We start from the raw sequence: 111,418 nt of genomic DNA, 5'->3' as shown, positions 1-111,418 counted from the left end.
CGCTGTGGGCGCGCTGTGAGAGGTCGACCACATCGGGGATGCGGCGCAGGTCGTCGTTCATCAGCACCACATCGGCCGTTTCCATGGCCATGTCGGTGGCGTGCATGCCGCCCATGGCAAAGCCGATATCGGCCTGGGCCAGAGCCGGTGCGTCGTTGATGCCGTCGCCGGTCATGGCCGTGGGGCCTATGCTGCGCTGCAACTCGCTCAGGGTTTTGAGTTTGTCTTCGGGCAGCATATTGCCGCGTGCATCGTCAATGCCTGCTTCTGCCGCGACGGTGCGCACGGTGGCGCTGTTGTCGCCACTCAACACAATGGGTTTGACGCCCAGCGCCTGCAACTGCGCCACGGCTTCTTTGGCCTGCGGGCGCAGCGGGTCGGCCACGGCAAACAGGGCTTGCACGCCTTGGCTATTGGCCAGCAGGGTGACGGTGCGGCCTTGCTGCTCGTGCCGCATCAGCGCGGCCTTGAGTGCGGCGCTGTCCCAGCCTTGCTCGGCGGCCCAGCGCAGATTGGCCAGCGTCCACAGCTCGCCATTGACCTGCGCCTGCACGCCGCGCCCGGGCAGGGCTTGAAGCTGCTGAGCCTCGGCAACGCGGCTGCTCACCTGGGTTTGCAGGCCTTGGGCAATCGCGCGAGATACCGGGTGGTCGGAACGCGAGGCCAGCGCATAGGCGTGCTCTGCCATGGCTTCGCTGGCGGAGCCATTCCAGTTTTGCCAGTCCACTAATTTTGGCGAGCCTGTGGTCAGCGTGCCGGTTTTATCGAGGGCAATGGCTTTGAGCTTGCGGGCCGATTCCAGCGCGCTGCCGCCCTTAATCAAGATGCCGCGTTTTGCAGCAGCGGTGAGCGCGCTGACTACGGTGATGGGCGTGGAAAGCACCAGTGCGCAAGGGCAGGCAATGACCAGCAGGGCCAGCGCCTGATACGCGGCCTGATGCCAGGCCCAGCCCAGCAGCCAGGGGGCGAGCACGCCCAGCGCAATGGCAAGCACCAGCACGATGGGGGTGTAAACCTCGGCAAAGCGATCCACAAAGCGCTGAGTGGGTGCCTTTGAGGACTGTGCCTGCTCCACGGCATGAACGATGCGGGCAATCAGGCTGTCGTTGGCAGGAGCGGTCACGCGCAGGTGCAGCTCGCCATCTTGATTAATGGAGCCCGCATACAGCTCATCGCCTGGACCTTTGTGCGCCAGAGCGCTCTCGCCGGTAATGGGGGCTTGATTGACCGAGCTTTCGCCTTCGGTCACCAGACCATCAAGGGGCACGCGTGCACCGGGCGTCACGCGCAATACCGCGCCCAGCGGCACATCCTTGGCGGCCATGCGTTGGGTACTGCCGTCGGGCTGCAGCACATCGGCGGTCTCGGGCGCCAGCTGCAGCAGGCTGCGGATGGCCAAGCGTGCCTTGTCCATGGCCTGATCTTCGATGCGCTCGGCGGCGGCGTACAGCGCCATGACCATGGCGGCCTCAGGCCACTGGCCGATGATGAAGGCACCGGTCACAGCCACGGCCATCAGCGCATGAATGCCGAGCTTGAAGCGAAACAAATCCTTGATGCCGGCTTTGTAGACACCCAGACCCGAGAGACCAATACCGATCACGGCCAGTGCCATGCCCAGGTATTGCAGGGTGGCATTGGCGTCGCCAAACCAGTGACAGGCCTCTGCCGCCAGTGCCGCCACCAGTGCGGCGTAGATGCGGGGCCAGCCGGGCAGTACGCCATGGTCATGCCCGTGGTCGTTGCCGTCGTTTTCATCATGCGCGTGCCCATGGCTTTTGACAGGCTCGCTGATGGAAAACGGTGCACAACAGCTGGTGCCGCAGGCTGATCCTGCGGTTGCTGCTATGGGTTTTGAGGTGGCAGGGACTGGCTCATGACTGTGGTCATGGTCGTGCCCTGCATGGGCGTGGGTGGACAGGCTTTCTGGCTTCATGGCAGTATTGAAAACAATAAAGTCACTTTAAGGTCAAGCATGTCCCTCAATTCTTCGGATATTCCGCGCTGGCGCATTGGTGAAGCAGCTAAGCGCTCGGGCATTGCGGCGGCCAATATCCGCTATTACGAGAAGGAGCAGCTGCTGTCGCCCGGCGTTCGCGAGGACAACCAGTACCGCCTCTACACCGATGGTGATGTGCACCGCCTGCGCTTTATCCGCCTGTGCCGGGCCATGGATATGTCGCTGGACGAAGTGCGCACCCTGCTGGCGCTGGACGGTGCGCGCAAGGATGATTGCGTGGCCGCCAATAAAACCCTGGATGCCCATCTGGGTCATGTGCGCGAGCGACTGGCCGAGCTGCAGGCGCTGGAGCACGAGCTGATGCAGCTGCGCAGCCAGTGCGATGGCTCGGACAGCTTTTGCCACATCATTGAAGCCCTGCACGCTCAGGCAGATGAGCCGCTACCCGTTAATCTGCAAAGCGGCGGCGCAGCAAAGCGCCATGTCTGACAACTATACGCAGTGCGGCATGGGGCTGCAGCCGGATGCGGGCGCTATCATTCCTGCATGAGCTGGAGCGAAACCACCATCAAGTTGCCGGGGCGCATTGTGGCCGCGCTGGGCGCGCAGGCCCTGGCGTGGTGGCGCAGCATTTATCTGACAGCGGTACTGCTGGTCTTGATTCTGTCGCCCTCCAGCTACCGCAAGCGCGGGCGGGCCATGCTGGCCCAGCAGATGTATGCGCAGACCGCCCCCGTGCTGATGGGCTTTACCGCATTGGCCGCCTTGTTGTGTGCGGTGATTGCGCGCATCGTCATCGTTACCGCGCAAAGCTATGGCCTGTCGCGCTATGCGCAGGCTCTGGTGGTGCGCGTGATGGTGATTGAGCTGATTCCGCTGACGGCGGCGCTTTTTGTGGCCATGCGCTGCACAATTCCTGCCGGAGTGCAGGTGGTACAGATGCGCACACAAGGGGTGCTGAGCCAGTGGAAGGCGCAGGGCATCGACCCCATACGCGCGGCGCTTGTGCCGCGTGCGGCGGCGGGCGTGTTTGCGGCGATTACGCTGGCAGCGCTCAGCTGCATCGTGGCGCTGGTCACCGTTTATCTGAGCGTGTACGGCTTCAGCATGGCCGGGTTTGGTGCCTACACCCGTATTTTTGGGCAGATTTTCACGCCATCGTTGACGCTGGTGTTTGCGCTCAAGACCTGGTTTTTCAGTCTCACAGTGGCGGTCATGCCACTGGCCTCTGCTATGTACACGCCGATTGCACGGCACCGGCAGGGCGGGGCGGAACTGGGCGGTTTTGCGCGCATGTTTGCCGTATTGCTCCTGATCGAGATCGTCTCGCTCATGGGCAACTACTACTAAGAAGGATGGAGCAATGAGCGAAACCCGGATGGCCGAGGAGCAGCTGATTGATGAAGAGCTGCTCAGCCTTAAACCCGTGGCGAATCTGCGCGCCAAGGCTGCAGCATTGCTGGTGCTGACCCTGTTGCTGATCTTGAGCGCAGCAGGCTATTTGCTGTATGCGCGCGGCGTGTTTGAGACTACGCAGCGGCTGGTGCTGACGGCGGATGATTCCGAGGGCGTGGTCGTGGGCATGGACATGACGTTCTCAGGCTTCCCCATTGGCCGCGTCAACAAGATTGAGCTGGCGGAAGATGGCTCGGTGCGCATTCTGGTTGATGTGCCCGAGAAAGACGCGCACTGGTTGCGTCAGTCCAGTGTGTTCACGTTGGTTAAAGGCATTGTGGGTGGCACCACCATCAAGGCCTATAGCGGCATGCTCAGCGATGCACCGCTGCCACCGGATTCCGTTCGCCCCGTGCTCAGCGGCGATGCCACGGCTGAGCTGCCGCAAATCATCAACTCCGCCAAGGAAGTGCTGGCCAATGTAGCGTCGCTGACGGCGACGGATTCAGCCTTGGGCGGCTCGCTGGCCGAAGTGCGCAAGCTGGCCGAGCGTATGCAGGGCCAGGGCGGAGTTCTGGGTGCCGTGCTGGGCAGCGATGAGGAAGCCAAAAAAGTCACTCAGCTGCTGGAGCGTGCCAGCTCCGTGCTGGGCCGCATGGATCGCATGGTCGCCCGTGCCGATAGCCAGGTTTTTGATGCCAATGGCGTCATGCCCCAAGTGCGCGCCACGGTGGAGCAGCTCAATGGCCTGCTGGCCGATACACGCAAAAGCATGGGTAAGGTAGATGCGGTTCTGGCCGATATGCAGGTCGTGGGCAGCAATGCCCGCGAGGCATCAACGGATCTGGGTGCATTGCGTGCCGAGGTGGAAAGCAATCTGATCCGGCTGGAGTCTGTGCTCAACGATTTGCAGCGCAAATGGCCGTTTGCCCACAAACCGGAGTTGAAGCTGCCATGAAGCCTGATTTCAAGTCAAAATGGCCTCTAAGCCAATACACCAAAGCGTTAGCCGCTATATCCGTGATAGCGTTAGCGGCCTGCAGCAGCCAGCCACCCGCGCCGGACTGGGCTTTGGCTGCTGAAAGCGCGACGCAAAAAGCCACGGCTGCCTATTTACAGGGACAGCAGCGCATAGAAGCCCTGCAATGGCAAAAAGCCCGTGATTCGGTGGCCAGTACGGGGCAGCCAGCTCTGGCTGCCAAAGTGGAATTAATGCGCTGCGCGGCGCAGGTGGCAAGCTTGGAGTGGGATGACTGCCCGGCCTATGAAGCTCTGGCGCAGGATGCTGCTCAAGAAGATCAGGCCTATGCACGCTATTTGCAGGGCAGGGCTCAACCTGCCGACATAGAACTATTGCCCGAAGCACAGCGCGCCGTGGCGCGGCAGTTAGGCAGTGCTGGAGATGCTGCGCCGGTCGAGATCAAGGACCCGCTGTCCAGTTTGGTTGCGGCAGGCGTGCAACTGCGCAGTGGCAGGGCATCGCCAGCATTGCTGCAGCAGGCCGTGGATACGGCATCGGCACAGGGCTGGCGGCGGCCATTGATGGCCTGGCTGCTGCTGCAGCTCAAGTCCGAGCAGCAGGCGGGGAACAGCGAAAAGGCTGCGCAGTTGGAGCGCCGCCTGAAGTTGCTGCAAGCGCCGGCGCTCAAATAGCGCGGTCATCAGGTTCAGGCATGAAAAAAGCGAGGCAGGAGCCTCGCTTTTTGCTGAGTGACAAGCCGCAAGGCCTGTCTGCCTCAAATGCTTAGAAGCGGTGACGGATACCAGCCATCACGCTGGTGCCGGACTTGGAATCAGCGAACTTGATGCGGTCATACATCACAGCGCCGTACACGTCGGTGCGCTTGGACAGGAAGTGGTCGTAGGCCACGGTGTAGGTGGTACGGGTGGCATCAACATTGCCCAGCTCGGACTTGGTGTGTGCACCAGCGGCCTTGATGGTGCCGGCTGCGCTCACAGGCACATCCAGACCCAGCGAGTAAGTCTTGTTCTTGCGATCTTCGGTAGCCGCAAAGGTGTCCTTGCCCTTGGATTGACCGTAAGTACCGTACAGCTTCACGACCTTGAAGTCGTAAGTGCCGCCGACCATCCAGTCCGTCTTGGTGGGACGCACATCCAGCACCACAGGGTTGTTGATTTGCGAGCGCTCATAGAAAGCGACCAGGCTCAGAGGACCCGCGCCGTACAGGACGTTCAGGCCCACGTTCTTCTTGCTCTTATCGCCTTGCGCAGTTTGCTCGCCAAACTGATAGTGCACATTGGCCTTCAGACCGCCGAAGCTGGGTGTCGAGTAGATGATCTGGTTGCTCCAGCCGGTGTCGGCAGGAGAAGTCAGGTTGTTCTTGCCCCAGGCACCGGTGCCCACGTTGGCATGCAGAACCAGCGGCGAAATCGTGAAGGAGTCGCCAAAGGGGTTGGTCAGGATGGTGGGCAGGAAGTTGGGGGCCTTGTCACGGCCCAGACCCACGCGACCAAAGCTGCCGCTCAGGCCCACGTTGGCGTCGCGGGCGAAGAAGGGGTCACCGTTGAAGCGGCCGGGTGTGCCGGTATCGCCACGAAAGAACGCGGTGAGGTTGAAGTCTGCCTTCAGGCCGCTGCCCAGGTCTTCCGTGCCTTTCAGGCCCCACCAGGAGGTAGTCATACCGCCCGAGCCCACTTGGCCGCTGCGCTCGCCACCGGGTGCCTTCATGGAGCCGGCGTACATATCCACCAGGCCGGTCAGTTGCACATTGCTCTGAGCATAAGCAGCACCGGAGCAGGCCAGGGCAGCTGCCAGGGCGATGAAAGTATTCTTCATGTGTGTTCTCTCGAGTTGGTTATTAGGTTTACGTTTTGAAATATAGCGGCGGTTTGTATACAGCCAACGCTACGAATTCATGGAAGCCGATGAAATCATCTTTTCAAAGGCGCAGCAGTGGTTTTTTCACGTCATTTACACAGGGGAATCACGGATGTGCACAAGCTTGGTGCGCAGAATTTGTGAACTGGAGGCAGTCAGCACAAATGTGCTGTTGAGAGTGGGTGCTTGCGGGGTGGGGTGAGGGGAATAACAGTCATTCCAGGCCTGCGGTTCTGCCTCGTGGCCTGCAGAGACTCCCCTTGATGAATGCCTGTGCTCCGGCGTACTAATGCGTGAGCATTGGCAGTTCACATTGGTTTTTATCCCAGAGGTTTGCCTGTCGAGGCGTATAGCGACATGTAGAAGCAGATGCAGGCAGCGCAGAAAGCTTTTTTGGAAGCCTTTTGGCACTTTTTTGAAAAAAGTGAGTGTTTTTCCCGGGGAGGCTATTTTTCCTCCCTATAATTCGCAGCAACAACACGGAATGTAGCGCAGCCTGGTAGCGCACTTGCATGGGGTGCAAGGGGTCGCGAGTTCGAATCCCGCCATTCCGACCAAATTAGATAAGGGTTCCTAACTATTAAGTTAGGAACCCTTTTTCTATTGTTGAGTTTTATTGGCTGTTTGCCGGAGCAATTCCTTGGAGTTCTGGCGGAGTCAAAAAACCTGCTGCAGCCTCCATGCCGTGATGCTCAATATAGATAGAGTTTTTACGTTCAGCGTTTTGCTGCTCCCCAAAACGTTACCAGCGCCAGCAGCATGCTGGTGAACAGGACTGTGCAAAAAGACAAGTAGGAGGTCAGCGGTAGTGCTGAGGCGATTCCAATGGAGATCGCGGCACATCCCATTTGCAGAAAGCCCAGCAATGCAGAAGCGGCGCCAGCACTCTGTCCAAAAGGCTGCAAGGTCAAGGCAGTTCCCAAAGGGTTGATCAGGCCCATTCCAACTAAGAACACCGTCAACGCAGCCGAAAAATAGTACGCCTGTTCCGGGACGGCTAACAAGGCAGTACCGCCGGTAAAGGCAATGGCAATGCCTGCACGGGCAGCACGCAGTGCGCCAAAGCGATGCGCAAGCCGTGGTGCGAGCAGGCCCGCGCCGAAAACGACAAACACAGTGGATGCGAATAGCAGTGCGAGTTCAAAAGGCGAAAAACCAAACCCCTCCATCAAGATGGCCGGCGCCATTGCAAAGAATAGATACAGCGAGCCTATGACCAGGCTGACAGACATCGCTGGTGCAATGAACCTGCGGTCAGTCAAAAGTTCTTTATAGGTCGCGATTACGGCGCTGAGTGCCAAAGGGCGGCGTAAGTCGGAGCGATGGGTTTCACCAAGCCGCGATAAATAGTGGACCCCCAGCAAGATGGCGAGCAGCCCGACAACGCCAAAGGTCGCGCGCCAGCCCAGGAAACTGTTTAAGGCACCGCCCAGCAACGGAGAAAAACCGGGTGCAGCTGCCATGGCGACCATAACGAGCGAAAGCACACGTGCGAGTGACTCGCCCTCAAACAAGTCACGAGCAATGGCGCGAGACAGTACGGATGTAGCGCACACGCCAAGCGCTTGAACAACACGGCCTGTGATGAGCTGAGGAAGGCTTGAGGCCAAGGCACATACTGCGCTACCGACCACAAACATGAGCAGGCCGGACACCACCAAGGGTCTGCGTCCGAAGCGATCCGACAACGGGCCCACAAAGAGCTGGCCGAGGGCAAAAGCCACAAAGAAAGTGCTCAGCGTAGCACTGAGGTCCTTGACGGATGTCCCAAGCTCGGCGCCGATGGAAGGGAAAGCGGGCAGGATGATGTTGGTGGCCAACGAGCCTAGCGCCGCCAGTCCGGCGAGCATCAGCAGCAATTCACCTGATAAAGATTTTGCGGATTCAGTCGGCTTTTGCATCGTCACCCTCTTTGTCGCCGCCAAGGCACTTAATGCAGGAGTCGAGTAACTCATGCAGCGCCGCCACACGTTCCGTCCCCAACTGTTCGTTCAAAGCAAGCTGTGCGGTCTTCCATGCCCGTTGTGCTTGTGCCTGCTTGGATGCACCTGTTTCTGTTGCGATGACTAAACGACTGCGTGCGTCTGCGCCAGCGCCAATGGTCAGAAAGCCCATCGCTGCCAGCGGCTGAAGGTTGCGCGTCAGTGTGGAGGCGTCCATTTGCATGCGCTTGGCTAGATCCACCGGACGCAATGGCCCTAGCTTGACGACGTGGGAGAGCAGGGAGTATTGCGTGATCTTCAAGCCAACTTCCGCGAAGAAGTGGTCATAGTGCCGAGTCACGATACGGCTGAGCTGGCGCAACTTCAGGTTGGTGCAACCCTGGGGCTTGATGCTGTTCTTCATTTGATATATTGTAATTACAACTGTTGTAATTGCAAGTTTATAAAGTGAAGGAGTCTGTAATGACGGTGGATCAAGTTATCGATAGATGGCGCGCAGATGAAGCTATGGTGCGTGCTCGTCTAGGTGCGGTGGACACGGAGTCCCATCTGGATATCGCCAATCGGACTGGCATGGAAGTATTTGAGGCCATCTTTGCAGGTGAACTTCCTCCCGCCCCGATCGGCGAAACGCTCGACTTTGTTCCTATTCACATGGCTCCTGGGGAGGCTGTATTTCAGGGAAGCCCAAAGCGTCGTCACTACAACCCGCTTGGCACCGTGCATGGAGGCTGGTTTGCGACTTTGCTTGACTCTGCAGTGGGTTGTGCGATTCACACGACCTTGCCTGCAGGCAAAGCCTTCACCACCTTGGAGCTAAAAGTGAACATGGTGCGTGCGTTAAATGACGGCGTGCCGTTGGTGCGCGCGGAGGGGAAAATTATTCATGCTGGTCGGCAAGTAGCGACTGCGGAGGGGCGCATCGTTGGACCAGATGGAAAGCTTTATGCCCACGCTACCACGACCTGCCTGATCTTCGATCAGCGCATTGGCAAGTAAGCATCAGGGCTGGTATCAGCCACGAGACGAATGGCTGCTAGGCGCCGCCAAGAAGCGTGAGTTCGGCTTCCAGACCGAAGGAGCGTAAGCGTTGTAAAGCAGAAGTTGATGGCGGAAGTCAAAGCTGAGAGCCACCTTTGAGGGCTGCAAATACCAATACCGAACATTTAGCGGCTTGGACTGACTCCTATGCTCAAAAACAGGCAGGGGGTGCCCGCCTGGGAGTCGTCCAAGCGTCACTCATCAGTTGCTCGCAATAGGTCGCGATGTGATGCGGCAATCACTGCTCAGAGGTTCAATCATTTCAAGCAGCCTCTTGTAGCCTGTACGTTGAATTCGCCATTGCCCAGCGACCTTGATATAGCAGTCCTCGTATAGAGCACTGCCGGTCAGAATAGTCTGTTCGTCGAGGTTGATGAACAAGTCATTCAGGTACCAGATTCCAGTGGCGGAATCGCCTTCTACGTTGATCTCAGGTGTGTGCCCGTTATGCATGCCAAAGCGTCTATGAGTGAACGCATTGCGGTAGAAGTCCATGGCTTCGTTGATGCCATTGATTTCGTACTGGTAAGTCGGGCTGTCGAAGCGAATATGCACATCCTTGCTCAGAACTGTGTGCAGGAGTTCCAGCTGGCAGGTGTCAATGCCTCGAAAGTAACGTGCCTTGAGTTGTTTAATCTCTTCGATGTCAAAAAGAGTTTGCATGTTTTTCTCCGCTAAGACTTAGTTAGGCAGGTAGTGACCGCCGCTGACATCAAGCTGGGCACCAGTCACGACACGCGCATAGTCGCTGGCCAAATACAGTGCTGCAGATGCGCAATCAGCATCGTCGGGAATCTCGTTGCGCAATGGAATCTGTTTGGCGATGACATCCACAAGTGACTCGATGGGGACGCTCTGACGCTTGGCTTCTGCCTGGAAGTAGCCTTTGACAGGAGCACCCCACATCCAGCCGTTGTAGGTGCTGTTGACGCGAATGCCGAATGGGCCCAGGTCCTCGGCCAGATATTGAACAGCGGTCTTGAGCGCACCCTTGGAGACGGCATAACCCGCCTCCAGCTGGTTGGGACGGCGAGTCGCCATGGTGTTGATCATCACGATGCTGCCGTCTTTTTGTTTCTTCATCTGCGGAACAACCGCTTGTGTCATGTTCATGGAGCCGTAGAGGTTGACCTCCATGACTTTGCGCCAATCATCCATGGATGAATTGCTGGAAGAGCCCCAGGTTCCGTGTGCATAGGCTGAGTTGATCAAGGCGTCGATACGGCCAAACTTCTCAATCGTTAGCTCGGCCAGTTTCTTGCACTGCTCGGGTTTCGAGATGTCGGTGGCGACCTTGAGAATTTCGCATTGATGTCCGGCGGCGCGGATTGCTGCCTCCGTGTCGTCCAGCATGGATTGAGTTCGCGCCGCCAGCACCACGGCCTTGGCTTCATATTCCGCGGCACGCAAGGCCAGCTTGATACCCATTCCGGGCCCAATGCCAGAGATGATGATGACTTTGTCCTTCAAAAGCATATATGTCTCCTTAAGATTTTTGTGTTTCTGGATCGCTGGGCTCAAGCGTGCATCGCGGCACGCGCGGCCTGCAGTGCTTCGGCACGTTTTTTGAGATCGCGGGCAACCTGGTCAAAGGCTTTTTTTACCCAGGCACCGTGCTCGGCCATGATGGTGTCGGCGTTGATGCCGAGAAATTGGTCCGTGGTGAAGTAGGTACAGCGATGGGCATCAAGGGCCTCCACGTACTGATCACGGCGTGCTGCATCTTTGTTTTCCGGCACGGGGCGCTGTTCCCAGGACAGCAGCAACTCTGGCTCGCAGGCCACCAGATATTCGTTGACGGGCCAGGTCTCCCCTGTGTCGGGGTGACGAGTCAACATTTCAACCAGGTCGTTGATTTGCATGCCGCAGCGTGCACTGAAGCAGAAGCTGTTCCAGTGTTTGTAGTTGTCCAGATCTGTCAGAACCTCCCAGACCAGACTGGCCGGCGCATTGATTTCCACCGTGATGGAGGTGACGAGATTGGCTGATTTGGTCATTGGCACTTTCCTTTCTGAATCAGTTGATGGGCTTGGAGGTGATCTGCAACTGTTCGCTCAAGGGTTGAATGGTTTCCAGCAAGGTCTTGTAGCCCGTCTGGGCAATCCACCAGCGACCATCCCGCTTGATATAGCGGTCCTCATAGATGGCACCGCCATGCATATGGGTCTTTTCTTCGAGGTTGATAAAGACGTAGTTCAGATACCAGAGGCCCGTGGCTTCGTGGCCACTGACCTCGATTTCCGGTGTATGGCCGTTGTGCATGGCCAAACGGGTTTTGGTGAAAGAGGTTTTGTAGAAGTCCAGCGCCTTGTCCAGACCTTCCAGATGAAACTCATAGGCAGGGCTTTTGAAGGCCAACTTGATGTCCGGGGTCAGTATTGACTTCAAGGTTTCGATGTCGCAGGTATCGATGGAGCGGAAGTAACGCGCTTTCAGTTGTTTGATGAGTTCTATGGCTTCGAGGTCTAGCATGGGTCTGTCTGTCTCCTGTTGTTGTTGGTCGGGCTTCAAGCGCTGACTTGGTAGAAGCTGGTGAGAATGCAGTCCAGGCTGCCAAAGTCCATGAATCGGCACACGGACTCGGATGTGGCCTGCTCGCGTTCATGGAGAAGCTCTGAATTCCCCTGGGTGCCGTAGAAGCCATCAGGATTGCCAACGGCCGCGTCTGGGTAGTGCTCTTCGACAATGGCATCAATCTCCGGGGCGCCCGATGTCAGTGCCTTGATGACGGTGTTCTGCCGGCAGTCAAAAATCGATTGAAGGATGTAGGCATTGAATCCGTGTTCACGCCAGTAGCTGCTCCACTGTTCGCGCTGCAGTCGAGGAGGGCACTTGAACAGGGCCACCTGGCACATGCCGGGTGCACGCTCGCCGATACGATTTTTGATACCCAGCTGTGCTTTGCGCGCTCTGCGCTTTTCCGTGCGGGGCATGCTTTCTTTGACTTGGTAGGCGTGCAGCCGAGCCACATGCTTTTGCAGCAATTCGATTACAAGGCCAACCCTGCTAGTACCTTCAAGCCTGATGCTGAGCATCCCGTCCGGTGGCTGGGAACTGGCCGTCATCCGCTGCAGGGATGCTTTTTCCACGTCCTGGTCGACGACCATCACGCGTATTTCCCGGGCTCCAAGGGCTTCCAGCATGTCTTGAAGTCTGATCAGGGCATCCCGCCAGTGCTCTGCGGACTGCCGCTCGGGGCGCCACAGACTGAACATGATTTTTTCCATGATTCAGTCTTCTCGCTTAGTGCGCAGTTTGCAGGTGACGGGCACGGTACTGTGCGTAGTCGGTCTGCAACTGTTGCTCGCTCAGCCCGAAGGTCTCCAGACTGTAGTCATGGCCTGCGCGCTTTTCACGGCCATTGCTGGACAGCCATTGCTGAGCGTCGGTGCGAGCCTTTTCGGTGAATGGCAACCCTGCAAACTGATACACCGCCTCCAGCACTGCCATGGGATTTTCCACAGTATCGGAGAAGTGAATGTCCAGAAAGCGGGCCGTATCCTGCTGATCGCGAACTTGCATGGTGTGATGAATACCGCGAGCCATGCGGGTGTTCCACTGGCGACCCGTCGAGAGCGGGTCTGGTGTGTCGCTGTAGATTTGCCACAGTGTGTGGGCCATGCTGGCCATGGATGGAATGGTCTGCGCTGGCTCACGGTGGGTCAAAATGACCTGTGCCTTGGGAAACACCGAAAGCAATATCTCAAGGGTGTGCAAATGCTGGGGAGCCTTAAGCAGCCAGCGCTGCCCCTGTGGCTCGCCACGCTGGCTTTTTTGCCACTGCAGGAACTGAAGCATCTTCTTGAGCTGCTTATAGACAGGTCGTTGATCCTGTTGGTCCAGCCAGGCGGTGTAGCTGGGGACATCGGCATAAGCGTCCATGGCGCAGAGAAAGGAATGCTCCATGAGCATGAATTCCTCGTCGCACAGTGTGGCGTTCATTGGGTGGATAGACAGAATCTGCGGGATGGCTTCAATGGTCTGCGCCACTTCGGCTTTGGCCAACTCGATGCGAGTTGCGGCATCTTGCGGGCCTTCCCCCACGAGTGGTGCGGGGTAGCGGGTTTCCCACCAGGCTGCGGAATAAAAGCGTGGGTCCACCGCCAGCGTGCGTTGCAGCATGGTGGTGCCCGTACGTGGCAGGCCAACGATAACCAAGGGGTCGTCAATTTCAATTTGGTCAATTTCTGGGAAGCGCTTGAAATAGTCTTCCATGATCAGACGGTTGACGAGCTGGCCCACCAGGCGCTCGCGCATCATGACAAGGCCGGCAGATGAGAGCTTGGCTTGCGTGTTCAGCGACTGGGTTAGCACTGCCAGTGCCTGGCGGTAGTTGTCATCGCCGAAATCGGTCAAGCCGGGGGTTCGGCCACATGCTGCCTGCAGCAGCTCTTCGACCTGAAGCGTTTGGGGCGTTTGGAGTGGGGTGTGGACGTTCATACAGTCTCCGCCAGTTGGTCCATGGAAACGACTTGTGTGGTGGGGTGGCATTGCTCCTTGGCCCCTACCCAGCGCAGGCACATGGTCCCTTCCCGAACGCCTGCGGTCTGCAGCCAGTTGGCAAGGCCGGGGTTTCGCTCGCTCAGTACCAGAGTCACGCCGCCCTTGTCGTCGTACTGGGCCTGGTGTTTGTTGATGCAGATCTGGTGATGGCGGTAGTCCAGAGACTCCAGCCAGTAGTTGTTGATCTGCAGATTCCAGAATGAGCACTCGGGGACTTTGTCCACATGAATCACCAGCGCCTGGTCTTCATCAAGCTTCCAGTGAGAGTGGTAGTAGAAGATGTTGGGGTCTCCTCCCACTGACTGACAGTAAGCCTGGTCGGCTGGTGGCAGCTGATTGCTATGAGGAAGATAGCTTTGAGCCCAGTCTGCAAAAAGCGCAGCGGTGTTTTCGACAAAGGAGGAGGCGCGCTGCAAGGACTGCGCAAAAACCAGTGGATCCAGTGGGCCGGGCTTGTCTTGCGTTCCGATTCGCTCAATGGAAAGCTTGGCGGGAACTTCACTTTTGCGGTCCATGAAGGTCTGGCGCACCAGAATGGAAACGGAGTTGTTTTCCATCGGGAGCCAGTTACCGGGCTGAGGTTCGCGGCTGATGATGATCTCGAAATTACCGTCCTTGTCAGTCATCAATTGGGTCGCATCGAGGAAGCCGGTCACGATCATGCGGCCGTCGGTTTCGTAGCCCCCTTTTTGCGTGCAAAAGCTCAGGTATGAAACACTGCCCCGATTGCCATGAATGCGGTACTCCATGGCACCGTTCAGGCGAGAGTATTCGTAGATGTTGTCGGGGTTGTCTGCGCCAATCTTGGCGGTTTCATGCGATGTCTTGAAAAAGCTGGGAAACGCCGGGTCGGCAAACTCCACATGCATTTCCAGCGCGATGCGCAGCAGCCGGGTCAGGTACCGGTAGCCTTCAGCGCGCGTGGCAGGGTCTGCAGGGGTTTCCGGGCGAAGAATCTGCTGACCACAGCGCTTGAGGTGGTCGCAAAACTCTGACCAGGTTTCACCCGTGAGAAGTTTTTCATTGATGGTTTGCTTGTCCATGATCTGAATCTCTTTAAAGGCAGCGCAATGCCCGGTGCTTGCGGACCTGCATTGCGCTGCCAGGGGAAAGAAGAAAGAAGGGTTTGCTAAAGCCGCAATTCAGGTGCAGAGCTGTTTCAGCTGTCTGCAGTGATGATTTCGCGCGCCACCAATTCAGCGATGATCCTGTCCACGGCTTGCTGCGCTGTTAGCGCTGTCGTGGAAATATGGATGTCCGGGTTTTCCGGAACTTCAAAGGGCGAGTCGATGCCTGTGAAGTTTTTCAGTTCCCCCCGGCGCACCTTTTTGTAGAGCCCCTTGGGGTCACGTTCTTCGGCGACAGACAGAGGTGTATCAATGAACACTTCCAGAAATTCGCCATCGCTTACCAGCTTGCGGGCCATTTCGCGCTCAGCCTGGAAGGGGGAGATGAATGCCGTGATGGCAATCAGTCCTGCGTCCACAAACAGCTTGCCCACCTCGGCCACGCGGCGAATGTTCTCAACCCGGTCTGCATCGGTAAAGCCAAGGTCTCGGTTCAGTCCGTGGCGCACGTTGTCTCCATCAAGGAGATAGGTGTGTCTGCCGCGGGCGTGCAGCTGCATTTCGAGCAGGTTGGCAATCGTCGACTTTCCTGCACCTGACAAGCCCGTGAACCAGAGAAGGGCAGGCTTTTGCTGCAAACGCTCGGCGCGGTCTTTTTGATTCACGTTCACATGCTGCATGTGAATGTTCTGAGAGCGACGCAGCGAAAAATCAATCAGGCCAGCGCCTACCGTGGCATTGCTCAGTCGGTCAATCAGAATGAAGCTGCCGGTCTCGCGGTTGTCCTTATAGGCATCAAAAGCGATAGGCTGGCTGCTGGAGAGATTGCAGACGCCGATTTCATTGAGAGCCAGCTCCTTGGCGGCCAGCTGCTCCAAAGTGTTGACGTTGATCTTGTATTTGGGCGCAGCGAAGGTGACGGGAATGGTCTTGCCGCCCATCTTCAGCAGATAAGGGCGTCCACCCAGCATGGGTTGCTCATGCATCCAGATCAGCGTGACCTGGAACTGATCTGCCACATCCGAAGGTGCATCGGCAACAGCAATCACATCACCACGGCTGCAATCGACTTCGTCGGCCAATGTCAACGTGATGGATTGCCCGGCAACTGCTTGCTGAAGATCGCCATCCTGCGTGACTATGCGTGCGACCTTGGTGACACGGCCACTGGGCAGAATGCGAACCGAATCACCGGGGCTGATCTGACCGCTGGCAATGCAGCCCGCGAAACCGCGAAAATCCAGATTAGGGCGGTTGACCCATTGAACAGGCATGCGAAATGGCAGTTTTTGCTGACGTGCTTCGTCAATTTCCACCGTTTCAAGGTAGCCCATTAGCGTGGTGCCGTGGTACCAGGGCATGTGTTCGCTTTGTTCGGTGATGTTTTCGCCGCGCAAGGCCGACATGGGGATGGCCGTGATGTCTTCCAGATTGATCTTCTTGGCGAACTCGCGGTAATCGGCCACGATGTCGTCGAAGACTTTTTCGGAATAGCCCATCAGGTCCATCTTGTTGACGGCCAGCACAATTTTCCGGATACCGATCAGTGAAGCCAGATAGCTGTGGCGTCTGGACTGTGTCAGCACGCCTCGACGAGCGTCGATCATCACAACCGCCACATCAGCAGTCGATGCGCCGGTGACCATGTTGCGAGTGTATTGCTCGTGGCCCGGAGTGTCTGCCACGATGAACTTGCGCTGATCGGTAGAGAAGAAGCGGTAGGCCACATCAATGGTGATGCCTTGCTCGCGCTCTGCGGCCAGACCATCTACCAGCAGCGCGAAATCCAAATCGCCACCCTGCGTGCCGACTTTCTTGGAGTCCGCGACCAGTGCTTCCATCTGATCTTCGAAGAGCATCTTGGACTCATATAGCAAGCGCCCGATGAGGGTGCTCTTGCCGTCATCTACGCTGCCGCAGGTGATGAAGCGCAGCAGGCTTTTTTGCTCATGTGCCTTCAGGTATTTTTCGATATCTTCAGAGATAAGTGCAGATACATGTGACATCAGAAATACCCCTCTTGCTTCTTCTTTTCCATAGATGCGGCCGAGTCGTGGTCGATCATCCGGCCCTGTCGCTCCGAAGTACGGGTCAGCAGCATTTCTTGAATGATCTTTGGCAAGCTATTGGCGTCGGACTCGACGGCCCCCGTCAGTGGGTAGCAACCCAGAGTGCGAAAGCGCACATTGCGCATCATGGGAACTTCACCGCTCTTGAGCGGCATGCGCTCGTCATCGACCATTAGCAGTGTCCCGTCACGCTCTACGACAGGACGTGGTGCCGAGAGGTACAAGGGAACAATTGGGATGTTTTCCAGATAGATGTATTGCCAGATATCCAGCTCGGTCCAGTTGGATAGCGGAAACACGCGAATCGATTCCCCCTTGTTCTTGCGTGTGTTGTAGAGGTGCCAGAGCTCGGGACGTTGATTCTTTGGATCCCAGCGATGCTGGTCAGAGCGGAAAGAGAAGATACGTTCCTTCGCCCGTGACTTTTCTTCATCGCGGCGCGCGCCGCCAAATGCGGCATCAAAGCCGTATTTGTCCAGCGCCTGCTTCAGACCTTCGGTCTTCATCACATCGGTGTGAATCTGCGAGCCATGCTTGAACGGGCTGATACCCATCTCAAGGCCTTCGGGGTTGATGTGTACCAGCAGATCCATTCCCAGCTTCGCGGCCATCTGATCGCGAAAGCGATACATCTCCTGGAATTTCCAGGTCGTATCTACATGCAGCAAAGGAAACGGAGGCTTGGCGGGGTAAAACGCCTTCATTGCCAGGTGCAGCATGACTGCACTGTCTTTGCCGATGGAATAAAGCATGACGGGGTTTTCAGCCTCAGCAACAACCTCGCGCATGGCCTGAATACTTTCGGATTCCAGCCTTTGCAAATGAGTCAGCACCACAGATTTCTCCTTGGTTTTTTGTTTTGGATGCTGCCAACTGTAGGAGTCCGTTAAAGAAAATTTTTGCGCGAATTGATGTTTTAGAAGTTGCTGCGTCATGCTCGCCATAGGGTCGAGATTTGGTGGTTCTGGGGTTTTTACGGGGGTATTTTTCGGTGTCTGCGATGTGTCTTGCGCAGCCTTCAAAACGCTGCTGGCCAATTCACTCGACTGCCTGAGCATCTCTGTGGCGGCTGGCAGATGAAACAGGCGCAGTCGGTCGTTGCTGTCGCTGGCAAGCGATGAAAAGGTGGCGGCGCGCTGCCACTGCATGGCAGGAAGCAAGGCAAAAATCTTGCCCTCGCTGGAGCGCCTCAAGCGATCAAAAAAATCTTCCAGATGTGCGGCGCACAAGCTGCCCTCATAAGGTTGCCAATACACCTTGCCGCGGTTGTTGACGGCACGCAGGATGCCGTGCCTGAGGCGTCCGGGGCAGTTGTTATGGGCTCCAAAATCGTCGATCCAGACAATGCTGGCACTCTCTTTTCTGGCTTGCTCGCAGATGTCCAGATAAGTGCTGGCGTACCAGCGCTGCACATTGCTGGATGCCTGCTTCATGCGCTTGACGGGGCGTTCGGCATTGAGATTCCAGCGCTGCAGATATTGGGCGTTGGTGCGCTCGGGCAACTCAAGCTGCTGGCGCTGAAGGATCAGCTGTTGCATGGCTTCCAGCTGCCACAGCAGAAAAGGCAGGCCATGCTCGGCGGGCTGGGTGCTGACCAGCTGGACATAGATGTCTTGCTCCTGGATGGCCGACAAGGTGCGGCCTTCTCCTGGTTTACGACCACGCTCGCGCACCAGGACAGCGTTCCATCCTCCTTTCTGCCAGGCTTTATGGGCGGCAATGATGGTTGGGGTTGACAGGCCTGTCGCCATGCCGACTTCTTTGAGTGTTTTCCCTTCAAGCCTCAAGTTCACGGCCTGAATTCGCAGTGGATTGATTTCCTGAACACTGAGTTTCTTACCAACAGCCATGCGCATTCCTGTTAAACATTCACTCGCTTATTTGCGAAGATCCGAATGCATTTACTGTCGGCCTGTCCTCAGATTGGCGCATAGGCCAAACGGACCACATGAATAACAACACAGGAGATTTTTGTGAACCAGACGCAAGACGCACTGCTTGAAGATGTTATGGCTATCACCCGCGAAGCGGGTGCTTTAATCATGGGGATCTACCGCAGCGACTTTGAGGTGCGCGGCAAGCAAGATGCTTCGCCCGTGACTGAAGCCGACGAAAAGGCAGAGCACCTGATTCTTGAGCGTCTGGGTGCCTTGCCGTCGCAGTTTCCTGTCGTTTCTGAAGAAGCGGCTGCCGCAGGCTATGTGCCTGAGATGGGGCAATGCTTCTGGCTGGTTGATCCTCTTGATGGCACCAAGGAATTCATCAATCGCAATGGCGAGTTCACCGTCAATATCGCGCTGATCGAAAATGGAATCCCTGTGCTGGGCGTCGTTTTCGCACCAGCGCTGGATCGCATGTACGCGGGTGCCATAGGACTTGGTGCATGGCTGGAGGTGCAGGGGAAGCGCCAAGCCATTGGATGCAGAAGCATTCCAGAGGATGGCCTTGATGTGGTGGCCAGTCGTTCGCACGGCGATGCTGATGCGCTGGATCAGTTTCTCAATGGACGTTTGGTGCGGTCGCGCAAAAGTGCAGGCTCATCGCTCAAGATTTGTCTGGTTGCCGAAGGCGAAGCGGACCTCTATCCCCGCTTGGGGCGCACCATGGAGTGGGATATCGCTGCAGGCCATGCGGTGCTGGCTGCTGCAGGGGGGCAGATTCATACACTTAATGGAGATGTTCTGAGCTATGGCAAGCGAGATTTGAGCAACCCTCACTTCTATGCCTGCTCTGCAGATTACCGCTGATTTCAAGCTATCACACCGCAACTCCCACCTCCCTGAATGCCCTAGATACGGGCATTCATCCCTTCCTTTTCTGTTTGACGATTGATGAACGTTGCCGCGACGCTAATTCGAGTCTGCCTGCTTTGCGGGCTGCTGATGAGTGGCGCCTGTGCGGACAAAGCAGCGTCTCGCCAGCCCGTAAAAATCGTTGTTGGCTTCGAAGCCGGTGGTGCGATGGATACCTTGGCACGCGCGTTTGCCATCCGTCTCTCAGCGCGATTGCAGCGTCCTGTCTATGTGGAAAACAGGGTGGGCGCAGGTGGAACCATTGCTGCGAACTATGTTGTGCAATCAAGGCCTGATGGAAATACGCTGCTCTTGGCGTCACCTGCCGAAATTTTCATCAATCCACTTCACACCAGAAGACAGGAGTCGGGCGAAGTCGCTGACATGGTGCCAGTCGCCAAAGTCTCCTCCGCTCCTATTGTTCTCGTCACACGGGGCGACTCCGCAATACAGCAGCTGGGTGATATCGCAGCGGCAGCCCAAAAGAATGCCCATGCCCTGAGCTTCGCATCCTCAGGTGTTGGCAGCTTGCAGCATTTGGTGGGCGAGAGCTTGGGCAAAGCCCTGGGGGTGGAGCTATTACACGTTCCATACGGGGGAGCAGCCTCTGCAACTGCAAGCCTGATGAGCAATCAAGTGGACTTGCTTTTTGCGGGGCTTGCTCCCATCGCCCCGCATCTCCAAAGCCAAAAGATGCACGCATTGGGTATCGCATCAGCTCACAGGTCGAAACGCTTACCCGATGTGCCTACGTTTCAAGAGCAGGGGCTTCAAGGCGTCAGCTTTGAATACTGGCAGGGAATCTTTCTTCCCAAAGGGGCATCATCCGAACTGGCTGTATTTCTATCCGACGAGATCAACGAGGTGATCAAAGACTCGGGCTTTGTGGCGCAATTAGAAAATCTAGGTTTTGAGGTCGCATACAAAGACTACAACCAATTCAAGCCATTTTTGCGGGCAGAAGATCAGAGCTATCAAAGCTTCTTTAGGAAAAACGGTTTTTTATATTGACTTCGTTAAATCGTCCCGGAAGAAGTGGCTCCGTTTTTTGAACAATGGGTTTTGCGTGATGGACTTCCACATCAGGCACACAATTAAGCATCGCCTGATGAGGCGTACTTTTCAGCATTGCTGCATTGCAAAAATGCAGGCGGCATGAACTGGCGATCTCGCTTAGCAACTGGGTTGAGTTGAGCAAAGGACCGGGATCACCTCTCTGGCATTGGCTGTGATCAATTCATGCTCAATATCAACAGACCTTAGCCCTGCTCGGTATTTTGTCGTTTGAATCTCGCTTGCAATTCATGACGAAGAACCTTGCCACTGGCATTTCTGGGTAATTGCTCCATAAAAATGAAGCTCTGAGGAATTTTGTATGCCGCTAGCTTTTGAGCCAGATAAGCCATGAGCAACTGGTCGGTGATGGTGACCTTGCTACGAGGCACCACTGCCAGGACGAGCTTTTCGCCTAGTCTTTCATCCGGTACGCTGAATGCGGCTGCATCTTCAACATCGGTAAGTTCAGCCAGAGCGGATTCAACTTCAGAGCAAGAAATGTTCTCGCCTCCAGAAATCACGATGTTCTTCTTGCGGTCCACCACATGCAAGTAACCACGTTCGTCGAGGCGTCCTATATCACCGCTCTTCAACCAACCATCCTGAAGCATCTCCGAGGTTGCCTGAGTCTGACCACAGTATTCTTTCATCAGCATTGCGCCAGAGATCAGAATCTCTCCTTCCTGATTTGGCGCGACTTGCTCGCCTCGTTCATCCACAATCTTGATATCTACGGAAGGCAGCACCTGTCCCGCTGCAGTAAGGCGACTGGCGAGCTCTTCGCCTCCAATGGCGCAGATTGTTCCGCCACATTCCGTCATTCCGTAGCCGATACCAAGCACCGCATCCGGAAATGCACTGGCGATCTCCTTCAATAGGCTGGGCGCAAAAACCTGACCTCCGGCACCAATCGACAAGAGAGATTGAAGCCTGCGACCACCACGCTCCGCGCGCAGTAAGTCCCAGTACATCGCCGGAGCTCCAGCGAAAGCAGATACCTGTTCCTGCTCAATCAGCTCCAAGGCTTTTTTTGCGTCCCATTTGGAAAGCAAGACCACCTTTGCTCCACGCATCAGGCCCGACAGAAAGACAGCGTAGCAACCGCTCACATGAAATAGCGGAAAGGCTAGCAAGGACGCAGCCTGTTTATCAGCAGCATTGGCAAAAATATCTGCTCCACGTTTGGCAACGATATGCTCCGCTACCAAAGCGCCTGAAAGCTGAATGTGCATGAGCGCCGTCATTACGGCCCGCTGGTCAAACAATGCCGCTTTGGAAGGTCCGGTGGTCCCGGAAGTGAACATGATGAGTGCTTCATCCTCCGGGCGCATGGATACCGGCGCAAGAGTGGCTGATTCCCAGCCCTGAATTGCCTCAGAAAAAGGTATCCAACTGCCTTCCTGCAGAGCTGGCTTATCTCGAGCTTCACTCACCACAACCATGTGACGGCCACGGGCTGATTCTGAAAGTTGTTGTGCTCTTCGCTCGTCTGCCAAAATCATGGTGGTCTGAGTGTCCTCCAGCGCTTGTGCCAACTCAGGCTCAGAGCCCCGACTGTTGACCAGCACAGCGGTTGCCCCCATCGCTGTGATGGCGATGAACGAGACCAACCATTCTGGGCGGTTGCTCATGACAATTGCAATTCGCTGTCCTTGCAAAGGCTGTGCCCCACTCAGGCGTTTGAGAAATGCTCCCAGCGCGGCTGCCTTGCTAAAGACTTCGGCGTAGCTCATCTGCGCAGTCTCGCTCACGATCATGGTGCGCGGCCCGAACGGTACAGCCATGCGATAGATGTCAGCGAAGCTCTGTGGAGCATTGCAGAAAACACGACGTGAAAAACCCCGAATGCTCTGTGCCTGCATCTCAAACGGTGCACCGGGTGCAGTCAGCGTAGTCAATAGTGCGTTAGTGCTGTTGTGAATGGAAATATCTGCCATTGGAATCTCGCCTCTCGTGCTTTGAGTCAATGTGATTGCTGATTGCGGCACTGCATTCAAGGTGTGATGCCAGACACCAAGCGCGGCTCACAGACGCCGCTTTGACGGCCAGCGCTGAGCTTCAGGCCGCGCATTAACGCATTGCGCAAATCACGGGGATCAATGATGTCGTCATATACCATTCGGTCTGCAATCTGGTAGGAGCCACCGACTTGTTCGGCCTCGATCCTTGCGCGTGTTGCTTCGTCAAGCTTGGCTGAATCCGCGCCGCTGGCAACGGGAGACGATCCCAACGTCACGGCAGGAAATGCAAGGCTCAAGGTCTGTCCATCGAATGGATTCATTGCCATGATGGAGGAGCCAAAACCAAATGCCTTGCGCAAGGTGACATGCAGCTTGGGCACTTTCAGGCGGCGCTGCGCCACAAACATGCGGGCGGCATGGCGCAGAGCGCCAGACTGTTCGGCCCTTGTACCTCCCATCACGCCAGGGTTGTCGGCCAGAAAAATCACAGGCAAATGGAAAGCTCCAGCGACATCCATGAAGTGCGTGGCCTTGTCCGCACCATCCGCATCGATCGTTCCGGCCATCACACTGGGATCATTGGCGATGATGGCCACGCTATGCCCACCCAGACGCGCTAGCGCCACGACAACAGAGGCCCCAAATTTGGGCTGAATCTCCAGCAGGCTGTCTTCGTCCACCAACAGCTCAAGCACCTTGCGCATGCGATAAGGCCTGCGAGAGTTAGGGCTGATCAGATCAAGGATGGCGTCCAGGCTGCGTTCCTCGACATCACCATGTGTTTTTTTTGCAGGGCGCTCCCATGCGTTCAGGGGAAAGTAAGAGAGGTATTTCCGTGCCAAATCAATCGCGGCTTCGTCATCCACGCAAAGGTTGTGCGCCACTCCCGAAACCGCTACATGTACCTGCGGGCCGCCCAGCTGCTCCTTGGTGACGATCTCGCCTGTGGCTGCTTTGACCAGCGGAGGACCTGCCGCAAACATGGATGCAGCTTCTGTCATCACCACAAAATCTGACATGGGAGCTGTCAATGCGCCATGCCCCGCTGCTGCCCCCATCACCAGGCAGACAATCGGCACTTGACCAGATAAATCTGCCAATCCCTGAAGGTCGTTGGGACGCCTGCCAGCGTGGGTGTTGGTCAGTCGGTGTCCTGCACCTTCGAGCATGAAGATGAGTGGCACGCGCTCCTGCGCTGCCAATTGCGTCAGGCGATAGCGCTTGTCTGCAGCGCCGTCGCCAATCGATCCTCCCAGGACCGTGAAGTCTTCGGCAGCGCCCAGAGCAGGTCGGCCCTCAATTTCTCCAAATCCAGCCACCAGTGCATCGGCAGGTACAGGCGCATTTTCATCTGCTCCGACCCCGCCCACAAACGCACCCAGCTCCACGAAAGTTCCAGCATCGAAAAGCTGTGTCAACCTTTGCCGGGCGTCCTGTTTTCCGCTGTTGCGATGACGTTGCACCTTCTCGCTCCCACCCATGGCCTGCGCAGCTGTGCGACGTAGCTGAAGGGTTTGAAGGATGGCTGCCCACTCCTGATTTTCTGTACTCACTCGAATGTCTCCGTAGTTTTTTGGGCTGCGTTACGTGTCCCCATTGAGGATGAACGGTTCTTCGCAGGAAGTGTAGTCAATGACTACAATTGCTTTTTATACAATGAGCCAGATCGAGTCAAGATGGGTTTCAAGGAGATGGCATTGAATGTTTTGGAAGATGGCTCTGACACAGCGGCTACTAAAACCAAACCCCTTGGGAGCATTGAAGTGCGCGAGTCCATCTTGGATGCGGCAGTCAAGCTCATGGGCGAGCGAGGCACGACGGATGTCGCTCTGCGTGAAATTGCCCGAGAAGCCAATGTCAATCACGGCCTGGTTCACCGTCACTTCGGCACCCGCCACGATGTTCTGATTGCGGCACTGAAACGACATTCGGCAATCGGCGCTGATTTTTTGAAAGATGTCTCAGACATAGACACCGCCATCGACAAGCTCTGGACACATCCCAATATGGCCGAAAGCTCAAAGTTGATGGCCAGTGCTCTTCTCGGGGGAGTACCTGCCGAATCAATCGCAGAAGGTCATGCGCTACGCAGGCTAGAACAGTTGCTGACGAGCAGCGGCAATACCGCCGCCGGGACCAATACAACAGCCATCGCGGTCACGCTGTCTTGCCTCATCCTGGGCTGGGGGATATTCGGCAATTACCTGACTGCAGTTGCCAAAGATACGGAGACAGAACAATTGCGCTCCGATGTGCTGAGCATCCTGCAATCACTTGCACATTACAAACAAGACTCGTGAACTCGATTGCCTTCGTCAATCACCTAAGCTTGCAATCGGCTACCAAGTCGTTGATCTTGCGAAGCGCTGCAATTTCTACGCTTAGTCGACAAGTTCGCCGACAGGGGCAAGGTCACTTTTAGAGGTCGGCTTTGTATCGATTGCCATCCCTCAGGTTTCCAGAATGACTGTCTGTAAACGCCCATTGAGCAGTCGTTTCAATGCGTCAATTGCTCGATACTTCGAGCACCTTGGCTGGAAATATTTATTCCTTGACGGCCTACCCATAAGGCACAAACCCGCTCACGTTCTCGTTCACCCTCAGCGGCTTACCCACGAATGGGAAAGCCCGCTGCTGGCAGGCATTGCGCTCACAAACCTTACAGCCCATGCCTATGGGGGTTGCAGCATCGACATTGCGCAGGTCAAGCCCTCTGGAGTACACAAGCCGTGCGGCATGCTGCAAGTCGCAGCCAAGCCCAATGGAGAATGTCTTGCTCGGAGCGCCCCAGCCTGCGCCTGCATGGCTGATGGTTCGCGCAATCCACAGATACACGCGCCCATCGGGCATAGATGCAAGCTGCGGAACAATTTTTCCAGACTGAGTGAATGCCTCATACACCACCCACAATGGGCAAGTGCCACCCGTCTTGGAGAAGTGGAAATGCGTGGCCGATTGGCGCTTGCTGATGTTGCCGGCCCGGTCCACCCGAATAAAGAAAAATGGCACGCCTGGCGCATCTCCTCGCTGCAGGGTGGAGAGTCGGTGGCAGACAGTCTCAAACCCCACGCCAAAGTGCCTCGCCAGTAAATCGATGTCGTAATGCAAGCCCTCTGCAGCTTGCAAGAATTCCCCATAAGGCAGAACAAAAGCACCAGCCACGTAATTGGCCAAGCCTGTCCGTGTCAAGCGCCTTGTGGCGTCGTCCTGCCATGAGGTCGAATGCAGTGCCTCGTCTATCAAGGACTCAAACTCCAGCAGTGCCAGTTGCGTGGCAAGCTGAAATGCCTGCTGTGATGGGCTCAATCGAGGCGAGACATAAAGTGTGCGAGTGCTTCTATCAAAGCGGCGGTGACTATGATCCTGCCCCGTATCTGGAGTATTGGGAGCCCGAAATACCAAAACCTTGTGTTGCGCTTGCAAGCGATCTTGCAACCACTCTAGTATCCCGATGCCTTGCTCTCTGGCCTGCTTGGCCAGGATTTCTGCCGCTCGATCCAGCGCATCAAAGTAATTGCGATGGGCAAAAAAAAAATCGCGCACCGCTTCAAATGGCATCTGCCTGGGCGCTTCACCCCAAGCGGCACCAATTCCTTCAACGTCGGAGCGCCCGTCACCTAAACGTGCCGTTAGAGCCTCCAATCGCTCAGCATCGGCAAGATGCCGCTGATGCATCGCCAGCAATGTTTTGGCGAGTTGCGGCAATTTAGAAGCGACCTCACGCAACTCTGGTAGAGGCACAGCGCCGTCGGCTTGCGGCATCGTCGCTAAGGCATCGCGCAACTGGGCCAGCAAACGGGCTTCTTCCGCTTCGGAGAACTGCTGAATATCCACGCCCAGCACTTTGTGGATCTTGAGCAGCACAGGTACGGTGAGCGGCCGTTGATCTTGCTCGATCTGGTTCAGATAACTGGGCGAGATCTCCAGCGCCTGTGCCAGCGCAGCCTGTGTCATTCCGCGCTCGGCGCGCAAGCTGCGTAGGCGTACGCCCATGAAAGTTTTGGCCATTTCATCGCTCCTTGTTCTTGTCTTCAAAAATTCGCAAAATTTGCAAATATACGAATTTTTCTTTGCAATCATTCACCAATTCAGCTCTATCACTGAGTAATGCAAATGCGTAGATTGCGAAGTATTGCAGATAAAACTGCTTTCCCAATCACACCAAGGAGACCCGCATGAGCATCGTGGCCGAACCCAGCACCGCATCCATCCGCTTCAAGCCCAAGAAATCCGTCGCGCTGTCTGGCGTTACCGCAGGCAACACGGCGCTGTGCACCGTCGGCAAGACGGGCAACGACCTGCACTATCGCGGCTACGACATTCTGGACATTGCCGAGGTCTGCGAATTTGAAGAAATCGCCCACCTGCTGGTGCACGGAAAGCTACCCACGCGGGCCGAACTCAAAGCCTACAAGAGCAAGCTCAAAGCTTTGCGCGGCCTGCCAACCAGCGTGAAAGTGGCATTGGAGCAACTGCCAGCCGCCAGCCACCCCATGGATGTGATGCGCACTGGCGTATCGGCCTTGGGCTGCGCCTTGCCTGAAAAAGATGACCACAACTTGCCGGGAGCACGTGATATTGCTGATCGTCTGATGGCTTCGCTGGGCTCCATGCTGCTGTACTGGTACCACTTCAGCAATTCGGGCCGCCGTATTGAGGTGGAAACCGACGACGACTCCATTGGAGGCCACTTCCTGCACCTGCTTCATGGAACCAAGCCCTCGGATGGCTGGGTGCGCGCCATGCATACCTCGCTCAATCTGTATGCAGAGCATGAGTTCAATGCATCCACCTTTACCGCCCGTGTGGTAGCAGGGACGGGCAGCGATATGTACTCGGCCATCACCGGCGCGGTTGGTGCATTGCGTGGCCCAAAGCATGGCGGAGCCAACGAAGTGGCGTTTGAAATCCAGAAGCGCTATGACAACCCGAGCGAAGCCGAAGCGGATATTCGCCGCCGTGTGGATGCCAAGGAAGTCGTGATCGGCTTTGGTCACCCTGTCTATACCGTCAGTGATCCGCGTAACGTGGTGATCAAGGGCGTGGCCAAACAGCTTTCTGATGAAGCGGGCAGCACCAAGATGTACGACATCGCTGCACGCCTGGAGTCGGTGATGTGGGAAGTCAAGAATATGTTCCCCAACTTAGACTGGTTTAGCGCCGTGAGCTATCACATGATGGGCGTGCCCACCGCCATGTTCACACCGCTATTTGTGATTGCCCGCACCAGCGGCTGGGCGGCTCACATCATCGAGCAGCGCCAGGACAACAAGATCATCCGCCCCAGCGCCAACTACACCGGCCCGGATGATTTGAAGTTCGTTCCCATTGACGAGCGCCAGTAAGCCCTTGGCCCAAAAGCTATGACTGCCCAGCCCATGCAAGCCCAATCACTGTGCATCGCCATCGCTAGCAAACTGCGTGAACGCATTCTTAGCCACCAGATGCCGCCAGGCAGCGACATCAATGATGGAGTGCTGGCCCAGGAGTTTGGCGTCAGCCGTACACCTGTACGCGAGGCCATGAAACTGCTGTGTCACGAAGGACTGCTGACAGCGCAACCCAGGCGAGGCATGACCGTCACCCAGCTCTCTGCCGCGCAGGTTGCCGAGGCACGGCTGCTATGCCATCTGCTTGCTCAGCACTTGTCGCAATTAAAAGCCCAGCCGCTCCATCGCTGCACAGAGCTGACCGAGCGTTTGCATGCTGTGGCACAGGCAAGGTTGCATTTGGCGCTTGGACCTACAGCGCATACACCTGTGAGCTTTTCCGCCCCTCAAGCAGTGCACCAGCACACCGCTTTGGCGCTCTGAAACCCGAGACAGAACAGAACAATGAGCAAACCCCAACCTCATCATTACCGCAAGCCACTACCAGGCAGTCAACTGCATTACTTTGATGCGCAAGCCGCTGTAGAAGATATCTGCTCTGGTGCCTGGGCCACCTTGCCCTACACCAGCCGCGTGCATGCAGAAAACCTGGTACGCCGCTGCGATCCCGCCATCCTCAGCGAATGTCTGACGCAAATCATTGAACGCAAGCGCGAGCGCGACTTTCCGTGGTTCCCTGCGCGCGTGGTCTGCCATGACATTCTGGGCCAGACGGCTCTGGTCGATCTGGCTGGCTTGCGTGATGCGATTGCCGAGCAGGGCGGTGACCCAGCCGCCGTCAACCCTGTCGTGCCTGTGCAACTGATCGTGGATCACTCGCTTGCCGTTGAATGCGGTGGTTCAGACCCAGAGGCATTCGAGAAAAATCGCGCCATCGAAGATCGCCGCAATGAAGACCGCTTTCACTTCATCGACTGGTGCAAGCGCTCATTCAAGAATGTGGAAGTAATTCCACCGGGCAACGGAATCATGCATCAGATCAATCTTGAGCGCATGAGTCCTGTGATCCATGCTATCAATGGAGAAGCATATCCCGACACACTGGTAGGTACGGACAGCCATACGCCTCATGTCGATGCGCTGGGCGTGATCGCCGTGGGCGTGGGCGGGCTGGAGGCTGAAAACGTCATGCTTGGCCGGGCATCCTGGATGCGTCTGCCCGAGATCATTGGTGTGAAGCTCAGCGGAAGCCGCCAGAGCGGCATCACCGCGACCGATATCGTGTTGGCCCTGACACAGTTTCTGCGCCAGCAAAAAGTGGTGGGAGCCTATCTGGAGTTCTATGGAGAAGGTGCGCGCAGTCTGACCATTGGCGACCGGGCCACCATCTCCAATATGGTGCCTGAATATGGTGCCACCGCTGCCATGTTTGCCATCGACGAGCAGACCATTGACTACCTGCGCTTGACAGGGCGCGAGGCTGCCCAGGTGCAACTGGTGGAAACCTACGCCAAGCAAGCTGGCTTGTGGGCCGATTCGCTGGCGAATGCCGAATACGAGCGCATGCTGCAGTTCGATCTGTCCAGCGTGGTGCGCAACATGGCCGGACCGTCTAATCCTCATGCGCGTCTGGCCACCAGCGATCTGGCTGCCAAGGGTATTGCGGGCGAATGGACGGAGTCTGAGGGCCAGATGCCTGACGGTGCCGTCATCATTGCCGCCATCACCAGTTGCACCAACACCAGTAATCCGCGCAATGTGATTGCCGCTGGTTTGCTGGCCCGCAACGCGCGAAATCTGGGCCTCACGCGCAAGCCTTGGGTCAAGTCCTCTCTGGCTCCCGGCTCCAAAACCGTGCCGCTGTATCTGGCCCAAGCCGGGCTGCTGCATGACCTTGAAGCACTGGGCTTTGGCGTCGTCGCTTTCGCCTGCACCACCTGCAACGGCATGAGCGGCGCGCTTGATCCTGTAATCCAGCAAGAGATCATTGATCGCGACCTGTACACAACGGCAGTTCTCTCGGGCAATCGCAACTTTGACGGCCGCATCCATCCCTATGCCAAGCAAGCTTTCCTGGCATCGCCCCCATTGGTCGTGGCCTATGCGATTGCCGGCACGATTCGGTTTGACATTGAAAACGATGTGCTAGGTACTTTTCAGGGCCGGGAGATTCGGCTGCAGGACATCTGGCCCAGCGACGAAGAAATCGATGCCGTAGCAAAGGCCGCCGTCCAGCCAGAGCAGTTCCGCAAAGTCTACGAGCCCATGTTTGCCATACAGCTAGCCCATGACGAAAAGGTGGATGCGCTGTACAACTGGCGAGAGCAATCCACCTATATCCGCCGTCCGCCTTACTGGGAAGGTGCCCTGGCCAGAGAACGCACTTTGCGTGGCATGCGACCGCTGGCCATCCTGCCGGACAACATCACCACCGATCACCTCTCTCCCTCCAACGCCATCATGCTGGACAGCGCAGCCGGTGAATACCTGCACAAAATGGGTCTGCCTGAGGAGGACTTCAACTCCTACGCCACGCACCGGGGTGACCACCTGACGGCCCAGCGCGCAACCTTTGCCAACCCCAAGCTGTTCAATGAAATGGTGGTGGATGACAACGGCAAGGTTCGCCAAGGATCTCTGGCCCGCATCGAACCAGAAGGCAAGGTCATGCGGATGTGGGAAGCCATAGAGACTTATATGGATCGCAAGCAGCCGCTGATCATCATCGCGGGCGCCGACTACGGCCAAGGATCCAGCCGCGACTGGGCCGCCAAGGGCGTGCGCCTGGCTGGGGTGGAAGCGATTGTGGCCGAAGGCTTCGAACGCATTCATCGCACCAATCTGATCGGCATGGGCGTGCTGCCGCTGGAGTTTCTGTCCGGCACCACTCGCCACACGCTGGGCTTGGATGGCACTGAGACTTTTGATGTGATCGGCAAGCGCCAGCCCCGTGCTGAGCTGACGCTGCATATCTATCGCACCACAGGAGCCCGCACCGAGGTGGCTGTCATCTGCCGTTTGGACACCGCAGAGGAAGTCAGCATCTATGAAGCCGGCGGTGTGCTGCAGCGCTTTGCCCAGGACTTCCTGGCTGAAAACACTGAGAAAAAAGTGCTTGAGCCCCAGGTATGAAAAGCGCAGGCAGCTATCAAAATAATGCGAGCTGCCGCCTTTAGACATCCTGCATCTCATTCAGAAAGAAAAGACCAATGAGTGAAATCAAGCGGTTCGCTCCGCAAATCAAAATTCCCGCCACCTATCTGCGTGGCGGCACCAGCAAGGGCGTGTTCTTCAAGCTGCAGGACTTGCCCCTAGCGGCGCAGCAACCCGGCCCTGTGCGTGATGCTATTTTTTTGCGAGCCTTGGGCAGCCCCGACCCCTACGGCAAGCAAATCGACGGCATGGGCAATGCATCGTCCTCGACCAGCAAGGGCGTCATTCTTTCCAGAAGCAGCCATTCCAACCACGATGTGGACTACCTGTTTGGCCAAGTCGCCATCGACAAGGCTTTTGTGGACTGGAGCGGCAACTGCGGCAACCTGAGCGCCGCCGTCGGTCCCTGCGCCATTCACATGGGGCTGATCGATACCGCAAAGATCCCGCACAACGGCGTGGTCACCATCCGCATCTGGCAGGCCAATATCGGCAAGACCATCGTGGCACATGTGCCGATGATGGAAGGCCAAGTGCAGGAAACCGGTGACTTTGAACTCGATGGCGTGACTTTCCCGGCTGCCGAAGTGCCGCTGGAGTTTCTGGACCCCGCTGACGATGGAGAAGACGGAGGCGCAATGTTTCCCACCGGCAATCTGGTTGACAGGCTGGATGTCCCAGGCGTGGGTAGCTTTGCCGCCACCATGATCAATGCGGGCATTCCCACCATTTTCTTGAACGCCAACGAGATTGGCTACACAGGGTGCGAGCTGCAGGATGCGATCAACAACGACGTCGAGGCGCTCGCCAAGTTTGAGGCCATTCGCGCCCACGGTGCGCTGCGCATGGGCTTGATCAAGAAGCTGAGTGATGCCGCTACCCGCCAGCACACGCCCAAGATTGCCTTTGTGGCCCCAGCGCAAAGCTATACGGCATCCAGCGGCAAAGCCATTGATGCCAAAGATATTGATCTGGTCGTGCGGGCGCTGTCCATGGGCAAGCTGCACCACGCCATGATGGGGACAGCGGCAGTGGCCATCGGCACAGCGGCAGCCATTCCCGGCACGCTAGTCAATCTGGCTGCTGGCGGCGGTGAGCGCCAGGCCGTTCGCTTCGGTCACCCCAGCGGCACGCTAAGGGTGGGGGCCGAAGCCAAGCGCGTCGATGGTGAATGGCAAGTCACCAAGGCTTTGATGAGCCGTAGCGCCCGCATCCTGATGGAGGGCTGGATACGCGTACCCGGCGAAGTCCTCCACACCCAATAAGTATTCAAACAGGCTGCAGCGCTTGCAGCTATCAAAACAAGAGACAGATCATGAACCCCAAACAACAACTCAAAGCCTTGGCCGACGCCCGCCGTGGCGTGCTCGTTCCCGGTGCCTTCAACGCCATGTCTGCCAAAGTGATTGAAGACCTGGGCTTTGAAGCCATCTACGTCACCGGCGCTGGCGTCACCAATATGTGGTTTGGCATGCCTGACCAGGGCTTTATGGGCCTGAGCGATATCGCCGACCACACCGCCCGTATCCGCGATGTCGTGGATCTGCCCCTGCTCGTCGATGCCGACACCGGCTTTGGCAATGCCGTCAACACCTATCACGCCGTGCGCACGCTGGAGCGCGCCGGTGCCGATTGCATCCAGCTCGAAGACCAGGTCAGTCCCAAGCGCTGCGGCCACTTCAACGGCAAGGCCGTGATTGAAACCCACGAAATGCTGGGCAAGATCAAGGCCGCCGTCGATGCCCGCCGTGACAGCGGCACCCTCATCATGGCCCGCACCGATGCTGCGGCTGTTCACGGCTTTGAAGCCGCCATCGAGCGCGCACAGCAGTTTCAGGAAGCCGGTGCCGATATTCTGTTTGTGGAAGCCGTCACAAAAGCCGAAGAAGTTCGCGCCCTGCCTCAGCGCCTGCAAGCGCCCCAGCTCATGAACATGGTCATCGGCGGCAAAACCCCCATCTTCAACGCCGACGAACTGGGCGCGCTGGGCTTTGGCTTTGTGCTCTACGCCAATGCTGCCCTGCAAGGCGCGGTGGCCGGCATGCAGAAATGCCTGACCCTGCTGCGCGATGAACACAAGGTCGATGAAGACCCCGCTATCGTGGCCCCGTTTCTTGAGCGCCAGCGGCTGGTGAACAAGGACTTTTGGGATGGGCTGGAGCAGAAATACAAATAACTCGTGTACGGAAATTGATGGTGGCATCACCGCTTTAGAACAGCACACCCAAAGATAAGCGGCCAGGAGCGGAATTGGTTGACGCCCAGTTCCAGCTGCGTTCAATGAAGCCGCTTTGCCAGTCGTTCTGAATGGCAGCCATCTAGCCAAAGCATGAAGGATCTTTGTTCAAACTGAACTAAGGGATGGGAGCGTCGGTTTGAAAGGCATCGCATCCCGTTTACCGCACAGCGCATTTCTTATTTCGTCGTGGCAATGGTTGTCACGCTTTATGGCTTCAGAGCTTTCAGGCGAATCGTTGATTAAAACAAGCGTGCACTTTGACCACAGGACATGTTGACCCGTGGAATCGAAGATATCGGTTTGGGTCTTGCGAACAGAAGATTAAACGCATTGGGTCTGGATGATTTTCCCCACGAACTCTGTACGCAAGAAGATTCCTGCAGCTACACGAACGATTGCCATAATTTTCGCCCTCTATGTCGTCGTTGAATGACCGGCTTTCGCGGATCGTCATCGTCTAATCTGATCAAAATCGAAACTGAGGTACCAGCCCAAGCCTTTGGCTTTCACAAGTCAGAGGCAGGTGTTCTGAACTACATTTCGATCTTGCTAATTTACGCTGTTGCAAGATCCCAATGCTGTTAAAGAAAATTGAATCTGTTGTGATCTTTGTTGCGAATATTGATGAAGCAGCGGCTTGGTATGCCGTGTTATTTCAAACAGAAATTCGCCGCGAAAATTCCCAATACGCCTTCATCAAAACGCCTGCAGGTTTGCTCGGCTTCCATCCCCTTGACCGCAAGTGCCCGGGCGGGGTGGGCGGCACAACCGTGTATTGGGAAGTCGACGATTTACAGGAAGCCATCAAAGCACTAGAGAAGCGAGGTGCCGTCTTGTATCGTGGCCCCATCTCAACCAGCTTCGGCGCTCGCGCAGCAATGCTTCTTGACCCATTCGGATGCACTATCGGACTGAATCAGTCCACCGAACAATCTCTGCATGCATTAGCAAGCAATGACAGGGCTGGATGAACTGGATCCGCAGCCAATACCGGAATTTGTATGGATCAATTGATTGAAATCTCGACTGAAAATTTCCAGCAATTTGCGCTCCTTTATCAAGAGGTCTTCAATGCTCCGCCATGGAGTGATGGCTGGACGGTTTTAGCCGCGACAGAGCGACTTGGAAGTTTTGCGGCGATGCCGACTTTTAGAGGGTTAGGCATTTTCGGCATGAGCAAGCCATCGGCCTTGTTTTAGGCTGGGGCGAACGCTGGGTCAATGGCTGGTTATTTCACATCAAGGAGATGTGTGTCCACGTTGACTACCAGCACCAGGGTGTCGGTAAAAAGCTAATGCGTGAGTTCGAAAGATCACTCGCCCAGCAAGGTTTCACCGGGATCACACTGCAAACTGGGCAACAGGCTCCAGCACGAATTTTTTATGAAGCCCTGGGCTATAAGCCGCGCAGCTTGATTACTTTAAGTAGGCGGCTAAACGCTATCGAATAGCTGCTGCAATACGGCCAATGACACGGTGCAATCAAATTGCGACCGAGCCTCTGGCCAAAGCAATAAACGCCTGCAAGTAGTCGGTGTGCAACTCAGACTCCCGAGCGCCCAGATAGATTTGCTTGGCAATCCCTTTGGAGCCCAGCTTCACGGGTGTCACTGTCATCTTCTCGGCATATTCCAGAGCCAGCCAGCGCGGTAGTGCGGCCACACCACGGCCGCTGGCCACCATCTGCATCATGATGTCCGTGGTCTCGATGGTTTTATGGCGGCGCGGCGAAATACCTGCGGGCAGCAAGAACTGGGTGTAGACATCGAGTCTGTCCACTGCCACGGGGTAGGTGATCAGCACCTCGCTCATCAAGTCCTTGGGGTTCACATGCTTATGGCCAGCAAGCGCGTGATCACTGCTGACGACCAGCACCTGCTCGTAGTCAAACACAGGCTCGAAGTGCAGACCGGGCTTGAATAACGGGTCGGGAGTGACCAGCAGATCAATCTCATAGCCATACAGCGCACCAATGCCGCCGAACTGGAATTTCTGCTTCACATCCACATCCACATCAGGCCAGGCAGCCAGATACGGTGAAACGATTTTCAGCAGCCACTGGTAGCAAGGGTGGCACTCCATGCCGATGCGCAGCGTGCCGCGCTCGCCCTGCGCAAACTGCTTAAGCCGGTCTTCGGCCAAATCCAGTTGCGGCAGCACACGGTTGGCCACAGCCAGCAGATATTGGCCCGCCTGCGTCAGGCGCAGGCTGCGGCCTTCGCGCAGCCAGATATCGGTGCCCAGTTGGCCTTCGAGCTTTCTCATGCTGTGACTGAGCGCCGACTGGGTGACGCACAGCACATCGGCGGCGGCCGTCAAAGAGCCTTGTTGTTCAACCTCTTGAATGATGGCGAGATGGATGCGCTCCAGCATTGATGAGTTCTACTCATGGATATGTGAGATTTGACCATTTTACTTCATGGCTTTGAGTCTTTAGCATCCACCCCAGTTTCTTTGAGAGGGGGAAGCCATTCCATGAGCACTATAAAAACGACACGACCACTGCGCGTAGTCGCCGTTTCTGGCGGGCTGCAGCGCCCTTCCAAATCAGCAGCGCTGGCTGAGCATCTGCTGGATCTGATCTCCAGCGAGATCCCGTGTCAGCTACGCCTGATTGAAATGGGGCAGGTCGCACCTGAGATCGCTGGTGCGGTCTGGCGTTCACAACTGCCCGAGGCAGTGGTGCAGCAACTGGCAGCGGTCGAACAAGCGGATGTGCTGGTCGTGGCAACCCCGGTTTTTCGCGGCTCCTACACAGGGCTGTTCAAACACTTCTTCGACTTCATTGATCAGGATGCCCTGATCGACAAGCCCATCTTGCTGGCGGCGACGGGTGGCAGCGAACGGCATTCTCTGGTCATTGATCACCAGTTGCGCCCGCTATTCAGCTTCTTTCAGGCGCGGACCTTGCCGCTGGGCATCTATGCCACCGACCAGGATTTTGCGGGCTACCGCCTGCAAAGCGAGGCCTTGATAGAGCGGGCCAGTCTGGCGGTTCAACGGGCACTCCCATTGCTGCAATTGGCGCAGCACACCTCGCCCTTGCAGGCCGAAGAATGGCTCGCAGCCTGAAACAAGCGTCTTCTTCATTCTAAAAATCAAATTACTGGATCGCCATGAACACCGAACTCACCTTTGAGCTCAAGAGCATTTGCTTCGATGAAAAATACCACCCCGCGGACAGCACACGCTTAACCACCAATTTTGCCAACCTCGCACGGGGTGCAAGCCGGCAGCAAAACCTGCGCAACACGCTGAGGATGATTGACAAGCGCTTCAATGACTTGGCCCATTGGGACAATCCTGAGGGAGATCGCTACGCTGTCGAGCTGGAGATCATCTCAGTCGAGATGTATTTGAATGGCAAGAGCTGCGATGCAAGCTTTCCATTGATCGAGATTTTGAAGCCCAGCATTCTCGACAAGGCCACGAACAAATATATCGACGGCATTGCAGGGAATAGCTTTTCTTCCTATGTACGCGATTACGACTTCAGCGTTTTGCTTCCTGAGTACAACCTCCAGCGGACTGAATTCAAAACGCCAGAGAATTTTGGCGACTTGCACGGCAAGCTGTTCCAGGAGTTTGTGAACTCGAACGTCTACAAGCAGCGCTTTGACAAGCAACCTGTCATTTGCATCAGCGCATCGACCAGCAAGACCTACGAACAGACAGGCAACCAGCATCCCGTGTTAGGCAGCGAGTACCAACAAGGCGAGCTGTCATCGACGGATCAATACTTCGCCAAGATGGGGATGAAGGTGCGCTTTTTCATGCCGCCCAACAGCGTTGCCCCCTTTGCCTTTTACTTCTATGGCGACCTGTTAAACGATTACTCCAATCTGGAGTTGATTGGCACGATCGCTACGATGGAAACCTTTCAGAAGATCTACCGACCCGAAATTTACAACGCCAACTCTGCTGCAGGAAAGTTCTATCAACCCAGCTTGAAGCACCAGGACTATTCGCTGACGCAGATTGTTTATGACCGGGAAGAGCGCAGCCAGCTGGCTGTCAAGCAAGGCAAGTTCACGGAAGAGCACTTCATCAAGCCCTACAAGCATGTGCTTCAGCAATGGGCTGCCGAGTTCGCGATCTGAGTGACCTGAACAGTCACCAGCAGTTTTATTGACCCCCATGGCTGCACAAACAAGCAGCCTAGACGCCACATCCGATCTTTTAAAGGAATTCTTAGATGTTTGAAACCTCCATCGCAGGCAGCCTGCCCAAACCCGCTTGGCTGGCTGAAACCAACAAGCTCTGGCCTCAGTGGAAAGCCGAAGGCGAAGCACTTCGCCAAGCCAAGGCCGACGCAACCCTGCTTTGGATCAAGGCGCAGGAGGATGCCGGCCTGGATATCGTGTGCGACGGCGAGCAGTCGCGCCAGCATTTCGTGCATGGCTTTTTGGAGCAGGTCGAAGGCATCGACTTCGACAACAAGGTGAAGATGGGCATCCGTGACAACCGCTATGACGCGATGGTGCCGCAGGTGACATCGGCCCTGCGCCTGAAGGGCCGCGTACATGCCTTTGAAGCACAGCTGGCGCGCGCGCACACAAAGAAGAAACTGAAGTTCACCCTGCCCGGGCCTATGACCATAGTGGACACCGTAGCGGATCGCTTTTACGGAGACAAAGTCAAGATGGCTTTTGCCTTTGCAGAGTTGCTGAACCAGGAAGCGCTGGCCCTGCAAGCTGATGGCGTAGACATCATCCAGTTCGACGAGCCTGCCTTTAATGTCTATATGAAGGATGCCGCCGATTGGGGTGTGAAGGCGCTGGAGCGCGCAGTGCAGGGCTTGAGCTGTACGACGGCAGTACACATCTGCTACGGCTATGGCATCAAGGCCAATACCGACTGGAAGAGTTCTCTCGGCGAAGAATGGCGTCAGTACGAGACGGTATTCCCCGCACTGGCACGCAGCAGCATTGATCAAGTGAGCCTGGAATGCATCCATTCCCATGTGCCGCCGGACCTGATGAAGCTGCTGGCCGGCAAGGACGTATTGGTTGGCGTGATCGACGTGGCCAGCGATGTCGTCGAGACCCCAGAGGAAGTGGCTGACACCATTGGCCGAGCGCTGGAGTTCGTACCAAAGGAGCGACTCTTTCCATGCACCAATTGCGGACTGGCACCAATGAGCAGAGACGTGGCGTGGCGCAAGCTGGAAGCGCTGGCAGCAGGCACGAAGCTGGCAAAAGAGCGCCTCACTGCCGTGTGAGGCCGGGCTCGATGGGTGCATACAAGCACTCTTTTGCTATGAAACGTGCAGCGCATAGCGCGCAATAGGTATGGGTTCTGGCAGTTTTTGTCACATGTTTGACCGACTGCCTTCAAGCTGACCACGCATAATTGAATCAGCCAAGCAAGCCATGATTCAAGGAGCCACTGACAATGAACAGCCCCCAGACCGCCCAAGCCCCCGAAGTGATTGCCGAAGTTCGGGGCAAGCTGGGCATGATTACGCTCAACCGCCCCAAGGCCCTCAATGCGCTGTCTCTGGGCATGGTTCGTGACTTGCTGGCCACGCTGCTGGCCTGGCAAAAGGATGAATCCATTCTGGGCGTGGCCATTCGCGGAAGCAACAAGGAAGGCGTGTTTGGCTCCTTCTGTGCTGGTGGCGATATCCGTTTTCTGCATGCCGCAGGCAGCAGCGGCAATCCTCAGCTGGAAGACTTTTTCACTGAGGAATATGCGCTCAACCACCTGATTCACAGCTTGGGCAAGCCTTACATCGCCTTTATGGATGGCATCGTCATGGGCGGCGGTATGGGCATCAGCCAGGGCGGTTCGCTGCGCATCGTGACTGAGCGCACCAAGATGGCCATGCCCGAAACCGCGATTGGCCTGTTCCCCGATGTGGGTGGCGGCTACTTTCTCTCGCGCTGCCCCGGTGCGGTGGGTGAATGGCTGGGCTTGACCGGCGACACCATCGGCGCGGGCGATGCCGTGGCCTTTGGTCTGGCCGATGGCTGCATTCCCGCCGATCAACAGGCGGATTTGTGGGAGACGCTGGCGACGACGCCGTTTGCCAATGTCGAGGCCCTGAATGCCGTGGTGCGCGCCCGCTTTGTGAGCGCTGAGCCCAGTCTTGCAGCGCATCGCACCGAGATTGATGCCTGTTTTGGCCTGCCCACCGTTGCAGCGATTGAACAAGCCTTGCTGGCCAGTAGCGACTGGGCCAAGGCCGTGGCCCAGACCTTGCGCAAGCGCTCTCCGCTGATGATGCATGTAGTGCTGGAACAAATTCGCCGCGCCCGCAAGATGACACTGGCCGAAGACCTGCGCATGGAGCGCGACATGGTGCGCCACTGTTTTTATCTGCGCCCCGGCCAGAGCGAAACACTGGAAGGCATTCGCGCCTTGGCTGTGGACAAGGATCACAATCCGCGCTGGAACCCCGCCCGTATTGAGGATGTGACCGATGCACAGTGGCAGGCTTTTTTTGTCAGCCCGTGGCCCGCGCATTCACACCCACTGGTCATGCTGCAAGATTGATTGAGCCTTTGGGAGCACAAAGCCCGGCAAGTGTAGAACTTGGCGGGCTTTGTTTTTGATAGCTGAAAGCGCTTGATGGATAAGCGCTAAAGCCTGTTTTGATGATGATTCTTAGGCGTTTGGCTTGTTGCCGTTGATCAGCTCTTGTTCAGTTTTTGAGCGTGAGATTCTTGTGTGAGATGGGTCACGGCCTGCGCCAGCAGCGCAATAGACAGGGGAGCGCAACCTTCAGCATCGTTGCTGATGGTCACAAACGCTGGCTGGCCTGCGCCGGTGATGCCGGCAATCGTGCGTGCCAGCAGCTCGCGCGTGTGCAGGTCTTCGCTGCGAATTTCGCTGAACGGCTCGTGCTTTTTCTGCGCATCGGCATAGCCATAGGCACCAAAGATGCGGTTCAGGTTCCAGCGGCAGACGAGAGGGCCGGGCCACAGGGCGCGCAGTATGGGGAGCTGCGCTTCAATAGGCGGCATTTTGCCGTGCAAGCCCAGACAATAGGTGGCGCCATGCGCTTTGAGTGTCTGGGCGAGAGATGGGCTGAGCAGTTCAGGGTCGCGCACCTCCACGGCCACTATCACTTGCGGATGCTTTACCAGCGCTTGGCGCACCTCAGCCAGTAGCCGTCCCAGCTTGTCCAGTACCCGGCTGGGCTGGCTGAGCAAGCCCCAGGGCAGGGGGCTGAGCTGAAAAACCAGCACGCCCAGTTTGTCGCCCAGACCTTCGAGGGTGGGCTCCACAAAATGTTCGACGGCCAGGCGCGGGTCCAGAAAGGCAGGATTCGGCTCGCGTGGCTTGCCTTCTTCGGTACGCACCTGGGCATCGGTAATGCTTGCCGGACATTTGACGACAAAGCGAAAGTCGGCATCGACCTGCGCCGCAAAGGCGGCGTATTGACTGGCGGTCAGTGGTCGCCAGAAGGTGCGATCCACGCAGACGGTGCGTAGCAGCGGGTGCTGGTGATAGGCGATGAGCCCTTTTTTGGCCAGCACGCTGCTGTCATAGGCTCCGTCCCAGACCAGCCCCTCCCAGCCCGGATACGACCAGGTGGAGACGCCCATGCGCAACTGGGGCGGTAGCTGCGCGGCCAGTGGTGCGTGCAGGGCGGCATTGGCTGCCAGCGCCACATCGCTGCGCTTGGCCTGGCGCTGGGTGGTTGCCGTTTCGTCGGCTGGTTCAGTGGATGACTTTGCCGTTTTGGCCCGCGATTGACCTGCGCCTGCGCTGGGCGGCGGTAAGTCGTCTGCAAAAAAGTCATTCTGAAACGTATCTGGCATGGCAGACGTAATTTTAATGAAATTGGCGCTTAGCGCTTATCCCTAAAGCGCTAGCAGCTATGAAAAGCATAGTTTTTACGCTTTGCTTGCAATTGCCTCGGGCTTTGAGTCTGGCGAGCCGTTTTGCCTATGGCAAACTATTTCGTTTCCTCTGTCAGACGCCGTGGGGCGAGTATCGAATGCAAAAAATCATTGGTCAGATTGCTCAAGAACTGAACGTCAAGCCGCAGCAGGTGAGCGCAGCGGTGGAGTTGCTCGATGGTGGTGCCACGGTGCCGTTTGTTGCCCGTTACCGCAAGGAAGCGACAGGTGGCCTGGACGATACGCAGCTGCGTACGCTGGATGAGCGCCTGAGCTATCTGCGCGAGCTCGATGACCGCCGCGAAACGGTGCTCAAGGCGATTGATGAGCAGGGCAAGCTGACCGATGCGCTGCGTCTGGCCATTGCCACCGCACCCACCAAGCAGGAGCTGGAAGACATTTACCTGCCTTTCAAGCAAAAGCGTCGCACCAAGGGCCAGATTGCCAAAGAGTTTGGCATTGAGCCGCTGGCCGATCTGCTGTTTGCCGACCCCACGCTCGATCCGCACAAAGAAGCGGAGGCTTTCTGCAAGCCCGCCACGGTGCTCGACGATGGCAAACCCGGCCCGGATTTCTCCAACACCTTTGCCGTGCTGGATGGCGTGCGCGATATCTTGTCCGAGCGCTGGGCAGAAGACCCGGCCCTGGTGCAAAAACTGCGTGAATGGCTTTGGGAAGAAGGGCTGCTGAAGTCGAAAAAGGTGGAATCCAAGAACGAGAACGACCCGGAAGTCGCCAAGTTCCGCGATTATTTTGAATATGACGAGCCGATTGGCCGCGTGCCATCGCACCGCGCACTGGCCGTGTTCCGTGGTCGCGCTCTGGAAATCCTCGAGGCCAAGCTGATTCAGCCTGTCGAGCCTGAGCCGGGTCAGCCTAGCTTGGCCGAAGGCAAGATTGCCCTGCACCTGGGCTGGAGCCACGCCAAGCGTGCGTCTGATGACTTGTTACGCAAATGCGTGGCCTGGACCTGGCGCGTGAAGCTGAGCCTCTCGACCGAACGTGACCTGTTCAGCCGCCTGCGTGAAGATGCCGAGAAGGTGGCCATCAAGGTGTTTGGCGACAATCTGCGCGATTTGCTGCTGGCCGCCCCTGCGGGCCCGCGCACCGTGATTGGTCTGGACCCCGGCATCCGCACCGGCGTGAAGGTGGCGGTGGTAGACCATACCGGCAAGCTGCTGGAAACATCGACCATTTACCCGCACGAGCCACGCCGCGACTGGGACGGATCGCTGGCCACACTGGCCAAGCTGGTGGAAAAGCATGGCGTGAACCTGATCGCCATTGGCAACGGTACTGCCAGCCGCGAAACCGACAAGCTGGCCGCCGATCTGATCAAGATTGCCGAGAAGGCCGATAAAAAGATCGAAAAAGTGGTGGTGAGCGAGGCCGGTGCCTCGGTCTATTCCGCCAGTGAATTTGCTTCGCTGGAGATGCCTGATGTGGATGTGAGCCTGCGCGGCGCGGCATCGATTGCCCGCCGCCTGCAGGACCCGCTGGCCGAGCTGGTCAAGATTGATCCCAAGAGCATTGGCGTGGGCCAGTATCAGCACGATGTGAACCAAAGCGAGCTGGCCCGCCAGCTGGACGCCGTGGTGGAAGACTGCGTGAACTCGGTGGGCGTGGACCTGAACACCGCATCGGCTCCGTTGCTCTCCCGCGTGTCGGGCCTCTCTGGTTCGGTCGCCAAGTCGGTGGTGCGCTGGCGCGATGCCAATGGCTCGTTCAAAAGCCGCAAGCAGTTGATGGAAGTCTCGGGCCTGGGTGCCAAGACCTTCGAGCAGGCGGCAGGCTTTTTGCGTATTCGCGGGGGCGAGAATCCGCTGGATATGACCGGCGTTCACCCCGAAACCTACCCGGTGGTAGAGCAGATCATTGTCTCGACCGGCAAACCCGTGGACCAGATCATGGGCCGGGCCGAAGTGCTGAAAAGCCTGAAGCCTGAGCAGTTCGCCAGCGAGAGGTTCGGCTCCATCACCATCAAGGACATCCTGGGCGAGCTGGAAAAGCCTGGCCGTGACCCGCGCCCTGATTTTGTCGTTGCTCGCTTTAACGAGGGTGTGGAAGACATCAAGGACCTGAAGGAAGGCATGACGCTGGAGGGCACGGTGAGCAACGTGGCCCAGTTTGGCGCCTTTGTGGACCTGGGCGTGCACCAGGATGGTCTGGTGCATGTGAGCCAGATGAGCCACAAGTTCATCGAAGATGCTCGCGAGGTCGTCAAAACCGGTCAGATCGTCAAGGTGAAGGTGCTGGAAGTGGATGTAGAGCGCAAGCGCATCAGCCTGACCATGAAGCTGGACGCAGCGCCTGCCCGTCGCGATGGCCCGCGCGACAATCGTTTTGAGGGTGCTGGCCGTGGCAATAGCTATGGCGGAAGTGGCGGCAATCGGGGCGGTCGTGATGCTTATACCCAGCCGCAGCGTGGTAATCAGCCAACACAGCAAAACGCCATGGCTTCAGCCTTTGCCAAGTTGCAGGGGCTGAAGAAATAATCTCCCACCGGGCCGCCAATTCATAGAAATGACAGGCGGCCTTTTTGTGGGAGATAGGGATGGGAAAAGTCAGGGGCAGAATCTTGCCCGTCATTGGTGTGGTTCTGCTGGTCGTCTTTATCGGCGTCAAGATGACATCAAGGGGCTGGGTGTCGCTGGACAAAGCCAAGCAAAAGGCTCAGGCCAGCCAGCCTGCTCCCTTGGTCTGGCCGCCCGCACTGGCTTTGCAAAGTGATGGTTTTTGCCACACCATCAAGCTCAACCTTGCTCAGGTCGACAAGGCAATGGAAGAGGGCATTCCGATTGACCAGCAGCGGCGCTGCATCTCCCGCACCGCCATGGATGAGTATGAAACGGCAAAAGTGCGCCATGCAGCGCAAAAAACGCTGCGTGCTGCGCACGATGCAGAGCAAGCGCAGATTGAAAAAACGCTTGAGCAGCAGATTTCAACAGGCTCCATCACTTTGCAGAATTTGATGCAGGCGCGCGCTGACAAGACCTCGATGATCTCTACCGCCTTGCTGCCCGCTGCGCACATGCCCATCAAGGCCATGCCTAAGCCACCGGCACAGATGTTTGTGCCCATGAACTATCAGAGTGGCAATCTCACCCTTAAGGCGTTTGTGACCCCTAATCCGGGCGATGGAAAAAAGTTGCCGCTGATGGTGTGGCTGACGGGCGGCGATAGCAATAGCCTGGATGATTTCTGGACGGAGGGTGCCGCAACCAACGATCAAAGTGCCAGCGCTTTTCGCAAGGCGGGCATGGCCATGCTGTTTCCCACGCTGCGCGGTGGCAATGACAACCCAGGTCAGCGTGAATATTTCTGGGGCGAGGTGCAGGATGTAGCCGCCGCCATTCTGGAGGCAGCGCAACTGCCTTATGTGGACCCCACGCGTATCTATCTGGGCGGGCACAGCACCGGGGCGACGCTGGCGCTGCTGACGGCCACGGCGGGCTTGCCGGTGCAGGGTGTGTTTGCATTTGGCCCGGTGGATGAGATCAGTGGTTATGACTGGCCTGTGAAGTGGTCGCTGGTCTCTGCCGATGAAAAGAGAATGCGCTCCCCTATGTACTGGATGCATGCCATAAAGAGCCCGACCTGGATCATTGAAGGCAGCAAGCGGCCAAGCAATATCAACAGTCTGGATAATTTGTGCGCGGCTCGAAAGTCGGAGCAGGTGCATTGCGTTTCGGTTCAGGGTGCGGATCACTTTTCCGTGTTACAACCCATCACACGCAAGATTGCAAGCCAGCTGGTAATGGGTCAGCCAGTGCAACTGCAAAGAGATGAAAAGCTGTGACTGTAAAAGCCTGTCTGTATCCAGTCCGACAGGCGTTGTAGCCCCACTGCAGATGACCCACGCCATGATCCGCGCCAAACCACTGAACCTGTCAACGCTGCTGGAGCAGCATGCGCTGCTGCCCAGTCAGCCACGTGCGGTGGCGCTGCTGTCGAGTGAGCTGCGCCAGCTAGAGCCGGGCATGCGCAGCCTGGTGCAACTGTTTTCAACAGACCCGGTATTGACGGCACGCATGCTGGCTGTAGCCAATGGACCCGCGCACCAGCTAGGCCAGCGCGTGCATAGCATTCCTGAGGCCTTGGTGGTGCTGGCCCCAGTCCAACTGCGGCAGTTGGTGCAAAAATCCGCCCCCACAGGGGCAACTCATGCGCAGGGGGGCTGGAGCCTAGCGGGCTTCTGGCGCTACAGCCTTGATACCGCGCGCATTGCGCGTGCGCTGGCCATGTCGGTGCAGGCCAATGCCTCGGCGGCCTATACGCTGGGTTTGCTGCATGGTTTGGGGCAGCTGCTTTTGCGAACGGCTGATCCAGAGACCTTTGTGCGGCTGGCGGAGCTGCTGGAGCCCATACACCCCAAGCGCCCGGAGGTGGAAACACAGCTGATGGGCTATTGCACAGGGCAGATTACGGCCCATCTGGCCCAGCAGTGGAACTTTCCACCGCTCATGAGCGATGCTTTTCAGTATATGAACACTCCGCTGGAGCAGCCGACCTTTGAGCCCTTGACCGGCGTGCTGCATCTGGCCATCTGGCGTGCATCAACCCGTGCCTTGAACTGGAGCGAGCGTCAGCTGGCCGTGTCTTTTCCTGCGGAAGCGGGGCTTGCGCTGGGCATGGATATCGACATGGTGCTGCGCCAAGCCTCTATCAACTGGTATGCCGCTGGTTCTCTGGATTTGCAGTTTTAGCTTTTTATTCGATTGCGTAAGGTAATTTTGTTACATAAATTGCATTTCTTCTTGCGCTGGAATTGCGGATTTATTGTCAAAAATTATTCAATGATGCATTGTCGAGCTTCAGTTTAGGCGGTGCTAGGCGCCTCAATTCAGTGCAACATCAAACCAAGCCAGTCAGGAGGGAAAGATGGACTCGAAAGATGCAATCTTTACTAGCGACACGCTGATTGCTCGCTCTCCGTCGGTGGAGCTTGGGAGTCCTTCCATGTGGCCTGATCACATGGTGGGCCAGCCTGACAAGCCGGTTCGGGTGCTGCTGATTGATGATGATGTTCATTTGCGTATGGTGATTGCGCAGGAAATCATGAATGATCGCCGCACCATGGTGGTGGGACAGGCCGGTAATCTCAAGGATGCGAGAAAAGCCATTCGCCAAAATGACTTCGATGTCATGCTGCTCGACCTGAATCTGGGCGACGGCGATGGACTTGAGTTGATTGACGTGATGAAAAGCCAGCACCCGCATGCAGAAGCCATCGTGGTGTCGGTGATGGAAACCGAAGAGCAGGTGCTGCGGGCCTTTGAACTGGGCGCAACCGGCTATCTGGTCAAAAATTCATGGTTTGGCAACTACCCTCAGGCCGTGCTGCAGGTGGCCAATGGCGGGGCTTCCATTACGCCTAGTCTTGCCAGGAGACTGCTGCAGCGTTACGACAAAAAGCCAGCTTCAGACCCGCAGGTGAACACCGGCACGACAGACCGGCTTTCCAGCCGTGAGAGTGAAGTCCTGCGCATGGTGGCAGCCGGCCATACCAGTGTCGAAATTGGTGTGCAGCTGCAAATCAGCACCATGACGGTCAACACGCATATCAAGAATATTTATCGCAAGCTGCAAGTGCGATCGCGTGCGCAGGCCGTGCGCTTTGCATCACTGCGAGGCTGGTTTTAGTTCATCAAGGTCGCCAGAGGAAGTCTTGAATGATTTACGTTTGGCAGTTACTTCTTTGGGGCATTCAACTGCTGCTGTGGCTGTTTTGCTTGGCTCAGGATTCAGCGGCGTTGCAGTCTGTCATAGGCTGGTGCGCCGCGTTCGGTGCACTGATCAGTGCCGTCACTTTTGTCTGGCTGCTGCCTAAAGCCTATCGCAGCTTGCTGTGGCGCAGGCGCAAAAGCGTCCGTCCTTCACGAGAAGTTCAACTGGAGCGGCGGCGTATGGCTGCGGCCTTGCATGATGGCGTGGGCAGCCAGCTGGTGCACCTGATCAGTCTGTCTGAACAGCACCCGGCCCCGGCAATGCGTCGGGCGCTGGAGCAATGTTTGCTGGATTTGCGCTTGATTGTTGATTCGATGGATGCTCAGGATGAATCGTTAGGCGTACTTCTGGCGAGATTCAGGCACCGCCTGCAACCAGTTCTCGAACGCCAAGGCATAAGTCTGCACTGGGATGTGTGGGATCCCGAGGCCATGGGTGGGGCGGGCTGCTTGCCACGCGGCAGCATGGCCAGAGAAATCATGGCTGTGGTGCAGGAAGCCATCAGCAATGTGCTGCAACATGCACAAGCGCATGAGGTATGGATTAGCTTGGCGGCGACGGCTCAAACCGGTGCCTCAAGCGTTTTTGTGCATGCGTGTCTCAGCATTGAAGATGACGGCAAAGGTCTGATACAGGCGGTCGGGCAAGATATGGGCACAGAGTCTTCCGCTGGCATGGGTTTGCTCAATATGCGCCGCCGAGCGCAAGCCATAGGCGGTAAGTTCGAAATTCAGCCCCGCATGGCTGGCGGGACAAAAATTACCATCACGTGGTGACTGTTCTGGGCGTGGTGGTGGCAAATCGCTCGTCAAGCACAATGGCTGAATGACGTCACCACCCAGAGCATTACGCATCTATGCCGGCTGCAAAGCTCGGCAACTTTTAGAGCAGCACGGCTTGCAGCCTGAAATGGTCAAAGTCATACCGGCTGCGGCCGGTGGGCCCAAGGGGTTGATTCTCGGGCCTCTGGATCGATTCATTTTTGGCCACTGGCTGACGCAAAGTCACCATCAAGTCGATCTGGTTGGCGCATCCATAGGTGCCTGGCGCATGGCGACGGCTTGTTTGAATGATTCTGTTCAAGCTTTTGAGCGGCTAGAGCGTGACTATATTGCTCAGCGCTTCGAGCCTCCGGAAGGGCAAAAGCGCCCTCCAGCGAGTCTGGTCAGCGAGCGTTTTTCACAAAGCCTGCAAGAGTTCTTCGGTGGGCGTATCGCTGAAGTCTTGAATCACCCACGCTATCGCTTGCATGTCATTGCATCCCGGGGCCAAGGCCTGTTGTCGCGCGTCACACCTTGGCGTACCCCGCTTGGCTATGCTGGGGCTTTTATCAGCAATGCTTTCAGTCGTCAGGCACTGGGCTCATGGCTGGAACGTGTGGTGTTTTCAACGTCTCAAGGGGCTAACCTGCACAGCTTGCCATTTGGCGTGAATGACCTTCGCTCTACGCAGGCGGGTCTGACGAGCACCAATTTTATGGATGCTGTACGTGCCAGTTGCTCCATCCCTTTTGTGCTGGATGCTGTGCATGATATTCAGGGCGCTCCCAGTGGCGCTTACTGGGATGGTGGCATTACGGACTATCACATGCATCTTGACTATCTGGCATCGCAGACAGGGCAGGGGGTTGTGCTGTACCCGCATTTTCAGAAGGCCGTGGTACCCGGCTGGCTGGATAAAAACTGGAAGCGCCGCCGCCAGCCCAGTGCGTATCTGGATTCCATGATCGTGCTGGCACCCGATCTTGCATGGGTGGCCAGTTTGCCCAATGGTAAGCTGCCCGACAGACATGACTTTTTGAGCTATGGCTCCGATCACGAGGGCCGGGCCAAGGCATGGAATGCCTCGGTTGCGGCCAGTCAGCAACTGGCTGATGAGTTTGTGCAGTGGCTGAGTACGGCGGATATGGTGCGGGTTGAGTCGCTCTAGCGTTTGATCTTTCTGTGTGATTTGAGAATTGCGGTGAATCATGACAAGCAGTGTTGATCGGATTGCGTGCAATGCCTGAGTCTGGCTTGCCTTCACATCAATAACAACAAACAAGGCCGTTTATGTCTGACCTTTCCACAGAATCGTCGAAGCCAGATGATTCACCTGCTTCGGTTGTCGTCAACTTTGGGGCCGTTGCGCCCAATGAACCCCATGCGGGAGCGCCTGTAGAACTTGAAACCTCAGCCTCGCGGGTGCACAAGCACCGCGAAGAGCGAGCAGTACGTGGCGATTCCGCTTCCTGGGAGGGCGCAGGCCGACGCGCTCGATCCACTACGCTGCCCGGCGTTATGCAGCTGGTTGATCTGGTTCCAGCCCTACGCCTGCTGATTGGGCTGCTGATTGCCTTTATCGTGATCCTGGCGCTGTTTTACGGGCGGGACATGCTGATTCCGCTGGCTCTGGCGATGTTGTTGGGTTTTTTGCTGGACCCCGCGGTCTCCAGACTCAAACGCTGGGGGCTGCCACGTATGGCTTCGGCCATTGTGGTGGTGGTTTTTGCACTGGCGGCGCTGGGTGGCCTGGGCATGTACCTGGGCAGTCAGGTGCAGCAACTTAGCGCCGATCTGCCTACTTATCAATCTACGATTCGCGAAAAGCTGCGTGGGTTGCGCAAGAGCGTCAACATGCCCAGTGCGTGGGATGGTGTTTTCAAAACCTACAACACGCTTGAAAAGGAAATTGCCAGCACTGATGGAGCCACTGCGCGGGTGCAAAAGGTCGAGGTTCAGAGCCCCGAGTCCAAGCCTACCACCCGGATGCTGCAATGGCTGGTGCGTATTGTGGAGCCTGTGACAACCGCAGGCATTGTGCTGCTGTTTGTGATTTTGATTTTGCTGGACAGAGATGATTTGCGTGACAGGCTGCTGCGGCTGATGGGCGGCAATCTCCATGTAGCGACAGATGCGCTGGATGAGGCGTCAGAGCGTATTGGTAAATATCTGCGCATGCAGTTCATCGTCAACGTCAGCTATGGCGTTCCGCTGGCGGCGGGCCTGTGGTTTATCGGCGTGCCGGGGGCGATTCTCTGGGGGGTGCTGGGCGCCATCATGCGTTTTGTGCCCTATGTAGGGGCGATGATGTCGGCCGTGTTCCCATTGGTGCTGGCTTTTGCGGTGGACCCTAGCTGGAATATGTTCTTGATGACGCTGGGCTTGATTCTGTTGCTGGAGCTGATCAGCAACAACGTGATTGAGCCTTGGCTGTATGGTGCAAGTACCGGCTTGTCCACCCTGTCCATCATTGTGGCGGCGACTTTCTGGACGGCGCTCTGGGGCCCTATTGGTCTGATTCTTTCCACGCCACTGACGGTGTGTTTACTGGTGCTGGGACGCTATATTCCCTCGCTTAAATTCATGGAAGTTTTGCTGGGTAGCGAGCCTGTGCTGGGCCCGCAGCAGCGGCTTTATCAGCGTTTGCTGGCTGATGATGCGGATGACGCCATCAGCATGGCCGTGGAGTCTGTGGAAGAGCGCCTGCCATCAAAGCCCACATCGGAAGACCGTGCCAATGCCATCAGCAGCTTTTACGATGAAGTGGCCATTCCTGCCCTGCGCATTGCCACTCAGCAGCATCTGGAGTCAGCCACTGCCGAGCATCGACTGCGTCTGTCCAACGGCATGGGGGCCTTGCTTGAAGAGTTGCGCGATCACTATGCTCCTTATGTCGGCGGTAAGCGCCGCGGTGCCCCTTTGCCTGAAAGCGATCAACGTCGCCGCTTGCGTATTCATTGCGCTGGCGCACGATGGGAGGTCGATGCACTAGGCGCGGCCATGGTGGCGCACACCGAGAGCTTGCATGGCCATGAGGTGAGCTGCTCTGAATGGGCTTTGACCACCGATTCACAGGCCTTGCTACCAGATGCGAATGGACAGCTGGGAGATGGAGCATGGGCCAAGGCCATGCAGACCTCGGACCTGCTAGTGCTCTCTATTTTTAGCAACCAGCCCCAAAGCATGGCGCGGCGCATGGTGCGCCGTATTCGCCGCCACTGGCCACGGGCACGTGTGGTTTTGTGCCTGTGGAATGCACCTGCCGTGGCTGCAGACCCTCATTTTGCAGAGCAGTGCGGTGCGCAGGCCTGCGTGACCAGTCTGCATGAGCTGCATCTGTGGGTAGAAGCCATGCAGGTGTATGACTCGGGTGAAAGCGTGATTGCCGCGCCGATCCCTGAAGGTGATGCGCAGCGCGTCAAAGCGCTGCATGCCAGTGGGGTGCTGAGCCCGTCGCTGACGCTGCTTTATCACGAGACTGCCAAGCAGGCGATCAACGCCTTCAACGTCAAATGGGCGCAGGTCTCATGGGTGGATGCAGACAGGGTCTATACGCCGGGCAGTTTGCTGCCATCGACTGATGAAGGAACGGTGCTGCACAGTCTTCCGCGCGAGAGCACGGTTTCATCCTATGTGGTGTATGACGAAGAAGCCATTGTGGTGGGTGACTTGGCGCGAGACCCGCGCTTTGCGGCTGACCCAACAGTGCAAAGCCTGAAGCTGCGTTTTTATGCGGGCGTGCCCTTGACCGATAAAAAAGGCCATGTACTGGGCTGCTTTGCCATCTTGGATGATGAACCTCGCAACTTGTCTGAGGATGAACTGGCCGTGCTAAGTAGCATGGCGCAGCAGTTGATGGAGCAAGTGCGCGAGGTGCTGAAACAAGGGCCAGCACAAGGGTCTGTCTCCGAGACTTGAATTTGAGCATGATGCAACACCGCCCTCCGCATATTGGTGCGGAGGGCGGTGTTGTTTTGGCGGGCAGACTTCAGTGTCGTATCAGAGTGATGTGCTCAGCATCTGCTCGTAGTCCTGAACGGTAGCCAGGCGCGGGTTTGTGGCATGGCAATGATCCTTGAGCGCGCCGCTGATGATGGCTTCAAACTGCGCGCTTTCCACGCCCATGGCGGTAAGGCCGGTGGGCAGGCCCAGTCGGGCATTCATCTCGCGAATCGCATCGGGAATGTCGCTGCCGCTGCTCAGGTTCATTGCATGGGCCATGCGGTTCAGGCGATCTTCGCGCTGCACGCTTTCGGAGCTAGCATTGAAGCGCACAACGGCCGGTAAAAACATGGCGTTGAGCGTGCCGTGGTGCAGGCGCGGGTTCACACCGCCCAGACTGTGGCTCAGGCTGTGTACGCAGCCCAGGCCTTTCTGGAATGCCATTGCACCTTGCATGCTGGCGCTCATCAGCTGGCGGCGGGCTTCTGCATCTTGCCCATTGCGGGTAGCGCGTTCGATATGCGCCCAGCCGCGTGTCAAGCCATCAAGCGCAATGCCATCCGCAGGTGGGTTGAAGGCGGCGGCCATAAAGGTTTCCATGCAATGGGCAATCGCATCCATGCCCGTGGCGGCTGTCAGCATGGGGGGCAGGCCAAAGGTCAGTTCAGGGTCGCAGATGGCAGTTTTGGGCACCAGATGCCAGCTGTGAAAGCCCAGCTTACGGTGGTCATCTACGATCAAAATGGCACCGCGTGCCACTTCGCTGCCCGTGCCGCTGGTCGTGGGCACGGCAATCAGCGGTGCCACTTGTTCGGTGATACGTGGCGAGCCACCCTCTATCGTGGAGTAGTGCGACAAGGGCCCTTCATGCGTGGCGGCAATGGCCACGCCCTTGGCGCAATCAATGGCGCTGCCACCGCCCACGGCAATCAGCCCATCGCAGCGCTGGGTCTTGTAGATTTCAGCCGCTGCGCGCACAGCCGCTTCAGTGGGGTTGGAAGGTGTCTGGTCAAACACCGCATGGGGCAGGCAGCTCAGCGCATCCACCGCTTTTTGCAAAATGCCTGCAGCTTTGACGCCGGGGTCGGTCACGATCAGTGGTTTGTTGATGCCCACGCGTTCGCACTCAGCGCGCAGCAGCTGTATGGCGCCAAAATCAAACTGGATCTGGGTGACGTAGTTGATAAAAGCCATGGTTTGCTTATTCGGTCGAAACAGAGATCAGAACAATCTAGAAGTCCTCAGGCTCAGGGCCAAGAACGCAAACCCTGAGGATCATGTCTAAATCGTCGCGCGGGGGACATGAGCTGTGTGGGTCATGGCAGCGGGAACGCAAAAAAGCGTCTCTACATACTCAGGCTGTGCAGCTTAATGATGTATTGGATCAAGAATCAGGCGATAGCCCACTTGCAACTCGGTCATCAGGTGCGCGGGCTGCGCTGCATCGTTCTCCACTTTTTGCCGCAGATTGGCCATGTGTACCCGCAGATAGTGGGGGCGATCCAGATACTCTGGCCCCCAGACTTGCAGCAGCAGCTGGCGATGGGTCAGCACGCGGCCTTGCCCGGCGATCAGCGCGGCGAGCAGGCGAAACTCGATGGGGGTCAGGTGTATGGGCGCACCTGCCTTGCGCACTTCATGCGTGGGGAGGTTGACGTGCACATCGCCAAACTGCACCTCGCTGCTGGGCTGCTGGGCGGGGGCCTGCTGGCGGCGGCGCAGCATGACGCGCAGGCGGGCCAGTAGCTCAGGCACGCCAAAGGGTTTGCTCAGGTAGTCATCGGCACCCACATCCAGCGCGGCCACTTTTTCATCCTCATGATCGCGCGCCGAGAGCACCAGAATCGGCAACTGACTCCAGCTGCGCAGCTCACTGATGACGGTCTTGCCATCGGCGTCGGGCAGACCCAGATCCAGCACCACGGCATCAGGCTGGCGGCTGGCCGCTTCAATCAGACCACGTTTGGCGGTCTCGGCTTCAAAGACTTGCCAGCCTTCGTCTTCCAGCGCCAGCCGCACAAAGCGGCGGATGCTGGCATCGTCTTCAATCAATAGAATGCGGGGGCTGGCGGAGTTCATGCGAAATTATTCATCAAGGCGAGGCTGGGGCAGCACAGGCAGGCAGATGGTGAAAGCCGTGCCGGGCACATCGGCTGCGGGGCTGGCGGCACTTGCGGTAAGGCGGCCGCCGTGGGCTTGAACAATGCGCTGTGCCAGTGCCAGGCCAAGTCCCATTCCCGAGATGGAAGATTCCGTCACGCCACGCGTAAAAGGGGCAAACAACTGATCGGCGGGCATGTGTGGTGGCAGTCCGGGGCCATCATCTTGCATAACCACCAAGCAGTTGCTGCCGTCCAACTGCGCGCTGATCGTAATTGGGGTGCCTGCGGGCGTGTATTTGACGGCATTGTCCAGCAGATTGACCAGCACGCGCTCCATCAGCACGGCATCGACTTGCAGCAGTGGCAAGTCTGCAGGCAATGCGGTGCGTACGGGGTGCTGGGCCAGCCGCTCACGCATTTGCGCCAGTGCGCTACCCACCAGCTCATCCACCGGGATCCAGTCACGTTGAAGGTGCACGCCCCCTTGTTGCAGGCGGGCCATAGCCAGCAGGTTGTCTACCAGTTGCTGCAGGGATTGGGCTTGATTGTGGATTTGTCCCAACATATCAGCCAGCAGACCCGGCGGCGCATGAGGCAAGGCCGTTTGGGCGGCCCCCAGAATACTGGTCAACGGGGTGCGCAGGTCATGAGAAACGGCAGACAGCAGTGTGTTGCGCATGCGCTCGCCTTCCATGGCAACTTGGGTTTGCTGTGCTACTTCGACAAAGTGCACGCGCTCTAGCGCTAAAGCTATCTGGCTGGCGCAGGCGTCCAGCAGGCGATGCTCTTCAGGCACATTCAGTCGCTGAGGTGTGCGTAGCAGCAAGACCAGTACCCCGCGCGAGCGCACGGGAGCCATCAGCGGCACATACAAAGCGGGCGCTGCAGCCAGCGTGTCTGTGCCTTGCCCGGCCATCTGGCCGTGTTCCATGGCCCAGCGGGCAATGCTGGCATCCACCGGCGCATCGCTGTCAGTTTGTATATGGAGCTGCTCCTCTGCATCGGGTAGCAGCAGCGCAGTCTGTGCATCGAAAACGCCTGACATTGTGGTCAGTGCAATGTTTGCCACCTGCGCCTGCGTGAGAGCACCGGACAGATCACGCGCCAGCCGGGCCAGCGCACCGGCGCGGCGTTCGCGCTCTGCGGCCACACGGGCTTCATGCCGCAGTCTGGCCATGAGCTGGCCGCAGATCAGTGCCACGCCAAGCATCAGGAAAAAAGTAAATACGTATTGTGTGTCGTTGACGCTAAAAGAGTTGAGCGGCGGCACAAAGTAAAAGTCAAACAGCAGCACGGACAGCAGCGCTGCCCATGCGCCGGGTCCGCGTCCCCAGCGCAGGGCCGACAGCACCACCACCAGCAAAAACAGCATGACTACATTGGCGGGGGCAAACACCTGCAGCAGCAATTCAGCCAGGCCAGCAGCCGCAAAGCAGGCCAGAGTGACGCCCAAGTAGCCTTTCCATGCCACAGGCCGCTGGCGCTCTACCGGCGGGCGCAGGGTGCTCTCTTTTTTATTGAGTGGAACGGACAGCACCAGTACATCCAGCCCTGGGTCTAAACGCGTGATTTGCTCGGGCAAGCTACGGCTCCACCACTTCCAGCCGGTGCGGGCCATACGGGCCAGCACCAGGTGGCTGGCATTGCGCTCGCGGGCAAAGCCCACCAGCGCCTGCGCCACGTCAGCACCGGGAATGGTGGCTGTGTCCGCCCCCAAACGGGCGGCCAGTGCCAGTGTTTTGAGCATGGATGCCTGTACATGCTTTGGGCGATGCTGGCGCTCGGGCGCATCCACATAGACCACCAGCCATTCGGCCTCCAGTCTTCGTGCCAGTCGTGCCACCTGGCGTACCAGGGCATCGTCGCCCGCACGGCCGCCAATACCCACCATCAGCCGCTCGCGGGCGGGCCAGACATCGCCAATGGCACGCTCGCGCCGGTAGTCACGCATGTCCTCGTCGACGCGGTCGGCCGTGCGGCGCAAAGCCAACTCGCGAAGGGCCAGCAGATTGCCCAGCCGAAAGAAGTTGCGCGAAGCGCGCTCGGCCTGCTCCAGCGGGTAGACCTTGCCTGCCTTCAGGCGCTTGAGCAGCTCTTCCGGTGGGATGTCAACCACGATGACTTCATTGGCATCATCAAAGATATGGTCTGGCACGGTTTCGTGCACCTGTATGCCGACGATGCCGCTCACCACATCGTTCAGGCTTTCCAGGTGCTGCACATTCATCGTCGTCCAGACCTCAATGCCTGCGTCCAGCAACTCCAGTACATCCTGCCAGCGCTTGGGGTGGCGTGACCCGGCTACATTGCTGTGCGCCAGCTCGTCCAGCAGCAGCACATCAGGGTGAGCCGCCAGCGCGGCATCCAGGTCGAACTCGGTGAGCTGCCGGCCTTGATAGACAACTGCACGGCGCGGCAGTTGATCCATGCCGTGCAGTTGTTGTTCGGTCTCGGCTCGGTCATGGGTTTCAACCAATCCCACCAGCATGCGGCGGCCTGACTGGCGTTCCCGCTGGGCAGCGGCCAGCATGGCCCAGGTCTTGCCTACCCCGGCGTTGGAGCCAAAGTAAATACGCAGCTTGCCCCGCTGCGCCTGCTGCTGCTCGGCCTGCAGCTGGGCAACCAGTGCATCGGGGTCAGGGCGCGGGGCCATGGGAGCGTTATTGCTTGGCATTGGGGTATCAGCGTATCACTCTTGCAGCATCAGAATGCGGCGCTCAGGGCCAGAACCAGGCCGCTGCGCTCCAGGCTGCGTATCTGTCCCTGGTTGTTGACTGCGCTGTAGTAGCGGGCATCGGCCGATGTTCCCACCCAGGCAGCAGAGGCCGTCCATGCGCCCCAGGTCTTGGCCAGAGAGACGCGCCAGTCGGCATACGAAACCTCGCTGTAGTTGCGCACATGGGTATAGCCCGCATGCAGGCCCAGCGTGGCCCAGTCGCCCAGCGGGTGCTGGTAGTTCAGATCCAGGTACTGGCTGCCGCGGCTGCTGCCTGCAGGCGTCAATGCCGTCGCAAAGGCAGAGCCGGCTGTGCTCTCGCGCAGACCGAAGTACGGCGTCAGTGCCAGCGACCATTTGACATTGAAGCCGCCATGCGTGGCACCCAGATAAGCCTCGGTGGTATCAAAGCGCTTGGTGCTTCCACTATCGGCATTCAGGCGAGCACCAGGGTAGCGATAGTGCAGCAGGCCGGCATCTAGCTTCCAGTCCGGCCACACATCACCACGCCAGCCACCATAGAGATCATGCTCCAGACTCTGCCCTTGGGGGTAGCTGTTGCTGGAGACATTGGATAGCCAGGTTCCCAGGTACCAGCCATGAGGCATGGCCAGCTCGACTCCGCCTTGCAATGCAGCGCCCCGCCAGGTTTGCGAAATACCGCGAAAGCGGTAATCGGTCAGCAGACTCAGGCTGCCGCTGAGGGCGAACGGAGAAGTTGCTGCAACAGGCAGATCAGACTCCACAGACGACCCAGGGACTACAGAAGCTATAGCTGACTGCGCCTGAAAATCTTGGGCTTGCGCCTTGTTGGATACAAAAAATAAGACACCCAGCGCCACCATCGCTACAGCGCAGGATAAGCAGGTTGGAGGTGTTTTGAGAGATAAGGCGTACATGATGAATGATCGACAGACAAAACTTTTTCACCCCGGGCCACAGGCCCAGGGCAGGCAAGACGTATTGATTAACGGAGAAAGATGAGAGCGGTGCGGTGCTTAAACCAGACCCAGCGCGGCCAGTAGCATGTCGATGAGCTTGATGCCGACAAATGGCACGATCAGTCCGCCCAGTCCATAGATCAGCAGATTGCGGCGCAGCAGCACGGCAGCGCCCACGGCGCGGTAGGACACACCGCGCAAGGCCAAAGGCACCAGGGCGATGATGATCAGCGCGTTGAAGATCACCGCACTCAAAATGGCCGAGTCTGAGCTGTGCAGCTGCATCACATTGAGTGAAGCCAGTTGCGGATAGGTGCCCACAAAAGCGGCAGGAATGATGGCGAAATACTTGGCAACATCGTTGGCAATGCTGAAGGTGGTCAGTGCGCCCCGCGTCATCAGCATCTGCTTGCCGGTTTCCACCACCTCGATCAGCTTGGTTGGGTTGCTGTCCAAGTCCACCATATTGCCCGCCTCTTTGGCGGCCTGCGTGCCGCTGTTCATGGCCACGGCCACATCGGCCTGAGCCAGCGCAGGGGCATCGTTGGTGCCGTCACCCGTCATGGCTACCAGACGGCCTGCAGCTTGGTGGCTGCGAATCAGCTGCAGCTTGTCCTCGGGCCGGGCTTCGGCCAGATAGTCATCCACACCTGCCTCGGCCGCGATGGCGGCGGCGGTGAGCGGATTGTCGCCGGTCACCATGATGGTCTGGATGCCCATGCGGCGCAGCTCGGCAAAGCGCTCTTTCATGCCGGGCTTGACGATGTCTTTGAGCTCGATCACGCCCAGTACCTTGGCACCATCGGCTACCACCAGCGGCGTGCTGCCTTTGCGCGAAACATTGTCCACCGCCAGCTGTACCTGGCCGGGGAACTGGCCGCCCAGTGCTTCCAGATGGCGGCGCACTGCATCGGCTGCACCCTTGCGCAGGTTACGCGGGCCTATATCGATACCGCTCATGCGGGTCTGGGCGGTAAAGGGGACAAACTCCACCGGTTGGCCCGTTTGAATATCGGCCACGCTGCGCTCTGGCTGGCCGTAGTGTTCACGCGCCAGCGCCACGATGCTGCGGCCTTCTGGGGTTTCGTCGGCCAGCGATGCCAGTTGTGCCGCTTCGGCCAGCAGCTGCATGCTCACGCCGGGGGCCGCAAAGAACTCGCTGGCCTGACGGTTGCCCAGAGTGATGGTGCCGGTCTTGTCCAGCAGCAGCACGTCCACGTCACCGGCTGCTTCCACTGCGCGGCCCGAGGTTGCGATCACATTGGCCTGCATCATGCGGCTCATGCCCGCCACGCCAATGGCCGATAGCAGGCCGCCGATGGTGGTGGGAATCAGGCAGACCAGCAGCGCAATCAACACCGTGATGCTCACCACGTTTCCGGCTCCTGCTTGCGCCACGGCGAAGGTGGAGAACGGCCACAGCGTGACGATGACGAGCAGGAATACCAGTGTCAGGCCGACCAGCAAAATCGTCAGCGCCAGCTCGTTGGGTGTTTTCTGGCGCTTGGCCGATTCGACCATGGAGATCATTCGGTCCAAAAACGATTCACCGGGGTTGACGGTGACTTCAACCACCAGCCAGTCAGACAGCACGCGAGTGCCACCGGTGACCGACGAAAAATCGCCCCCAGCTTCGCGAATCACAGGGGCTGATTCACCCGTGATGGCGCTTTCGTCCACTGAGGCAACGCCTTCAATGACCGTACCGTCCAGTGCAATGACATCACCCGCTTCGACCAGCAAGGTCACGCCCTTGCGCAACTCGCTGGCGCGCATGGGAAGCCAGCTGCTGTCGTATCGAGGTTGTTGCAGCACCTTGGCCACGGTATCGCGCTTCATGCCGCGCAGACTGGCGGCCTGGGCGCGGCTGCGGCCTTCGGCCAGAGCTTCGGCAAAGTTGGCAAACAGCAGTGTGAACCACAGCCACAGTGCAATGGCCAGCGTAAAGCCTGCATCGGTAGATGCGGGATCATTGAGTGCCTGCATCCACAGCAGGGTGGTCAAAATGGCACCCAGGTAGACGACAAACATGACCGGGTTGGCCCATTGCGTGCGCGGCGACAGCTTGCGCAGCGCATCCCATAGTGATGTACGCACCAGTGCCGCACTGAACAGTGGTGATTTGTTTGTTGTATGTCTCATGACTTACTCCTTAGCCTTGGCAGCGGGTTGCAGTGCATCCAGCGCCAGATTGAGCTGCAGCACGTTCACGCGCGGCTCACCCAGCACACCCAGCGTGCGCTGCTGAGTAGCTTGCTGCAGCAGCGGTTGGACTTGCTCTAGCGGCAGACCGCGGGTCTGCGCCACACGAGGTAATTGCAGCTGGGCATTGGCCAATGAGATATGTGGATCCAGCCCCGATGCGGATGCCGTAACGGCATCCACCGGCACCATTGCACTGGTCCCCAGGCGGTTATCAGTCCGGTACTTCGCCACGCGTTCGCTCACGCTGTCCATCAGGCCCTGGTGAGTAGCCCCTTGATTGCTGGCTGCAGACAGCCCGGCGTTATAGGGCGCGGCAATGCTGCTGCCTTCCTTATCAGGGTCAGGCGCTGTGGTGGCGCTGGGGCGGCTGTGAAAGTAACCCGCACCCGCGAAAGATTGGCCAATCAGTGCCGAGCCAATAACTTGGCCGTTGCGCTCGAGCAGACTGCCATTGGCCACTTGGGGTAGTACCGTTTGTGCAATACCGGTGACTAGCAAGGGGTAGGCAATGCCGCCCACCAGCATAACCAGAACGGCTGCGCGCAGGCTGCTGCCTAGCAGCAGGGGCCAGCGGACGGGCTGCGCATTCACGGCAGTGTTGGAAAGTGTGAGATTGGTAGTTGTCATGACTTGCTCCTTGACCTGCGAGCACGTGAGCTGCAGGTCTTTGGCAAAAAAATACTTATGCGTAGAGTTGGCCGATCAGCATTTGCAAATGCTCAATCACCGGGCCAAGGGCCAGCGACGGCAAGAAGGTGAGCCCACCCACCACCAGCACCACAAACACCAGCAGTCCCATGAACAACGGCGTGGCCGTGGGAAAGGTGCCGGGCCCTGCAGGGACAGTGGCCTTGGCGGCGAGGCTGCCGGCTACGGCCAGCAAAGGAAGCAGCGTAAGATAGCGGCCGCCGAGCATGGCCAGGCCCAGCGTGGTGTTGAAGAAGGGTGTGTTGGCGTTCAGCCCGGCAAAGGCCGATCCGTTATTGGCTGTGGCCGAGGCATAGGCATACAGAATTTCACTAAAGCCGTGCGGACCCCGGTTGTTGAGGCTGGCCGTGGCATCGGGCCATAGAACGGCCAGAGCCGTAAGGCCCAGCATGACAGCCGGGTGTGCCAGCACCGACAGCATGACCAGCTTGATCTCGCGCACCTCGATCTTCTTGCCCAAAAATTCTGGCGTGCGGCCAATCATCATGCCGGCCAGAAACACCGTGAGGATGGCGTACTGGATCAGGTTGATCAGACCCACCCCATCGCCGCCAAACACGCAGTTGAGCATCATCATCGCCAGCGGCGTGATGCTTCCAAGAGGCGTCAGCGAGTCATGCATGGCGTTGACCGAGCCGGTCGTCGCTGCCGTGGTGGTGGCGACAAACAGGGCGGTATCGGCAATGCCAAAGCGTAGTTCTTTACCCTCCATATTGCCGCCGCTCTGGCTCAGGCTGTATTGCTGATCTGCACCGGCGCGGGCCAGCAACTGGCTGCCGTTTTGCTCTGCCACAAACACCAGACTCAAAAAGCCGACAAACATCACCATGCAGGCACCAAACAACACCCAGCCTTGCTTGCGGCGCAGCAGCATGGAGCCAAAGGCATAGGTCAGACCTGCAGGAATAAGCAGCATCGACAGGATGTGCAGCATATTCGTCAGCGGTGTGGGGTTCTCGAACGGGTGCGCCGCATTCATGCTGAAAAAGCCGCCCCCATTGGTGCCCAGGTGCTTGATGCTTTCCAGGCTGGCAACCGGCCCCAGCATCAGCTGCTGCTTTGCACCTTCAAGAGTGGTAGCAATGGTCTGGGTATTCAGCGTTTGCGGAATGCCCTGCCAGACATAGACCAGCGCCATGACAAAGGACAGCGGCAGTAACACGCGCCAGAACACGCGCACATAGTCCACCCAGTAGTTACCAACATCCTGACTGCTGGAGCGTGCCAGACCGCGCACAAAACCTGCACCAGCTGCTACACCTGTTGTAGCGCCGGCAAACATCAGAAAGGTGATGGCTGCCATCTGCGTGGCATTCGTCAAACTGGCTTCACCCGCATAGGCCTGCCAGTTGGTATTGGTGATGAAAGAGGCTGCAGTGTTGAAGGCCAGATCAGGTGTCTGCGCCGCAATACCCAGCGGATTTAGCGGCAGCCAACCTTGCAGCCTAAGCACCAGATAGCCCAGCAGCAGCATCAGCGCATTGCTCATCAGCAGTGCACCGCCATAAGCTTGCCAGCCCATGCGCTGCGCCGGGTTCACGCCGATGATGCGGTAGCTCACCCGCTCCAGCAGCGTGTGGTGCTCACTTGTAAAGCAACGTGCCAGCCATTTCCCCATGGGAATGGTCAGCAGCGTCACCGCCGTCAGCACGGCGGCAAATTCGATCCAGGGTAGCCACATGATCTTGCTCCCTTACAGACGCGCGAGGGCGCGCACAAAGCTCAGCAGCCCGACAAAGCAGACCACGGTGAGGCTCACAAAAATGATGTCTTGCAGCACTTGCATGGCAGCCCCTTAAAAATTCTCGGGGCGCAGCAGCGCATAGCCCAAATAGGCAAACAGGCCCAGTGCTGCCAGCACGGCCAAGGTGGCGATCCAGTCGTATGTCATTGCATTTCCTCCCGCAGGCGCTGCATTGCGCCCTGTTGCGATGGAAGAAATGTAGAAATTCACCCGTCAAGAGCGGGTAGAGATTTGCAGCTGCGGTATCAAGACGGCATCAAGATGCCCTTGATATTGATCGGCGGTGGCTGTTGAGTGGTGATTTACTGCCCCGTTGCGGTTCATGATTTACGGGGAATAATTGGCGACATGCAGCGCTGAGGTCTGCACCTCACAATGCCTGCCTGTGTTTTTGTCAAAATCCATCGTGAACATGCCTGACTCTTTTGCGGCTTTACCTGCCAGCCTGACAAACTCCATGCGCGATGTGCTTCGCCGCATGGGGCGAGCCGCGCGAACCCCCATGCACCAACTGGGAGCCGATGCCGCAAAAATGGCCTATGAGGCTGGCGCTGGCGTGCTTGAAATCCCCAAGCAAGCCTTGCCGCGTGTAGAAGATTTACAGATACCTGCACGCGATGGCGCACTGCTGCCTGCACGTCTGTATGCCCCGGTGATGCGGGATGAAGCCCCTGCTGTTGGCCTGCCCGTGCTGCTGTATCTGCATGGCGGCGGTTTTACCGTGGGCAGCGTGGCTACGCATGACCAGCTTTGCCGCCAGCTGGCGCATTTGGCGGGCTGCATGGTGGTGTCGCTGGATTACCGACTGGCTCCCCAGTTTCAATTTCCCGTGGCCCATAACGATGCCTGGGATGCGCTTCAGTGGCTGCCTGCCCATGCCGCTGGTCTGGGTGCGGATGCCAGTCGCATTGCCGTGGGCGGTGACAGCGCGGGCGGGACCTTGTCTGCAGCTTGTGCAATTGAGGCACGCAATGCGGGCCTGAAGCTGGCGCTGCAATTGCTGATCTACCCCGGAACCACTGCGCACCAGGATACGGACTCACACCGCCGCTATGCCTATGGACTGGTCCTGGAAGAGCCCGCCATCACCTGGTTTTTTGCGCAATACATTGCCAACCCCAGGGACAGAGAAGACTGGCGCTTTGCGCCGCTGCTGGCCCCTGATGTGGATGATGTGGCACCTGCATGGATAGGCTTGGCCGAGTGCGACCCGCTGGTCGATGAGGGCGTTGAATATGCCGACATGCTGCGCATGGCTGGCGTGCCGGTAGAGCTTGAAATCTACAAGGGTGTAACCCATGAATTCATCAAGATGGGCCGTGTGATTGCCGAGGCGCGGCAAGCCCATCAGGATATGGCGCAGGCTTTGCGCAGTGCATTTGGACTGAATTAAACCGAGAGAGACAAAGCAATATGAACCGACAGGATTTCCGCAGCTTTACCCGTATTGAGGTGCGTTGGGCCGAGGTGGATGCACAGAAGATCGTCTTCAACGCCCATTACCTGATGTACGCCGATGTGGCCATCAGCAACTACTGGCGCCAGCTGGCCATTCCCTACGAGACGGGTTTTGCATCGCTGGGCGGCGAGATGTTTGTGAAAAAGGCCGGTACGGTCTTTCACGGCTCTGCCACCTTGGGCGATGTGCTGGATGTGGGCATTCGCTGCGTCAAGCAGGGCAATACCTCGCTGCAGTTCGAGGCGGGTATCTTCCGCGGCATGGAGCTGCTCAACACGGTGGAGCTGGTCTATGTGTTTGCCGATGCCGCCACGCAGGCTCCCAAGCCCGTGCCGCAGGCACTGCGCGACCTGTTGACCGCGTATGAAGCGGGGCAGGAAGTTGTGACTTTGCGATCCGGCAGCTGGAACGATCTGGGGCGCGATGCCGAGCGCCTGCGCCTGGCCGTATTTGTGCGCGAGCAGGGCGTGCCGCGTGAGATCGAGATTGATGAGTTTGACCCTGTGGCCCGCCATGTGGTGCTGTTTAACGGCTTGAACCAGCCTGTGGCCACAGGCCGACTGGTCAGCGATGCACCGGGCGTGGCACGCATTGGCCGCATGGCCGTGGACCGCAGCGTGCGTGGTGGCCGCTGGGGCCGCATGGTTCTCGATAGCCTGGTCGCCTCTGCGCGTGACCGTGGCGACAAAGAAATCGTGCTGCACGCTCAGCGTCATGCCGAGAAGTTTTATCTGCGCGCAGGCTTTACGCCGGTGGGTGAGCCCTATGAAGAGGCGGGCATTCCCCATATCACCATGCGCCAAGTGCTTTGATACTTTGTTATTGATAGCTGTTTGCGTCTGCGGTGCAAGCGGTAGAGCCTGTTTCTACTCAAAATTGAGGTGAGCGATGAGCCGAGTTATGACAATCTTGTGCCTGATCGGAGTGGCCGCAGCGGCCTATGTCGCTTATCGCTACGGTGTGTTTTGAGGTCAAACTAAAAAAAGCGGCCCCATCAGTAAATGATGGGGCCGCTTTTTTGTGGGCTATTTCCCGGCTTGCCGCTTATTGCCGCTGGTTATTGCAGCTGGTCTTTCAGGGAGGTGATGGCCTTTTGTGCGCAGGCTTCATCCAGATGACCACCGGGGGCACCGGCTACGCCAATGGCGCCAATGGTCTCGTTGCCAATCTTGACGGGGACGCCGCCAGCCAGCACCAGAAAGCCCGGAATATTGGCCATGCCAGCTGCATCAGGGTTGGACTGAATGGCCTTGGCAATGCCACTGGTGGGGTTGCGCGACGAGGCCGAGGTAAAAGCTTTGGACGTTGCGGCCTGCGTGGTGTGGGGGCCAGCGGCATCGGCACGCACCAAGCTCAGCAGCACGCCAGAACGGTCGACCACGGCGGCGGTGACGTTATAGCCATCAGCAGTGCAGGCGGCCACGGTCTGCTGGGCCAGTTGCACGGCGGTAGCGCTGGCAATGCTGCGGGTGGATGCGGTGGCAGCCGTTGCAGCAGTCGCGCCAGCCATGGCGGCGGTGACGGTGAGGGCGCAGAGGGCGGTTTTGGCGGTGTTCAGCAGGCGTTGGTTCATGTCAAAGCTCCTTGAGGATCGGCTCAGATCAGAGGTGATCAAGCGATGAATGAACTTTAGGGATTGCCGCCCTGGCCGCCCATTCGCAAAGCAACGGATGGCTATCGGTAATCCTACGGAGTGCGATGGGGTTCAGGTTGCAGCCGTCAGCAGCAGCCGGGTCTGCTCGGCCACTGATCCTGTGCCCAGTTTTTCAGCCAGCTTGGCGCGGTGCGTATCTACCGTGCGTACTGAAATATCCAGTGCGGCGGCAATTTCTTTGCTGCCCAGCCCTTTGGTAATCAGCTCCAGCACCTCGCGCTCGCGCTCGGTCAGGCTGCGCAGGCTCTGGCGGGCTTCATTGCGTTCAGCCTGCTGGTTCAGGCGGGTTTGCGCAGATTCAATGGCCTGCAGCAGGGTCTGCTCTTCGATGGGTTTTGTCAGAAAATCGGTCACCCCGGCCTTGAAGGCGCGGCGGCAGGCGTGCAGGTCGCCGTGGCCGGTAATCACGATCGTGGGCCAGTCCACGCCCTGGGCCATCAACTGCTCGTGTAATTGCAGGCCGGACATCATGGGCATGCGCAGATCGGTAATCAGAATGCCGGGCTGGCTGCGGTCCAGATGAGCCAGGCAGTCGGCAGGCGACTCAAAGCAGGTGACGGGCAGCTCATAGGTCTGCAGCAACAAGTTCAGGGCTTCGCGCACCGAGGGGTCGTCATCGATCAAATAAATCATGGGTGTGCAGTGAGTTCGTCAGAAGCCAGCGGCAAATGCATGACAAAGCATGCACCGCGTGGGCTGTGAACATATTCCAGATTGCCGCCCATACGTTCCATCAGCGTGGCGCAAAGCGGCAGGCCCAGCCCCATGCCATCGGTCTTGGTGGTGAAGAAGGGCTCAAACATGCGCTGGGCGGTGGCCGCATCCACGCCGGGGCCGTTGTCCTGCACGATTAGCAGAGCCTGCTTGGCATCTATGCGCAGCGTGATTTCAACGTGGGCATCGGGTGTGGCGGCATGGCTTAGCGCATCCAGTGCGTTGCGCACCAGATTGTTCAGCACTTGCTCCAGTGATACCGGATCGGCCCAGACCCAGCAGGGCTGCATCGGTGCCTGCCAGCGCAGTGCAATACCGGCTTGGCGGGTCGGGCCATCAAGCAGCAGCAGGGCCTGGTTGACGGCCTGAGGCAAATCCAGCCGTTGGGGCTGACTGGGCGCGTTGCTGATATAGCCGCGCATGCGCTCCAGAATGGCGCCGGCGCGCCTTGCCTCGCGCACATTGGCCTGCAGGGCGGTGACCAGCAGCTCGGGCTTGCCCAGCTCATGGGCGCGCAGGGCGGCTTGGCTCTGGCTTAGCAAGGCCGTGACGGGCTGGGCCAGTTCATGGGCAATGCCAGATGCCATTTCGCCCATGCCGTTGACACGTGATGCATGGGCCAGTTGTGCCTCATTCGCCAGCAACTGGGCGCGTTGCTGGTGGCGTCTGGCTTGCTGGCGGCTTTTCCAGATCAGGTTGGCCGCGCCCACCAAAAGCGTGCTGACCAGAACGCTGATCAGCACCATGCTCCAGCTCAGCAGGTTTTGGGGGCGGGTGAGCAGTTGCACTTCAAGCGGCTGGTCGTAACCGGCCAGTGTGAACTGGCCAAAGACCCGCGCTTGCTGCAGTGGGGGAGGGGGATCCAGCAGTGTGTGACCATTGAGGCTGATGCGCAGGCCGCTGTTGGCGGGCAGGGTATGTTCATCCAGCAAGTGGGCGGAATGGATGCGAACGCATAGCCAGTCTGCGGGAGATGCTACTTTTTTGATGAACAGGTAGTCGCCCGTATGTTGTTCGTCGGGCAGGCTGGTGCTCGCGCGAGCCTGTAGCGGCGCAGCGGCTTGGGCCACGGCCGGAACCAGGCAACTGCCTGTGGCCGGGGTGACGAGCTGAATCTCCTGAATGCGTGGGTAGATGGTCTTGATGGACTGAGCGACCCGGCTCAGTGCAGAAGACTCTTCGGTGGCCTGCAGTGGTGCCACTGCCGTCAGCGCCGTCAGATGGGCTTTGTGCTGGGCTACCTTCTCCAGCATCTGGCGCTGCACAGTCTGAGCCAGCTGGAACTGTTCGCGCTGCTGCTGGGCGTGGGCCTGCCACCATTGCAGAGCCAGCATCAGTGCGCATAGCAAGGCCCAGGCCAGTGCCAGCAGCCAGCGACGGCGAGAGTCTGGTGACGTGATGCTCATGCGTAAAAGTGTAGTGGCAGCGGGAAAAAAAATGCCAAGGCTGGGCCTTGGCATGGTTTGGAGTTGGCTTAAACCTTAGATGTCTGCCAGCAACTCATAAGGCAGTGGCTGCACCTGCAGCGCCACGCCGTGGGCCACATCGGCGCTTTGGTCTTCTGCCAGCGCTGCATGAGCAAACAGGTCGTCCCGCGTGGACGATGCAATTTGCATGGAAACGATGGCAGCCCAGCCGCCTTCAGGCGCAGCGGCAGCCTGCACCACGGTGCCGGTGGCTTGCTCCAGGTCTTCGGCGGTGAAGACTTCCTGACCCACGCTCAGCGCCTTGTCGGCATGCACCAGATAGGCGCGGCGCTTGAGTGTGCCGCGGAACTGGCTGCGGGCCACAATTTCCTGGCCGGGGTAGCAGCCTTTTTTGAAGTTGACGCCGCCCAGCGATTCGTAATTGAGCATCTGGGGCACAAAGGCATCGACCACAGGGGCGGACAGCGTGGCCACCACGCTTTGCACTTCAGACCACAGCCACAGGTCTTCGCTCAGCAGCTCGCCTGCTGGGGCCTGACCTGCTGGTGCCACCCACAGCGCACGCTGGTTGCCTGCGGCGGGGTAGAGTGCCAGCACATGGGCTTCGCCTTCGGCTTTGAGTGCCCAGGGGGCTGAGTCCATGCTCAGGTATTGCGCCGCCGCAGTGCCCGTCAGGCCATAAAGCGCAAAGTCTGACGTAGCGTCGCTGAGCTTGCACTGGGCGCGCAGCACAAACATGGACAGGCGCTTGAGCGTAGGAGCGAGCAGACTGCGGTCACAAATCAACACAATCTCATCGGCGCTGCGCTTGAAGCCAATGAAACTGGCCAGCATGCGGCCCTTGGCGGTGCAAAAAGCGGCAAGCCGGGCCTGATCCTGTTTGAGCAGCACGAAGTCATTGCTCAACTGGCCGTGCAGAAAGCTGGCTGCATCAGCGCCAACGGCGCGGATCACACCAAGATGGGAAATGGGGGTAATGCCGTTCATGGGCAGCGTCTTTGGCTGGGTCATGGCTGAATTATGATCGTCGCTCTGCGTCTTTATGGATTGAGCCTGTGCGTGCCCTTATTCGTGCACTGATATTGTTGTTGTTTTTGGCCGCCCTGGCTGCGGGCGGAGCGTGGTGGTGGCTGAACCAGCCACTGAACTTGACAGCGCCCAATCTGGAGCTGGAGATCGAGCTCGGCACCACTCCGCGTGGCGTGGCTCAGAACGTGGTCAAGGCCGGTGTGCAGACCGATGCGCGCTTGCTGTATGCGTGGTTTCGTCTCTCGGGCAAGGATAGAGCCATCAAGGCTGGTAACTATGAGCTGAGCACCGGCCTCACGCCTTATGAGCTGCTGCAAAAGCTGGCGCGCGGTGAAGAAAGCCTGCGTGCGTTGACCATTGTTGAGGGCTGGAACTGGCGCCAGGTGCGCGCTGCGCTGGCTCGTGAAGAATTCCTCAAACAAGATAGCGCCGGCCTCAGCGATGAAGCGGTGATGACAGCGCTTGGCCGTGTGGGCGTGATGCCTGAGGGCCGCTTCTTCCCTGATACCTATACCTACGCCAAGGGCAGCTCTGATATGGCGGTGCTACGCCGCGCAATGCATTCTATGGATAGACGCTTGGCCGATGCTTGGGCCATGCGCGCGGCCAATACGCCGCTCAAGTCTGCCGATGAAGCGCTGACTCTGGCCAGCATCGTAGAAAAAGAAACCGGCCGCGCAGCCGATCGTGCGCTGATTGCCGGCGTTTTCGCCAACCGCCTGCGCATAGGCATGCGCCTGCAGACCGACCCCACGGTCATCTATGGCGTGGGCGCGAGCTTTGACGGCAATCTGCGCAAGCGTGACTTGCAGATAGATACGCCGTGGAACACCTATACCCGCGCTGGCCTGCCCATCACGCCCATTGCCATGCCCGGCAAGGCAGCGCTGATGGCGGCGGTGCAGCCCGACCAGACCAAGGCCTTGTACTTTGTGGCCAAGGGCGACGGCACCAGCCACTTCAGCGCATCGCTGGACGAGCACAATAGGGCCGTCAACCGCTACCAGCGTGGTCAGTAATCTTTGAAGATAGCAGGTTTGTGATGCCTGCGTCTCGTTTGAATCAACAAGCTGGCGCTACCATGAGGTGCGCTAGAGGAAATATCTGTGAGTACAGCTTCACCCAAGGGTCTGTTCATCAGTTTTGAAGGCATTGACGGTGCGGGTAAGTCCTCGCACATCGCCGGTCTGGCGCAAGCCTTTCGTGATCAGGGCCGTGTGGTCACTTTGACGCGTGAGCCCGGAGGCACGCCGCTGGCTGAAAAGCTGCGCGCCCTGATGCTGCATGACGCCATGGACCCGCTGACCGAGGCGCTGATTGCCTTTGCAGCGCGCCGCGATCATTTGGTACAGGTCATCGAGCCCGCGCTGGCGCGTGACGAAGTGGTCATCAGCGACCGTTTTACGGATGCCACCTTTGCTTATCAGGGCGCAGGCCGGGGTTTTGACTGGAGTCAGCTATCAGTTCTGGAGCGCATGGCGCAGACTGGTACTGCGCTTCAGGCCGGTTTGGCATCAAACTTCATGCGCGAGCCTGATATGACACTGTGGTTTGACCTGCCTGCCGAAGTGGCAGCTGTGAGGCTGGCGACAGCCCGTGTGCCCGATCGTTTTGAAGCCCAGCCCGGCGAGTTTTTTGCCCGTGTAGCCCAAGGCTATGCCCAGCGCGCCGAAGCAGCGCCGCAGCGCTTTGTGCGCGTAGATGCCAACACCAGCCGTGAAGCGGTGTGGGAGCAGATCGCACAGGCCGTGGTGGGCAAAGGCTGGCTGAGCAGCGCGGCGGAAAGCAAGGCATGAGCAAGCCGATTGTCGAGTCTGGCACTGAAGCTCCGTGGATTGCCGTGCAGCGCAGCCAGTTGCTGGCCCAGCGCGGCCACGCTTGGTTGCTGCAGGGACCATCCGGCCTGGGGCAGTACGCACTGGGCTTGTCTTTGGTGCGCGCCTGGTTGTGCGAACAGCCTTCGGCGCAAGGCGCTTGTGGTCAATGTGCCAGCTGTCACGCCATTGACGTGCGTGCCCATGCAGATTTGTGCGTGCTCATGCCCGAGGTGCAGATGATGGAGCTGGGCTGGCCGCTGTCTGAAAAAGCGCAGGCCGATATTGACGACAAAAAGCGCAAGCCCAGCAAAGAAATCCGCGTGGATGCCATGCGCGATGCTGTGGAGTTCTGCCAGCGCACCAGCGCGCGCGGTCGTGGCAAGGCGGTGCTGGTCTACCCGGCCGAGCAGATGAATGCCATCACGGCCAATGCCTTGCTCAAGACGCTGGAGGAGCCACCAGGCGATGCCCGATTTGTGCTGGCCAGCGAAGCATCGCACCTGCTGCTACCCACTATTCGCAGCCGCTGCCTGGCCCACACCATGACTTGGCCTGCCGTGCCAGAAGCTGCGCAATGGCTGCAGTCGCAAGGCATGAGTGAAGCCGATGCCGCTGCTGCACTGCAAGCTGCGGGCGGCCGCCCCGGCGATGCCCTTCGCATGGCGGGTGATGCAGGCCGTGCTGCAGCCTGGGCGCAGTTGCCGCGCCAGCTGGCCAAGGGCGATGTGGCGGCACTGGCTGTCTTTGGCCCTGTGGATGCGGTGGAAGCGCTGCAAAAAATCTGCCATGACCTGATGGCGCTGGCTGGCGGAGCTACCCCCCGTTACTTCTCACCAGGGGATTTGCCGGGCAAGCCCTTGTCCATGATGATGCTGACCGAATGGTCGCGTGAGCTGGTGCAGGCTGCGCGCACGGCCGATCACCCCTTTAATGCCGGGCTGATGATGGAGGCGTTGGCCTCCCGGGCACGCAATGTATTGACCTCAGGCAAATCGGCCAGAGCCGCACGCTGAGTCATAGCCTCCGGGTTTGGTGAATGTTTTGCAGGGTGTTACTCTATAAAGTGCTGCCGCTCGGCCGTTTCAAGAATTTTGTAATCCCACTATGAACGCAACTACCGCCCCCCGTCCCAGCGTAATGCAGCTGGCGATCAAGGAGAAGGCCGCTCTCTATGCGGCCTATATTCCTTTGTTCGTCGAGGGGGGGATTTTTGTACCCACACAGCGAGACTATCGTCTGGGCGATGATGTCTATGTGCTGCTCACGCTGCCTGAAGACCCGCAGCGCTACCCCGTAGCCGGGCGCGTAGCCTGGGTTACGCCCGAGCGAGCCTCTGGCAACCGCACTCAGGGCATCGGTCTTCAGTTTCCCAAAGACGCCAAGTCTGCTGAGCTCAAAGCCAAGATTGAGCAAATTCTCGGTACCTCACTGGGTTCTGAAAAACCGACGCAAACTCTGTAACTACCTCGCGTAGCCTTCAAACTGATGCTGCCCAAGTTAGGGTAGCCAAAGCAAAAGCCGCCTGGCGATGCTTCCGTTTCCCTCCCGCGAAGTGAGAGAAGGGCGCGGTTCCGCAACTCAGCGGCTGAGATTTTCTATGTTTACCGATTCGCATTGCCACCTGAACTATCCTGATCTGAGCGCCAATCTCGCGCAAATTCGCGAGGCGATGGCCGCTGCCAAGGTCACGCGTGCGCTGTGCATCTGCACGACGATGGAAGAGTTTCCGGATGTGCACCAGTTGGCGCTGGACTATGACAATTTCTGGGCCACGGTGGGCGTGCACCCCGATACTGAAGACATGACTGAGCCCAGTGTGCAGGATCTGGTCGATCGCGCCGCGCTACCCCGTGTGGTGGCGATTGGCGAGACCGGTCTTGATTACTACGGTATGGAAGACCGCAAGGGCGGCCGCACGATTGCCGACCTGGAGTGGCAGCGCGAGCGTTTTCGCACCCATATCCGTGCGGCGCAGATTACGCAAAAACCGCTGGTCATTCACACCCGCAGCAGCTCTGCGGACACGCTGGCCATTTTGCGCGAGTGCGGTGAGGCTGATAGCGCAACGCAGGCAGGCGGCGTCTTTCACTGCTTTACCGAGACCGCCGAAGTGGCGCGTGCCGGGCTGGATATGGGGTACTACATCTCCCTGTCGGGCATCGTGACCTTTAAAAATGCGCAGCATCTACGCGATGTGGCTGCTTTTGTACCGCTGGATCGGTTGCTGATCGAAACCGATAGCCCCTACCTCGCGCCCATGCCTTACCGTGGCAAGACGAATAATCCTTCCTACGTACCGTTTGTGGCCAAGCAAATTGCCGAGGTGCGCGGTATTTCCGTGGAAGAGGTGGCCGAGGCCACGAGTGTCAACTTTGATCGCCTGTTCAAGGGCGTGACCCAGCCCTAAGCCATCCGTGAATTCTGGAGCCACTGCATGAATCTGTTCGCAGCCCCAACCATCACTACCGCATCGCCATTGAACCGTCGCCACAGCTTGCGCTGGCTGGGCGCGGCCGTTGCGGGGGCTGCCGGTCTGCCAAGCATGGGCTGGGCCAGCGATTTTGAGGACTATTCGCGGGCGCTGGTCAGTGATAACTCCAGCACCATGGTTAACCTTATTTTTCGCGGCTTTGATGCCAATACGCTGGACTCGCGTGGGCGTCCCGGCTTGGTGGCGGCTTTGCACCAGGACTCGCTCAAGGTGTTTGATGTGCTGCTCAAAGCGCCCAAGATTAATGTGAATCTGGCCTCTCGCCAAAATGAGACCCCCCTGATGATGGCCTGCCTCAAAGGCCATCTCAAGCTGGTCAAAGAACTCATCAAGCGCGGCGCGGATGTGAACCGCGAAGGCTGGACGCCGCTGCACTACGCGGCATCGGCCGATACGCCGCAGACGCTGGACATCATCAAGCTGCTGCTGGAAGAAAACGCTTATATCGACGCCGCATCGCCCAACGGAACCACGCCGCTGATGATGGCGGCCCAGTACAGCAGCGAGGCCGTGGTCAAGCTGCTGCTGGAGGAGGGGGCGGACATCACACTGCGTAATCAGCGCAACTTGACGGCGGCAGACTTTGCCAAACTGGTAGATCGCCAGTACATGGCAGATCTCCTTGGCAAAGCTCTGAAGCAAGAGCGACGCACGCAGCCTTCACGCGGCACTTGGTAACGGCTACCCCTGAGCGGCGCGTTGTCGTTTCCCCTAGGGGACGCACCCTCGCTGTGCGGCGGCGTCTCCTTGGTGTCCCTGTGATTGCTACGGATAGATTGCGAGCGATGATCGTAAAAATACAAAGGGCTACAAGGTTTTTTGCCTTGTAGCCCTTTATTTATCAGCGATAGATGCTATTAAATTTGCGCCTCGCCGGGTGTGGCGGTGCTGCGCACTTGCGTATGCAGGCGTGCGTACAGGCCGCCCAGTGCAATCAGCTCGGCATGCGTGCCTTGCTCTGCAATCTGGCCGCGTTCCATCACCACCACACGGTTGGCATGCTCGATGGTGGACAGGCGGTGTGCTATCACCAGTGTGGTGCGGCCCTGCATCAGGCGGTTCAGGGCTTCTTGCACCAGACGCTCGGATTCGTTGTCCAGAGCCGAAGTCGCTTCGTCCAGAATCAGAATCGGCGCGTTCTTGTACAACGCGCGGGCAATGGCCAGGCGCTGGCGCTGGCCGCCAGACAGCTGGCTGGCGTTGTGGCCGACCAAGGTGTGCAGGCTTTGCGGCAGGCTGCGTACAAAGTCGCCCAAGTTTGCCGCTTCAAGCGCAGACCAGACGCGGGCTTCATCCACCTCGGTGCCCAGTGCGACGTTGGCTGCCACGCTGTCGTTGAGCATGACAACATCCTGGCTGACCATGGCGAACTGCTGGCGCAGCGCGTTCAAATCCCAATCGCTCAGTGGCACGCCATCCAGCGTGATCTGGCCGCTGGTGGGCGAGAAAAAGCGCGGCAGCAAGTTGACCAGCGTGGTCTTGCCCGCACCTGATGGGCCAACCAGGGCCACGACTTCGCCAGCCTTTACATTCAGGTTCAGATGAGACAGTGCCGGGGCCTTGTCTGGTCCAAACTGCACGGTCACATCGCTCAACTGCAGCGTGCCAGTGACGGGGGCCGTGGGCTTGAAAGTGCCACTTTGCTCATCGCTGGAGCCTTCCAGCAGGGACAGGCCTCGCTCCAGCGCTGCCACGCCGCGCGTGATGGGGTTGGCCACATCGGCAATACGGCGAATGGGGGCAATCAGCATCAGCATTGCCGAGATAAAGGCTGCAAAGCCGCCCACGGTCACATCCTGCACGGTGGAGCCAGTGCTTGCGCCTTGACGGCTTTGCCACAGGGCAATGCAGAGGATGACGGACAGCGCAATCGCGGCCAGTACTTGCGTCAGCGGTGTCATGGCGGCAGAGGCAATCGTGGCCTTGGTGTTGAGGCCGCGCAGCTGGCTGCTCAGCGCGCCAAAGCGCGACTGCTGTGACTGCTGGGCACCATGCAGGCGCACCATGCGGTGGGCGAGCACGTTTTCTTCCACCACATAGGCCAGTTCGTCAGTCGCAGTCTGGCTGGACTTGGTGATGCGGTACAGGCGGCGTGAGAGCGTCTTCATGACCCAGGCCACGCCAGGAACCATGAAGGCCACAATCAGCGTGAGCTGCCAGTTCAGATAGATCAGATAGCCGAGCAGGGCAATGAGCGTAAAGCCGTCGCGCGAGATGCTCATCATGGCCTGCACCAGTTGTTGGGCACCGGTCTGCACCTCGTAGACCACGGTGTTGGACAGGGCCGAGGCCGACTGGCGCGAGAACAGGCTCATATCGGCGGCCAGCAGGCGCTCAAACAGTTTTTTGCGCAGGGCCAGCATTCCGTCGTTGGTGATGCGCGCCAGTGCGTACTGGCCGGCAAACTGCGCCAGACCGCGAATGACGAACAGGCCAATCAGGAATACGGGCACCATCCACAGATCAAGTGAACCCTGGGTGAAGCCGCTGTCGAGCAGGGGCTTGAGCAGGGCGGGCATGGCGGGCTCGGTCGCCGCACCGATCAGGGTTGCCAGAATGGCCAGACCCCAGGCCCAGCGCTGACCTGAAAAATAAGGCGTCAGCCGCTTCAGGCGCTGCATTAAGGGCAGGTCGGCTGGGTTGACGGTGGCAGGTTGAGCTGGCGATGATGCCTGCGTGGTCTTGTTGGCCTCGCTTGGCGGTGTGGGCGGTGTGGCTTGCATAAGCGCGTAATTTTAGGGCTTGCGCTTTCGGAGTTGGCGCTGACCCCGATAGATGAATTTCTAGATGAAGTTGTAACCAACTATGCCTGTTTGGATATAAAGCGCAAGCCTGCGGCAAAATCACAGAGGGTATTGCCAGAGTCTGTTGCAGTCTCTGGCATGCTCCCGATCTGATTATTTTGTGGCACTTGCGTTTGATCACCCTACTGAGTACGTTCTTACATCAGGAATCCGTCAGTGTGTGTAACATTCGAGCTTGTGTTTGTACCGGGCACTTCCGGAAATTTAGATGGCTGCCAATGATTATTGACCGACTTCCATCCCTGACAACCTGGGCTGCAGGGCCGCGCGCTTCTCGTAGAGCCATGCTGGCAACGCTGGCTGCGACACCTGCCATTCCTGCGTTGGCCCAGTTCAGGGTTGAGGTAACAGGCGTGGGCCTGACACAGTTGCCGATTGCAATTGCCCCATTCAAGGGAGAGGGCTCGGCCCCGCAGAAGATTTCCGCCATTATTCAGGCTGATCTGGAGCGCAGCGGCCAGTTCCGCGGCGTGGATGCCTCGGGCATGGCGCTTGATGAGACATCGCGCCCCGACGTGGCGCAGTGGCGCCAAAAGGGCGCAGACTCTCTGGCGACTGGGAGCGTGACCCGCCTGGCTGATGGTCGCTGGGATGTGCGCTTTCGCTTGTGGGATGTCGTTAAGAGCCAGGACCTGGGTGGTCAGGGTTTTGCGGTCACTACGGGCGATCTGCGCCTGGTTGCACACCGTATTGCCGACTACATCTACGAAAAGCTCACGGGCGAGAAAGGTATTTTCTCCACCCGTATCGCTTACGTCACCAAGTCTGGTGCGCACTACCGCCTGTGGATTGCTGATGCGGATGGTGAGAACTCCCAGTCCGCGCTCTCCAGCCCTGAGCCTATCATCTCGCCAGCATGGGCACCAAACGGCACTCAACTAGCCTATGTGTCGTTTGAGTCGCGCAAGCCTGTGGTCTATGTGCACGACGTGGCCAGCGGCCATCGCCGTCTGCTGGCCAACTTCCGTGGCTCCAATAGCGCGCCGGCATGGTCGCCTGATGGCAGCCGTCTGGCCGTGACGCTGAGTCGTGATGGTGGCTCTCAGCTTTATCTGCTCAGTGCGCAGGGCGGTGAGCCCCGTCGCCTGATGCAAAGCAGCGGTATTGATACCGAGCCTTGCTTCTCAAGTGATGGTCGCACCATCTATTTCGTCAGTGACCGTGGCGGTGCGCCGCAGGTTTACAAAGTTTCGTCCTCTGGCGGCAGCGCCGAGCGCGTGACTTTTACGGGCACCTACAACATCTCGCCCGCCATCAGCCCTGACGGCAAATGGCTGGCCTATGTCTCTCGCGTTGGCGGTGGCTTCAAGCTGCAGGTCATGGACCTGGCTACAGGCACTGTGAATTCCGTCACGGACACCATTGCGGATGAAAGTCCAAGCTTTGCTCCTAATAGTCGCCTGATTGTGTATGCCACCATCCAGGGCGGTCGTGAAGCTCTCATGACTACGACTCTGGACGGCAAGATCAAGGCGCGTCTGGCAGGGGCAGGTGGAGATATACGTGAGCCCGACTGGGGCCCGTTCCAAAAGCAGTGATCTGAAGTTTTCGTTCCCCTTATTTAGTGATGAAGTCCGTTGTGGACTATTCGGAGAAATCTCATGTTGACTATCAAACGTCTTTCTTTGGCTTTGGCCGTAACGGCTCTGGTCGCAGGTTGCAGCTCGGGTGTCAAGCTCGACGACAAGCCTGTGGACGGCTCGCTCACCAGCCAAGGCGCTGGTGCTAACGGCCAAGGCCAAAGCGGTGTATCCGGCGTGGACCTGACTGGTTCTGCAGCTTCCAAGGCCGGCCCTCAGGGCGTCAGCCGTATCGTGTACTTTGACTTTGACAGCTACTCTGTCAAGGCTGATGCACAGCCCCAGATTGAATCCCACGCCAAGTTCATCAAGGCCAACCCTGCTGCCAAGGTGCAGTTGGAAGGCCACACCGACGAACGCGGTGGCCGTGAATATAACCTGGCGCTGGGCCAAAAGCGTGCAGAAGCTGTGCGCCGCTCCCTGGGTCTGTTGGGTGTGAATGACTCTCAAATTGAAGCCGTGAGCTACGGCAAGGAAAAGCCTGCTGTGGAAGGCAACAACGAAAGCGCCTTTTCCCAAAACCGTCGCGTTGAAATTAACTACCGTTAATGATGAAGCAGGCTTTGTTGACTCTCCGTCACGCAACGCTGCCGCAACTGCTGGTGGCTGGCCTGCTGGCCAGCTCTGCCATCAGCGCGCAGGCAGCTTTATTTGGTGATGACGAGGCGCGCCGCGCCATCATCGAGTTGCGCCAGCGCGCCGACAGCCTGCAGCAATCGCAGGAGCAGACTCGCCGTAGTCTGCTTGATCTGCAGTCGCAGATCGAAGCGCTCAAGGCTGACCAAGCCAAGCTGCGTGGTCAGAACGAGCAGCTGATGCGAGATTCATCCGAGCTGCAACGCGGACAAAAGGAACTGGCCAAGGGCTTTGATGAGCGCCTGCGCCAGTTCGAGCCTATCAGCGTGAATGTCGATGGCATGGAGTTCACTGCGGACCGCAGCGAGCAGCAAGACTTTGAGCAGGCTCTGGGCTTGTTTCGTTCGGGCAAGTTCTCCGAAGCGGGTCAGGCTTTTGCAGCCTTCTTGCGCCAGTGGCCCAAGAGTGGCTATACGTCTTCTGTGCGCTTCTGGCTGGGTAACTCGCAGTACGCTACGCGCGACTACAAGAACGCCATTGCCAACTTTCGCTCAGTCTTGACCAATGCGCCCATGCATGTGCGTGCGCCGGAGGCAGCTCTGTCCATCGCCAACTGCCAGGTTGAGTTGAAAGACACCAAGGCAGCGCGTAAGACGCTTGAAGATCTGTTGCAGGCCTATCCGAACTCGGAAGCTGCAGGGATAGCCAAGACCAAGCTGGCGACGCTCAAGTGATGGCCGATCATTCGCAGTCTCAAGCGGAAACAGCGCCTCAGTCCGGCGCTGTTTTTTTAACGGACGACGTAGATCAGCAGCGCCGCTTTGGCGGGCTAGAGCGTTTGTACGGCGTCAAGGGTGCAGCCCACATTCGTGCAGCCCACGTGGTAGTGGTCGGTATTGGTGGCGTAGGTTCGTGGACGGCTGAAGCGCTTGCGCGCAGCGGTGTGGGTCGTTTGACTCTGATTGATATGGATCATGTGGCTGAATCCAATATCAACCGCCAGATTCATGCGCTGACCAATACTGTGGGGCAGGCCAAGATCGAGGCCATGCGCGATCGCATTGCTTTGATCAATCCTGCTTGTCAGGTGGTTTGCATTGATGATTTTGTGGAGCCCGAGAACTGGCTGCAGTTGCTGCCCGCAGATGCGGATGCCGTGATTGATGCCTGTGATCAAGTCAAAGCAAAGACTGAGATGGCAGCCCATGCCCGCAAGATCAAGCAATGCTTTATTGCTGTGGGTGCGGCGGGCGGCAAGCGACTTGCGCATTTGGTGGATATTGCTGACCTCAGTGCCACCACGCATGATCCGCTCCTCTCACAACTGCGTTATCGCTTGCGCAAGCAGCATGGCGCGCCTAAAGATGGCAAGCGTATGGGGGTGACCTGTGTGTTCAGCCGCGAAGCGGTTGCGCCGCCTGATGCCTCTTGCGCCATTGAGGGTGACGGTAGCTTGAACTGCCACGGCTATGGCTCGGTAGTGGCTGTGACCGCGACGTTCGGCCAGTGCGCAGCAGGCTGGGTTCTGGACCAATTAGCACGCAAATCCAATTAATTGGGTCACTTTCCTGAGAGACAGGAAAAGTAGATTACAATAACGTCATTCCACTGAATAAGCAAACATTGCTTTTGAGGTGCGGAGGGGTCTTTAGCTCAGCCGGTAGAGCAGCGGACTTTTAATCCGTTGGTCACGAGTTCGAATCTCGTAGGACCCACCAAGATCAGCAAGCCGCTACAGCTATTAAAGTTGTAGCGGCTTTTCTGTTTTATTCCCGCCGTGGGAATATTCATCACCCCAAAGAGTTTCGCTTTGCGATCTTTGAGCGGTCGTAGACCCGTGCAGTTGTTGCAGTACTGGCGTGCAATTCGGGTAGCGCTCCGTACTGCTCTTTGTGCTGTGTCGTGTAGTACGCCCGAAGATCATGGAATGTGAATCGGCGCTGAATTACACCTTCCTCCAGCGCATCAACCATAGCCCGCTGCCAACCAGAAGTGAAGCCCGATTCAGTCAGCGGATTGCCTTGCTGATTGATGAACACATGCAGTGAGGTTTCTGGGCGAGGCAAGCCAAGCAGGCGCACAGCCAAGTTGCGCATCGCAGGTCCCATGGTGATGCTCTCAGCCTTTTTGCTGCCGCCGTGTTGTTTCGCGCGCATCAGACGAATCACGTCGCCTTGCAAATCAATCTGCGGGGTTTGTAGTTCCAGAAATTCAGCGCGGCGCGAACCAGCGAGAGCGGCGAACTCAGCCATAAGGGCCAGCATACGCCTAGCGGGTCCACCACGAAACAACCAATCAAGGTAGGAGCGCAGCTCTTCGGGCTCTGGTGCTTCAGTTCGTGCTTTCTCTGAATTTTTCTTAACCTGCTTGCATGGGTTGCTATCAATTTCTCCACGCTCAATGGCGACATTCATGAGATTTGAGAGCAGAGCGATCTCCCGATTGCCACGCACGGGAGCCTCGGCGCGCTCGACTCGCAGATAACGCGCAATGTCGGTTGGGCGAATGACCCCGGCGGGCACGTCGCCCATCACCTCCAGCAGCTTGACGCTATAGGCTTGGTAGTCGCTCTTTGTGCGCTCTTTGAGTTCCGCCCATTTCGGGGTCTGCTGATAAAGGTCCCACAGTGCGCGCACAGTACCTTGGCTCGATGCTTGTGCATTGACTCCGAGGACTTGGCGCACAGCCTCGTCACGATCAGTGCCGAGGTTGATCGGTTTGCCACCCATTGGGTGATAGCGGTACGTTACCTTCCCATCTTTGCGAGGGCGAGCCTCCATTCTCGGCAGGAGGCCAAAGCCGGATGCTCGTTCGCGTCTGCGTCCCATTACTTTCTCCAGTTAAATCCACGTGACTGAGCTTCCGTGGCTTGCTTTTGCTTCAGGCGCTCCTCTGCCACTGCTCTTCCAACGATAGGCACGCCGTCTGGGCGGCGGCCGGCCACCGGGATACCAAGCACTTTCTCAATGAATCGCTTCTGTGCTGCGCGCTGGGTTAGCGGCGTGCACAGATCGTCAACCTCCTGAGGGGAGAGATAGAGACTCATATCCATCCAATCATTTGTAAAGCCTCTTGCGAGGTTGTTTGTTTTCTTGCGGAGTCGTAGCGAGGCGGTAGGCCTGCCAAAGTTGCAGCCCCTCCGGGCACCGCTCCTGCTTTCCAGGCGTTGCGCCCGCTGATATGCAATAGGGGCAGTTGAAGTGGTGATTGAGGTAAGCCTTGTCTTCTGGCAGGTCCACGGTGCTGGTGCTGGTCGCCATGAGATCTCCCAAAAAGCAGAACCCCGCTCAGTGGCGGGGCTCGGGGTTGTGCTGTTTTTGATTGTCTTCACGCGCGGCGCCATGTTTGAAATAGAACACCGCGTGCGTATGCGATGCGTGCCCATTGAGGCCAATCGCGTTGGGTGATGCGTGAAAGGTGTGCGTACTTGGCATGGCTACGCCCCAATGCTTCAAACCAGCGCTTTCCTGCCATTCGCTTAGACATGCTCGCCCCCTTGTTTCTGCTGAGCTGCCGGGGTGGTGGCAAGCGCGGCACGTACGGCAACAAGCGCTTTGGCTTCACTGGTCACACTGATGGCGTGGCCTGGACTTGCCTTCAGGATTCGTGCAATTGCGACTTCCAGCGCTGCTTCTGCTTCACGCAAGGCATCAATAGTTGGCACTGCCACTGCCACTGCCACTGCTGCGTGCGCTGCTTCACCCATGGCGAGAATTGCCTGTTGACTGTAGTGCGCAAGCGCCTCTGTCTTTGTGGGCGGCTCCTGGATCTGGTGCAGGCATTGGCGGGGTGGCGCAATGTTGGAGGTACCCACACCAGTAAACGCGTTCCAAGCAGCGACGATGCGCTCAACGATTTGCTGCTGGCCATGAAAAGGCAGGCTGCCTAGGGCAACAGCTGCATATAGCGTCTGACCATCTGGTAGCGCAACTTGCAGTGGAATCTCGATATTCAGCGGCGCGCTCGGATCGTCCGTGTAGGGCACTCCAAGTGTCATTGGCAACGTTTCAATAAGTGGCTGGCTTGCTTTGTTTTGCATATTGGCTCCCAGAATGAGAAAAGCCTGCGGCGGCGGGCTGGTGTGTTGGTTGTGTGGCGTCTGCAAAAGGTTTACGAAGCAGGAATCGTCGCTTTACACCGGTGCAATAAAACGGACTCTGCGGAACCAGCCACGCGTAAAGGAGATTCAAATGCCTTACATCGCAGATTTCTTTGGTTTACAACTGATAGCGCTTGCTGCCTTGTACGCTTGGTATAGGCTATCTATGCTCTGAGTCGGCCTTTTGAGAGGGGCGCTGTGCTCCAGAAAGCAAAAAGCCCGCTCAGTGGCGGGCATGATGGAAGATTAAACGGAAGCCGCACAGGTTCACTGACTATCCGCTGGCGTTCTGAACTCTTGCCATGGCGTATTGCATTGCTGAGCTTCGGGGTAATAGCCCTGTGGGTTGTCGCAGTAATACGAAAAGTTCGGTTGAGGCACTGGGCCGGTTACGCCCGAGTCGTAGATTGGCACCGCGTACGTAATGGGGGACACCACCAGCGGATATGGATATACCGGCGCAGCATAGAAATACCCTAAGCCTCCGGTAGCCCACCACCAACCGCAGCGCCCGCCCCAGCAAGTCTGGCTCCAGCGGCCACCGCTCCAGCGTGCAAAGTCTGGTCGGCTGAAGCCGTGAACGTCGTTACCCGGCCGGTATGCCCATCGGCCAGAATCCATACGATGGTCTCCCCTGCCAAGGGCTGCTCCGCCGCCAAAATGACCACCGTAGGCCGCACCACCATGGGAGAAGCCACCTTCATGACCGCCATGGCCGCCATGTTGCGCAAGGGCCGGACCCGAGCCGGCCAGGAGAAGTGCGCCAGCGAGCAGCCAGCGTGAAGAAGATACAGACATGTTCGCGCTCCTCGTCCACCGAATCGCGCTCTCCAACGCAGCGAAGAACGCTCCATCGATGTCATTCACGATACGCCGAAACTGTAAAGAGGGCATTGCCGCTGTGTAAATTTGCGCAGCTGGCATTCATGTCTATCTTGGTAAGCATAGGGCTCCAGAAAGCAAAAGCCCGCTCAGTGGCGGGCCGTAAGGGGTAAGGTGAAAACCTCGCTACGAGGGATTCATATAGCGCTGAGGCATATCAGGCTGCAACTGCATCTGGCTGGCGGGGGCTGTCAATGAAGATGTCTGGATAGGTCACTCCAGATACATGCACTCGATCACGGCCAGCATTTTTCGCTTGGTAAAGGAGTTGATCGGCTTCTTTTATGGCTTGTTCCAGCTGGAGAGGGTTGGTGACCGGTGAAATCCCAAAGCTCATAGTCAGTTTTGGACCGGATGGAAGAACTGTATTATTTGAGCCGAGGTCACGCTGGATTCGCAGGGCAATTAGTTCTGCATCTCGCAGAGTTGTGTCGATCAATAAAAGCACAAATTCTTCACCGCCAAACCGTGCGACCAAATCGTGCTCTCGGACATTCTTTTGAAGAGTCGCCGAAGCAAGTTGTAGCACCTGATCGCCACGCTCGTGGCCCCAAGTGTCGTTAATGCGTTTGAAGTGATCCATATCACAGCTCAGAACTGAAATTGGATAAAGCCGTCTGTCAGCAAGACGCTTCTGGGCATGTTCTTGAAAAGCTCGGCGGTTCAGAATTTTTGTCAATGCATCATGATCGCGTTCTTCGCGCAGCTTGCAGATGATTTCATTGATTGCAATGAAGATCATCACCACTGTAAAAAGGATTGAGAAGCTCAGAACGCTCATTAGCGTCAAGAGCCAATACGGCGACTTTGGAAGCGACCTAAGATCCGTGTATCCGAGTAGCCATATCAAAACGGGGCGAGTGAAGGTATAGGCCGTGAAGATGATGCTTAGCCATAGCAGCGACCTATCAAGCCAATCAAATGAGGTTTTCTTTGCTCTGACCTTTAAGATCGGGAGCAGCAAGACTAGGCCAGAGCCAATGCTAAAAGAGCTTACTCGTGCCCAAACGTTTTGTTCGATACTGCTGAAGTAATGTAGGTTAGCTAGCGTGACGATGGCAATAATTAATGCTGCATTCCGTTGGGCTGATACCTTCCATCTTTCAGCCCAGCTGTTTGCAAGACACCATGCTCCAAGCAAGTAGAAACAGCCAATGACTAGAGCGTAGTGATTGAGGACTTCCAGGGGGAATATGCTTTGTGCTCCGAGTGAAAGTGCAGTCAGTGAATATGCGCATGATTGCCATAGCAAAAAACTCTGAGAACGTTGAATCAACCAAGCAAGGATCAACACTGACGCCAGAGCTAGCATTGCCAGCGACGGCATGAGAATCAAGTAGTCACTGTTCGCGAACATCTGGCTGAGACCTCCTCGATTAAAAACCGAAACTGAACAGTAATACTTGTCACTCAACTGCAAGATGTTCAACTAACAGTCTCTATCAGTGAATCTTGCTGTGTTACGTGACAAGATGTCACGACGGGATGATCTTTGATCTTTGTAGTCCAGATTCGCATCTTCGGGGAGATGTGCTTTTGGATTTTCTCCCCCTGTCGCTTGTTGGATGTCATACAGCTATTTTCTTGATTTCGAGCAGCTGCACATCAAGCCAGCCTGTCTTGATAGCCAACTCCTTGCAGAGTAGGGCAGCCTCTTGAAGGGGGTACGGCTTGCTGCGCAAAGCGGTGCGCTTGGCTGTACGACGCCACGCGGATTCATCAAAAGGCTCCGGCGGTTTTCCGCCTGCCTTTTGTGCCATTTGGCGCAGCTGTTAATGGGCCGCCTTAGCCTCTTCCAGCTTTCCGGGTGGGATGCCCGAAACGCGCCAACCCTTGTGCACCGAGACGGTGTCTCCTTTGGAGGCAAGGCGTTTTTGACGCTCAAGCTCCATTCCTTGGGCTCGCATGGCTGCCATTCGGGTCTGAGAGATAGGGTCGCCGTTGTGGTTCACGAAAGTCAGACTCATAGGAGCCTCCAAAGAAAAAGCCCGCGGCATGGCGGGCTGGTGGATTGAAGAGACAGTGGTTAGAACGGGTTTGCGCCTGGAGTTGTGTCAGTCGGCGCGGCCTTTGGGCCGGTAGTGCTGGCGCTGGCAGCCAGTGATGCGGGCAGGGTGCTCAGGCCGGTGCGACCTTCGCCGCCCAGGTCTTCGATCAGATCAGGAATCAGGCGCGACAGCTCGCCGGTGGCAATGGCCACATCGGTATCAAAGCCGCCATCGTCCTCGCTGTTGCCATCCATGACTGCATCCAGCAGTGCAATCTTTTTGATCTGCAGGCCTTCGGTCAGCACAAAGCTCACGCGGTCATCCCAGGTCATGGCCAGCTTGGTGGGCATCTTGCCGTGCTCGATGTGCTGGCGCACCTCGTCAATATCCAGCGGGTGGCGTGCGTAGCGCACCACAGCCTTGGATTCGTCGACAGCCTTCAGTTCAGTCTCGCGGTCAGCAGTGAAGCTGGCAGGCGGCTCCTGGGTCATCAGCCAGTGCGCCATGGCAGCCTGCGGGCTGGTCTGGGTATCCAGCAGGGCCAGCGCGAAGCCGGGCAGACCTTCCACCAGCAGCGTTACTACTTCATCGGCACGGCCTTGCGCACTGGTATCGAGCACCAGCGTACGCGCCTGCGGGTCAATCCATACCCACATGGCACCTTGCTTGGTAAAGGCCATGGGCAGTAAATCCAGCCTCGCCTCGTCCTTCAGGTCTTTTTTCTCTTTCTTGCCGGGCTTGCGCCCCTCGGCCTTCTCGATGGCATCAGCCTTTTCGTTAACCCTGCGGTTGAGCACGCTGGCAGGCAGCATCTTGGCCTCGGTCATGAAGCGCATTACCCATTGGCCGGCCACCGATTCGACCAGCGGGCCATGCTGCTCACCGCGCGGCGGCATCCAGCCGACCGAGCGTTCCTGCGTCGCGCCGCACTCGGCAAACACTGTCTTTTGCAGCGCATCTTCCAGCACCTGCAGATCGCCCTGCCAGCTTTCGGCAATGCGATAAACAATCATGTTCTTGAACATTGGAGCTCCAGAAAAAGCAAAGCCCGCTTGAAAGCGGGAGGGCATGGCTTGAATAGCTATTGGCATATGGCACATCAACCTACAGCGGCTGGTGTTCAGCAGGAATAGCCTGAGATCTCCACGTTTTGAAGGAGCCACTTATGAAATCGCTACTTTTGATTGCGGTAGTAGTCAGTACGTTGACTGGCTGCTCGATGATGCCGAGTCGTGATTCGGGGTCGATGTCATCACAAGGTTCCAGTCAGTCAATGGGCTCTATGAGCATGGGCGGCGGCATGATGTATGGGCGCAATATGCAGACCTGGAATGGTGGAGACGGTCCATACTTTGTTCGCGGCAACATGTAGTGGGAGCCGAGGCTGTGCAGTTATCACTCTGGCTTTTGTTTCAAGCACTGCACGGTCTTTTTATCCAGCCACTCGGCGTGCATGCCAGGGCAGGCAAAGGCATCGCGGGCGGCCATACGGATTGCGCCGGCGGGCGCAGGTGGCTCAGCGGGTTCCTCATCGGCCTGCGCTGGGGGAGTGACCCAAAGTAGGAGTAGCGTCACAGAGAGGATCGCCAGAGCGATTGCGTAAAGGGCTTTAGTCATCGTTGTCGTCCTCATCTTCATGGCCTTGCACGCCAGATTGGTGAATGAGCAGGGAGCGATAGCCGGGGCTGTCTCCGGCCTTGGATAAATCAATGCGGTGGACAGTCCCGCCGCGCCATGCACGGCTTTCGGTGAAGTTAGGCAGGCCTGGCAGGTGCTCAATTCCTGTGATGGGTTCTATGGATGTGCGCAGGGTGATGCCGCTCTCTGTCGCCAAGCGGTTCAAGGTGCGAGCAGAAATTCCGGTTGCTCTGCTCAGGGTGCGAGCGGTGGCTCGCGGCCCGAAGACCTTCACCAATTCATAAGCGTCTTGAAAGTGCATAAATTTGCCTCTAACGCTTATGAATAAAGCGCGAGTAGCTATAAAAGTTGATTGATGTTCAGAGGGGCCAAGCGCTTGGAGTCGAGGCCATCAGCAGCGCTGCCGCGCCGGTGAGGCCGAAGATGCCGACTGCGACAAGCGCCCACAGCAGGGCGGTCAGCAGCTTTGTTGCAGGGCCGACGCGATGGGCAGGGTGGGGATGTGTGGCCACTTCACAGGCCTCCTTTTTCGCGCAGGCGCTGCACGAGGTCGTCGTCAATGGGCTGGTGCTCGGTGGTGAGCTGCATGGAATCTCCGATGGGCAAAGAAAAAGCCCGCTAGCGGTTGCTGCGGGCTTGAATAAGGAGCCGGTGCCCTTTCGGGGCATACCTGGGGAAGTAATAGAGAGGGAGGGAGGAGATTTCCCAGGCCCGGCTGAAAAAGGCGATGACTCAGCTTTCTTCTGCCCGATGAGGGTCAAGCAGAAAAAATGCGCACTTAGGTTAATAAAAGGTGCTGCGCCATCTGGTGTGACCACTTTCGCCATCGACGCGGAGGCCGCGCCGAAGTCCATGAATCGCCGCTTGCTCTGGCTAATTCCAAAGATCAAACGACCTCGCTAGAGTGGTCACGCCGGATGCCTGTGCGTCTGAACGCAAAGCGCAAAAAAGCCCGCGCAGTGGCGGGCTGAAAGTAGGAATAGGTTCGGAATATGCCGATCAAAGCTCCTACCTGGGTTCAACGCTGTGTCTTGAGCTCTGGAGTGTCAGGTTACAGGTATGGGTACCCGTAGTGACCGTAGACGCGGCGCCCGTAATCATCGTTGTAATCGGGCACTGTTCCACCTTCGTAGCGGGGAGCACTTTCTAATTGCTCTTTGGTCACTGAGACCACATATCCGCCTTGATTCGGGTTGTACTTGAGGCTATCCCACGGCAGGGGATAAAGGTCTGTGCCCATTCCCAGAAAGCCGCCGAACTCCATGACTGCATAACGCACCTTGCCTGTGATCTTGTCAATCATCAAGGAGTTAATGGAGCCAAGTTTTTCGCCTGCCGGATTGTAGACATTGGTCCCATCCACATCATTGGACGAGATGACAGTTGAATTGGTGTGCATTTTTACCCCTTAAGTCTGCGTAGTCAAAAAATCAGAACAAATACGGCTTTAAGCCGCACTTCGCACTTGGAGCGTTACTGATGAGAAGGTTTTTGCTGCTGCCCGGGCTGTTTTTGCTGGGCTGGATTTTGCTGTTGCTGCTGACCAGGTTGATTGGTTTGCTGCCCTGGCTGATTCTGGTTGGGGTTTTGCTGCTGCTGGCTGGGCTGCTGTTGATTGGCGTTTTGCTGATTGGGTTGCTGAGACATAGCGTTAGCTCCTTCAGTTGAAACGACAAGCCGAGATGACCTGCCTGTCTCTTAGGGTGGGCGTCATGACTGAGAAGCTATGTAGTCGAACACGGACAATACCTAATTTTGTTGTAAGCAAATGAGAGGAATATGTACTACCTACCTATAGGTATAGGAAGAAGTGGTTGCATTTGATTACCTGAGGTCACTCTTGGAAATGCTGTGTTTCTGGCTTCTTGCATCACACTCAAGGCGCTAGATCCAGGAAAATTTACAAATAAAGTAAATAACGCGAATTTTTCTCATAGACATAACGATAAGGGGGAGCTATGGAGACTTTCGAGCTTCGCATCAGCGCTTTGATCAAGCACTTGGAACGCTCTAAACCTTGCGCCGATTGGAAGTCGGCTCACGAATTAGTGAAGAGCAAGTGGATAGAGGTGTGCTCTGAAGTGGGAATGCCTCAAGGTTATTTGGAGGAGATTTCTCAGACTGAATTGGTGCCGGAGCCTGATTTAGATACCTCTCCCGCTGGTAACTTCCTTCTGAATGGAGAAGATGAGCCACTTGTCTGTACCTACATCCAAGCAAATGGAGGGATTGTCATTCAGAGGATGGAGGGGGCAAGCGCGATGGAAATTTTGATGAATTTGCCACCTGATCTGAGTCCTGCGACTCAACTGCAAAGTTGATGCATTTCAAGCACCAAACTGTGTAGGTGATCTGGTGCTAGCAACGCAAACCATAGCCCTGCACGAAAGGCTCTAGTTTGAGAGCTGGGCGATCTCTGGATGGCCCCGCTAAAGCCCTGCGGGGGAAGCACATGCATGCCGCATGCTGGCTACTCGCTCACATTTCACAATCTCCGGGCGCAAAAAAACCACCTCGTGGGTGGCTGGTAAAAGAAAACCGTACTCGTCGGGTCGTTGATCGCTGATCTGCTATTACTGCTTTCGCTGCTGCTGCTCTTCCCTGTTCTGCTTTTGGGGAACGAGAGGTAGGCCTTGCTGTTGTGGAGCTGGGAGCCCACCGTTGAAAAAGAACATCAGCTTCAAGGTGTCCCAAAAAGATGGTGTTGAAATAGGGATAGGGTTACCTGACAAATAGACCTCCGGTCTATGGTGGCGGATCAAGATTGATTGCCTGAATCCACGGTACTCTTATTTATGACCTTAAACGACGGTATCAGAAATAAACGTCTGCAGTGACTGTCGGAGCTGCAAACCGCAGCCCTGCGCGCAAGGCTCTGGTTTGTGCCCCTGATGTCGCTCAGGGGCTGGCGCTGCTTGCGCAGAGGGCGTTCTTGCTCTTGGCCTCCCTGTATGCCTCACCGCCGTATAGAACCCAGCGGATGGATTTCGCGTGGCCTTTCGATGTTCCTGTTGCCGATCCCAATCCGGGGGGCAGAGCAGTACTGACTAGAGCGACCGACGACCTTTTGTATCCCGCTACCGCCCGCGGTGCCCTGTGTTTACCCAGCCGTGCGGCTGCATGAACCGGTGCTAGCTCGATCACTTGGCACCCGTCGCAGCGGTTTTTTGCTGCTACGGAAGAAATGTAGCTTTGCTAAATTATTTGGTCAACAGCCTTGCTAAATAAATTTATGAATTTATCTTTAGCATTGCTTCTAAATGCATACCTGCAAGAGGTTGCAATAGCGCTTCCGAGGGATGCGGCAAAGGTTGCTCAACTTAATTTGTCGGAGTAGAAGCAAGGCAAGGAGGCATTGGCCATGACTTATCAACCGAAAGAGCCGCGCAAAGAGCAGGAGCCCAAGCCTGTCCCGATTGACCCACCGGTCGATGTGCCGCCAGCGGAGCTACCCGGTGACCCGGTCAATGCTCCGAATCTGTAGATGCAAAGCCCGTACTAGGCGAGCTGTCTCAGATTGCGGTCTGATGACCGAAGGAGGAGTATTCAGGTATCACGCACTTCAAGGAGAGCGGCGATGTCTACCCTCATGATGCAAATGGTTGGCCTGTGGATCGTGGCCGTGCTTGTGGCCTGGGTGATCAATGAGATCAGGGACGACTGGGCATAGCGGGTACAGTCAGCCCATGAACAAACTACTTGGAAGCGCTGGCGCGGCGCTCGCAACTATGGCTCTTGCTGGATGCGCTCAAGATTCGGTAAAACCAACTGACTCACCTGTGCTGGGCATGGCTAACCCTGCCTCTGTCTACTGCGTCAAGATTGGCGGGAAGCTGCGGATCGAGAAAACGCCCCAGGGTGAGCAGGGCATCTGTGTGCTACCCAATGGCACAGAGATGGATGAATGGACGCTTTTCCGCAGAGATCACTCAGAGCAGAAGTAGGCAGGCCTAAAAAAGCCCGCACGGAGCGGGCTTGACTTCGGCGCAGGCCTGGGCTGAAGGTCGTCGCAGCATTTTCTGCACCGAGATTTCCGTCGATTGTTAAAACACCATTGAATCCGGCCCAACTGACCCGGCCACTCGGCAGATGCACTCCACTTCCTCTTTGGGAATGGTCGTAGGGGCGTAGCCGTTGTTGATGCTCAGCAGCTGGATTTCATCTCCGCGAATCCAGTTGAGTTCCTTGAGTAGGCATTTGCCGTCATGAAGCTTCACCACCACATCGCGGCCTGGCTGGGCCTCAATGCTGGGTGTGACGACCACGAACTCACCGGCGCGGTAGCGTGGGTGCATGGAGTCGCCCCTGATGCGCAGGGCATAGGCATTTGGGTCGCCAGTCCAGTATTCGACCCACCCATCAGGCACCACGTCCTGAACCAGATAGCCATCATCCCCACCGCGCACGCTTCCTGTAATTGGCACTCTTCTTGATTTCTTTAGCTCTAGGGCGGGCTCGACGTTTGACTGAATCAAATTGGGTGTACCAGTGAGCTTTGGAACATCCTCAACCATCTTGGCTAAACGTGGGCTTATTTCTGCCAATGAGACTCCGAGGGCTTTGGCATAGATCAGGCCGGCTTCTAGGCCAATAGGGCGGTGGCCGCTTTGGTGTTGGGACAGCATCGAAGCTCCGCCAGGAACATTGTTGTCCTTGGCGAATTGCGCCTTGTTGTCCACGCTGGAGAGCAAGCGTTTGAGATTCGCTGCTTCTTCCTCTTGAGTCCATTCTTTCATGTTAGCAATGCTAATAGTCATTTTATTTAGCTTGGCTTTATTATTGTGTGTAGCTGTGCTAAATTACTTGCATGAAACATGCAGCATTAGCCAAGCGCGCAAGCGATGAGAACGGTGGACCTACTGCACTGGCGAGAAAAGTAGGTTGCAGCCCTTCATTTGTCTCCCAATGGATCAGCGGACTCCGTTGGGTACCCAAGGAGCATGCGCCAGCTGTTGAGAGGGTGTCGACGGTGACTCGTAAGCAGCTTTATCCCGAGGACTGGCATGTGATGTGGCCAGAAATCGCGACTCAAACTCAAGCCACCCAAGAGCTGGCGCAGCCATCCACCACCGCAAAGGAGGCTGGCAATGACTGACTCCACCAAACGCATCAAGCATCTTTCGCACCTGTCCAAAGCTCAGAACGCGGCGCTTGCTGCTGTTCTGGATGCGCTCAAGGGGCTGCCTCCCGAGGACGCGCAGGAGGTCCTGGATCACGCGATTGGCCACCTGGTCGGGGATGAGTCCACGCCGATGTTTTCCCGTGGCATTGCAGGCCCATTGGGCAAGGTGGACCATGAGCTGAAAACGAAGGTCGATGAAGTGACCTTCCATCGATTCCGTAGGAGCTGCGCACTTCTGCAGACGGACTCTTCCGCACGCCTTCGCGATGCCGTCTATGTGCTGGAGTGGGGCAAGTCGTACAAGCAGATGGTGATCGAAAAGGTGCGTCATGAAGATGAGCATAGCCAAGGGCTGCTGGAGCTGGTAGGCCACACTCGGGCCCCCGAATTCGGAGGTCGTGGCCAATGAGTGTGAATTCGACACTTTCACCGGCGGCCGCGCCGCTGACGATGAGCAGCCGTGACATTGCAGAGCTGACTGGTAAAGATCACCGCCATGTGCTGCGTGACCTAGATGTGTTGCGCGGCCAGCTTGGCGATATGTTTGCGGGGTCTGCCCAAACTTGGACACACCCCCAAAATAGCCAGCGCTACCCCGAGTACGTGCTGGACAGCCATGCCTATCTGGTTTATTGGGCCTTGCACAAGGCATTCAGTCAGCCTGATAGCGATGGGTTTGACCCGCAGCGCGCGGCCACGGCCGAGGCGACGTTTACCGGCTACTTCGGCGCGCGACCTGATGCCGATATGCGCCGCTCCACCCGCCACGATGAACCCCAGGTGAATATTGGCTATTTCTGATTTTTCAGAAATATGGTTCGGAATATGGAATAGGAAAAAAACCGCACCCATCTAGAGTTGGTGCGAATTCGATAATTTTTAAAAAATGAATTTGTACTTGCTTGAGTACATCTTTATTTATCTTGGAGAAAATTATGTCGTTGACTGCACAGGAAAAACAAACCTATGTGGATATCATTACGCTATCTGGGGTGCTGGCAGTATCCCGGATAACGTGGTTGGGAATATCACTGATGATGTTGTCAGTGTCATGGAGGACGTACTGAGCAGCATTCGTGATTGCTCCATGGCAATGATCGGCATTGATCTGGTGTTCTCGATCTTCTACAACAAAACCTTCGCAACCTGGCGTGAGCTTCTGAAAACCGCCACTGAAACCGTTGGGAAGTCCGGCAAGGACTGGCTTGACACGCTGCGCAACAGCTCTCGCTACAAGATCTGTGTGAACACTGCGGCAGCCGCCAATCGCACCCGCGTGCAGATGGCCTTGGCAGGTATCTAAAAATAGAGCTCCGTATGGGGCTTTATTTAAAAGTTGCCTTTTTCATGAAGTCTCTGAATCTCAGCATCCATACCACGTGGATTCAATTTGAGGGTGCTTGAGATTCTCTGAGTATTCTGGTTGAAAAATTTACAATACCCCTCTTTTTGTGCTTCTTCCAAGCGCGGCGTATTGAGGGTGACTTTTGATAAATTATCCTGATGTGCCTTGATGTAATAATCGGGAATTTTTTTATCTGCTCCCAAGGTTTTAATCAATGTTTCAATGTTTTCTTTGGTTTCTTGGCATATTGGAGGAAGCTGTGGGGCTGGTGCGCTGCATGCGGTGAGAGTCAGGAAAACTAAAGGGTAGAGCAGTAATTTCATAAAAAATATCTTCAAGAAACCTTGGTAATGAATCAATTCAGCCGCACACGGAAATATGCGCAGCTCATACCTTGCGTGAAGGATAACCATGTTCACACCCAAATCAACAGGCTACGAAGAGCGTGAGCGCGCGATGGCCATGAATGCTGCACCCGATTCCATCGTCGGCATGTTCAAGCCCGGTGAGTTCGTACTGCCGCCCGACACTGTGCATGCCATGGGCGGCAAGCAGGCGCTGCAGGGTGTGGTCGATGCCACCCACACACCGGTGAACGGCGGGTTTGGTCTGAGGCGGCGCCCGCCAGAGCCAACGGCCAAGCCGGCGTCCGGCCTGGGCTCGCATCGTGCAATGCTGGAGTCCGCTGACCCCGTGGAGGCTCCTCAACTAGGTCTCAGGCCCAAGGTGTTCTTCGCCAATGGCGGTGCGCCGGAGGATCAGATTCAGCAGTCCGGCGTGGCTGCGAAGGCGAGCGCGGCCCCAAGCCCCAGCAATACATTTCCGGGAAGCCGTCTGCCGGGTAACAGCGGATTCAGCAGCGCGCCACCCAGCGCGCCTACCGCTACGCCGAAGCCAGCGCCGGTGGGGATGACAGACACCCAGCGCACCGATGCCCTGGCTCAGATCCCGACAGGCGGCATCAAAGCACCCGCTCCCGATGGATCGCAGGATGCCTGGAGCAACACCGAAGCGGGACGAAACTTTGGCAATGCCGCGGCTGCGCTGCCCGGTCTCGGTGGCATGGGGCGTGTTGCCTCAACGGGGGGCGCAATCAGTCGAAGCATGAACGCGGCTTCGACGGCATCAAACAATGCTGGCCGCGCTGTGCTTGGTGCGAGTCTATTGGGTGGCACATCTCCTGCAGCAGCCACTTCAACTACCTCCGCCGCCCCTACGACACCAGCGGCTGGCGCTGGCCGTGGATCTATCAATCCGCCTCTGGTCAATCCTGGCGCTCCATCGCCAGCTGTTGCATCAACACCGGCTGTGCCAAGCAATCAATTGGTCGATGGCGTCTACAACCACGGGCGTGGTCAGTACAGCGATCAGGCCGGTGGCATGGGCTTCCCTGCCGGATTCACTGGCAAGCCTAATGCTCAAAACGATGCAGCTGCGGGCGCGCTGGCGCAGTCTGGCAGCTTCGGTCTACAGCGCCCTGCTGTAGCTCCTGCATCAGAAGCGCCAGCCCTGGGGTTGTATGTTGGGCGTGGTGCCGAAGCAGACAGCCAACCAGGGTGGTCGGGCTCGATCGGACAATCCTCAGGCAACGGCAATATGTGGAGCCGCACGCCTGAGCAGCAGCGCCGCGATGCAGAGACGCAGGCCAGCTCCATCCATCGCCAGACTGCAGCCAATGGCGCGGCAGCCTTGCGCGGTCTGGATGTACGAGAAATGGAGGCCATGCGCGGCACCAATGCCTTGCAGCAGGAGCAGATGCGCCAGGTTGGTGGATTGCAGCGCACGGCTATGACCGAGGCTGGCACGACGGGGCGCGCGGCTTTGGCCGAGTCTGGAGCCAGCTCGCGGGCATCTGGCCAATTGGGGCTAGGTTTGCGTCGATTGACGCTGGATCAGCAGCGCGCCAACAGTGATGAACGCCTGCGTGCGCCGCAGATCAAAGCTGCCGAGCGCCTTGGGCAACTGCAGGAGTCCTATATCAACGCCAAGACTCCCGAAGAGCAGGCCGCGATTGCGAGCCAGATGCGCGCTTACGCGGGCAAAGATGAAGCGGATTGGAAGGTGCAGGTCACGCCCGCGACCAAAAACGTGGATGGCTCCACGACTGCTGGGTCGGTCATCCGCTACAACAGCCGTAATGGTGATGTTCAGGATGTGAGTGGTGTTGGAGGCGGCTCTCAGTCGCTGCCACCCGGTATGACCAAGCAGGTTGGGACGGCTGGAGGTAAGCCGGTGTACGAGGATTCAAAGGGAAATCGCTTCGTGGGCTGACGACTACTTTTCCCCGTCAAGCTTTCCACTGAATGGGATGAGTTTGACGGGTTCGTCATACAGCTTCCTGCACGCGACCCCGATCAGGACTGCTGCGCGGTTGCTGCGAGTGTCACCGGCCTTCTTGGCCGTGCACTCCGCACCACTGTTAAAGCCAAGGAGGCCGCGACCTTGCCCTTGAATAATGGCCTCAATGCCGCCCGGATACTTGCCCAGGCACACCTGCATGTTGGCTTGGGCTGCTACATCGTTCTGCGTGCCGGGTAGTTTATCCAGCAGGCAGGTGGCGTAGTTGGCTGCCTGGGCCTGCGCGGCGACCAGCGCCAGCAGTGAGCCGCCCAGCAACACCCTTATCTTCTTTTGCATGTTCCCTCCGGTGAGGGAATGTAGCAGAGCTGTGTTTTCGAAAGGTAGCCCCGCTAGGGTTCGCGCCATACCTTCCAGTGAATCAGCATCCTGTCTATGAGAAAATTCAATTTCTGCTTATTCAGGATGCCTGTTACCAAGGTTTGGGGCTGGCAGTGCAAGACTGCAGCGCGGGCATTTATAGCCTTCACGTGGTTTGTTTTGCAGGATAGATATTTTCTGATCCTCAAAGCAATTTGTACACGCCCAATGTGGTGGTTTCGAGCTTTGGATTTGTGGCTTATAGACTTGAGCAAACGCCCCATACCCAAGGTTCTCAAGCTGGTAATCGCGGGCTGTCGCGGTCCAGTCTTTGAGCTTTTTGTTTTCTTCGGCAAGCATCTGCTTTTCTTTCAGGAGCGTCAGTTTCTCCTCCGCGCTGCTCGCATTCGCGAGAAGGGCTTGTGAAAGCTTCTCCTGGATGTCCGCTGTTGCATGCAAAAGAGCGCCATACTTTTCAAAGCCTCTGAGTTCCTGCAAGATGCCAGTGAGGCTCTGAGTGCTGCGGATTGCATCTGCGATTTCGTTGGCCATGATTAACCTAGCAGCCCAACTGCACCGCTAGCAACAGCTGTCAGCAAAGGGTGCTCTAGGAACTTCTTGAGTAGGCCTTTGGCCTCTTCCTTTTGCTCTGGAGTCGCTGTACTGGAGTCGATAACACGAGCTAGTTCCTGCACGCTGTGATTGACAGACTGCTTATTGTTATTGCCTACGATTACGTTGGATGAACCGCTGATCGTGATGTTTTGTTGAGGCACAAGATTAATCCTAAGGTTGGGTGAGCTGCCAGATTCCACGGTATCGATACCCAGTGCTGATATGTGGCAGTAGTGCATGGCTGTTTTACTACCCAGGTAATGGGTAGCCTTTGCATTCACCAGCCCGTGTTCATTGAGCTGCATAGCAATGCTGAGTATGTCGTCATCTGAAAACGGGAATGAGAAATTCCCGGAAGATGGCACAAAGTCCTCATCTCTTCTGTTTTCATAGAGCACGTTCAGTAGTTCGCCACGTAAGTCTGTATCTTTCATCTCGCCTCCTGTTACTAATGTATCAGTAGCTAGGTTCGGCTCTTCTGCACCCCTCTAGGGTTCGACCAACGCTCAGGGGTGAGGTGTCATTGGGGGATGACTCATTCACCTCTCAAGCCATTTCAAGGTGAGCTGGATAAACCAAGCTCCGCTGGCCAAAGCCTGAAGCCATTCACAGAAACCCTGGATGATGAGTCCTCTGGGCGCGGCTTGATTCGAGGGGCTGGCGACTTGGCAATTGCTTTGGGCTCAGGCATCACCCAAGGCGTCAAGATGCTCACGGATACAGCCGGTGCGGACAATGCCGCATCGCGCTTTTTGGGCAAGGCCACGGATGCGCAAACGGACTTGGTGTCGCCACAGCGTAAAGCCCAGAAGCAGGCCCGATCTGAAATCATCAAGGCGGCTGAAGAGTCTGGCAGCACTTGGGAAGAAGTGAAGGCCTATGTTGGCGGCTTTGCCGAAGCTCCAATTGATACCACGCTGAATGCTTTGGGCACTTCTGCACCCACGCTTGTGGCAGGTTTGCTTACTGGTGGTGGTGCGGTTCCTGCCATTGCCGCGCGCGCGGCTCAGGTGGGTCTGGGCGCGGCTCAGGGCGTAGGTGGCATCAAGGGGCAGATCCAGGAAAGCGTGAAGCAAAAGCATCTGGACGCTGGCGCGACCGAGGCGGATGCCAGCAAACGCGCCGATGAAGCCCAGGCCTACGCAGGGCCCAATGCAGGGAGTATTGCCTTGGGTGGTGCGCTGGGAGCTGTGGCTGGTGGCACTGGTGCTGAGAGCGCAGTCCGGCGACTGGCTGGCCGGCGCGTAGCTGCTGAAGCTGCTGAGAAGGCGGCCCCAGGTGTACTGCGTGCTACGGCAGCGGGCGTGGCCAAAGAGGCTCCGATGGAAATGCTGCAGGGCGGCCAGGAGCGGCATGCATCCAACACGGCCTTGCAGGGCGAAGGCTTTGATGTACCGACTTGGCAGGGCGTGGCCGGACAGGCTGCGCTGGAAGGCTTGGCCTCTGCCCCCATGGGCGGCGGCTTTGGTGCGTTGGAGGGGATGGCGCACAAGGGCGCGGCCCAGCGTCAGAGTGAGGGCGCCGCGGCTTTTGCTTCTGGTGAACCGCGAACGCCGCCGGAGTCGATCAAGAGCGTGGTCGCCAAGGCGCAGTGGGTGCGCGGCTGGAATGTTGCACAGGCTCAGGCGCAAGAGGCGGCGGCTGGGTTGACCCCGGCTACAGAGCTATCAGGCGTGCTGGCCGATCAGCCGGGCGCGGTCGACCGTGCATCGTGCAATGTTCCGCAATGGACTGGGCTGGATCGATTTTGTGTGGGGCAGCGAGGGCATCGTGAAAGCCAGCGGCCGCACGAAGGGCGCCATGGGGCTGTCACACATTCTGGAAGCGCGTCAGCGCAAGGATGGGCTGACGGAAGCTGAAGCAGTCCAGTTCATGGATGAGGTAGTCGTAGCCATTGCTGAAGGGCGTGAGTTCCAGAGAGCCGAATTGCCCCCCACAATTCGTGTTGGGGTAGAGCACCAAAACACGATTGTTTGGCTTACCAAGCGTGAAGGCAGCAATGCTTGGATAGTGACTGGGTATGAAAAAATCCCCAGTGACACAGCAGCGGGGAGAGCCACGACTGTGCCTACACATCAAGCCGCTTCGCTTACCCGCGACAGGATGGAGGGGACAAGCCCTATTCTGGACGAAAGTGCAAATGATGGCAATGTGATGTTCAGCCGCTCGCGTTTCATGGACCTCAAGGACAGTGCCCTGGATCAGCTGAGCCAGACCTTCACCCATGAGGGCAAGGTTTCGCTGTGGGACAAGTCTGTGGGCACCATGCGCCACCTGAGCGAGCGCGCGCCGGCCTTCAAGCCGGTTTACGAAGCAGCAAGCCAGAACATTGAAGATGTTTCCATGCTGGCCAACGATGCGGCTGATGCTGCGCCACGCCTGATTCCTCGTGTGGAAAGCCTGCGCGACATGCTGGGCAAGGATCGCAAAAAGCCGGTGTCTGCCGCAGATAACAAGGCCGTGGCCAAGCCCTTGTTTGAGGGGACGCTGACCTGGGCGCGCGACGAGAACGGCAAGCCTGCCCAGGTGGACGAGCTGCAAAAGCGTCATGCCAATCTGTCGGTGCACAACAAGGCCGCCATGCTGCTCAAGCACGGCAAGATCGATTCGGATGTGTTGGCCATGTGGCAAGGCCTGCCGCTGGCCCAGTTTGAAAAGTTGATTGACTCCCGATTTGAGAGCAAGATGCTCAAGGCGGGTATTGTCTGGAGCGATTCAGAGCTGCAATCCATGTTTGGAGCCAATGCCAACCAGATCAGCCTGTACCGCGAAGCACGCTCGGCCATTGATCGCTCCATCGACATGACGGCCCGCACCGACATGCTGCGCGTGGTGGGCGAGAAGTACGAGCCCATGCGCGACGCGGTGCTGGCGCAGCCTTCTGTGGAGGCCGCTGCCCAGCTGCTGCTGGATACGTTGGAGCAGGATGCCAAGGCGGACCCTGACTCGCGCGAGCGCCTGGCTGGCTATATGCAGCTGATCAGCCGCCGTCTGGACACGGCCGTGGATCTGCAAAAAGCGGGCTATGCGCCCCTGTCGCGCTTTGGCCGCTATACCGTGGATGTGGTGGATGCCAATGGCGAGCGCCAATACTTCGGCATGTATGAGAGCCAGCGGGAGTCCAATCTGGCCAAGATGCAGCTGGCGCAGGAATTCAAGGGCGCGACCATCACCACCGGCACCATGAGTGCAGAGGCCTACAAGCTGTTTGCGGGCGTGACGCCAGAGACGCTGGAGCAGTTCGGGGAAATGCTGGGCCTGAAATCCGAGGGCAATGAGGCCCAGGACAAGGCGTTTCAAGAGTTCCTGAAGCTGACCAAGAACAACCACAGCGCCATGAAACGCATGATCCATCGCCAGGGCATTGCGGGTTTCAGCCAGGATGTGGGCCGGGTCGTGGCCAACTTTGTGTACTCCAATGCACGTGCCGGGGCCATGGGCCTGAACGCGGGCAAGATGGACACTGCCATTGGCGCGATCCCCAAGGAGCAGGGCGAGCTCAAGGATCTGGCCATGGGTCTGCGCAGCTACATCCGCGACCCCCAGGAGGAAGGCCAGGCCGTGCGCGGCATGCTGTTTGCGCAGTACCTGGGTGGCTCACTCGCTTCGGCCTTTGTGAACATGACCCAACCGCGTATTCGGACAGTGCAGCCAGCGATACACAGAGCTGGCAATCCGAGCTGATGGCCACGCAGCTGATGCAGCAACCTGCCGCGCAGCCTGGCCAGTGATTCCCCAAACCAAGGAGAACCCCCAATGAATTTCGGTGACGCAATCAAGGAATTGAAGCTAGGTAAGCGACTGCAGCGCACGGGCTGGAACGGCAAAGGCCTGTTCATCTATCTGGTGCCTGCGGCAAGCTACCCGGTGCAAACCGGCGCGGCCAAAAAGCATTTTGGGGAGGGCGCGCTTGTGCCTTATGCGGCCTACCTTGCCCTCAAGAACGTGGACGAGACAGTCAGCACCTGGGCTCCGAGCATCAACGACACACTGGCCGAAGACTGGCAGGTAGTTGGTTGCACAGTCCCACCCCACCAGCAGCGCGTGCTGGATGAAAAGCAGTGTCGGGACATTGAAATCAGCAAGCTGGACGAGTTCATCGAGCGCAATGCCCTTTTTCGCCAGTTGGACTCCGACGAACAGGCTCGCATGCGCCGTCAGCTCGATGTGATGCAAGAGCTGTCCACCATCCTGGGCGAGCGCATCGCCAACTTCTAACTCAGTAGCCCTGTAGCGGGGTTACCTTCAATAGCCTTCGAGCAAAGGCATTTCCGTCCCATCGACCGCAATCATCACGCCCGTGGTGTTGGGGTCGATTTCAATTGGGACGCCCCACATCTCATTGGGCTTGGCGAAGGAATTGAGGTGATTGAAGTGTCTAAGTTCATCCGGCGGGAGCTTGATGAGCTTGGGGTAGACGTTGCTGTGGGCCTTCCAGTGCCGGAGGAACGTGTGGCAAACGCGCCTGTGGACTGTGTGGATCGGGGATTCATCGGTCATAGCGCGATTGTCTCAGAGCAGACTGCTGCACCAGTGCGTATGACTGGAAACGGCCAGAAGCTGCCTGTCGCTCATCACCACAAAAGCGGTCACTCAGCACTTTGTCGTTCAACAATTAGTGAGGGCGATGCCGGCCTCAGGCATTTCATGGCTCGCCAGTAACGAGCGCAGTCATTTTTCATTAGGAATCAGTTTCCATCCGTCTGCACCCACTGTAAGAACATCAGTTAACGCAAGCTGATCCATAAAAGCTCGGTCATGGGACGCTACGATTAGCGCACCTTGAAAGCTGGACAGCAGTTTTTCCAAAGCACCCAGCGATGGCAGGTCTAAATGATTGGTGGGCTCGTCGAGCAGCAGCAGTTCAGGTGGCTCGTCTGCATAAAGCGCACAAGCGAGCGCGGCTTTTAGGCGCTCGCCACCGCTGAGCGCACTACACATAACATTAAGTCTTTGCGCGTCCAGACCCAGTTGTGCCAGTCGTGTGCGGAGTTCGCCTTCACTGAAGGTGTTATTGACCTCCTGTAGCTGCTCTAACACGGTGCGTTGCGCGTCCAAAATGTCCAGCCGCTGGTCGAGGTAGGCCTGCCGAGGTGTGACACTGCAAATTCCCGCTACAGGTATGAGCCGACCTGCAAGCACCTGCAGCAACGTGGACTTACCACTGGCGTTAGGCCCCACCAGACCGATGCGCTGTTGCCCCGTCACCCGCAAGCTGAGGTGCTTGGTGGCTTCCGGCACAAAGGGTAGTTTCACATCCTCTAGCGCCACCAACTGACGCTGGGCGATACCCTTGTGAGTTGGCGCATGCAAATGAACATGCAAGTCGCTGGCAACCTGCGCTGCGACCTCTCGCACACGCTCGGAAAGCGCTTGCCGTGTGTCTGCTTGCTGTCGATGCAGCTTGCCGACCGATTGGTCGCTGCGCTCCTTTTGCCGGTCCAACAGAATCTTTGCTTGGTTGGCTTGCTTACCGCTGCGAGTTCCGCGTGCTTGACGCTTTTCCTGGCGCTCGCGATGCTCCCGCATCGATAGCTCCTCACGTCGCCGATCCAGCTTGGCACGGTCGAGCTCAGCCAGCGAATTTTGCTGCTCTTGCTCTTTAACTTGCGCATACAAAGCGTAGTTACCGCCGTAGCTTCGTAAGCCCACAGTGGACAGCTCGACGATGCGCTCCATCGACCCCAGCAGTTCACGGTCATGGCTGATTACCAGCAGGCCGTTCTGCCAGTGCTGCAACCAGTCCATCAAGGCTTGGCGGCTGGCTTGGTCAAGATGGTTACTCGGCTCGTCCAGGATCAGGAAATCGGCTTCGGATAATTGGGCGGCGACCAAGGCCACTCGCATCGATTCGCCGCCACTGATTGCGGAGGCTAGCGTATCGGCGTGCAGGTGTGGAAGGCCATGCTGAGCAAGCGCTTGCTGAAGCTGTTGCTGGATGTCCCAGCGGTCTCCAACGGCATCGAAGTCCGCCCCGATAACGCTGCCAGCCTCGATGCGTTGCAGCGCATCCAGCACGCCGCGTACTCCTGCCAGATCAGCTACTGTGGCGCGAGTCGGTGGACTGACCTGCTGCGCCAGATAATGCACCGAGCGCGATTGCACACATCGTCCTTGGGTGGGCTGTAACTGCCCTGCGAGAATGTGCCCAAGAACCGACTTGCCAACGCCATTGCGCCCGACTAAACCGGTGCGACGCAGGTCAAAGTGTTCATTAAGGTTGGAGAAAAGTGTCTCGCCGTTCGGGAGCGTGAAAGACACACCCTCCAGAGAAAAGGAAGTTGTCGCCATACATATTCCAAAGATGCAAAGAGCTCCCCCGCGTGATGGGGGCAGTGGAGATTTGCCGTATCAACGGCTGCATCAGTGGCGCATGGGACGAATCCTCCTCTTGGATGTTTGATCCTCTAATTTTAAGACTGTCCGCATTTGAGTGCAATAACAGTCAGCTTAGGGTCGTTTACGGACTTAGGTTTTGTCGACGCTCGCGGGAGGCTTTGCGCCAATCCCATGGTGCGATTGGTTGCGAATCGCTCCAAAGACCCACTTTGCGCGTCGCAGCTTCTTGCTCGGCAAATTCGTATTGGCCGCGCTCCTGTGGTGATTGTTCGCGGGCATAGGCGCGATACCACCAGGCCATGCCCTGGGTCACCATAGCTAGGCCGGTATCAAGCGTGCGAGGCCAGCCCGATGCTGGGGCGACCCAGACAGAGCACACCTGTCGCTTGTACCTGTCTGTTTTGGTTCAGCGCAGCTCAGCTCAGCCTCTTTCTGAAATGTCAGCTCGGCCAGAGCTTGGCGGGCGCGCTCTCCGAATGGCTGTTTGCGCTCAGGGGCGTCGATGCCCTGTAGTCTTACCTTGATTTGTTCGTATTGACCGGGTTCTCCACTGCGGGCGGTCAAGGTGTCGCCGTCTGAGATGCCGACGACGAGGCCGAGGAGGGTGGTTGCGAGCATCTATCGAATACCTGAGCCGTGGGAATAAGTTCTGAAGAGGCGCATGAATGCTGAGTGGGTAGATGGTAAAATATTCCCACAAACCTGTTGGAACCCGCGCCGGTGCTTGATCGTGATTCGGACTTTTAATCCGTTGGTCACGAGTTCGAATCTCGTAGGACCCACCAGAATGTAGGCGCTACAGCTATAAAAGCTGTAGCGCCTTTTTCGTTTATCTATCCATTGACTGTCGGCCTGTACGTCGAGTCGGGCAATGGTATCGCGCCTGCCAAAATTTGCGATTCGCTTAAAATCTCTGCTTTCGCGTAGAGGCTGCGCCGCTGGAAAAATCAAATGAAATCAACTGATTCTGATCGCACGATGCAAACGAGTATCCCGAAAGTTGGGTTCGTCTCGCTGGGCTGTCCTAAAGCGCTGACTGACAGCGAACTGATTCTCACGCAGCTCAGCGCCGAGGGTTATCAGACCTCCAAGACTTTTGAAGGTGCGGACTTGGTCATTGTTAACACCTGCGGTTTTATTGACGATGCCGTCAAAGAAAGCCTGGACACCATTGGTGAAGCACTGGCTGCCAACGGAAAGGTGATTGTCACCGGTTGCCTGGGCGCCAAGGCCGGTAAAGAAGGTGGCGCCACCATGGTGGCTGAAGTGCACCCCAGCGTGCTGGCTGTAACAGGTCCCCACGCCACGCAGGAGGTGATGGACGCTGTGCACGCCCACCTGCCCAAGCCCCATGACCCGTTTGTGGATCTGGTGCCGGGCAGCTTTGGCGATGCTGGCATCAAGCTCACGCCTAAGCACTATGCGTACCTGAAGATTTCTGAAGGTTGCAATCACCGTTGTACTTTCTGCATCATCCCCTCCATGCGCGGCGACTTGGTTTCGCGCCCGATTGGCGATGTCTTGAAAGAAGCCAAAGCGCTGTTTGAAGGCGGCGTCAAAGAGCTGCTGGTCATCAGCCAAGACACCTCCGCTTACGGCGTAGATGTGAAGTACGTTACCGGCTTCTGGGATGGCAAGCCCGTCAAGACCCGCATGCTGGAGCTGGCCGATGAATTGGGCAAGCTGGCCAAGCAATACGGCGCGTGGGTGCGTATGCACTACGTGTACCCCTACCCCACGGTTGATGCCGTGCTGCCGCTGATGGCCGAAGGCAAGGTCTTGCCATACCTGGATGTGCCGCTGCAGCATAGCCACCCTGACGTTCTGAAGCGTATGAAGCGCCCTGCATCCGGTGAGAAAAACCTCGACCGTATCCGCGGATGGCGCAAGATTTGCCCAGAGTTGGTGATTCGCTCCACCTTCATTGCTGGCTTCCCTGGCGAGACTGAAGAAGAGTTTGAGCACTTGCTTGATTTCATTCGCGAAGCGGAAATTGATCGCGCAGGCTGCTTTGCCTATAGTCCGGTAGAAGGCGCTACCGCCAATGAGTTGCCTGGCATGCTGCCCGAAGAAGTGCGCGAAGCGCGCCGCGCCCGCTTTATGGAAGTGGCGGAAGAAGTCTCCACCGCGCGCCTGCAGCGCCGCGTGGGTCAGGTCATGAAGGTTCTGGTCGACAAAGCCATCAGCTTGGGCAAAAAGGGCGGCGTAGGCCGTACCTATGCCGATGCCCCAGAGATTGACGGCGTGGTGCACATCCAGCCGCCTGAAAAAGCCAGCAAGACCTACAAGGTGGGTGATTTGATCAGCGTGCGTATCGTTGGTACGCAAGGGCATGATCTGGTGGGTATTCCTGTCTAAGCGAATGAAGCAGTCTTTGCAGGCTGCATCAAAAATTTAAAAGGGCCGCGTTCTGCGGCCCTTTTTGCGTCTGTACTTTGTCAGGTATTGCTCAATTGAGCTGTCAAATCTTTGACTGAGGCGAGGCTCGCAATTGCAGGTCGTACGATTTGTTAAAACATCTTGCTGATGCAGTCATGAACGCAAAAAGACACCTGTCAATTTGACGAGGTGTCACGGTGTTGTGTCGCACATGCTCAGAAATATTTTTCTAGGAAGATGACCTCTTGTCTGCAAAGAGGATTTCCATCGAAAGGTGACGAACCTTACCTCGGCACTGGTTTCACAGTTAGGGCTGCTTGGTTCCCCACCTGACCCGGTTGGCCGCTTCCCCATGCGAGGAGGCCCGTCACCGCTGATTATAGGTTGAAAAGACACACTCTGAACTCTCATTGCATGAGATTTCAGGTGCAGCCGTGTTGACATGCCCTTGCCCCGTAGAATTGAAGACTATGTCTTATTTAGTGCTTGCTCGTAAATACCGGCCCCGTACCTTCTCCGAAATGGTGGGGCAGGAGCACGTGGTTCAGGCTCTGACCAATGCGTTGACCCAGCAGCGCCTGCATCACGCTTATCTGTTCACGGGCACTCGTGGCGTGGGCAAGACCACGGTATCGCGCATTCTGGCCAAGTCGCTGAACTGTCAAGGTGTGGACGGCAATGGTGGAATCACTGCAACTCCTTGCGGGGTATGCGCTGCATGCACTGAAATCGATAGCGGTCGTTTCCCTGACTATACGGAGCTGGATGCAGCATCCAACCGTGGTGTGGACGAGGTGCAGAGCCTGCTGGAGCAGGCTGTCTACAAGCCGGTGCAGGGGCGCTTCAAGGTTTTCATGATCGACGAGGTGCACATGCTGACCAACACGGCGTTTAACGCCATGTTGAAGACGCTGGAGGAGCCGCCCGAATATCTGAAGTTTGTGCTGGCCACGACCGATCCGCAGAAAGTGCCTATGACGGTGCTTTCGCGTTGCCTGCAGTTCAACCTGCGACCCATGGCGCCTGAGACGGTGCTGGAACACCTGACGCAAGTGCTGGCAAAAGAGGCCGTGCCTGCTGAGCCGCAGGCATTGCGCCTGCTCTCGCGTGCAGCGCGAGGCTCCATGCGTGATGCGCTGAGTCTGACCGATCAGGCGATTGCCTTTGGCAGCGGTCAGCTTCAGGAGGCCTCGGTGCGCCAGATGCTGGGCAGTGTGGACCGCAGCCATGTGTTTCGCCTGATTGATGCGCTGGCGCAGGGTGATGGCCGCACGGTGGTTGAGACTTCTGAAGAGTTGCGCCACAACGGCTTGTCGGCTGCTTCTACGCTGGAGGAAATGTGCGCCGTGCTGCAGCGCATGGCGGTGCTGCAGGCCGTGCCTGATATGCCCCTGGATGCCAGCGACCCGGAAGCCGCTGAAGTGGATCGCCTAGCTGGCTTGATGCCGCGTGATGAGACGCAGCTGCTCTACAGCATCTGCCTGCATGGCCGTGCGGAGCTGGGTCTGGCTCCTGACGAATATGCGGCGCTGACCATGGCGCTGCTGCGGCTGCTGGCGTTTAAGCCCGAAAATGCCGAAGCTGGCACGGCTGAAAAAAAAACTCCAGCGCTGAGGCCTAGTCGCCTGGTTGCTACTTCACCGGCTGCCGAGCCCGCAGGGCTGTCGGCTCCGGCGGCCACGCCCGTGGCTATCTCGCCTGTTGCTCCAACCGTGCAGCCGCAGGCGGCAGAGCAGGAGCCTGCCTCTGAATTTTTAGCGTTAAAACAGCCTGAAGCCCATATAAATCAAGCGTATGAAGCTACTGTATTGGTAGCTGAATCTGTGCTCGCTCAGCCACAACCTGCCGTGCTGCAAAACGCTCCTGCCGCCGCGCTGGAAGTGCCTCGGTCGATTACGCCGGATGCCGCTGAAGTGCCTGCTGTAGCGACTGAAGTGGTCGTAGATTCAGAAGAAGAGGCTTCGGAATCACAAGAAATGGCGGATTCGGCCGATGTAACAGACACTCCGCAAGAAGTGGACCCCAGCGAAGCCGCCTGGGCGGGTATGCCCGAAGAGGGCTGGGCGGATGATGGGCGCTGGAGCGATGAGGCCGATGTGGATGTCGGCCAGCCCATGAACTCCATGCCCGCGATACCTTCCATGGAGCAGGAAGAGCCTGCTGCGCAGGAGTCGGCTGGTGGCTATGCCAGCACCGCTCAAGATGTTGCGCCTGTAGAGCGCACGGCCGAAGGTGATCTGTGGCAAAACGTGGTCGAACAATTGCTGCAGACTGAAGCCGTGGCGGCTCTGGCGCGGCAGCTGGCACTGCAGTCGCAGCTGATTGCCCGTGACGGTGATTTGTGGCATCTGCGGGTCGATTCCAGCTCTTTGAACCAAACGGGCTCACGTGATCGTCTGCGTGCTGCGCTGGAAGCGGCTGGTCATGCGCGACAATTGCACGTTGAGTTGGGCCCGGTGACCGATACTCCTGCACGTCGACTGGCCTTTGAAAAGAAAACGCACCAGCTGCTTGCTGAAGACATTGTCAAAAGCAATTCGCTGGTGCAAACCTTGAGGCGAGACTTTGGCGCGAAAATCGTGCCTGGCAGCATCAAGCCCCTATCCATTCAGCCTGAATAAGGCGTTTCAACAAAAGAAGGAATTCACATGTTCAACAAAGGACAACTCGCCGGTTTGATGAAACAAGCCCAGTCCATGCAAGACAACCTGAAGAAGGCTCAGGACGAGCTGGGCAACATCGAAGTTGAAGGCGAATCCGGTGCCGGTCTGGTCAAGGTTGTGATGACCTGCAAGCACGACGTCAAGCGCATCACCATTGACCCCAGCCTGCTGGCTGAGGACAAGGACATGCTGGAAGACCTGGTCGCTGCGGCTTTCAACGCCGCGGTGCGCAAGGCTGAAGAAACCTCCAGCGAAAAGATGGGCAAGATCACAGCCGGTATGCCTGGCCTGCCTGGTGGCATGAAGTTCCCGTTCTAAACGGCTCCCCCTGTGCGGCTTTGCCGCTTCCCCCTGAGGGGGCGGTAGCATCGCTGCGCGGCGGCGCTTGCTTGCTGCCCCTGGCTTGGTGCATGTGAGCGTTGAGTGCAGTACAAGAAAGACTGTATTCAAATATCAGGCGATCTCCGGATCGCCTTTTTTCTGGTGAGTGAAAGGACAGCGCATGTCTGATGTGCAATCTCTGGATGTCTTGATTGAAGCCCTGCGCCGCTTGCCGGGTGTGGGTGTCAAGTCGGCTCAGCGCATGGCATTTCATTTGCTGCAGCGCGATCAGGCTGGGGCGTTGCAACTGGCGCGGGCGCTGGATTCGGCGGTGAATTCTGTGCACCACTGTGAGCGTTGCCACACCTTTACCGAAGGCGCGATTTGCCGCATTTGCGATGACGCAGGGCGCGATAGTGCTCGGTTGTGCGTGGTGGAGGCCCCTGCCGATCTGGCGGCGATGGAGCGCACGGGCGCTTATCAAGGCTTTTACTACGTCTTGATGGGCCGTTTGTCACCGCTGGATGGCGTGGGGCCCAAAGAGATTGGCATGAAACAGCTGCTGGAGCGGGCCTGCGATGGCGCGGTGCAAGAGGTGATTCTGGCCACCAGCTTTACCGCCGAAGGCGAGGCCACGGCCCATGCGATCAGCGAAGCGCTAAAGTCGCGCGGTATTCTGGTGACGCGCCTGGCGCGAGGTGTGCCGATTGGCAGCGAGCTGGAATATGTGGATCTGGGAACGATTGCCCATGCGCTGGTGGACAGGCGCTAAAAATATCAGTTCAAAAGGCCTCTGGCGCTTTTCAATAAAGCGCAAGCAGCTATCAAATTGATGATTTTGATGAGGGGCTGATGGCCGTAAAAAAGCCCGCAGGTTTTGCAACTGGCGGGCTTTTTTGTTGTGTGATGGCTTACTTGCGTTTCTTGGCAGGTGTGCCGCCACGCGCCTTGGGCTCGCTCTTGCCACCGCGCGCGGCAGGTGCATTGCTGGCCTTGCTGTTTTTGCTTGTGGCGGCAATCTTGCTGCTGCCGCGTGTGACCTCGTGGCTGCTGGCTTCGGCGCGTGCGCTGCGCGCTGCGCGGCTGGGCAGGTAGGCAATCAGCGATTGACCGGCGTGCAGCGATGCGGTGGATTTCAGATCGTTCCAGTCAGCCAGATTGGAGACGCTGACGCCGTAGCGGCTGGCCACGCTGATCAGCGTATCGCGCTTGCGGGCTTTGACGGTGGTGCGTACGGTCACGATCTCCGGGGCGAAGGAGATCTGGCCGTTGTCGGCGACGTGGCCGGGTACGTCGGTCTTGACGTTGGCATCACGCGGGATCATCAGGGCCGAGCCGGCCTTGATCAGCATGCGCGGCGGGATGTTGTTGATGGCGCGCAGATCGGCCTCACCAAGCCCGGCGCGCTGAGCGGCTTCGGCCACGGTGATGGTGGTGGGCACGGTCCACACCGTCCAGCTGGCGAACTGGCCTTCGCTATAGGCCTGCAGATTGCGGCGGAAGACCTTGGCGTTGTCCCATGGCAGAAGCACTTGCGGTGTGGCGCGGGCAAAGATCACGGGCTTGTGAAAGCTGGGGTTGAGCGCCTTGAAGTCCTTGACGCTTACATCGGCCAGCTTGGCTACCAGTTCCACATCAATGTCGTGGGGCAGGTTCACGACCTGAAAGTAGGGGTGGTTCTCGATGATGGGCAGCTCGGCATTGAAGCGCTCGGGGTTGGCCACGATGTTCTTGACGGCTTGCAGCTTGGGCACGTACATGCGGGTTTCAGCTGGCATCTGCAGGTCGAGGTAGCCCGTGGGCAGACCCAGCTTTTCATTGCGCTTGATGGCGCGGCCCACGCTGCCTTCGCCCCAGTTGTAGGCGGCAAGGGCCAGATGCCAGTCGCCAAACATGTTGTGCAACTTTTGCAGATAGTCCAGCGCAGCGCGTGTGGAGGCCAGCACGTCGCGTCGGTCATCACGGAAGATGTTCTGCTTGAGGTCGAAATACGTGCCGGTGGCGGGCATGAATTGCCACATGCCTGCAGCCTTGGCGCTGGAGACGGCCTGAGGGTTGAACGCGCTTTCAATATAGGGAAGCAGTGCCAGCTCGGTGGGCATGCCGCGGCGTTCCAGCTCTTCGACGATGTGGAACAGGTACTTACTGGAGCGCTCCGTCATGCGCTGAATGTAGTCAGGGCGCGTGGAGTACCACTGTTCCTGGTTCTGCACCAGATCCTGCTCCAGGTCGGGCATGGCAAAGCCCTTGCGGATACGCAGCCAGAGGTCGCCCGTGGCTTCGAGTTCGGCGACTTCAGAGCTGCCGACCTTGCCTTGGCCAAGAGGCTTGAGCGGGCCGTCGGGATACATGGGGTCGACGCTGCTGGTGGTGGCGCAGCCGGTGAGAATCAGCACGCTGGTGAGCAGCAGGGTGGAGAGCAGTTTCATCAGAAAACGTTTTTCCAGTGGCGCAGGGTAGCCAGCACGCTGGCAGGCTCCCGGGGCTTGGTTTGAGGGTCATGGTGCACGGCGGCTGCGATGACATCGGCAGCGCGGCTGCGCATGAATGGATTGATGGCCAGTTCAGTTTGCAGAGTCGAAGGCAGCGTGGGCTGATGGAGCGCACGCAGCTTCTGGCAATGATCCAGATACTGAGCCAGATCTGGGTTGTTTGGTTCCACGGCCTGCGCAAAACGCAGGTTTGAAATTGTGTATTCATGTGCACAGCAGACCAGTGTGCTGGCGGGCAGGGCGGCCAGCGCATCAAGCGAGGCCTGCATTTGTGCGGCTGTGCCTTCAAACAATCGCCCGCAGCCACCCGAAAACAGGGTGTCGCCGCAGAACAGCACAGGCTGTATTTGATCGTTGATATTGGTGTGGGCGCTGAAAAAAGCGATGTGGCCGCTGGTGTGGCCGGGCACATCAATGACTTGCCATGGGCCGCCCAGCAGCTCAATGCTGTCACCGCCTTGCACGCGGGTGACGGGCTCAGGCAAGGCTTCGTAGGCGGGGCCCCAGACAGGAGCGCCTGTGGCTGCGCGGATTGCGTCCACACCGCCCACATGGTCGGCATGGTGATGGGTGACTAGAATGCCTTGCAGTTTCAAGCCCAGCTGCGCCAGCATGTTCAGCACGGGTTCGGCCTGTCCTGGGTCGATGACCACGGCATGCTCTGCATCGTGGATCATCCAGATGTAGTTGTCGGAAAAGGCAGGAATGGGCAACAGGTTCATGAGCTGCAAAATTATAAAGATGCATCACTGGACAGAATCAGCCCTTGGGCACTATCTCCTCGAATGGGAGCAGCAGCGCTTTGATGAAGCGGTGGCCGATATCTTTGGCTATCACGCGCTTCAACTGGGCTTGCCGCCGCTTGAGGGTCTACGCAATAACCGTATGCCGCACCGCTGGCTGGCGCTGGATGGCTCCGGCACTGCTTCAGATGTCAATCCAGATTGCAAAGCAGGCACTTTAGCGCAAGCCGGGCTTGCGAGGGCGGCCGCTAGTGAAACTGAGAGTACAAAGCCCCCGCCTCAAAAGCCTGTCTTGATGGCGGCGCCCGAGGCCTTGCCTTTTTCTGAGGCCAGTCTCGATCTGCTGCTCATGCCGCATACGCTGGAGGCTTCAAACGACCCGCATGCCGCCTTGCGCGAAGCTGCGCGGGTATTGGTCCCTGAGGGGCGGCTGGTCATCAGCGGCCTGAACCCCGTCAGCCTGCTGGGATTGCAGCGCCGGGTAGAACGCAGCGCGGGCTATCTGCCGGATTTGAGTCTGGGCGTGGGCTACTGGCGTTT

Annotated in this window: 110 protein-coding genes, 2 tRNA genes, 1 other RNA gene and 1 pseudogene (2 of these 114 cut by a window edge); 60 read left to right on the top strand and 54 right to left on the bottom strand. The window is 57.7% G+C overall.

The window, feature by feature from the left end:
• Window positions 1–1,936, bottom strand: partial view of a cation-translocating P-type ATPase gene (locus tag CLU84_RS12955; RefSeq protein WP_199173731.1) — the 5' portion only. It extends 170 nt beyond the left edge of the window; only the first 1,936 of its 2,106 coding nucleotides appear in the window; it begins with the start codon at window positions 1,934–1,936; its stop codon lies beyond the left edge, outside the window.
• Between the two features lie 39 nt (window positions 1,937–1,975).
• Here CLU84_RS12955 and CLU84_RS12950 point away from each other — a divergent pair, with 39 nt between their 5' ends.
• From CLU84_RS12950 to CLU84_RS12935, 4 genes are all read left to right on the top strand, one after another.
• Window positions 1,976–2,449 carry a Cd(II)/Pb(II)-responsive transcriptional regulator gene (locus tag CLU84_RS12950; protein WP_099737523.1) on the top strand — a complete coding sequence of 158 codons (474 nt, stop codon included), beginning with the start codon at window positions 1,976–1,978 and terminating at the stop codon, window positions 2,447–2,449.
• Window positions 2,450–2,506: 57 nt separating this feature from the next.
• Window positions 2,507–3,310, top strand: a complete 804-nt coding sequence (locus CLU84_RS12945; protein ID WP_099737522.1) for an ABC transporter permease — start codon at window positions 2,507–2,509, stop codon at window positions 3,308–3,310.
• A 13-nt stretch (window positions 3,311–3,323) separates the two neighbouring features.
• The gene (locus tag CLU84_RS12940; protein WP_099737521.1) at window positions 3,324–4,313 is read left to right on the top strand and encodes an MlaD family protein; all 990 of its coding nucleotides are present in this window, start codon (window positions 3,324–3,326) and stop codon (window positions 4,311–4,313) included.
• A gap of 65 nt (window positions 4,314–4,378) precedes the next feature.
• Window positions 4,379–5,008 (top strand): hypothetical protein, encoded by a 630-nt coding sequence (locus CLU84_RS12935; protein ID WP_233210152.1) that lies wholly within the window; start codon window positions 4,379–4,381, stop codon window positions 5,006–5,008.
• A 91-nt stretch (window positions 5,009–5,099) separates the two neighbouring features.
• On the opposite strand, the gene CLU84_RS12930 is transcribed toward CLU84_RS12935, so the two are convergent.
• Complete coding sequence (locus tag CLU84_RS12930; protein WP_099737519.1) at window positions 5,100–6,152, bottom strand: porin; 1,053 nt, start codon at window positions 6,150–6,152, stop codon at window positions 5,100–5,102.
• A gap of 522 nt (window positions 6,153–6,674) precedes the next feature.
• Here CLU84_RS12930 and CLU84_RS12925 point away from each other — a divergent pair.
• A tRNA-Pro gene (locus tag CLU84_RS12925) sits at window positions 6,675–6,751 on the top strand.
• Between the two features lie 159 nt (window positions 6,752–6,910).
• Here the strand turns inward: CLU84_RS12925 and CLU84_RS12920 are convergent.
• Window positions 6,911–8,095: a multidrug effflux MFS transporter gene (locus CLU84_RS12920; protein ID WP_099737518.1), complete on the bottom strand. Its 1,185-nt coding sequence runs from the start codon at window positions 8,093–8,095 to the stop codon at window positions 6,911–6,913.
• Window positions 8,079–8,540 carry a MarR family winged helix-turn-helix transcriptional regulator gene (locus CLU84_RS12915; protein WP_099737517.1) on the bottom strand — a complete coding sequence of 154 codons (462 nt, stop codon included), beginning with the start codon at window positions 8,538–8,540 and terminating at the stop codon, window positions 8,079–8,081. Before CLU84_RS12915 ends, CLU84_RS12920 begins: the two co-directional genes overlap by 17 nt.
• 59 nt (window positions 8,541–8,599) lie before the next feature.
• On the opposite strand from CLU84_RS12915, the gene CLU84_RS12910 reads away from it, so the two are divergent.
• A complete protein-coding gene (locus tag CLU84_RS12910; protein ID WP_099737516.1) occupies window positions 8,600–9,136 on the top strand; it encodes a PaaI family thioesterase in 537 nt (178 codons plus the stop codon).
• Between the two features lie 243 nt (window positions 9,137–9,379).
• On the opposite strand, the gene CLU84_RS12905 is transcribed toward CLU84_RS12910, so the two are convergent.
• From CLU84_RS12905 to cysD, 9 genes are all read right to left on the bottom strand, one after another.
• Window positions 9,380–9,841 (bottom strand): nuclear transport factor 2 family protein, encoded by a 462-nt coding sequence (locus CLU84_RS12905; RefSeq protein WP_099737515.1) that lies wholly within the window; start codon window positions 9,839–9,841, stop codon window positions 9,380–9,382.
• Window positions 9,842–9,859: 18 nt separating this feature from the next.
• Complete coding sequence (locus CLU84_RS12900; RefSeq protein ID WP_099737514.1) at window positions 9,860–10,654, bottom strand: SDR family oxidoreductase; 795 nt, start codon at window positions 10,652–10,654, stop codon at window positions 9,860–9,862.
• Between the two features lie 41 nt (window positions 10,655–10,695).
• On the bottom strand, window positions 10,696–11,175 hold the full coding sequence (locus CLU84_RS12895; RefSeq protein WP_099737513.1) for an SRPBCC domain-containing protein: 480 nt from the start codon (window positions 11,173–11,175) through the stop codon (window positions 10,696–10,698).
• Between the two features lie 19 nt (window positions 11,176–11,194).
• A complete protein-coding gene (locus CLU84_RS12890; RefSeq protein WP_099737512.1) occupies window positions 11,195–11,650 on the bottom strand; it encodes a nuclear transport factor 2 family protein in 456 nt (151 codons plus the stop codon).
• A gap of 35 nt (window positions 11,651–11,685) precedes the next feature.
• Window positions 11,686–12,405, bottom strand: a complete 720-nt coding sequence (locus CLU84_RS12885; RefSeq protein WP_099737511.1) for a hypothetical protein — start codon at window positions 12,403–12,405, stop codon at window positions 11,686–11,688.
• A 16-nt stretch (window positions 12,406–12,421) separates the two neighbouring features.
• A complete protein-coding gene (locus tag CLU84_RS12880; protein ID WP_099737510.1) occupies window positions 12,422–13,618 on the bottom strand; it encodes a sulfotransferase in 1,197 nt (398 codons plus the stop codon).
• Entirely contained in the window at window positions 13,615–14,724 is a 1,110-nt protein-coding gene (locus tag CLU84_RS12875; RefSeq protein WP_099737509.1) for a DUF1214 domain-containing protein, read from the bottom strand. The genes CLU84_RS12880 and CLU84_RS12875 overlap by 4 nt, the downstream gene beginning before the upstream one ends.
• A 116-nt stretch (window positions 14,725–14,840) precedes the next feature.
• The gene (cysN, locus tag CLU84_RS12870; RefSeq protein WP_099737508.1) at window positions 14,841–16,754 is read right to left on the bottom strand and encodes a sulfate adenylyltransferase subunit CysN; all 1,914 of its coding nucleotides are present in this window, start codon (window positions 16,752–16,754) and stop codon (window positions 14,841–14,843) included.
• The gene (gene cysD / locus CLU84_RS22240; RefSeq protein ID WP_255409126.1) at window positions 16,754–17,752 is read right to left on the bottom strand and encodes a sulfate adenylyltransferase subunit CysD; all 999 of its coding nucleotides are present in this window, start codon (window positions 17,750–17,752) and stop codon (window positions 16,754–16,756) included. The genes cysN and cysD overlap by 1 nt, the downstream gene beginning before the upstream one ends.
• A 1,038-nt stretch (window positions 17,753–18,790) precedes the next feature.
• Between cysD and cysQ the strand changes: the two genes are divergently transcribed.
• A complete protein-coding gene (gene cysQ / locus CLU84_RS12860) occupies window positions 18,791–19,564 on the top strand; it encodes a 3'(2'),5'-bisphosphate nucleotidase CysQ (protein ID WP_233210040.1) in 774 nt (257 codons plus the stop codon).
• Between the two features lie 84 nt (window positions 19,565–19,648).
• Entirely contained in the window at window positions 19,649–20,620 is a 972-nt protein-coding gene (locus tag CLU84_RS12855; RefSeq protein WP_099737507.1) for a tripartite tricarboxylate transporter substrate binding protein, read from the top strand.
• A 248-nt stretch (window positions 20,621–20,868) separates the two neighbouring features.
• Here the strand turns inward: CLU84_RS12855 and CLU84_RS12850 are convergent, their stop codons facing one another.
• Together CLU84_RS12850 and CLU84_RS12845 are read right to left on the bottom strand one after the other, a co-directional pair.
• Window positions 20,869–22,602 carry a class I adenylate-forming enzyme family protein gene (locus CLU84_RS12850; RefSeq protein ID WP_099737506.1) on the bottom strand — a complete coding sequence of 578 codons (1,734 nt, stop codon included), beginning with the start codon at window positions 22,600–22,602 and terminating at the stop codon, window positions 20,869–20,871.
• Window positions 22,603–22,658: 56 nt separating this feature from the next.
• Window positions 22,659–24,179 (bottom strand): acyl-CoA carboxylase subunit beta, encoded by a 1,521-nt coding sequence (locus CLU84_RS12845; protein ID WP_199173730.1) that lies wholly within the window; start codon window positions 24,177–24,179, stop codon window positions 22,659–22,661.
• 123 nt (window positions 24,180–24,302) lie between these two features.
• On the opposite strand from CLU84_RS12845, the gene CLU84_RS12840 reads away from it, so the two are divergent.
• A complete protein-coding gene (locus tag CLU84_RS12840) occupies window positions 24,303–24,926 on the top strand; it encodes a TetR/AcrR family transcriptional regulator (RefSeq protein ID WP_099737504.1) in 624 nt (207 codons plus the stop codon).
• Window positions 24,927–25,185: 259 nt separating this feature from the next.
• Here the strand turns inward: CLU84_RS12840 and CLU84_RS12835 are convergent, their stop codons facing one another.
• The gene (locus tag CLU84_RS12835) at window positions 25,186–26,634 is read right to left on the bottom strand and encodes a short-chain fatty acyl-CoA regulator family protein (RefSeq protein ID WP_099737503.1); all 1,449 of its coding nucleotides are present in this window, start codon (window positions 26,632–26,634) and stop codon (window positions 25,186–25,188) included.
• A gap of 167 nt (window positions 26,635–26,801) precedes the next feature.
• On the opposite strand from CLU84_RS12835, the gene prpC reads away from it, so the two are divergent.
• From prpC to CLU84_RS22700, 8 genes are all read left to right on the top strand, one after another.
• Complete coding sequence (gene prpC / locus CLU84_RS12830; protein ID WP_099737502.1) at window positions 26,802–27,971, top strand: 2-methylcitrate synthase; 1,170 nt, start codon at window positions 26,802–26,804, stop codon at window positions 27,969–27,971.
• Between the two features lie 18 nt (window positions 27,972–27,989).
• Entirely contained in the window at window positions 27,990–28,439 is a 450-nt protein-coding gene (locus tag CLU84_RS12825; RefSeq protein WP_099737501.1) for a GntR family transcriptional regulator, read from the top strand.
• Between the two features lie 21 nt (window positions 28,440–28,460).
• Window positions 28,461–31,088: a Fe/S-dependent 2-methylisocitrate dehydratase AcnD gene (gene acnD, locus CLU84_RS12820; protein WP_099737500.1), complete on the top strand. Its 2,628-nt coding sequence runs from the start codon at window positions 28,461–28,463 to the stop codon at window positions 31,086–31,088.
• A gap of 77 nt (window positions 31,089–31,165) precedes the next feature.
• Window positions 31,166–32,374 carry a 2-methylaconitate cis-trans isomerase PrpF gene (gene prpF / locus CLU84_RS12815; protein WP_099737499.1) on the top strand — a complete coding sequence of 403 codons (1,209 nt, stop codon included), beginning with the start codon at window positions 31,166–31,168 and terminating at the stop codon, window positions 32,372–32,374.
• Between the two features lie 50 nt (window positions 32,375–32,424).
• Window positions 32,425–33,285: an oxaloacetate decarboxylase gene (locus CLU84_RS12810; RefSeq protein ID WP_099737498.1), complete on the top strand. Its 861-nt coding sequence runs from the start codon at window positions 32,425–32,427 to the stop codon at window positions 33,283–33,285.
• A gap of 638 nt (window positions 33,286–33,923) precedes the next feature.
• On the top strand, window positions 33,924–34,319 hold the full coding sequence (locus tag CLU84_RS12805) for a VOC family protein (protein ID WP_099737497.1): 396 nt from the start codon (window positions 33,924–33,926) through the stop codon (window positions 34,317–34,319).
• Between the two features lie 30 nt (window positions 34,320–34,349).
• Window positions 34,350–34,547: a hypothetical protein gene (locus tag CLU84_RS12800; protein WP_099737496.1), complete on the top strand. Its 198-nt coding sequence runs from the start codon at window positions 34,350–34,352 to the stop codon at window positions 34,545–34,547.
• A complete protein-coding gene (locus CLU84_RS22700) occupies window positions 34,532–34,798 on the top strand; it encodes a GNAT family N-acetyltransferase (RefSeq protein WP_099737495.1) in 267 nt (88 codons plus the stop codon). Before CLU84_RS12800 ends, CLU84_RS22700 begins: the two co-directional genes overlap by 16 nt.
• Window positions 34,799–34,829: 31 nt before the next feature.
• Here CLU84_RS22700 and CLU84_RS12790 read toward each other — a convergent pair whose 3' ends face one another.
• The gene (locus CLU84_RS12790; protein WP_099737494.1) at window positions 34,830–35,720 is read right to left on the bottom strand and encodes a LysR family transcriptional regulator; all 891 of its coding nucleotides are present in this window, start codon (window positions 35,718–35,720) and stop codon (window positions 34,830–34,832) included.
• A gap of 102 nt (window positions 35,721–35,822) precedes the next feature.
• Here CLU84_RS12790 and msuE point away from each other — a divergent pair, with 102 nt between their 5' ends.
• The 4 genes from msuE (at window position 35,823) to CLU84_RS12770 (ending at window position 39,845) form a co-directional block, all read left to right on the top strand.
• Window positions 35,823–36,419, top strand: coding sequence for an FMN reductase (gene msuE / locus CLU84_RS12785; RefSeq protein WP_099737493.1), 597 nt, complete (start codon window positions 35,823–35,825; stop codon window positions 36,417–36,419).
• Window positions 36,420–36,463: 44 nt separating this feature from the next.
• A complete protein-coding gene (locus tag CLU84_RS12780; protein WP_099737492.1) occupies window positions 36,464–37,447 on the top strand; it encodes a DUF1852 domain-containing protein in 984 nt (327 codons plus the stop codon).
• 95 nt (window positions 37,448–37,542) lie between these two features.
• The gene (locus CLU84_RS12775; RefSeq protein ID WP_099737491.1) at window positions 37,543–38,568 is read left to right on the top strand and encodes a methionine synthase; all 1,026 of its coding nucleotides are present in this window, start codon (window positions 37,543–37,545) and stop codon (window positions 38,566–38,568) included.
• A 173-nt stretch (window positions 38,569–38,741) separates the two neighbouring features.
• The gene (locus CLU84_RS12770; protein WP_099737490.1) at window positions 38,742–39,845 is read left to right on the top strand and encodes an enoyl-CoA hydratase/isomerase family protein; all 1,104 of its coding nucleotides are present in this window, start codon (window positions 38,742–38,744) and stop codon (window positions 39,843–39,845) included.
• A gap of 137 nt (window positions 39,846–39,982) precedes the next feature.
• Here the strand turns inward: CLU84_RS12770 and CLU84_RS12765 are convergent, their stop codons facing one another.
• Window positions 39,983–41,116 carry a DUF72 domain-containing protein gene (locus tag CLU84_RS12765; protein ID WP_099737489.1) on the bottom strand — a complete coding sequence of 378 codons (1,134 nt, stop codon included), beginning with the start codon at window positions 41,114–41,116 and terminating at the stop codon, window positions 39,983–39,985.
• A 179-nt stretch (window positions 41,117–41,295) separates the two neighbouring features.
• Between CLU84_RS12765 and CLU84_RS12760 the strand changes: the two genes are divergently transcribed.
• The 7 genes from CLU84_RS12760 (at window position 41,296) to CLU84_RS12730 (ending at window position 51,603) form a co-directional block, all read left to right on the top strand.
• The gene (locus tag CLU84_RS12760) at window positions 41,296–43,692 is read left to right on the top strand and encodes a Tex family protein (protein WP_099737488.1); all 2,397 of its coding nucleotides are present in this window, start codon (window positions 41,296–41,298) and stop codon (window positions 43,690–43,692) included.
• Between the two features lie 59 nt (window positions 43,693–43,751).
• Complete coding sequence (locus CLU84_RS12755; protein WP_233210039.1) at window positions 43,752–44,996, top strand: S9 family peptidase; 1,245 nt, start codon at window positions 43,752–43,754, stop codon at window positions 44,994–44,996.
• A gap of 64 nt (window positions 44,997–45,060) precedes the next feature.
• A complete protein-coding gene (locus CLU84_RS12750) occupies window positions 45,061–45,903 on the top strand; it encodes an HDOD domain-containing protein (protein WP_099737487.1) in 843 nt (280 codons plus the stop codon).
• Between the two features lie 175 nt (window positions 45,904–46,078).
• Window positions 46,079–46,840 (top strand): response regulator transcription factor, encoded by a 762-nt coding sequence (locus CLU84_RS12745; RefSeq protein ID WP_099737486.1) that lies wholly within the window; start codon window positions 46,079–46,081, stop codon window positions 46,838–46,840.
• Between the two features lie 29 nt (window positions 46,841–46,869).
• Window positions 46,870–47,700 (top strand): sensor histidine kinase, encoded by an 831-nt coding sequence (locus CLU84_RS12740; protein WP_099737485.1) that lies wholly within the window; start codon window positions 46,870–46,872, stop codon window positions 47,698–47,700.
• Between the two features lie 133 nt (window positions 47,701–47,833).
• Complete coding sequence (locus CLU84_RS12735) at window positions 47,834–48,853, top strand: patatin-like phospholipase family protein (protein WP_099738009.1); 1,020 nt, start codon at window positions 47,834–47,836, stop codon at window positions 48,851–48,853.
• 350 nt (window positions 48,854–49,203) lie between these two features.
• Window positions 49,204–51,603, top strand: a complete 2,400-nt coding sequence (locus tag CLU84_RS12730; protein ID WP_099737484.1) for an AI-2E family transporter — start codon at window positions 49,204–49,206, stop codon at window positions 51,601–51,603.
• A gap of 81 nt (window positions 51,604–51,684) precedes the next feature.
• Here the strand turns inward: CLU84_RS12730 and CLU84_RS12725 are convergent, their stop codons facing one another.
• The 8 genes from CLU84_RS12725 to kdpF form a co-directional block, all read right to left on the bottom strand.
• A complete protein-coding gene (locus CLU84_RS12725; protein WP_099737483.1) occupies window positions 51,685–52,821 on the bottom strand; it encodes an iron-containing alcohol dehydrogenase in 1,137 nt (378 codons plus the stop codon).
• A gap of 174 nt (window positions 52,822–52,995) precedes the next feature.
• Window positions 52,996–53,706, bottom strand: coding sequence for a response regulator (locus tag CLU84_RS12720; protein ID WP_099737482.1), 711 nt, complete (start codon window positions 53,704–53,706; stop codon window positions 52,996–52,998).
• Window positions 53,707–53,712: 6 nt separating this feature from the next.
• Window positions 53,713–56,382 carry a sensor histidine kinase KdpD gene (locus tag CLU84_RS12715; protein ID WP_233210038.1) on the bottom strand — a complete coding sequence of 890 codons (2,670 nt, stop codon included), beginning with the start codon at window positions 56,380–56,382 and terminating at the stop codon, window positions 53,713–53,715.
• A gap of 50 nt (window positions 56,383–56,432) precedes the next feature.
• Window positions 56,433–57,191: a TorF family putative porin gene (locus CLU84_RS12710; protein ID WP_233210037.1), complete on the bottom strand. Its 759-nt coding sequence runs from the start codon at window positions 57,189–57,191 to the stop codon at window positions 56,433–56,435.
• 252 nt (window positions 57,192–57,443) lie between these two features.
• Window positions 57,444–59,528, bottom strand: coding sequence for a potassium-transporting ATPase subunit KdpB (kdpB, locus tag CLU84_RS12705; RefSeq protein WP_099737479.1), 2,085 nt, complete (start codon window positions 59,526–59,528; stop codon window positions 57,444–57,446).
• Window positions 59,529–59,531: 3 nt separating this feature from the next.
• Window positions 59,532–60,218 carry a K(+)-transporting ATPase subunit C gene (gene kdpC / locus CLU84_RS12700; protein ID WP_099737478.1) on the bottom strand — a complete coding sequence of 229 codons (687 nt, stop codon included), beginning with the start codon at window positions 60,216–60,218 and terminating at the stop codon, window positions 59,532–59,534.
• Between the two features lie 55 nt (window positions 60,219–60,273).
• A complete protein-coding gene (gene kdpA, locus CLU84_RS12695) occupies window positions 60,274–61,980 on the bottom strand; it encodes a potassium-transporting ATPase subunit KdpA (protein WP_099737477.1) in 1,707 nt (568 codons plus the stop codon).
• 114 nt (window positions 61,981–62,094) lie between these two features.
• Window positions 62,095–62,190 carry a K(+)-transporting ATPase subunit F gene (gene kdpF / locus CLU84_RS12690; protein ID WP_099737476.1) on the bottom strand — a complete coding sequence of 32 codons (96 nt, stop codon included), beginning with the start codon at window positions 62,188–62,190 and terminating at the stop codon, window positions 62,095–62,097.
• A 265-nt stretch (window positions 62,191–62,455) separates the two neighbouring features.
• Here kdpF and CLU84_RS12685 point away from each other — a divergent pair, with 265 nt between their 5' ends.
• Both CLU84_RS12685 and CLU84_RS12680 read left to right on the top strand, forming a co-directional pair.
• Window positions 62,456–63,436 (top strand): alpha/beta hydrolase, encoded by a 981-nt coding sequence (locus tag CLU84_RS12685; protein WP_099738008.1) that lies wholly within the window; start codon window positions 62,456–62,458, stop codon window positions 63,434–63,436.
• A gap of 20 nt (window positions 63,437–63,456) precedes the next feature.
• Window positions 63,457–64,314 (top strand): GNAT family N-acetyltransferase, encoded by an 858-nt coding sequence (locus CLU84_RS12680; protein ID WP_099737475.1) that lies wholly within the window; start codon window positions 63,457–63,459, stop codon window positions 64,312–64,314.
• A gap of 245 nt (window positions 64,315–64,559) precedes the next feature.
• On the opposite strand, the gene CLU84_RS12675 is transcribed toward CLU84_RS12680, so the two are convergent.
• From CLU84_RS12675 to CLU84_RS12660, 4 genes are all read right to left on the bottom strand, one after another.
• A complete protein-coding gene (locus tag CLU84_RS12675) occupies window positions 64,560–65,075 on the bottom strand; it encodes a heme-binding protein (RefSeq protein WP_099737474.1) in 516 nt (171 codons plus the stop codon).
• A gap of 132 nt (window positions 65,076–65,207) precedes the next feature.
• Window positions 65,208–65,789, bottom strand: coding sequence for a response regulator transcription factor (locus tag CLU84_RS12670; RefSeq protein WP_099737473.1), 582 nt, complete (start codon window positions 65,787–65,789; stop codon window positions 65,208–65,210).
• Window positions 65,786–67,276 carry a sensor histidine kinase gene (locus CLU84_RS12665; protein WP_099737472.1) on the bottom strand — a complete coding sequence of 497 codons (1,491 nt, stop codon included), beginning with the start codon at window positions 67,274–67,276 and terminating at the stop codon, window positions 65,786–65,788. Before CLU84_RS12665 ends, CLU84_RS12670 begins: the two co-directional genes overlap by 4 nt.
• 75 nt (window positions 67,277–67,351) lie before the next feature.
• Entirely contained in the window at window positions 67,352–68,308 is a 957-nt protein-coding gene (locus CLU84_RS12660; protein ID WP_099737471.1) for a folate-binding protein YgfZ, read from the bottom strand.
• Between the two features lie 44 nt (window positions 68,309–68,352).
• Here CLU84_RS12660 and mltG point away from each other — a divergent pair, with 44 nt between their 5' ends.
• From mltG to CLU84_RS12630, 6 genes are all read left to right on the top strand, one after another.
• Window positions 68,353–69,345, top strand: coding sequence for an endolytic transglycosylase MltG (gene mltG / locus CLU84_RS12655; protein ID WP_099737470.1), 993 nt, complete (start codon window positions 68,353–68,355; stop codon window positions 69,343–69,345).
• An 87-nt stretch (window positions 69,346–69,432) separates the two neighbouring features.
• Window positions 69,433–70,122: a dTMP kinase gene (gene tmk / locus CLU84_RS12650; RefSeq protein WP_099737469.1), complete on the top strand. Its 690-nt coding sequence runs from the start codon at window positions 69,433–69,435 to the stop codon at window positions 70,120–70,122.
• Window positions 70,119–71,156, top strand: a complete 1,038-nt coding sequence (locus CLU84_RS12645) for a DNA polymerase III subunit delta' (RefSeq protein WP_099737468.1) — start codon at window positions 70,119–70,121, stop codon at window positions 71,154–71,156. The genes tmk and CLU84_RS12645 overlap by 4 nt, the downstream gene beginning before the upstream one ends.
• A gap of 91 nt (window positions 71,157–71,247) precedes the next feature.
• On the top strand, window positions 71,248–71,604 hold the full coding sequence (locus CLU84_RS12640) for a PilZ domain-containing protein (RefSeq protein ID WP_099737467.1): 357 nt from the start codon (window positions 71,248–71,250) through the stop codon (window positions 71,602–71,604).
• A 136-nt stretch (window positions 71,605–71,740) separates the two neighbouring features.
• Entirely contained in the window at window positions 71,741–72,550 is an 810-nt protein-coding gene (locus CLU84_RS12635; RefSeq protein ID WP_099737466.1) for a TatD family hydrolase, read from the top strand.
• A 27-nt stretch (window positions 72,551–72,577) separates the two neighbouring features.
• Entirely contained in the window at window positions 72,578–73,312 is a 735-nt protein-coding gene (locus CLU84_RS12630) for an ankyrin repeat domain-containing protein (RefSeq protein ID WP_099737465.1), read from the top strand.
• Between the two features lie 179 nt (window positions 73,313–73,491).
• Here CLU84_RS12630 and msbA read toward each other — a convergent pair whose 3' ends face one another.
• Window positions 73,492–75,357, bottom strand: a complete 1,866-nt coding sequence (gene msbA, locus CLU84_RS12625; RefSeq protein ID WP_369826845.1) for a lipid A export permease/ATP-binding protein MsbA — start codon at window positions 75,355–75,357, stop codon at window positions 73,492–73,494.
• Between the two features lie 299 nt (window positions 75,358–75,656).
• Here msbA and tolB point away from each other — a divergent pair, with 299 nt between their 5' ends.
• The 5 genes from tolB to CLU84_RS12600 all read left to right on the top strand — a co-directional run bounded on the left by tolB (window position 75,657) and on the right by CLU84_RS12600 (window position 79,312).
• Complete coding sequence (gene tolB / locus CLU84_RS12620) at window positions 75,657–76,976, top strand: Tol-Pal system beta propeller repeat protein TolB (RefSeq protein ID WP_099737464.1); 1,320 nt, start codon at window positions 75,657–75,659, stop codon at window positions 76,974–76,976.
• A 63-nt stretch (window positions 76,977–77,039) separates the two neighbouring features.
• A complete protein-coding gene (gene pal / locus CLU84_RS12615) occupies window positions 77,040–77,567 on the top strand; it encodes a peptidoglycan-associated lipoprotein Pal (protein ID WP_099737463.1) in 528 nt (175 codons plus the stop codon).
• Entirely contained in the window at window positions 77,567–78,328 is a 762-nt protein-coding gene (ybgF, locus tag CLU84_RS12610) for a tol-pal system protein YbgF (protein WP_099737462.1), read from the top strand. Before pal ends, ybgF begins: the two co-directional genes overlap by 1 nt.
• Window positions 78,328–79,149 carry a ThiF family adenylyltransferase gene (locus tag CLU84_RS12605; protein WP_099737461.1) on the top strand — a complete coding sequence of 274 codons (822 nt, stop codon included), beginning with the start codon at window positions 78,328–78,330 and terminating at the stop codon, window positions 79,147–79,149. The genes ybgF and CLU84_RS12605 overlap by 1 nt, the downstream gene beginning before the upstream one ends.
• Before the next feature lie 87 nt (window positions 79,150–79,236).
• Window positions 79,237–79,312: transfer RNA gene (locus CLU84_RS12600), tRNA-Lys, on the top strand.
• A 72-nt stretch (window positions 79,313–79,384) separates the two neighbouring features.
• Here CLU84_RS12600 and CLU84_RS12595 read toward each other — a convergent pair.
• The 4 genes from CLU84_RS12595 to CLU84_RS12570 all read right to left on the bottom strand — a co-directional run bounded on the left by CLU84_RS12595 (window position 79,385) and on the right by CLU84_RS12570 (window position 82,314).
• Complete coding sequence (locus CLU84_RS12595) at window positions 79,385–80,323, bottom strand: tyrosine-type recombinase/integrase (protein WP_099737460.1); 939 nt, start codon at window positions 80,321–80,323, stop codon at window positions 79,385–79,387.
• A gap of 327 nt (window positions 80,324–80,650) precedes the next feature.
• Complete coding sequence (locus CLU84_RS21935; RefSeq protein WP_144445462.1) at window positions 80,651–80,854, bottom strand: hypothetical protein; 204 nt, start codon at window positions 80,852–80,854, stop codon at window positions 80,651–80,653.
• Between the two features lie 218 nt (window positions 80,855–81,072).
• The gene (locus tag CLU84_RS12580) at window positions 81,073–81,633 is read right to left on the bottom strand and encodes a hypothetical protein (RefSeq protein WP_144445461.1); all 561 of its coding nucleotides are present in this window, start codon (window positions 81,631–81,633) and stop codon (window positions 81,073–81,075) included.
• Window positions 81,634–81,960: 327 nt separating this feature from the next.
• Window positions 81,961–82,314 carry a hypothetical protein gene (locus CLU84_RS12570; RefSeq protein ID WP_233210036.1) on the bottom strand — a complete coding sequence of 118 codons (354 nt, stop codon included), beginning with the start codon at window positions 82,312–82,314 and terminating at the stop codon, window positions 81,961–81,963.
• Between the two features lie 3 nt (window positions 82,315–82,317).
• On the opposite strand from CLU84_RS12570, the gene CLU84_RS22460 reads away from it, so the two are divergent.
• Window positions 82,318–82,476 carry a hypothetical protein gene (locus tag CLU84_RS22460; protein WP_233210035.1) on the top strand — a complete coding sequence of 53 codons (159 nt, stop codon included), beginning with the start codon at window positions 82,318–82,320 and terminating at the stop codon, window positions 82,474–82,476.
• 256 nt (window positions 82,477–82,732) lie between these two features.
• Here the strand turns inward: CLU84_RS22460 and CLU84_RS12565 are convergent, their stop codons facing one another.
• From CLU84_RS12565 to CLU84_RS12555, 4 genes are all read right to left on the bottom strand, one after another.
• Window positions 82,733–83,932, bottom strand: a complete 1,200-nt coding sequence (locus CLU84_RS12565) for a diguanylate cyclase (RefSeq protein ID WP_099737455.1) — start codon at window positions 83,930–83,932, stop codon at window positions 82,733–82,735.
• A gap of 211 nt (window positions 83,933–84,143) precedes the next feature.
• Window positions 84,144–84,335: a hypothetical protein gene (locus CLU84_RS22455; protein ID WP_233210034.1), complete on the bottom strand. Its 192-nt coding sequence runs from the start codon at window positions 84,333–84,335 to the stop codon at window positions 84,144–84,146.
• A gap of 12 nt (window positions 84,336–84,347) precedes the next feature.
• The gene (locus CLU84_RS22450) at window positions 84,348–84,542 is read right to left on the bottom strand and encodes a hypothetical protein (RefSeq protein ID WP_233210033.1); all 195 of its coding nucleotides are present in this window, start codon (window positions 84,540–84,542) and stop codon (window positions 84,348–84,350) included.
• A gap of 59 nt (window positions 84,543–84,601) precedes the next feature.
• Complete coding sequence (locus CLU84_RS12555) at window positions 84,602–85,588, bottom strand: recombination-associated protein RdgC (protein ID WP_099737454.1); 987 nt, start codon at window positions 85,586–85,588, stop codon at window positions 84,602–84,604.
• 140 nt (window positions 85,589–85,728) lie between these two features.
• Between CLU84_RS12555 and CLU84_RS12550 the strand changes: the two genes are divergently transcribed.
• Window positions 85,729–85,935, top strand: a complete 207-nt coding sequence (locus CLU84_RS12550; protein WP_099737453.1) for a hypothetical protein — start codon at window positions 85,729–85,731, stop codon at window positions 85,933–85,935.
• 23 nt (window positions 85,936–85,958) lie between these two features.
• Here CLU84_RS12550 and CLU84_RS12545 read toward each other — a convergent pair whose 3' ends face one another.
• The 4 genes from CLU84_RS12545 to CLU84_RS12530 all read right to left on the bottom strand — a co-directional run bounded on the left by CLU84_RS12545 (window position 85,959) and on the right by CLU84_RS12530 (window position 87,600).
• Complete coding sequence (locus tag CLU84_RS12545; RefSeq protein ID WP_099737452.1) at window positions 85,959–86,180, bottom strand: hypothetical protein; 222 nt, start codon at window positions 86,178–86,180, stop codon at window positions 85,959–85,961.
• A complete protein-coding gene (locus tag CLU84_RS12540; protein ID WP_158235198.1) occupies window positions 86,173–86,406 on the bottom strand; it encodes a hypothetical protein in 234 nt (77 codons plus the stop codon). The genes CLU84_RS12545 and CLU84_RS12540 overlap by 8 nt, the downstream gene beginning before the upstream one ends.
• A gap of 154 nt (window positions 86,407–86,560) precedes the next feature.
• A complete protein-coding gene (locus CLU84_RS22065) occupies window positions 86,561–86,713 on the bottom strand; it encodes a hypothetical protein (RefSeq protein ID WP_158235217.1) in 153 nt (50 codons plus the stop codon).
• A 539-nt stretch (window positions 86,714–87,252) separates the two neighbouring features.
• Window positions 87,253–87,600: a PRC-barrel domain-containing protein gene (locus tag CLU84_RS12530; protein ID WP_099737449.1), complete on the bottom strand. Its 348-nt coding sequence runs from the start codon at window positions 87,598–87,600 to the stop codon at window positions 87,253–87,255.
• An 80-nt stretch (window positions 87,601–87,680) separates the two neighbouring features.
• Between CLU84_RS12530 and CLU84_RS22060 the strand changes: the two genes are divergently transcribed.
• From CLU84_RS22060 to CLU84_RS22695, 4 genes are all read left to right on the top strand, one after another.
• Window positions 87,681–87,869, top strand: coding sequence for a hypothetical protein (locus CLU84_RS22060; RefSeq protein WP_158235215.1), 189 nt, complete (start codon window positions 87,681–87,683; stop codon window positions 87,867–87,869).
• 290 nt (window positions 87,870–88,159) lie between these two features.
• Complete coding sequence (locus tag CLU84_RS12525) at window positions 88,160–88,522, top strand: hypothetical protein (protein ID WP_099737448.1); 363 nt, start codon at window positions 88,160–88,162, stop codon at window positions 88,520–88,522.
• A gap of 1,040 nt (window positions 88,523–89,562) precedes the next feature.
• Window positions 89,563–89,685 (top strand): hypothetical protein, encoded by a 123-nt coding sequence (locus CLU84_RS22565; protein WP_255409118.1) that lies wholly within the window; start codon window positions 89,563–89,565, stop codon window positions 89,683–89,685.
• Between the two features lie 160 nt (window positions 89,686–89,845).
• On the top strand, window positions 89,846–90,145 hold the full coding sequence (locus tag CLU84_RS22695; RefSeq protein WP_369826844.1) for a DUF333 domain-containing protein: 300 nt from the start codon (window positions 89,846–89,848) through the stop codon (window positions 90,143–90,145).
• A gap of 99 nt (window positions 90,146–90,244) precedes the next feature.
• On the opposite strand, the gene CLU84_RS12510 is transcribed toward CLU84_RS22695, so the two are convergent.
• On the bottom strand, window positions 90,245–90,937 hold the full coding sequence (locus CLU84_RS12510; protein WP_158235213.1) for a LexA family transcriptional regulator: 693 nt from the start codon (window positions 90,935–90,937) through the stop codon (window positions 90,245–90,247).
• Window positions 90,938–91,008: 71 nt separating this feature from the next.
• On the opposite strand from CLU84_RS12510, the gene CLU84_RS12505 reads away from it, so the two are divergent.
• The 4 genes from CLU84_RS12505 (at window position 91,009) to CLU84_RS21930 (ending at window position 92,626) form a co-directional block, all read left to right on the top strand.
• Window positions 91,009–91,296, top strand: coding sequence for a YdaS family helix-turn-helix protein (locus CLU84_RS12505; protein WP_099737444.1), 288 nt, complete (start codon window positions 91,009–91,011; stop codon window positions 91,294–91,296).
• Window positions 91,289–91,732 carry a hypothetical protein gene (locus tag CLU84_RS12500; protein ID WP_099737443.1) on the top strand — a complete coding sequence of 148 codons (444 nt, stop codon included), beginning with the start codon at window positions 91,289–91,291 and terminating at the stop codon, window positions 91,730–91,732. The genes CLU84_RS12505 and CLU84_RS12500 overlap by 8 nt, the downstream gene beginning before the upstream one ends.
• Window positions 91,729–92,124: a Rha family transcriptional regulator gene (locus CLU84_RS12495; RefSeq protein ID WP_099737442.1), complete on the top strand. Its 396-nt coding sequence runs from the start codon at window positions 91,729–91,731 to the stop codon at window positions 92,122–92,124. Before CLU84_RS12500 ends, CLU84_RS12495 begins: the two co-directional genes overlap by 4 nt.
• A gap of 85 nt (window positions 92,125–92,209) precedes the next feature.
• Window positions 92,210–92,626, top strand: a complete 417-nt coding sequence (locus CLU84_RS21930) for a hypothetical protein (RefSeq protein ID WP_158235211.1) — start codon at window positions 92,210–92,212, stop codon at window positions 92,624–92,626.
• A 26-nt stretch (window positions 92,627–92,652) separates the two neighbouring features.
• Here the strand turns inward: CLU84_RS21930 and CLU84_RS12485 are convergent, their stop codons facing one another.
• Window positions 92,653–92,991 carry a hypothetical protein gene (locus tag CLU84_RS12485; RefSeq protein ID WP_144445459.1) on the bottom strand — a complete coding sequence of 113 codons (339 nt, stop codon included), beginning with the start codon at window positions 92,989–92,991 and terminating at the stop codon, window positions 92,653–92,655.
• Window positions 92,992–93,079: 88 nt separating this feature from the next.
• Between CLU84_RS12485 and CLU84_RS12480 the strand changes: the two genes are divergently transcribed.
• A complete protein-coding gene (locus CLU84_RS12480) occupies window positions 93,080–94,939 on the top strand; it encodes a hypothetical protein (protein ID WP_099737439.1) in 1,860 nt (619 codons plus the stop codon).
• A 3-nt stretch (window positions 94,940–94,942) separates the two neighbouring features.
• On the opposite strand, the gene CLU84_RS12475 is transcribed toward CLU84_RS12480, so the two are convergent.
• The 3 genes from CLU84_RS12475 to CLU84_RS12465 all read right to left on the bottom strand — a co-directional run bounded on the left by CLU84_RS12475 (window position 94,943) and on the right by CLU84_RS12465 (window position 96,375).
• The gene (locus CLU84_RS12475) at window positions 94,943–95,305 is read right to left on the bottom strand and encodes a hypothetical protein (protein WP_233210032.1); all 363 of its coding nucleotides are present in this window, start codon (window positions 95,303–95,305) and stop codon (window positions 94,943–94,945) included.
• A 117-nt stretch (window positions 95,306–95,422) separates the two neighbouring features.
• Window positions 95,423–95,878 (bottom strand): hypothetical protein, encoded by a 456-nt coding sequence (locus CLU84_RS12470; protein ID WP_099737438.1) that lies wholly within the window; start codon window positions 95,876–95,878, stop codon window positions 95,423–95,425.
• Between the two features lie 2 nt (window positions 95,879–95,880).
• Window positions 95,881–96,375 (bottom strand): hypothetical protein, encoded by a 495-nt coding sequence (locus CLU84_RS12465; protein ID WP_099737437.1) that lies wholly within the window; start codon window positions 96,373–96,375, stop codon window positions 95,881–95,883.
• A 96-nt stretch (window positions 96,376–96,471) separates the two neighbouring features.
• Between CLU84_RS12465 and CLU84_RS22440 the strand changes: the two genes are divergently transcribed.
• From CLU84_RS22440 to CLU84_RS22235, 3 genes are all read left to right on the top strand, one after another.
• Window positions 96,472–97,800, top strand: a complete 1,329-nt coding sequence (locus tag CLU84_RS22440; RefSeq protein ID WP_233210031.1) for a hypothetical protein — start codon at window positions 96,472–96,474, stop codon at window positions 97,798–97,800.
• Window positions 97,691–99,625, top strand: a complete 1,935-nt coding sequence (locus CLU84_RS12460; RefSeq protein ID WP_233210141.1) for a PLxRFG domain-containing protein — start codon at window positions 97,691–97,693, stop codon at window positions 99,623–99,625. Before CLU84_RS22440 ends, CLU84_RS12460 begins: the two co-directional genes overlap by 110 nt.
• 72 nt (window positions 99,626–99,697) lie before the next feature.
• The gene (locus CLU84_RS22235) at window positions 99,698–100,159 is read left to right on the top strand and encodes a DUF2829 domain-containing protein (protein ID WP_199173729.1); all 462 of its coding nucleotides are present in this window, start codon (window positions 99,698–99,700) and stop codon (window positions 100,157–100,159) included.
• 27 nt (window positions 100,160–100,186) lie between these two features.
• On the opposite strand, the gene CLU84_RS12445 is transcribed toward CLU84_RS22235, so the two are convergent.
• From CLU84_RS12445 to CLU84_RS12435, 3 genes and pseudogenes are all read right to left on the bottom strand, one after another.
• The gene (locus CLU84_RS12445; RefSeq protein WP_099737435.1) at window positions 100,187–100,441 is read right to left on the bottom strand and encodes a hypothetical protein; all 255 of its coding nucleotides are present in this window, start codon (window positions 100,439–100,441) and stop codon (window positions 100,187–100,189) included.
• 171 nt (window positions 100,442–100,612) lie between these two features.
• Window positions 100,613–102,232, bottom strand: a complete 1,620-nt coding sequence (locus CLU84_RS12440; RefSeq protein ID WP_099737434.1) for an ABC-F family ATP-binding cassette domain-containing protein — start codon at window positions 102,230–102,232, stop codon at window positions 100,613–100,615.
• Window positions 102,233–102,401: 169 nt separating this feature from the next.
• A pseudogene (locus CLU84_RS12435) lies at window positions 102,402–102,898 on the bottom strand (thermonuclease family protein).
• A 360-nt stretch (window positions 102,899–103,258) separates the two neighbouring features.
• On the opposite strand from CLU84_RS12435, the gene rimO reads away from it, so the two are divergent.
• Entirely contained in the window at window positions 103,259–104,638 is a 1,380-nt protein-coding gene (gene rimO, locus CLU84_RS12425; RefSeq protein ID WP_369826842.1) for a 30S ribosomal protein S12 methylthiotransferase RimO, read from the top strand.
• A 294-nt stretch (window positions 104,639–104,932) separates the two neighbouring features.
• Here the strand turns inward: rimO and ffs are convergent.
• An RNA gene (gene ffs / locus CLU84_RS12420) (signal recognition particle sRNA small type) lies at window positions 104,933–105,028 on the bottom strand.
• 101 nt (window positions 105,029–105,129) lie between these two features.
• On the opposite strand from ffs, the gene dnaX reads away from it, so the two are divergent.
• From dnaX to recR, 3 genes are all read left to right on the top strand, one after another.
• Window positions 105,130–107,280: a DNA polymerase III subunit gamma/tau gene (gene dnaX, locus CLU84_RS12415; protein ID WP_099737432.1), complete on the top strand. Its 2,151-nt coding sequence runs from the start codon at window positions 105,130–105,132 to the stop codon at window positions 107,278–107,280.
• A gap of 27 nt (window positions 107,281–107,307) precedes the next feature.
• Window positions 107,308–107,640 carry a YbaB/EbfC family nucleoid-associated protein gene (locus CLU84_RS12410; protein ID WP_099737431.1) on the top strand — a complete coding sequence of 111 codons (333 nt, stop codon included), beginning with the start codon at window positions 107,308–107,310 and terminating at the stop codon, window positions 107,638–107,640.
• 184 nt (window positions 107,641–107,824) lie between these two features.
• Window positions 107,825–108,415 (top strand): recombination mediator RecR, encoded by a 591-nt coding sequence (gene recR / locus CLU84_RS12405; RefSeq protein ID WP_099737430.1) that lies wholly within the window; start codon window positions 107,825–107,827, stop codon window positions 108,413–108,415.
• 139 nt (window positions 108,416–108,554) lie between these two features.
• On the opposite strand, the gene CLU84_RS12400 is transcribed toward recR, so the two are convergent.
• The gene (locus CLU84_RS12400) at window positions 108,555–110,072 is read right to left on the bottom strand and encodes a transglycosylase SLT domain-containing protein (protein ID WP_099737429.1); all 1,518 of its coding nucleotides are present in this window, start codon (window positions 110,070–110,072) and stop codon (window positions 108,555–108,557) included.
• Window positions 110,072–110,857 (bottom strand): hydroxyacylglutathione hydrolase, encoded by a 786-nt coding sequence (gene gloB / locus CLU84_RS12395; protein WP_099737428.1) that lies wholly within the window; start codon window positions 110,855–110,857, stop codon window positions 110,072–110,074. Before gloB ends, CLU84_RS12400 begins: the two co-directional genes overlap by 1 nt.
• Window positions 110,858–110,876: 19 nt before the next feature.
• On the opposite strand from gloB, the gene CLU84_RS12390 reads away from it, so the two are divergent.
• On the top strand, window positions 110,877–111,418 hold the 5' portion of the coding sequence (locus tag CLU84_RS12390; protein ID WP_099737427.1) for a class I SAM-dependent methyltransferase. 295 nt of this gene lie beyond the right edge of the window; 542 of the gene's 837 nt are visible here — the first part of the coding sequence; it begins with the start codon at window positions 110,877–110,879; the stop codon falls past the right edge of the window.

Origin of the sequence: Comamonas sp. 26 (genome assembly GCF_002754475.1) — a bacterium.
Lineage (GTDB): Bacteria > Pseudomonadota > Gammaproteobacteria > Burkholderiales > Burkholderiaceae_C > Comamonas.
Note: the sequence above shows the minus strand (reverse complement) of the source record. Positions and strands in the feature narration are given on the sequence as shown.

Excerpts from the sequence above, each read along its gene's own strand:
- CLU84_RS12950 (WP_099737523.1), top strand. The coding sequence starts at position 1,976 with ATGTCCCTCAATTCTTCGGATATTCCGCGCTGGCGCATTGGTGAAGCA.
- CLU84_RS12945 (WP_099737522.1), top strand. The coding sequence starts at position 2,507 with ATGAGCTGGAGCGAAACCACCATCAAGTTGCCGGGGCGCATTGTGGCC.
- CLU84_RS12940 (WP_099737521.1), top strand. The coding sequence starts at position 3,324 with ATGAGCGAAACCCGGATGGCCGAGGAGCAGCTGATTGATGAAGAGCTG.
- CLU84_RS12930 (WP_099737519.1), bottom strand. The coding sequence starts at position 6,152 with ATGAAGAATACTTTCATCGCCCTGGCAGCTGCCCTGGCCTGCTCCGGT.
- CLU84_RS12920 (WP_099737518.1), bottom strand. The coding sequence starts at position 8,095 with ATGCAAAAGCCGACTGAATCCGCAAAATCTTTATCAGGTGAATTGCTG.
- CLU84_RS12915 (WP_099737517.1), bottom strand. The coding sequence starts at position 8,540 with ATGAAGAACAGCATCAAGCCCCAGGGTTGCACCAACCTGAAGTTGCGC.
- CLU84_RS12910 (WP_099737516.1), top strand. The coding sequence starts at position 8,600 with ATGACGGTGGATCAAGTTATCGATAGATGGCGCGCAGATGAAGCTATG.
- CLU84_RS12905 (WP_099737515.1), bottom strand. The coding sequence starts at position 9,841 with ATGCAAACTCTTTTTGACATCGAAGAGATTAAACAACTCAAGGCACGT.
- CLU84_RS12900 (WP_099737514.1), bottom strand. The coding sequence starts at position 10,654 with ATGCTTTTGAAGGACAAAGTCATCATCATCTCTGGCATTGGGCCCGGA.
- CLU84_RS12895 (WP_099737513.1), bottom strand. The coding sequence starts at position 11,175 with ATGACCAAATCAGCCAATCTCGTCACCTCCATCACGGTGGAAATCAAT.
- CLU84_RS12890 (WP_099737512.1), bottom strand. The coding sequence starts at position 11,650 with ATGCTAGACCTCGAAGCCATAGAACTCATCAAACAACTGAAAGCGCGT.
- CLU84_RS12885 (WP_099737511.1), bottom strand. The coding sequence starts at position 12,405 with ATGGAAAAAATCATGTTCAGTCTGTGGCGCCCCGAGCGGCAGTCCGCA.
- CLU84_RS12880 (WP_099737510.1), bottom strand. The coding sequence starts at position 13,618 with ATGAACGTCCACACCCCACTCCAAACGCCCCAAACGCTTCAGGTCGAA.
- CLU84_RS12875 (WP_099737509.1), bottom strand. The coding sequence starts at position 14,724 with ATGGACAAGCAAACCATCAATGAAAAACTTCTCACGGGTGAAACCTGG.
- cysN (WP_099737508.1), bottom strand. The coding sequence starts at position 16,754 with ATGTCACATGTATCTGCACTTATCTCTGAAGATATCGAAAAATACCTG.
- cysD (WP_255409126.1), bottom strand. The coding sequence starts at position 17,752 with ATGACGCAGCAACTTCTAAAACATCAATTCGCGCAAAAATTTTCTTTA.
- CLU84_RS12855 (WP_099737507.1), top strand. The coding sequence starts at position 19,649 with ATGAACGTTGCCGCGACGCTAATTCGAGTCTGCCTGCTTTGCGGGCTG.
- CLU84_RS12850 (WP_099737506.1), bottom strand. The coding sequence starts at position 22,602 with ATGGCAGATATTTCCATTCACAACAGCACTAACGCACTATTGACTACG.
- CLU84_RS12840 (WP_099737504.1), top strand. The coding sequence starts at position 24,303 with ATGGGTTTCAAGGAGATGGCATTGAATGTTTTGGAAGATGGCTCTGAC.
- CLU84_RS12835 (WP_099737503.1), bottom strand. The coding sequence starts at position 26,634 with ATGGCCAAAACTTTCATGGGCGTACGCCTACGCAGCTTGCGCGCCGAG.
- prpC (WP_099737502.1), top strand. The coding sequence starts at position 26,802 with ATGAGCATCGTGGCCGAACCCAGCACCGCATCCATCCGCTTCAAGCCC.
- CLU84_RS12825 (WP_099737501.1), top strand. The coding sequence starts at position 27,990 with ATGACTGCCCAGCCCATGCAAGCCCAATCACTGTGCATCGCCATCGCT.
- acnD (WP_099737500.1), top strand. The coding sequence starts at position 28,461 with ATGAGCAAACCCCAACCTCATCATTACCGCAAGCCACTACCAGGCAGT.
- prpF (WP_099737499.1), top strand. The coding sequence starts at position 31,166 with ATGAGTGAAATCAAGCGGTTCGCTCCGCAAATCAAAATTCCCGCCACC.
- CLU84_RS12810 (WP_099737498.1), top strand. The coding sequence starts at position 32,425 with ATGAACCCCAAACAACAACTCAAAGCCTTGGCCGACGCCCGCCGTGGC.
- CLU84_RS12805 (WP_099737497.1), top strand. The coding sequence starts at position 33,924 with ATGCTGTTAAAGAAAATTGAATCTGTTGTGATCTTTGTTGCGAATATT.
- CLU84_RS12800 (WP_099737496.1), top strand. The coding sequence starts at position 34,350 with ATGGATCAATTGATTGAAATCTCGACTGAAAATTTCCAGCAATTTGCG.
- CLU84_RS12790 (WP_099737494.1), bottom strand. The coding sequence starts at position 35,720 with ATGCTGGAGCGCATCCATCTCGCCATCATTCAAGAGGTTGAACAACAA.
- msuE (WP_099737493.1), top strand. The coding sequence starts at position 35,823 with ATGAGCACTATAAAAACGACACGACCACTGCGCGTAGTCGCCGTTTCT.
- CLU84_RS12780 (WP_099737492.1), top strand. The coding sequence starts at position 36,464 with ATGAACACCGAACTCACCTTTGAGCTCAAGAGCATTTGCTTCGATGAA.
- CLU84_RS12775 (WP_099737491.1), top strand. The coding sequence starts at position 37,543 with ATGTTTGAAACCTCCATCGCAGGCAGCCTGCCCAAACCCGCTTGGCTG.
- CLU84_RS12770 (WP_099737490.1), top strand. The coding sequence starts at position 38,742 with ATGAACAGCCCCCAGACCGCCCAAGCCCCCGAAGTGATTGCCGAAGTT.
- CLU84_RS12765 (WP_099737489.1), bottom strand. The coding sequence starts at position 41,116 with ATGCCAGATACGTTTCAGAATGACTTTTTTGCAGACGACTTACCGCCG.
- CLU84_RS12760 (WP_099737488.1), top strand. The coding sequence starts at position 41,296 with ATGCAAAAAATCATTGGTCAGATTGCTCAAGAACTGAACGTCAAGCCG.
- CLU84_RS12755 (WP_233210039.1), top strand. The coding sequence starts at position 43,752 with ATGGGAAAAGTCAGGGGCAGAATCTTGCCCGTCATTGGTGTGGTTCTG.
- CLU84_RS12750 (WP_099737487.1), top strand. The coding sequence starts at position 45,061 with ATGATCCGCGCCAAACCACTGAACCTGTCAACGCTGCTGGAGCAGCAT.
- CLU84_RS12745 (WP_099737486.1), top strand. The coding sequence starts at position 46,079 with ATGGACTCGAAAGATGCAATCTTTACTAGCGACACGCTGATTGCTCGC.
- CLU84_RS12740 (WP_099737485.1), top strand. The coding sequence starts at position 46,870 with ATGATTTACGTTTGGCAGTTACTTCTTTGGGGCATTCAACTGCTGCTG.
- CLU84_RS12735 (WP_099738009.1), top strand. The coding sequence starts at position 47,834 with ATGGTCAAAGTCATACCGGCTGCGGCCGGTGGGCCCAAGGGGTTGATT.
- CLU84_RS12730 (WP_099737484.1), top strand. The coding sequence starts at position 49,204 with ATGCAGCTGGTTGATCTGGTTCCAGCCCTACGCCTGCTGATTGGGCTG.
- CLU84_RS12725 (WP_099737483.1), bottom strand. The coding sequence starts at position 52,821 with ATGGCTTTTATCAACTACGTCACCCAGATCCAGTTTGATTTTGGCGCC.
- CLU84_RS12720 (WP_099737482.1), bottom strand. The coding sequence starts at position 53,706 with ATGAACTCCGCCAGCCCCCGCATTCTATTGATTGAAGACGATGCCAGC.
- CLU84_RS12715 (WP_233210038.1), bottom strand. The coding sequence starts at position 56,382 with ATGGCCCCGCGCCCTGACCCCGATGCACTGGTTGCCCAGCTGCAGGCC.
- kdpB (WP_099737479.1), bottom strand. The coding sequence starts at position 59,528 with ATGAGACATACAACAAACAAATCACCACTGTTCAGTGCGGCACTGGTG.
- kdpC (WP_099737478.1), bottom strand. The coding sequence starts at position 60,218 with ATGACAACTACCAATCTCACACTTTCCAACACTGCCGTGAATGCGCAG.
- kdpA (WP_099737477.1), bottom strand. The coding sequence starts at position 61,980 with ATGTGGCTACCCTGGATCGAATTTGCCGCCGTGCTGACGGCGGTGACG.
- kdpF (WP_099737476.1), bottom strand. The coding sequence starts at position 62,190 with ATGACATACGACTGGATCGCCACCTTGGCCGTGCTGGCAGCACTGGGC.
- CLU84_RS12685 (WP_099738008.1), top strand. The coding sequence starts at position 62,456 with ATGCCTGACTCTTTTGCGGCTTTACCTGCCAGCCTGACAAACTCCATG.
- CLU84_RS12680 (WP_099737475.1), top strand. The coding sequence starts at position 63,457 with ATGAACCGACAGGATTTCCGCAGCTTTACCCGTATTGAGGTGCGTTGG.
- CLU84_RS12675 (WP_099737474.1), bottom strand. The coding sequence starts at position 65,075 with ATGAACCAACGCCTGCTGAACACCGCCAAAACCGCCCTCTGCGCCCTC.
- CLU84_RS12670 (WP_099737473.1), bottom strand. The coding sequence starts at position 65,789 with ATGATTTATTTGATCGATGACGACCCCTCGGTGCGCGAAGCCCTGAAC.
- CLU84_RS12665 (WP_099737472.1), bottom strand. The coding sequence starts at position 67,276 with ATGAGCATCACGTCACCAGACTCTCGCCGTCGCTGGCTGCTGGCACTG.
- CLU84_RS12660 (WP_099737471.1), bottom strand. The coding sequence starts at position 68,308 with ATGACCCAGCCAAAGACGCTGCCCATGAACGGCATTACCCCCATTTCC.
- CLU84_RS12645 (WP_099737468.1), top strand. The coding sequence starts at position 70,119 with ATGAGCAAGCCGATTGTCGAGTCTGGCACTGAAGCTCCGTGGATTGCC.
- CLU84_RS12640 (WP_099737467.1), top strand. The coding sequence starts at position 71,248 with ATGAACGCAACTACCGCCCCCCGTCCCAGCGTAATGCAGCTGGCGATC.
- CLU84_RS12635 (WP_099737466.1), top strand. The coding sequence starts at position 71,741 with ATGTTTACCGATTCGCATTGCCACCTGAACTATCCTGATCTGAGCGCC.
- CLU84_RS12630 (WP_099737465.1), top strand. The coding sequence starts at position 72,578 with ATGAATCTGTTCGCAGCCCCAACCATCACTACCGCATCGCCATTGAAC.
- msbA (WP_369826845.1), bottom strand. The coding sequence starts at position 75,357 with ATGCAAGCCACACCGCCCACACCGCCAAGCGAGGCCAACAAGACCACG.
- tolB (WP_099737464.1), top strand. The coding sequence starts at position 75,657 with ATGATTATTGACCGACTTCCATCCCTGACAACCTGGGCTGCAGGGCCG.
- pal (WP_099737463.1), top strand. The coding sequence starts at position 77,040 with ATGTTGACTATCAAACGTCTTTCTTTGGCTTTGGCCGTAACGGCTCTG.
- ybgF (WP_099737462.1), top strand. The coding sequence starts at position 77,567 with ATGATGAAGCAGGCTTTGTTGACTCTCCGTCACGCAACGCTGCCGCAA.
- CLU84_RS12605 (WP_099737461.1), top strand. The coding sequence starts at position 78,328 with ATGGCCGATCATTCGCAGTCTCAAGCGGAAACAGCGCCTCAGTCCGGC.
- CLU84_RS12595 (WP_099737460.1), bottom strand. The coding sequence starts at position 80,323 with ATGGGTGGCAAACCGATCAACCTCGGCACTGATCGTGACGAGGCTGTG.
- CLU84_RS21935 (WP_144445462.1), bottom strand. The coding sequence starts at position 80,854 with ATGGCGACCAGCACCAGCACCGTGGACCTGCCAGAAGACAAGGCTTAC.
- CLU84_RS12580 (WP_144445461.1), bottom strand. The coding sequence starts at position 81,633 with ATGCAAAACAAAGCAAGCCAGCCACTTATTGAAACGTTGCCAATGACA.
- CLU84_RS12570 (WP_233210036.1), bottom strand. The coding sequence starts at position 82,314 with ATGGATTCTGGCCGATGGGCATACCGGCCGGGTAACGACGTTCACGGC.
- CLU84_RS22460 (WP_233210035.1), top strand. The coding sequence starts at position 82,318 with ATGGTCTCCCCTGCCAAGGGCTGCTCCGCCGCCAAAATGACCACCGTA.
- CLU84_RS12565 (WP_099737455.1), bottom strand. The coding sequence starts at position 83,932 with ATGTTCGCGAACAGTGACTACTTGATTCTCATGCCGTCGCTGGCAATG.
- CLU84_RS22455 (WP_233210034.1), bottom strand. The coding sequence starts at position 84,335 with ATGGCACAAAAGGCAGGCGGAAAACCGCCGGAGCCTTTTGATGAATCC.
- CLU84_RS22450 (WP_233210033.1), bottom strand. The coding sequence starts at position 84,542 with ATGAGTCTGACTTTCGTGAACCACAACGGCGACCCTATCTCTCAGACC.
- CLU84_RS12555 (WP_099737454.1), bottom strand. The coding sequence starts at position 85,588 with ATGTTCAAGAACATGATTGTTTATCGCATTGCCGAAAGCTGGCAGGGC.
- CLU84_RS12550 (WP_099737453.1), top strand. The coding sequence starts at position 85,729 with ATGAAATCGCTACTTTTGATTGCGGTAGTAGTCAGTACGTTGACTGGC.
- CLU84_RS12545 (WP_099737452.1), bottom strand. The coding sequence starts at position 86,180 with ATGACTAAAGCCCTTTACGCAATCGCTCTGGCGATCCTCTCTGTGACG.
- CLU84_RS12530 (WP_099737449.1), bottom strand. The coding sequence starts at position 87,600 with ATGCACACCAATTCAACTGTCATCTCGTCCAATGATGTGGATGGGACC.
- CLU84_RS22060 (WP_158235215.1), top strand. The coding sequence starts at position 87,681 with ATGAGAAGGTTTTTGCTGCTGCCCGGGCTGTTTTTGCTGGGCTGGATT.
- CLU84_RS12525 (WP_099737448.1), top strand. The coding sequence starts at position 88,160 with ATGGAGACTTTCGAGCTTCGCATCAGCGCTTTGATCAAGCACTTGGAA.
- CLU84_RS22565 (WP_255409118.1), top strand. The coding sequence starts at position 89,563 with ATGACTTATCAACCGAAAGAGCCGCGCAAAGAGCAGGAGCCCAAGCCT.
- CLU84_RS22695 (WP_369826844.1), top strand. The coding sequence starts at position 89,846 with ATGAGATCAGGGACGACTGGGCATAGCGGGTACAGTCAGCCCATGAAC.
- CLU84_RS12510 (WP_158235213.1), bottom strand. The coding sequence starts at position 90,937 with ATGAAAGAATGGACTCAAGAGGAAGAAGCAGCGAATCTCAAACGCTTG.
- CLU84_RS12505 (WP_099737444.1), top strand. The coding sequence starts at position 91,009 with ATGAAACATGCAGCATTAGCCAAGCGCGCAAGCGATGAGAACGGTGGA.
- CLU84_RS12500 (WP_099737443.1), top strand. The coding sequence starts at position 91,289 with ATGACTGACTCCACCAAACGCATCAAGCATCTTTCGCACCTGTCCAAA.
- CLU84_RS12495 (WP_099737442.1), top strand. The coding sequence starts at position 91,729 with ATGAGTGTGAATTCGACACTTTCACCGGCGGCCGCGCCGCTGACGATG.
- CLU84_RS21930 (WP_158235211.1), top strand. The coding sequence starts at position 92,210 with ATGAATTTGTACTTGCTTGAGTACATCTTTATTTATCTTGGAGAAAAT.
- CLU84_RS12485 (WP_144445459.1), bottom strand. The coding sequence starts at position 92,991 with ATGAAATTACTGCTCTACCCTTTAGTTTTCCTGACTCTCACCGCATGC.
- CLU84_RS12480 (WP_099737439.1), top strand. The coding sequence starts at position 93,080 with ATGTTCACACCCAAATCAACAGGCTACGAAGAGCGTGAGCGCGCGATG.
- CLU84_RS12475 (WP_233210032.1), bottom strand. The coding sequence starts at position 95,305 with ATGCAAAAGAAGATAAGGGTGTTGCTGGGCGGCTCACTGCTGGCGCTG.
- CLU84_RS12470 (WP_099737438.1), bottom strand. The coding sequence starts at position 95,878 with ATGGCCAACGAAATCGCAGATGCAATCCGCAGCACTCAGAGCCTCACT.
- CLU84_RS12465 (WP_099737437.1), bottom strand. The coding sequence starts at position 96,375 with ATGAAAGATACAGACTTACGTGGCGAACTACTGAACGTGCTCTATGAA.
- CLU84_RS22440 (WP_233210031.1), top strand. The coding sequence starts at position 96,472 with ATGACTCATTCACCTCTCAAGCCATTTCAAGGTGAGCTGGATAAACCA.
- CLU84_RS22235 (WP_199173729.1), top strand. The coding sequence starts at position 99,698 with ATGAATTTCGGTGACGCAATCAAGGAATTGAAGCTAGGTAAGCGACTG.
- CLU84_RS12445 (WP_099737435.1), bottom strand. The coding sequence starts at position 100,441 with ATGACCGATGAATCCCCGATCCACACAGTCCACAGGCGCGTTTGCCAC.
- CLU84_RS12440 (WP_099737434.1), bottom strand. The coding sequence starts at position 102,232 with ATGGCGACAACTTCCTTTTCTCTGGAGGGTGTGTCTTTCACGCTCCCG.
- rimO (WP_369826842.1), top strand. The coding sequence starts at position 103,259 with ATGCAAACGAGTATCCCGAAAGTTGGGTTCGTCTCGCTGGGCTGTCCT.
- dnaX (WP_099737432.1), top strand. The coding sequence starts at position 105,130 with ATGTCTTATTTAGTGCTTGCTCGTAAATACCGGCCCCGTACCTTCTCC.
- CLU84_RS12410 (WP_099737431.1), top strand. The coding sequence starts at position 107,308 with ATGTTCAACAAAGGACAACTCGCCGGTTTGATGAAACAAGCCCAGTCC.
- recR (WP_099737430.1), top strand. The coding sequence starts at position 107,825 with ATGTCTGATGTGCAATCTCTGGATGTCTTGATTGAAGCCCTGCGCCGC.
- CLU84_RS12400 (WP_099737429.1), bottom strand. The coding sequence starts at position 110,072 with ATGAAACTGCTCTCCACCCTGCTGCTCACCAGCGTGCTGATTCTCACC.
- gloB (WP_099737428.1), bottom strand. The coding sequence starts at position 110,857 with ATGAACCTGTTGCCCATTCCTGCCTTTTCCGACAACTACATCTGGATG.